The organism is Phytoactinopolyspora halotolerans (genome assembly GCF_010550675.1).
In the GTDB taxonomy this organism is placed as follows: domain Bacteria; phylum Actinomycetota; class Actinomycetes; order Jiangellales; family Jiangellaceae; genus Phytoactinopolyspora; species Phytoactinopolyspora halotolerans.
On record NZ_JAAGOA010000015.1, the window covers coordinates 115,343 to 202,393 of the forward strand.

At 67.5% G+C, this 87,051-nt stretch carries 87 protein-coding genes, 1 tRNA gene and 3 pseudogenes (1 of these 91 running past the window's edge); 43 read left to right on the forward strand and 48 right to left on the reverse strand.

Going from position 1 to position 87,051, the window contains the following annotated elements; translation table 11 throughout:
* The 6 genes from G1H10_RS20400 to G1H10_RS20425 all read right to left on the reverse strand — a co-directional run.
* Positions 1–393, reverse strand: the 5' portion of a protein-coding gene (locus tag G1H10_RS20400; protein ID WP_163741182.1) for an ABC transporter permease. Its footprint begins 762 nt before the window's first position; only the first 393 of its 1,155 coding nucleotides appear in the window; the start codon lies at positions 391–393; its stop codon lies beyond the left edge, outside the window.
* Positions 390–1,343: an ABC transporter ATP-binding protein gene (locus tag G1H10_RS20405; protein WP_216853480.1), complete on the reverse strand. Its 954-nt coding sequence runs from the start codon at positions 1,341–1,343 to the stop codon at positions 390–392. Before G1H10_RS20405 ends, G1H10_RS20400 begins: the two co-directional genes overlap by 4 nt.
* A 97-nt stretch (positions 1,344–1,440) precedes the next feature.
* Positions 1,441–3,237, reverse strand: a complete 1,797-nt coding sequence (cydC, locus tag G1H10_RS20410) for a thiol reductant ABC exporter subunit CydC (protein WP_163741186.1) — start codon at positions 3,235–3,237, stop codon at positions 1,441–1,443.
* A complete protein-coding gene (gene cydD, locus G1H10_RS20415) occupies positions 3,237–4,964 on the reverse strand; it encodes a thiol reductant ABC exporter subunit CydD (protein ID WP_163741188.1) in 1,728 nt (575 codons plus the stop codon). Before cydD ends, cydC begins: the two co-directional genes overlap by 1 nt.
* A 144-nt stretch (positions 4,965–5,108) precedes the next feature.
* Entirely contained in the window at positions 5,109–6,065 is a 957-nt protein-coding gene (locus G1H10_RS20420; RefSeq protein WP_163741189.1) for a cytochrome d ubiquinol oxidase subunit II, read from the reverse strand.
* A 4-nt stretch (positions 6,066–6,069) separates the two neighbouring features.
* The gene (locus tag G1H10_RS20425; protein ID WP_163741191.1) at positions 6,070–7,437 is read right to left on the reverse strand and encodes a cytochrome ubiquinol oxidase subunit I; all 1,368 of its coding nucleotides are present in this window, start codon (positions 7,435–7,437) and stop codon (positions 6,070–6,072) included.
* Between the two features lie 67 nt (positions 7,438–7,504).
* Here G1H10_RS20425 and G1H10_RS20430 point away from each other — a divergent pair, with 67 nt between their 5' ends.
* Positions 7,505–7,834 carry a helix-turn-helix transcriptional regulator gene (locus G1H10_RS20430; RefSeq protein ID WP_163741193.1) on the forward strand — a complete coding sequence of 110 codons (330 nt, stop codon included), beginning with the start codon at positions 7,505–7,507 and terminating at the stop codon, positions 7,832–7,834.
* Here the strand turns inward: G1H10_RS20430 and G1H10_RS32480 are convergent.
* Complete coding sequence (locus tag G1H10_RS32480; RefSeq protein ID WP_216853481.1) at positions 7,757–8,473, reverse strand: permease prefix domain 1-containing protein; 717 nt, start codon at positions 8,471–8,473, stop codon at positions 7,757–7,759. The two genes, G1H10_RS20430 and G1H10_RS32480, sit on opposite strands and share 78 nt — an antisense overlap.
* Before the next feature lie 213 nt (positions 8,474–8,686).
* Here G1H10_RS32480 and G1H10_RS20440 point away from each other — a divergent pair, with 213 nt between their 5' ends.
* The 4 genes from G1H10_RS20440 (at position 8,687) to G1H10_RS20455 (ending at position 14,387) form a co-directional block, all read left to right on the forward strand.
* The gene (locus tag G1H10_RS20440; protein WP_163741336.1) at positions 8,687–12,439 is read left to right on the forward strand and encodes a multifunctional oxoglutarate decarboxylase/oxoglutarate dehydrogenase thiamine pyrophosphate-binding subunit/dihydrolipoyllysine-residue succinyltransferase subunit; all 3,753 of its coding nucleotides are present in this window, start codon (positions 8,687–8,689) and stop codon (positions 12,437–12,439) included.
* Positions 12,440–12,706: 267 nt separating this feature from the next.
* Positions 12,707–12,889: a DUF6104 family protein gene (locus tag G1H10_RS20445; protein WP_163741195.1), complete on the forward strand. Its 183-nt coding sequence runs from the start codon at positions 12,707–12,709 to the stop codon at positions 12,887–12,889.
* Between the two features lie 119 nt (positions 12,890–13,008).
* The gene (locus G1H10_RS20450) at positions 13,009–13,638 is read left to right on the forward strand and encodes a GDSL-type esterase/lipase family protein (protein ID WP_163741197.1); all 630 of its coding nucleotides are present in this window, start codon (positions 13,009–13,011) and stop codon (positions 13,636–13,638) included.
* Positions 13,635–14,387: an AAA family ATPase gene (locus G1H10_RS20455; RefSeq protein ID WP_163741199.1), complete on the forward strand. Its 753-nt coding sequence runs from the start codon at positions 13,635–13,637 to the stop codon at positions 14,385–14,387. Before G1H10_RS20450 ends, G1H10_RS20455 begins: the two co-directional genes overlap by 4 nt.
* Here G1H10_RS20455 and G1H10_RS20460 read toward each other — a convergent pair.
* A complete protein-coding gene (locus G1H10_RS20460; RefSeq protein WP_163741202.1) occupies positions 14,377–15,342 on the reverse strand; it encodes a zinc-binding dehydrogenase in 966 nt (321 codons plus the stop codon). The genes G1H10_RS20455 and G1H10_RS20460 overlap by 11 nt on opposite strands.
* Positions 15,343–15,436: 94 nt before the next feature.
* The gene (locus G1H10_RS20465; protein ID WP_163741204.1) at positions 15,437–16,630 is read right to left on the reverse strand and encodes an NAD(P)-dependent malic enzyme; all 1,194 of its coding nucleotides are present in this window, start codon (positions 16,628–16,630) and stop codon (positions 15,437–15,439) included.
* Between the two features lie 269 nt (positions 16,631–16,899).
* Here G1H10_RS20465 and G1H10_RS20470 point away from each other — a divergent pair, with 269 nt between their 5' ends.
* The 7 genes from G1H10_RS20470 (at position 16,900) to G1H10_RS20500 (ending at position 22,174) form a co-directional block, all read left to right on the forward strand.
* The gene (locus tag G1H10_RS20470) at positions 16,900–17,757 is read left to right on the forward strand and encodes a transporter substrate-binding domain-containing protein (protein ID WP_216853483.1); all 858 of its coding nucleotides are present in this window, start codon (positions 16,900–16,902) and stop codon (positions 17,755–17,757) included.
* 20 nt (positions 17,758–17,777) lie between these two features.
* Complete coding sequence (locus tag G1H10_RS20475; protein WP_163741206.1) at positions 17,778–18,563, forward strand: amino acid ABC transporter permease; 786 nt, start codon at positions 17,778–17,780, stop codon at positions 18,561–18,563.
* Entirely contained in the window at positions 18,560–19,318 is a 759-nt protein-coding gene (locus G1H10_RS20480; protein WP_163741208.1) for an amino acid ABC transporter ATP-binding protein, read from the forward strand. The genes G1H10_RS20475 and G1H10_RS20480 overlap by 4 nt, the downstream gene beginning before the upstream one ends.
* A 130-nt stretch (positions 19,319–19,448) precedes the next feature.
* Positions 19,449–19,835 carry an ATP-binding protein gene (locus G1H10_RS20485; protein ID WP_163741209.1) on the forward strand — a complete coding sequence of 129 codons (387 nt, stop codon included), beginning with the start codon at positions 19,449–19,451 and terminating at the stop codon, positions 19,833–19,835.
* A gap of 6 nt (positions 19,836–19,841) precedes the next feature.
* The gene (locus tag G1H10_RS20490; RefSeq protein WP_163741211.1) at positions 19,842–20,630 is read left to right on the forward strand and encodes an RNA polymerase sigma factor SigF; all 789 of its coding nucleotides are present in this window, start codon (positions 19,842–19,844) and stop codon (positions 20,628–20,630) included.
* A 20-nt stretch (positions 20,631–20,650) separates the two neighbouring features.
* Positions 20,651–21,574, forward strand: coding sequence for a diacylglycerol/lipid kinase family protein (locus G1H10_RS20495; RefSeq protein ID WP_163741213.1), 924 nt, complete (start codon positions 20,651–20,653; stop codon positions 21,572–21,574).
* 348 nt (positions 21,575–21,922) lie between these two features.
* Positions 21,923–22,174, forward strand: coding sequence for a WhiB family transcriptional regulator (locus G1H10_RS20500; RefSeq protein ID WP_163741215.1), 252 nt, complete (start codon positions 21,923–21,925; stop codon positions 22,172–22,174).
* 18 nt (positions 22,175–22,192) lie between these two features.
* Here G1H10_RS20500 and G1H10_RS20505 read toward each other — a convergent pair whose 3' ends face one another.
* The gene (locus tag G1H10_RS20505) at positions 22,193–23,683 is read right to left on the reverse strand and encodes a GAF domain-containing sensor histidine kinase (RefSeq protein WP_163741217.1); all 1,491 of its coding nucleotides are present in this window, start codon (positions 23,681–23,683) and stop codon (positions 22,193–22,195) included.
* A gap of 146 nt (positions 23,684–23,829) precedes the next feature.
* Between G1H10_RS20505 and G1H10_RS20510 the strand changes: the two genes are divergently transcribed.
* Positions 23,830–24,750 (forward strand): DUF2785 domain-containing protein, encoded by a 921-nt coding sequence (locus tag G1H10_RS20510; protein ID WP_216853485.1) that lies wholly within the window; start codon positions 23,830–23,832, stop codon positions 24,748–24,750.
* Positions 24,751–24,769: 19 nt separating this feature from the next.
* Here G1H10_RS20510 and G1H10_RS20515 read toward each other — a convergent pair whose 3' ends face one another.
* The gene (locus G1H10_RS20515) at positions 24,770–25,741 is read right to left on the reverse strand and encodes a helix-turn-helix domain-containing protein (protein ID WP_163741219.1); all 972 of its coding nucleotides are present in this window, start codon (positions 25,739–25,741) and stop codon (positions 24,770–24,772) included.
* Between the two features lie 93 nt (positions 25,742–25,834).
* Here G1H10_RS20515 and G1H10_RS20520 point away from each other — a divergent pair, with 93 nt between their 5' ends.
* The gene (locus G1H10_RS20520; protein ID WP_163741220.1) at positions 25,835–25,999 is read left to right on the forward strand and encodes a hypothetical protein; all 165 of its coding nucleotides are present in this window, start codon (positions 25,835–25,837) and stop codon (positions 25,997–25,999) included.
* A gap of 54 nt (positions 26,000–26,053) precedes the next feature.
* On the opposite strand, the gene G1H10_RS20525 is transcribed toward G1H10_RS20520, so the two are convergent.
* Complete coding sequence (locus tag G1H10_RS20525) at positions 26,054–26,272, reverse strand: biotin/lipoyl-binding carrier protein (RefSeq protein ID WP_163741222.1); 219 nt, start codon at positions 26,270–26,272, stop codon at positions 26,054–26,056.
* Between the two features lie 119 nt (positions 26,273–26,391).
* Here G1H10_RS20525 and G1H10_RS20530 point away from each other — a divergent pair, with 119 nt between their 5' ends.
* Both G1H10_RS20530 and G1H10_RS35095 read left to right on the forward strand, forming a co-directional pair.
* The gene (locus tag G1H10_RS20530; RefSeq protein ID WP_163741224.1) at positions 26,392–27,204 is read left to right on the forward strand and encodes a DUF5317 family protein; all 813 of its coding nucleotides are present in this window, start codon (positions 26,392–26,394) and stop codon (positions 27,202–27,204) included.
* Positions 27,197–27,271 (forward strand): 50S ribosomal protein bL37, encoded by a 75-nt coding sequence (locus tag G1H10_RS35095; RefSeq protein ID WP_376778647.1) that lies wholly within the window; start codon positions 27,197–27,199, stop codon positions 27,269–27,271. The genes G1H10_RS20530 and G1H10_RS35095 overlap by 8 nt, the downstream gene beginning before the upstream one ends.
* A 10-nt stretch (positions 27,272–27,281) precedes the next feature.
* Here G1H10_RS35095 and G1H10_RS20535 read toward each other — a convergent pair whose 3' ends face one another.
* Positions 27,282–28,088: an NAD-dependent epimerase/dehydratase family protein gene (locus G1H10_RS20535; protein WP_163741225.1), complete on the reverse strand. Its 807-nt coding sequence runs from the start codon at positions 28,086–28,088 to the stop codon at positions 27,282–27,284.
* 188 nt (positions 28,089–28,276) lie between these two features.
* Here G1H10_RS20535 and G1H10_RS20540 point away from each other — a divergent pair, with 188 nt between their 5' ends.
* Positions 28,277–28,879: a Uma2 family endonuclease gene (locus G1H10_RS20540; protein ID WP_163741227.1), complete on the forward strand. Its 603-nt coding sequence runs from the start codon at positions 28,277–28,279 to the stop codon at positions 28,877–28,879.
* Between the two features lie 296 nt (positions 28,880–29,175).
* Here the strand turns inward: G1H10_RS20540 and G1H10_RS20545 are convergent, their stop codons facing one another.
* The 10 genes from G1H10_RS20545 to G1H10_RS20590 form a co-directional block, all read right to left on the reverse strand.
* Positions 29,176–30,183: an AAA family ATPase gene (locus tag G1H10_RS20545; RefSeq protein WP_216853486.1), complete on the reverse strand. Its 1,008-nt coding sequence runs from the start codon at positions 30,181–30,183 to the stop codon at positions 29,176–29,178.
* Between the two features lie 383 nt (positions 30,184–30,566).
* A complete protein-coding gene (locus G1H10_RS20550; protein ID WP_163741229.1) occupies positions 30,567–31,706 on the reverse strand; it encodes a mandelate racemase/muconate lactonizing enzyme family protein in 1,140 nt (379 codons plus the stop codon).
* A 109-nt stretch (positions 31,707–31,815) separates the two neighbouring features.
* Positions 31,816–33,009, reverse strand: coding sequence for an RNA polymerase sigma factor (locus tag G1H10_RS20555; RefSeq protein ID WP_163741342.1), 1,194 nt, complete (start codon positions 33,007–33,009; stop codon positions 31,816–31,818).
* Positions 33,010–33,062: 53 nt separating this feature from the next.
* Positions 33,063–33,401, reverse strand: a complete 339-nt coding sequence (locus tag G1H10_RS20560) for a YciI family protein (protein WP_246219756.1) — start codon at positions 33,399–33,401, stop codon at positions 33,063–33,065.
* A gap of 130 nt (positions 33,402–33,531) precedes the next feature.
* The gene (locus tag G1H10_RS20565; RefSeq protein ID WP_163741233.1) at positions 33,532–34,158 is read right to left on the reverse strand and encodes a DUF1707 SHOCT-like domain-containing protein; all 627 of its coding nucleotides are present in this window, start codon (positions 34,156–34,158) and stop codon (positions 33,532–33,534) included.
* Between the two features lie 11 nt (positions 34,159–34,169).
* Positions 34,170–34,766 (reverse strand): hypothetical protein, encoded by a 597-nt coding sequence (locus G1H10_RS20570; protein ID WP_163741235.1) that lies wholly within the window; start codon positions 34,764–34,766, stop codon positions 34,170–34,172.
* Positions 34,767–34,854: 88 nt separating this feature from the next.
* Positions 34,855–35,133 carry a mycothiol system anti-sigma-R factor gene (rsrA, locus tag G1H10_RS20575; protein WP_163741237.1) on the reverse strand — a complete coding sequence of 93 codons (279 nt, stop codon included), beginning with the start codon at positions 35,131–35,133 and terminating at the stop codon, positions 34,855–34,857.
* A complete protein-coding gene (locus G1H10_RS20580) occupies positions 35,130–35,741 on the reverse strand; it encodes a sigma-70 family RNA polymerase sigma factor (RefSeq protein WP_163741239.1) in 612 nt (203 codons plus the stop codon). Before G1H10_RS20580 ends, rsrA begins: the two co-directional genes overlap by 4 nt.
* A gap of 211 nt (positions 35,742–35,952) precedes the next feature.
* Complete coding sequence (locus G1H10_RS20585) at positions 35,953–36,579, reverse strand: alpha/beta hydrolase family protein (protein WP_163741241.1); 627 nt, start codon at positions 36,577–36,579, stop codon at positions 35,953–35,955.
* A gap of 28 nt (positions 36,580–36,607) precedes the next feature.
* On the reverse strand, positions 36,608–37,321 hold the full coding sequence (locus tag G1H10_RS20590; RefSeq protein ID WP_163741243.1) for an SOS response-associated peptidase: 714 nt from the start codon (positions 37,319–37,321) through the stop codon (positions 36,608–36,610).
* A 46-nt stretch (positions 37,322–37,367) separates the two neighbouring features.
* Here G1H10_RS20590 and G1H10_RS20595 point away from each other — a divergent pair, with 46 nt between their 5' ends.
* Positions 37,368–37,886, forward strand: coding sequence for a DoxX family protein (locus G1H10_RS20595; RefSeq protein WP_163741244.1), 519 nt, complete (start codon positions 37,368–37,370; stop codon positions 37,884–37,886).
* Between the two features lie 113 nt (positions 37,887–37,999).
* On the opposite strand, the gene G1H10_RS20600 is transcribed toward G1H10_RS20595, so the two are convergent.
* Both G1H10_RS20600 and G1H10_RS20605 read right to left on the reverse strand, forming a co-directional pair.
* Positions 38,000–38,926, reverse strand: coding sequence for a TetR/AcrR family transcriptional regulator (locus G1H10_RS20600; RefSeq protein ID WP_216853487.1), 927 nt, complete (start codon positions 38,924–38,926; stop codon positions 38,000–38,002).
* Positions 38,927–39,087: 161 nt separating this feature from the next.
* Positions 39,088–40,833: a glycerol-3-phosphate dehydrogenase/oxidase gene (locus tag G1H10_RS20605; protein WP_216853488.1), complete on the reverse strand. Its 1,746-nt coding sequence runs from the start codon at positions 40,831–40,833 to the stop codon at positions 39,088–39,090.
* A gap of 123 nt (positions 40,834–40,956) precedes the next feature.
* Here G1H10_RS20605 and G1H10_RS20610 point away from each other — a divergent pair, with 123 nt between their 5' ends.
* The 7 genes from G1H10_RS20610 (at position 40,957) to hisN (ending at position 49,318) form a co-directional block, all read left to right on the forward strand.
* On the forward strand, positions 40,957–41,718 hold the full coding sequence (locus G1H10_RS20610) for an IclR family transcriptional regulator (RefSeq protein WP_163741246.1): 762 nt from the start codon (positions 40,957–40,959) through the stop codon (positions 41,716–41,718).
* Positions 41,719–41,736: 18 nt separating this feature from the next.
* Entirely contained in the window at positions 41,737–43,236 is a 1,500-nt protein-coding gene (glpK, locus tag G1H10_RS20615) for a glycerol kinase GlpK (protein WP_216853489.1), read from the forward strand.
* Positions 43,237–43,553: 317 nt separating this feature from the next.
* Positions 43,554–44,279 (forward strand): MIP/aquaporin family protein, encoded by a 726-nt coding sequence (locus tag G1H10_RS20620; RefSeq protein ID WP_174264536.1) that lies wholly within the window; start codon positions 43,554–43,556, stop codon positions 44,277–44,279.
* Between the two features lie 78 nt (positions 44,280–44,357).
* Positions 44,358–45,875, forward strand: a complete 1,518-nt coding sequence (gene glpK, locus G1H10_RS20625) for a glycerol kinase GlpK (protein WP_163741248.1) — start codon at positions 44,358–44,360, stop codon at positions 45,873–45,875.
* A gap of 260 nt (positions 45,876–46,135) precedes the next feature.
* Positions 46,136–47,431 carry a 3-phosphoshikimate 1-carboxyvinyltransferase gene (aroA, locus tag G1H10_RS20630; RefSeq protein ID WP_163741250.1) on the forward strand — a complete coding sequence of 432 codons (1,296 nt, stop codon included), beginning with the start codon at positions 46,136–46,138 and terminating at the stop codon, positions 47,429–47,431.
* Positions 47,428–48,444, forward strand: coding sequence for a ribosome small subunit-dependent GTPase A (rsgA, locus tag G1H10_RS20635; protein WP_216853490.1), 1,017 nt, complete (start codon positions 47,428–47,430; stop codon positions 48,442–48,444). Before aroA ends, rsgA begins: the two co-directional genes overlap by 4 nt.
* Positions 48,445–48,535: 91 nt before the next feature.
* The gene (gene hisN, locus G1H10_RS20640; protein ID WP_312856612.1) at positions 48,536–49,318 is read left to right on the forward strand and encodes a histidinol-phosphatase; all 783 of its coding nucleotides are present in this window, start codon (positions 48,536–48,538) and stop codon (positions 49,316–49,318) included.
* Here the strand turns inward: hisN and G1H10_RS20645 are convergent.
* Complete coding sequence (locus tag G1H10_RS20645; protein WP_163741252.1) at positions 49,300–50,838, reverse strand: MFS transporter; 1,539 nt, start codon at positions 50,836–50,838, stop codon at positions 49,300–49,302. The two genes, hisN and G1H10_RS20645, sit on opposite strands and share 19 nt — an antisense overlap.
* Before the next feature lie 66 nt (positions 50,839–50,904).
* Between G1H10_RS20645 and G1H10_RS20650 the strand changes: the two genes are divergently transcribed.
* The 5 genes from G1H10_RS20650 to G1H10_RS20670 all read left to right on the forward strand — a co-directional run bounded on the left by G1H10_RS20650 (position 50,905) and on the right by G1H10_RS20670 (position 57,050).
* Positions 50,905–51,516, forward strand: a complete 612-nt coding sequence (locus G1H10_RS20650; RefSeq protein WP_163741254.1) for a TetR/AcrR family transcriptional regulator — start codon at positions 50,905–50,907, stop codon at positions 51,514–51,516.
* Between the two features lie 177 nt (positions 51,517–51,693).
* Positions 51,694–52,521, forward strand: a complete 828-nt coding sequence (locus G1H10_RS20655; RefSeq protein ID WP_163741255.1) for a hypothetical protein — start codon at positions 51,694–51,696, stop codon at positions 52,519–52,521.
* A gap of 31 nt (positions 52,522–52,552) precedes the next feature.
* A complete protein-coding gene (locus G1H10_RS20660) occupies positions 52,553–55,441 on the forward strand; it encodes a sigma-70 family RNA polymerase sigma factor (RefSeq protein ID WP_163741257.1) in 2,889 nt (962 codons plus the stop codon).
* 252 nt (positions 55,442–55,693) lie between these two features.
* Positions 55,694–55,963 (forward strand): WhiB family transcriptional regulator, encoded by a 270-nt coding sequence (locus G1H10_RS20665; RefSeq protein WP_163741355.1) that lies wholly within the window; start codon positions 55,694–55,696, stop codon positions 55,961–55,963.
* A gap of 244 nt (positions 55,964–56,207) precedes the next feature.
* Positions 56,208–57,050: an SDR family NAD(P)-dependent oxidoreductase gene (locus G1H10_RS20670; protein ID WP_163741258.1), complete on the forward strand. Its 843-nt coding sequence runs from the start codon at positions 56,208–56,210 to the stop codon at positions 57,048–57,050.
* A gap of 91 nt (positions 57,051–57,141) precedes the next feature.
* On the opposite strand, the gene G1H10_RS20675 is transcribed toward G1H10_RS20670, so the two are convergent.
* The gene (locus G1H10_RS20675) at positions 57,142–59,004 is read right to left on the reverse strand and encodes a lamin tail domain-containing protein (protein ID WP_163741260.1); all 1,863 of its coding nucleotides are present in this window, start codon (positions 59,002–59,004) and stop codon (positions 57,142–57,144) included.
* Between the two features lie 234 nt (positions 59,005–59,238).
* The gene (locus G1H10_RS20680) at positions 59,239–59,829 is read right to left on the reverse strand and encodes a P-loop nucleotide/nucleoside kinase family protein (RefSeq protein ID WP_216853491.1); all 591 of its coding nucleotides are present in this window, start codon (positions 59,827–59,829) and stop codon (positions 59,239–59,241) included.
* 158 nt (positions 59,830–59,987) lie between these two features.
* Here G1H10_RS20680 and G1H10_RS20685 point away from each other — a divergent pair, with 158 nt between their 5' ends.
* The 3 genes from G1H10_RS20685 to G1H10_RS20695 all read left to right on the forward strand — a co-directional run bounded on the left by G1H10_RS20685 (position 59,988) and on the right by G1H10_RS20695 (position 62,616).
* Positions 59,988–60,572 carry a TetR/AcrR family transcriptional regulator gene (locus G1H10_RS20685; RefSeq protein ID WP_163741359.1) on the forward strand — a complete coding sequence of 195 codons (585 nt, stop codon included), beginning with the start codon at positions 59,988–59,990 and terminating at the stop codon, positions 60,570–60,572.
* A gap of 4 nt (positions 60,573–60,576) precedes the next feature.
* Positions 60,577–61,758: an SGNH/GDSL hydrolase family protein gene (locus tag G1H10_RS20690; protein WP_163741262.1), complete on the forward strand. Its 1,182-nt coding sequence runs from the start codon at positions 60,577–60,579 to the stop codon at positions 61,756–61,758.
* A 231-nt stretch (positions 61,759–61,989) separates the two neighbouring features.
* On the forward strand, positions 61,990–62,616 hold the full coding sequence (locus G1H10_RS20695; protein WP_163741264.1) for a methyltransferase family protein: 627 nt from the start codon (positions 61,990–61,992) through the stop codon (positions 62,614–62,616).
* Between the two features lie 148 nt (positions 62,617–62,764).
* Here the strand turns inward: G1H10_RS20695 and G1H10_RS20700 are convergent.
* The 4 genes from G1H10_RS20700 to G1H10_RS33195 form a co-directional block, all read right to left on the reverse strand.
* Positions 62,765–62,841: transfer RNA gene (locus G1H10_RS20700), tRNA-Met, on the reverse strand.
* Between the two features lie 1,029 nt (positions 62,842–63,870).
* Positions 63,871–64,665, reverse strand: coding sequence for an SDR family oxidoreductase (locus G1H10_RS20705; RefSeq protein ID WP_163741266.1), 795 nt, complete (start codon positions 64,663–64,665; stop codon positions 63,871–63,873).
* Between the two features lie 84 nt (positions 64,666–64,749).
* Positions 64,750–65,169 carry a TIGR03667 family PPOX class F420-dependent oxidoreductase gene (locus tag G1H10_RS20710; protein ID WP_163741268.1) on the reverse strand — a complete coding sequence of 140 codons (420 nt, stop codon included), beginning with the start codon at positions 65,167–65,169 and terminating at the stop codon, positions 64,750–64,752.
* Between the two features lie 60 nt (positions 65,170–65,229).
* Positions 65,230–65,643, reverse strand: coding sequence for a RidA family protein (locus G1H10_RS33195; protein WP_216853493.1), 414 nt, complete (start codon positions 65,641–65,643; stop codon positions 65,230–65,232).
* 53 nt (positions 65,644–65,696) lie between these two features.
* Between G1H10_RS33195 and G1H10_RS20720 the strand changes: the two genes are divergently transcribed.
* The 3 genes from G1H10_RS20720 (at position 65,697) to G1H10_RS20730 (ending at position 69,103) form a co-directional block, all read left to right on the forward strand.
* A complete protein-coding gene (locus G1H10_RS20720) occupies positions 65,697–66,368 on the forward strand; it encodes a TetR/AcrR family transcriptional regulator (protein ID WP_163741270.1) in 672 nt (223 codons plus the stop codon).
* A 472-nt stretch (positions 66,369–66,840) separates the two neighbouring features.
* Positions 66,841–68,031, forward strand: coding sequence for a M14 family metallopeptidase (locus G1H10_RS20725; RefSeq protein WP_163741272.1), 1,191 nt, complete (start codon positions 66,841–66,843; stop codon positions 68,029–68,031).
* A 34-nt stretch (positions 68,032–68,065) separates the two neighbouring features.
* Positions 68,066–69,103 carry a M14 family zinc carboxypeptidase gene (locus G1H10_RS20730; protein WP_163741273.1) on the forward strand — a complete coding sequence of 346 codons (1,038 nt, stop codon included), beginning with the start codon at positions 68,066–68,068 and terminating at the stop codon, positions 69,101–69,103.
* A gap of 56 nt (positions 69,104–69,159) precedes the next feature.
* On the opposite strand, the gene G1H10_RS20735 is transcribed toward G1H10_RS20730, so the two are convergent.
* A complete protein-coding gene (locus G1H10_RS20735) occupies positions 69,160–69,891 on the reverse strand; it encodes a nucleotidyltransferase domain-containing protein (protein WP_163741275.1) in 732 nt (243 codons plus the stop codon).
* A gap of 271 nt (positions 69,892–70,162) precedes the next feature.
* Between G1H10_RS20735 and G1H10_RS20740 the strand changes: the two genes are divergently transcribed.
* Together G1H10_RS20740 and G1H10_RS20745 are read left to right on the forward strand one after the other, a co-directional pair.
* Positions 70,163–70,498, forward strand: coding sequence for a carboxymuconolactone decarboxylase family protein (locus tag G1H10_RS20740; RefSeq protein WP_163741277.1), 336 nt, complete (start codon positions 70,163–70,165; stop codon positions 70,496–70,498).
* The gene (locus tag G1H10_RS20745) at positions 70,488–71,069 is read left to right on the forward strand and encodes a carboxymuconolactone decarboxylase family protein (protein WP_163741279.1); all 582 of its coding nucleotides are present in this window, start codon (positions 70,488–70,490) and stop codon (positions 71,067–71,069) included. Before G1H10_RS20740 ends, G1H10_RS20745 begins: the two co-directional genes overlap by 11 nt.
* 228 nt (positions 71,070–71,297) lie before the next feature.
* On the opposite strand, the gene G1H10_RS20750 is transcribed toward G1H10_RS20745, so the two are convergent.
* On the reverse strand, positions 71,298–71,837 hold the full coding sequence (locus G1H10_RS20750; protein WP_163741280.1) for a peroxiredoxin-like family protein: 540 nt from the start codon (positions 71,835–71,837) through the stop codon (positions 71,298–71,300).
* Between the two features lie 19 nt (positions 71,838–71,856).
* Positions 71,857–72,357 (reverse strand): annotated as a pseudogene (locus tag G1H10_RS34655) (oxidoreductase dimerization domain-containing protein); the annotation flags it as partial.
* 260 nt (positions 72,358–72,617) lie between these two features.
* Here G1H10_RS34655 and G1H10_RS35100 point away from each other — a divergent pair.
* Both G1H10_RS35100 and G1H10_RS33205 read left to right on the forward strand, forming a co-directional pair.
* Positions 72,618–72,950: pseudogene (locus G1H10_RS35100) on the forward strand (class I SAM-dependent methyltransferase); the annotation flags it as partial.
* 79 nt (positions 72,951–73,029) lie between these two features.
* A complete protein-coding gene (locus G1H10_RS33205) occupies positions 73,030–73,203 on the forward strand; it encodes a hypothetical protein (protein ID WP_246219732.1) in 174 nt (57 codons plus the stop codon).
* A 56-nt stretch (positions 73,204–73,259) separates the two neighbouring features.
* Here the strand turns inward: G1H10_RS33205 and G1H10_RS20765 are convergent, their stop codons facing one another.
* The 5 genes from G1H10_RS20765 to G1H10_RS20785 all read right to left on the reverse strand — a co-directional run bounded on the left by G1H10_RS20765 (position 73,260) and on the right by G1H10_RS20785 (position 78,611).
* Positions 73,260–74,690 carry an ATP-binding protein gene (locus G1H10_RS20765; protein ID WP_163741285.1) on the reverse strand — a complete coding sequence of 477 codons (1,431 nt, stop codon included), beginning with the start codon at positions 74,688–74,690 and terminating at the stop codon, positions 73,260–73,262.
* Positions 74,691–75,374: 684 nt separating this feature from the next.
* Positions 75,375–75,821 (reverse strand): SHOCT domain-containing protein, encoded by a 447-nt coding sequence (locus G1H10_RS20770; protein WP_163741287.1) that lies wholly within the window; start codon positions 75,819–75,821, stop codon positions 75,375–75,377.
* Between the two features lie 41 nt (positions 75,822–75,862).
* A complete protein-coding gene (locus tag G1H10_RS20775) occupies positions 75,863–76,687 on the reverse strand; it encodes an ABC transporter permease (RefSeq protein ID WP_216853495.1) in 825 nt (274 codons plus the stop codon).
* A 32-nt stretch (positions 76,688–76,719) separates the two neighbouring features.
* Positions 76,720–77,550 (reverse strand): ABC transporter permease, encoded by an 831-nt coding sequence (locus G1H10_RS20780; protein ID WP_163741290.1) that lies wholly within the window; start codon positions 77,548–77,550, stop codon positions 76,720–76,722.
* A complete protein-coding gene (locus G1H10_RS20785) occupies positions 77,547–78,611 on the reverse strand; it encodes an ABC transporter ATP-binding protein (protein ID WP_216853496.1) in 1,065 nt (354 codons plus the stop codon). The genes G1H10_RS20780 and G1H10_RS20785 overlap by 4 nt, the downstream gene beginning before the upstream one ends.
* A 72-nt stretch (positions 78,612–78,683) precedes the next feature.
* Between G1H10_RS20785 and G1H10_RS20790 the strand changes: the two genes are divergently transcribed.
* Positions 78,684–79,331 (forward strand): TetR/AcrR family transcriptional regulator, encoded by a 648-nt coding sequence (locus G1H10_RS20790; RefSeq protein WP_163741292.1) that lies wholly within the window; start codon positions 78,684–78,686, stop codon positions 79,329–79,331.
* Here the strand turns inward: G1H10_RS20790 and merB are convergent.
* The 5 genes from merB to G1H10_RS20815 form a co-directional block, all read right to left on the reverse strand.
* Complete coding sequence (gene merB, locus G1H10_RS20795; protein WP_163741294.1) at positions 79,328–79,990, reverse strand: organomercurial lyase; 663 nt, start codon at positions 79,988–79,990, stop codon at positions 79,328–79,330. The genes G1H10_RS20790 and merB overlap by 4 nt on opposite strands.
* A 107-nt stretch (positions 79,991–80,097) precedes the next feature.
* The gene (locus tag G1H10_RS20800; RefSeq protein ID WP_216853497.1) at positions 80,098–80,526 is read right to left on the reverse strand and encodes a MerR family transcriptional regulator; all 429 of its coding nucleotides are present in this window, start codon (positions 80,524–80,526) and stop codon (positions 80,098–80,100) included.
* Between the two features lie 53 nt (positions 80,527–80,579).
* Positions 80,580–81,092: a hypothetical protein gene (locus G1H10_RS20805; RefSeq protein ID WP_163741296.1), complete on the reverse strand. Its 513-nt coding sequence runs from the start codon at positions 81,090–81,092 to the stop codon at positions 80,580–80,582.
* A 384-nt stretch (positions 81,093–81,476) separates the two neighbouring features.
* The gene (locus G1H10_RS20810) at positions 81,477–81,863 is read right to left on the reverse strand and encodes a heavy metal-responsive transcriptional regulator (RefSeq protein ID WP_246219763.1); all 387 of its coding nucleotides are present in this window, start codon (positions 81,861–81,863) and stop codon (positions 81,477–81,479) included.
* A gap of 28 nt (positions 81,864–81,891) precedes the next feature.
* Positions 81,892–82,443 carry a hypothetical protein gene (locus G1H10_RS20815; RefSeq protein WP_163741300.1) on the reverse strand — a complete coding sequence of 184 codons (552 nt, stop codon included), beginning with the start codon at positions 82,441–82,443 and terminating at the stop codon, positions 81,892–81,894.
* A gap of 410 nt (positions 82,444–82,853) precedes the next feature.
* On the opposite strand from G1H10_RS20815, the gene G1H10_RS20820 reads away from it, so the two are divergent.
* Positions 82,854–84,209 (forward strand): dihydrolipoyl dehydrogenase family protein, encoded by a 1,356-nt coding sequence (locus tag G1H10_RS20820; RefSeq protein ID WP_163741302.1) that lies wholly within the window; start codon positions 82,854–82,856, stop codon positions 84,207–84,209.
* 342 nt (positions 84,210–84,551) lie between these two features.
* Here the strand turns inward: G1H10_RS20820 and G1H10_RS35105 are convergent, their stop codons facing one another.
* Complete coding sequence (locus G1H10_RS35105; RefSeq protein ID WP_376778645.1) at positions 84,552–84,743, reverse strand: sortase family protein; 192 nt, start codon at positions 84,741–84,743, stop codon at positions 84,552–84,554.
* Between the two features lie 27 nt (positions 84,744–84,770).
* Here G1H10_RS35105 and G1H10_RS35110 point away from each other — a divergent pair.
* Positions 84,771–85,165, forward strand: a pseudogene (locus G1H10_RS35110) (L-histidine N(alpha)-methyltransferase); the annotation flags it as partial.
* 189 nt (positions 85,166–85,354) lie between these two features.
* On the opposite strand, the gene G1H10_RS20830 reads toward G1H10_RS35110, so the two are convergent.
* Together G1H10_RS20830 and G1H10_RS20835 are read right to left on the reverse strand one after the other, a co-directional pair.
* On the reverse strand, positions 85,355–86,197 hold the full coding sequence (locus G1H10_RS20830; protein WP_216853499.1) for a Crp/Fnr family transcriptional regulator: 843 nt from the start codon (positions 86,195–86,197) through the stop codon (positions 85,355–85,357).
* Positions 86,198–86,217: 20 nt separating this feature from the next.
* Complete coding sequence (locus tag G1H10_RS20835) at positions 86,218–86,670, reverse strand: hypothetical protein (protein ID WP_163741304.1); 453 nt, start codon at positions 86,668–86,670, stop codon at positions 86,218–86,220.
* Between the last annotated feature and the right edge of the window lie 381 nt (positions 86,671–87,051).

Here is an 87,051-nt window from a genome sequence, read left to right on the forward strand (position 1 = left end):
CTCCGGGTTCTCCACGATCTCCAGCCCGGGGGCGTCACCTGTGGGCGAGGCGACACCGCTGCCGAAACCGTCCGGGATCACCATGACGGCGTCCAGGTCGTCGTCGAGCACGGCATCGTCCGGGTCGGTGCCCGGATCGAGCACATCGACCTCGACGCCGCCCTCCCCGTCCAGCGCGGCCAGACCTTCCCGCAGGTGCCCGGCGATCTCGCTGGAGTCCGCATCGACCACGCCGAGCCGCACCTCCAGCTCACCCTCGCCGAGGTCGCCGAAGACGAGGTCCATGATGAACGCCAGCATCAAGGGTGTGAGGATCCCCAGCAGGAAGAACGACTTGTCGCGGAGCCGCTCCTTCAGGTCCTTGCCGACGAGGGTGCTGATCGCGCCGATCATTCGCGCAACGCCTTGCCGGTCAGGTGCAGGAATACGGCCTCCAGGTCGGGCCGGGAGATGTCGATCGAGCCGATCTGGATGTCCGTGTCGCTCAACCGCCGGATGACGTCCGGCAGGCGCCGCGAGCCGTCGTCGGTCAGGAGAACGATCGCCCGGTCCTCTACCGCGACGTCGCTGATCCCCTCGGCGGACTCCATCCGATGCGCCGCCTCGTCCACGGATCCGCTGATCTCGATCCGCATCCGCTCCTGCTCACCGATGCTGGACGTCAGTTCTGCGGCGGTGCCCTCGGCGATGACCGTGCCGGAGTCGATGATCCCGATCCGGTCGCAGAGCCGCTCGGCTTCCTCCATGTAGTGGGTGGTGTAGAGAACCGCCATCCCTTCCTCGGACAGCGTCTCGACGGACTCCAGAATGGCGTTGCGAGACTGCGGGTCGACGCCGACGGTCGGCTCGTCCAGGATCAACAGCCGCGGAGAGTGCAGCAAGCCGATACCGATGTTCAACCGGCGCTTCATACCACCGGAGTAGGTACTCACGCGGTCCTTGCGGCGGTCGCTCAGACCGATGACGTCCAGCACCTCGTCGATACGCGTCTTCGCATCGTTCTTCGGCATCCCGTACAGGGAGGCGAAGAACTTCAGATTCTCGTCGGCGGTCAGGTCCGGGTAGATCGCCAGGTCCTGCGGCACCAGACCGATCGCCTCCCGGCCACGGGTGGAGCCGGGCCGGATCTGCGCTCCGGCGACCTCGACGGTGCCACCATCGGCCTCCAGCAGGCCGGCCAGGATGGAGATCGTGGTGGTCTTCCCGGCGCCGTTCGGCCCGAGCAGGCCGTAGGTCTCACCGGGGTCGATATGCAGCGAGACGTCGTTGACCGCATGAATGTCGCCGAAGCGCTTGTGCAAGCCGGACGCCTGGGCGAGGTGCGCGTCGATCAATGTGGACACGGACAAAACGGTACCCACCGTCAACCTCCCGGGGCTCATCCCGGAAGCCGAACCCTCGCGTCATCCCTGTGGACGACCGGCTCATCTCAGAAGAGGGCTATCCCCGTTCAGGCGTCGTACCGCCGCGGCCCGCCCAGTACAGGTCGCGATAGGGGCCGGCGACCGCGAGCAACACGTCATGTCGCCCGCGCTGCACCACCCGGCCCGCATCCAGCACCACGATCTCGTCCACCTGTTCCAGCCCGGCCAGTCTGTGGGTGACCAGCAACGTCGTCCGGCCGCGGGTCGACGCGAGGAGATCCGCGACGAGCTCGTCGGCGGTGTCGGGCTCCAACCCCTCGGTGGGCTCGTCCAGCACGATGACCGGTGGGTCGGCCAGCAGCGCCCGCGCCAGCGCCACTCGTTGCCGCTGGCCACCGGAGACCTGTGATCCCGCCTCGCCCACCACGGTGTCGAGCCCTCTCGGCAATGAGTCCACCCACTCCAGCAGGCGAGCCGAGGCGAGCGCGGAGCGCATCTCTTCCTCGTCCGCCGACGGCGCGGCCAGCCTGAGGTTCTCCCGCACCGTGGTGTGGAACAGATGCGTGTCCTGGGTGACCCCGGTGATCAGGGCACGTATGTCGTCTCCGGCGTACTCCGCCTGGTCCCGGCCGTCGATCAGGATCGAACCCGACGACGGTTCGACGAATCGCATCAGCGCCGCCAGCAACGTGCTCTTGCCCGAACCGCTCACCCCGACCACCGCGACCCGGCGGCCCGGCTCCAGCCGGAGATCGACGCCGTCCAGTGCGGGCTCGCGATCATGCGTGTACCGCACGCGCAGGTCGCGCACCTCGATCACGGCGTCCGCGCCCGGGGCCGGCAGCGGCTCGGCCGGCTCGGCCACCGGAGGGCGCGCATCCAGCACCGCCATGACGCGTCGCGCTGAGGTACGCGCCTCCTGCACGTGCCGCGCCGCCGCGACCAGCGGCAGCACCGGCTCGAAGGAGATGAGCGTGAGCAGTGCGAGCACCGGAACCATCACCGCCGACAGCCGACCGTCCGTCGCCGCGGTGAGGGCGAGCACCGTGACGCCCACGGTGCCGGCCGCCTGCACGAGCATGGCTACCGCTCGCGTGCCCGCCGTGGTCAGCGCGGCTCTGCGCTCCGCTCTGGCCAGATCGTCCGCCGCTCGCTCCGCGTCGGCGAGCGCCGCACCGGTGGCACCGAAGACGGCCAGGTCCGCGCTGCCGTGCAGCAGGTCCACGTTCCGAGCGGCCAGTTCCGCGCGTGCCGGGGCAAGCTGCTCGGCGGCGCGCCGTGAGAGTGCTCCCGCCAGCTTCGGCACCAGAACGCCCGCCACCAGCAGTCCGGCCGCGAGCACCAGACCGGCTTCCGGGAGCACGACGACGCCGAAGGCGATCGCCAGAGCGCCAACGGCACCGGCGGTCAGCGCCGGAACCAGGACGCGTACGACGACGTCCTGCACCGCCTCGACGTCGGCGACCATCCTGCTCAGCAGATCCGAGCTGCGGAACGCCGGGAGTCCGGAGGGGGCCAGCGGCACGAGCGCGTCGTACACCCGGCCACGCATGGTGGCCAGCGCCCGCAGCGCCGCGTCGTGGCTGGCCAGCCGCTCGACATAACGGAACGCACCCCGGGAGACCGCGAACCCGCGTACACCCACGATCGCCAGCGACAGCGCCGCTATCGGAGGCTGCTGGGCGGCCCGGGCGATCAACCAGGCCGCCGTCCCCATCAGGCCCAGCGCCGCCAGCTCGGCCAGGACACTGGCCCCGGCGGCGAGCATCAGCCGGGACAGATGCGGGCGCAGCAACCGCAGGAGCCGCCGCAGCGGCTCGCCGGCGTCCGCCGCCGCCGAGCGTTCCGTGGTCCGCGCGGTGTCCACCGCCATCAACTCACCCCCGCGATCGGGGTGGTGGCGGTGCCCTGATCCGGGTCCGGATCCGGCGGCTCGTCGCCAGCCAGGCGGCCGCGTTCCAGCCGGATGACCCGGTCGGCGTCGGCGACGACCGCCGGCCGGTGCGCGACCACCAGCACCGTCCGCCCGGCCATCAGCCTGGCGGTGGCCTCGATCACCACGGACTCGCTCGCGGCGTCCAGACCGGCTGTGGGTTCGTCCAGCACGAGCAGCGGAGCGTCCCGCAAGAAGGCCCGGGCCAGCGCGATCCGTTGCCGCTGGCCCGCAGACAGCCCGACGCCACGCTCACCCAACTCGGTGTCGAACCGCCACGGTAGCCGGTCGATGAACTCATCCGCGTGGGCCAGTTCGGCGGCGCGTCGTACCTCGTCGTCGTCCGCGTCCGGCCGCCCGAGCCGGATGTTGTCCGCCACCGTCCGGGCGAACAGGTGCGGGCGCTGCGGAACCCACCCGACGTGTCGCCGCCACTCCGCGAGGTTGATATCGCCGAGATCGACCATGTCGTCCGCTGTGCCGGATCGCGCGCCGAACGAGACGAGCATCCGGCCGACGTCGGGCCGGACCAGGCCGAGCACAACGGACAGGAACGTGCTCTTCCCGGCCCCGCTCGGGCCGACCAGGGCGACCCGTTCTCCCGACCGGACCGAGAGCGAGACCCGGTCCAGGGCCGGCGTATCCCGTCCGGGGTACCGCACGGTGACGTCCACCAGCTCGATCCGGCCGACGCCGGCCCGGAGGCCGGGTGCCGTCGACGCGGTTGCGGCCCGCGCGTCGGGCAGGGCGGACGCGGCGGGTTCCGGGGGATCCTCGTCGAGGACGGCGAAGACGCGCTCCGCAACCGCGAGGCCCTCGGTGCTGGCGTGGAACTGCGATCCGAGTACCCGCAGCGGCAGGTACGCCTCGGGGGCGAGCAACAGAATCAGCAGCGCGGTGTGCAGGCCCAGGTCCCCGTCCAGCAGCCGCAGGCCGACTGGTACGGCGATCAGGGCCACGGACAGCGTCGCCACCAGCTCTAGCACCAGCGCCGACAGGAAAGCGATCCGCAGCGTCGCCATCGTCGCCGATCGGTGCTCTTCCGCCGACCGGCGCACCGCGAGTGCCTGCGCCTTCGCCCGGCCGAACGCACGCAGTGTGGGCAGACCCGCGACCAGATCGAGGAAACGTCCGCCGAGCCGTTCGAGCGCCTTCCACTGGCGATCGGTGGCCTTCTTGGTCTGCAGCCCAACGAGAATGCCGAAGATCGGGATCAGGGGCAGCGTGACGCAGATGATCAGCGCCGATGCGAGATCCGCCGTGGCCACGTAGACCAGCACCGCCAACGGCACGACGGCGGTGGTGAACAGCTGCGGAAAGTACCCGGTGAAGTACGGGTCCAGCGCGTCGAGCCCTCGCCCGAGCGTGGTGGCCAGCCCACCGGTGTGCTGCCCGCCTACCCATCCAGGTCCGAGTCGCTGCACGTGATGCTGTGTCTGCCGTCGCAAGGACGCCTTGACCGACGCGGCGGCCCGGTGTGCCAGAACCTGTTGTGCCCACGCCACGGCTGCTCGGGCGGCGAGAATCGCACCGAACGCGAGGAGCGGACCGGCCAGCTCGGACGGCGACGGCTGCTCGAGCACGGCATCGGCGAGCAGGCCGGCGAGAACCTCGGCCTGACCGATGATCAGAGCAGCAAGGACGACGGCCAGCACGACGAAGCCCATGCCGACGACGCGCCCGTCCGGCAGGGCGCGCAGTACTCGACGAGCTAGCGTATTCAGGACAATTGCTCCGATAGTTGAAACCGTCTGGTGCCAGTGTCGCAATCTCCGACACGGTGTAGTACACCGGCCCCCGGTCTTCGACGCCTAGAAGAACGTCGCGGACCGCGACGTCACAGGCTCTCTGAAGGTGTGCCACATCCAGGCCTGAACCGCGATCAGGACCGGAAGGGCAGGGACGACGATGCCGGCCAGCACGTCCAGAGTACTGTCGTCCGCGATGCCCTCCAACAGCCGCGGCGCCGACGCGATACCGGCCATCAGCACCGGCGCCACCGCCACGAGGGCGGTGCAGGCGTAACTCCAGCCGAGCCGCCCGGCCGTCAGCAGCCGCTCGGCGCCGATCGCCGCGATGATCGCCATGGCCTGCACGATCAGCACCGGCGCCCGTTGCGCCAGGTCGATACCGAACGCCACCGTGGTCAGGGAGATCAGGCCGAACAGCGCCAGCACCGCGCCGCCGGCCCGCCGGGCCGTCCGGACCGCGCGCGCACGTCGTGCCCGCGGCATCCGCAACGCGGTGAAGACCGCGCCGTGCATCAGCAGCGCCGCGACGACGGTGACTCCCCAGAGGAGCGAGTACGGACCGAACAGCGTGCCGACCCCCGGCATGCCCTCGTCCGGCACACCGTGGACGACGTTGCCGAGCAGCATGCCCCAGGCGAAGGCGAAGACCCCGCTGGCCGCACCGATCGACCGTTCCCACCCACGCTGCCACACCGCGGACGACCGCCGGCTGCGGAACCACACCCCCATGTCGCGTACCAGCCAAGCCGTGACGAACGCCACGATCACCGGGTAGTACGCGTACAGCAGGTCCTTCTCCAGCGCCGGGAAGACGCCGAGGAGCAGCCCCGCCGCCGCGACCAGCCATACCTCGCCGCCGAGCAGGAACGGCCCGAGGCCGGTGAGAATCAGCCGACGCTCCGGGCCGGACCGCCCCACGTGCCGAAGCGCCATCCCGAGGCCCAGGTTGGCGCCGTCCAGCACAAACCAGCCACTCAGCAGGAATCCCAGAATGCAGAGCCACACCACGTCCGTCATCGCGTCACCTCTCCGCGCCGGTGCACGCCCCGGCGCGCCGCCCCGGCACCGCCGCGACGTCGTCGTCTCTCGCCGCCGCTGCTGCCGGCGACGTCTCCAGCGCCGTGGCCGCCGCCTCGGGCGTGCGCTCGACGGAGCCGCCGAACGGCGATCCCAGCACGGCGTGTTCCGGGCCGCGCCTGGCGAGGCGCGCGATCAACCACCAGTCCAGCGCCGCCAGCACCGCGATGACCGTGCCCAGAACCAGCAGGCTGGCCAGCACCGCCCCGGCGCCGCGCGGTGACACCGCGTCGGCCACGGTGAGTTCGCCGTAGACCGCCCACGGCTGCCGACCCACCTCACGCAGCAGCCAGCCGCAGGTCACCGCGATGAACGGCAGCGGGATCGTCCACACGTAGAACCGATGCCAGAACCGCCGCAGAAATGCCGGCCGGGTCCGGTCGAAGGCGTTCTTGATCAGGAAGAACAGCAGACCGAGGAAGATCGCGGAATACAGGTGCCCGATGTTCTCCATCACCGGCCAGGCGGCGGAGACCCACGTCGGTGGCGTCCAGTCGCCGGGGCCGTGCCGCGCTTCCATCTCCGCCTGGAACGCCGCCCGCTCCTCGGCGCTCGCGCCGAACGCGAGCTCCTTGCCTTCGGTCAGGTATTCGAACTGGCCGAATCCGAAACCGACGACGAGCGACGACGCGACCGCGCCCACGACGACGCCGATGCGCAGCGAACGCCGGAAGAAGTCGACCTCAGGGGTGCCGTGCAGGAAATGCCAGGAACACACGCCGACCATGACGACACTCGCCAGCAGCAGGCACGCGGGGATGAGGTGCAACAGCGCGCCGATCGCCTGCTGATTGGTGAGCAGAGCGCCGAAGTCCTCGATCCGCGCGACCCCGTTCTCCAGCACATACCCGACGGGCTCCTGCAGGAATCCGTTGGCGACCATGACCCAGTACGCCGACAGGTACGCGGTGACGACAACCAGCCAGATCAATGCGGTGTGCACCCATCGGTGCACCTGGTTCCAGCCGAAGATCCACATGCCCAGGAAGGTGGACTCCAAGAAGAACGCCACCAGGGTCTCGGTGGCCAGCGGCGCCCCGACGACACCGCCGGCGAACTCCATCAGGCCGGACCAATGCAAACCGAACTGGAACTCGAGCACAAGCCCGATGACGATCCCCATCGCGTAATTGACCACGTAGATCTGTCCCCAGAACCGGGTCAGCCGCTCATGGACCGCCCGCCCGGTGACTGCCCATCGGGTCTGCATGACGGCGACGATCGGCGCCAGCCCGAGCGTCAGCGCGAGGAACAGGAAGTGAAAGATCGCGGTCAGCGCGAACTGGAGCCGCGACAGGTCGAGCGCGCTCATCACTCTCCTCGATATGTCGGCGATCTACGTGTAGGCAGTCTACATATGCGACCTGTAGACTGCCTACATGCAGGCCGACGCGCTCCGCGGACATCTGGACGGGATGATCCTGGCCGTCGTCGAGGACGCACCGCTGCACGGCTACGGCATCTGCGAAGTACTGCACCAGCAGAGCGACGGAGCGCTGGACGTCCCGACCGGAACGCTCTATCCGGCGCTGCGGCGCCTCGAACGGTTCGGCTACCTGCGCAGCAGTTGGGCGGTCGTCGGCGGGCGCAGACGCCGCACGTACGAGCTCACCGGATCCGGGCGGGCCGAGTTAGCCGCGCGGCAGCGGGAGTGGCGGGAACTCAGCGGCGTGGTCGGCAGGATTCTCGGGGTCCACCCGGCGTCGTGACGTCAGCCGCAGGCAACGGTAGGCCAGCCACACGCACCAGGACGTGGACACCACCGTCAGCCCGGTCATGGCGGCGATCTCCGGCCCCTGCCAGGCGGTGGGCGATTGCGGAGCGAGCAGGGTGAGCGCCCCGCCGGATCCCAACCCCAGGACCGCGTCGATCACCACCCCGATCGCCACCACCCGCACCGCCATACGGGTCTGCACCACCCGCGACCCGCGCCCCAGCACGAGCACGCCTAGCCCGGCCGCGAGCAGGACGACGATGTTCATGATGTCCACGGCCTGTGCGAACGTCAGGTAACCGGCGCTCGGCCGCGGCCAGTCCTGGGCTGCCGCCGCCGCACCCCAGGTGTGCTGCTCGAGCATGATCTGAGCGACCCCGAGCGTCGCCAGGACGGTCAGCAGGTATCGGCCGGTGGACGCCGCGAGCTCCTCGCGCAATCCGGCCGCGACGATCTCCACCGGGCCGAACTCCTGCACCGCCAGACGTTCCGCCGCACGCGGCGACGCGCCGGCGTCACGATGGGCGTCGGCGGCGTCCCGGAGACCGTCGCGCACCTCCCGCACCATGCTCATACGCAGCAGCACGGGTCCGCGCAGCTCGCGACGGAGCGCGGCGACGTATCGATCGATCACGGCAGGCGACCTCCGGGCGACGGCAGGTGTCTTCGCAGGTTAACGCCTGACCAACGACGGTTCCAGGTGTCGGCGCCGAGATCGGGGCCGGCTCAGGGAAGTCCCGGATACGCCGGGACGTGACCTAGACCACAGGAGCCGCCATGCGAGCGTCACGAACGGGGACTAACCTGTATGGGAGCAGCGGCGGATTCTTCAGACCGAAAGTAGGCGATCGCGACCGTGGCTCCCACCGGCCCGCCGACGGGGTTCGGACCGAACGACTGGCTCGTTGAAGAGCTGTACGCGAGCTGGCTCAAGGATCCTTCGAGTGTCGATCAACAATGGGCGGACTATTTCGCGTCCCATGCCGGTGAGGCCGGCCGTGCCGACGATTCCGGCGGCGGCCCGTCCGGCAACAACTCCACCTCCACAACCACGTCCACTCGCTCCACCACGAGGACCACCGTGACCCCACAGGCCGCGCCAGCCGGCTCCCGTCCCGCACCCCAGCCCAAGGAAACCGCCCGCGCCACCTCTGCCAGCCCGGCACCCCCGCCGCAGTCCGCGCATGACCGGCCGCAGGCGCCGGTGCGCAGCGCGCCGCAGGACGAATCGGGCGCAGAGGACGCGGCGACGGAAGAGGTCGTCCAGCTGCGCGGGGCACCGGCGCGCACCGCGACGAACATGGAGTCCAGCCTGGAGCTGCCGACCGCGACCAGCGTGCGAGCGGTGCCGGCCAAGCTGCTGGTGGACAACCGGATCGTCATCAACAATCATCTGGCCCGGTCCCGGGGCGGCAAGGTCTCGTTCACCCACATCATCGGTTTCGCGCTGGTCAAGGCGCTGAATCAGATGCCGGACATGAACTACTCCTACACCGAGACGGAAGCCGGCAAGCCCGCCTTGGTCAAGCCACCGCACGTCAACCTGGGCCTCGCCATCGACATGAAGAAGTCGGACGGGACCCGGCAGCTGCTGGTGCCGAGCATCAAGAAGGCGGAGACGCTCAACTTCGCCGAGTTCTGGTCCGCCTATGAAGACCTGATCCGTCGCGCCCGCGACGGCAAGCTCGCCATCGACGACTTCGTGGGCACCACGATCAGCCTGACCAACCCCGGAACGATCGGGACCGTGCACTCGGTACCGCGGCTGATGAAGGGTCAGGGCACCATCATCGGCGTCGGCGCCATGGAGTACCCGGCCGAGTACCAAGGGGCCGCGCCGGAGACGCTTGCCCGCATCGGTGTCTCCAAGACCATGACGCTCACCAGCACCTATGATCACCGGATCATCCAGGGTGCGCAGAGCGGGGAGTTCCTGCGGCTGATCCATCAGCTGCTGCTCGGCGAGCACGACTTCTACGACGAGATCTTCCGCGCGTTGCGGATCCCGTACGAACCGATCCGCTGGGCGACGGACGTCACCTCCAGCCACGAGGACGAGGTCAGCAAGCAGGCCCGGGTGCTGGAGCTCATCCACGCCTACCGGGTGCGCGGGCACCTCATGGCCGACACGGACCCGCTGGAGTACAAGCAGCGCAGCCACCCCGACCTGGATGTCACCACGCACGGCCTGACGCTGTGGGACCTGGATCGGGAGTTCGCCACCGGCTCGTTCGGCGGCAGCAAGCGGTTCATGCTGCTCCGGGACATCCTCGGCGTGCTGCGCAACGCGTACTGTCGCACCGTCGGTATCGAGTACATGCACATCCAGGAGCCGGAGCAGCGGCGCTGGATCCAGGCCCGGGTCGAGAAGCCGGTGGACCTGACGCCGCGCGAGGAGCAGCTGCGCATCCTGCTCAAGCTGAACCAGGCCGAGGCCTTCGAGTCATTCCTGCAGACCAAGTACGTCGGCCAGAAACGGTTCTCGCTGGAGGGCGGCGAGTCGCTGATCCCGATCCTGGACGAGGTGGTCGCCGCATCGGCCGAGTCCGGCCTGGACGAGGTCACCATCGGCATGGCGCACCGGGGCCGGCTGAACGTGCTGGCGAACATCGTCGGCAAGAGCTACGCCCAGATCTTCGGCGAGTTCCAGGGCAACATCAACCCGCGAAGTGTCCAGGGCTCCGGCGACGTCAAGTACCACCTCGGCGCGGACGGCGAGTACACGGCGCTGGACGGGTCGAAGATCAAGGTCTCGCTGAGCGCCAACCCGAGCCACCTGGAGGCGGTCAACCCCGTCCTGGAGGGCATCGCCCGCGCCAAGCAGGACATCCTGGACCGGGGCGAGGAGTTCCCGGTGCTGCCGATCCTCGTGCACGGGGACGCGGCGTTCGCCGGTCAAGGCGTCGTCGCCGAGACCCTCAACCTGTCCCAGTTGCGCGGCTACCGCACCGGAGGCACGGTGCACGTCGTCGTGAACAACCAGGTGGGCTACACCACCTCGCCCGAACAGTCGCGCTCGTCCACATACTGCACGGACGTCGCGCGCACGGTGCAGGCGCCGATCTTCCACGTCAACGGCGACGATCCCGAGGCCTGCGCCCGGGTCGCCCGGATGGCCTTCGACTTCCGGCAGGCGTTCAACAAGGACGTCGTCATCGACATGGTCTGCTACCGGCTGCGCGGCCACAACGAAGGCGACGACCCGAGCTACACGCAGCCGCTGATGTACGACCTGATCAAGGCCAAGCGCCCGGTGCGCAAGCTGTACACCGAGGCGCTGGTCGGCCGCGGGGACATCACCATCGAAGAGGCCGAGCAGGCGATGGCCGACTACCAGCAGCAGCTGGAGCGGGTGTTCGCCGAGACCCGGCAGGCGGAGATCGCCGCCGCGGCGCGGGTGCCCAGTTACCCGGAGAAGCCCGAGCCCGAGGGTGAGGTCGTCACGGCCGTTACGTCTGAGGTGCTCAAGCGGATCGCCGACGCACACCTCAACGTGCCGGACGGGTTCACGGTCCACCCGAAGGTGCTGCCACAGATCCAGCGACGAGCGGCGATGCTGACGGACGGCGGCATCGACTGGGCCACCGCCGAGATCACCGCGTTCGGCTCGCTGCTATTGGACGGGCGTCCGGTCCGGTTGGCGGGACAGGACAGCCGGCGCGGCACGTTCGTGCAGCGGTTCGCCGCCGTCGTGGACCGGCATACCGGTGAGCCCTGGATACCGCTCCAGAATCTGGACGAGCAGCAGGCCAAGTTCTACGTCTATGACTCGTTGCTCTCCGAGTTCGCCGCGATGGGCTTCGAGTACGGGTATTCGGTGGCCCGGCCGGAATCGCTGGTGCTGTGGGAGGCGCAGTTCGGGGACTTCGTCAACGGCGCCCAGACGATCATCGACGAATTCCTCACATCCGGTGAGGCCAAGTGGGGCCAGCGCTCCGGTGTCGTGTTGCTGCTCCCGCACGGCTACGAGGGGCAGGGCGCGGACCACTCGTCGGCCCGGATCGAGCGCTTCATGCTGATGGCCGCCGAGGAGGCGTTCCGGGTGGCGCAGCCGTCCACGCCGGCGTCGTACTTCCACCTGCTCCGGCTACACACGCTGGCGGCGCACCACAAGCCGCTGATCGTCTTCACCCCGAAGTCGATGTTGCGCAGCAAGCGGGCGATCTCCGAGCCCGATGACTTCACCGGGTCCACCACCTTCCGACCGGTTCTGGGCGACCCCGGCGACATCGATCCGAACAAGGTGGAACGGGTGCTGCTGTGCAGCGGCAAGATCACCTGGGAGTTGTTGAACACGCGGGAGAAGCGCTCGGACGACCGCACAGCCATCGTCCGGCTGGAGCAGCTCTACCCGCTGGCGACCGAGCAGATCAACGCGGAGCTCGCGGCGTACCCGAACCTGCGCGAGGTCCGCTGGGTGCAGGATGAGCCGGAGAACATGGGTCCCTGGCCGTTCCTGGCCCTGCATCTGCCGTCGCGGCTGCCGGACGGCCTGCCGTTGCACCATGTCACCCGGCCGGCCAGCACGTCGCCGGCGGTCGGATCGCCGAACCGGCACATCGAGGAGCAGAACGAGCTGCACGACGCGGCGTTCGCCTGACATCGTCATCCGGCACCGCCGGAATGTGACGCATGGGATGCGAGTTCAGGGCGCTATGACGCACTGAACTCGCATCTCATCATGACGGCTCCCGTCACGCGGCTCGGCGGTGCTCGCGTGACATGGCAGTGGGGCGCGTGGCAGGGTTCATGGTTGGCGCGGGCGCCGATACCGGCACCGGACGCGGCAGGATTATGTCAGAGTGAGCAGGATCGCCGCAGACAACGGCGTCGCGGCTACGTACGTACGGTCCCTCGGGAGCATTGCGTGTACTTCACCGACCGCGGAATCGAGGAGCTCGAGCAGCGCCGGGGTGACGAGCAGGTCACCCTCGGCTGGCTCGCCGAGCAGTTGCGTGACTTCGTCGACGAGAATCCGGAGTTCGAGACCGCCGTGGAGCGGCTGGCCACCTATCTGGCCCGGCTGGACGACGACGAGACGGACGACTGAGCGGTCGCCGCCTCCGTCGCCCCCGGCCCGGGGCGGTCGACGTGCCGTCCGCCACGGGCGCGGCGGGCATCACCGCCACGCCCCCGGCGGCGACGGATCACACGTGGGAGGATGGGGCGGTGCGTGACGTCAGGGTGTGCGTGTTCGGAGACTCTCTCGTGGCCGGCTTCGGCGACCCCAAGGCGCTCGGCTGGGTCGGGCGAGTGGCCGCGCGCACTCCGCCGTCCACCGGGCTCGAGCTGACCACGTACCAGCTGGGCGTCCGCCGGCAGACCACCGAGGAGGTGGTGCTCCGGATCCCGATGGAGTGTGCGCCCCGCTTCGCACACGGCGACGAGCATCGGATCGTCGTCGCGACCGGCGTGAACGATGCGAACCTCGGCGTCGATCCGGCACGGTCAGCCGCGGCCCTGCAGTTCGGGCTTGCGTCGATGGATGTGCCGGCTCTGGTGATCGGCCCCCCGCCGCTCGGTGACGCCGAGTTGCGCGCCCGCATTCATGACCTGGACGCCGCCTTCGCCGCGCTCTGCCAGAGCCGCGACGTGCCGTACATCTCGACGTACCACCCGCTCGCCGAGCACCACGCTTGGGACGAGGCTCGCGCCGAGGACGGCATCCACCCGAACCAGGCCGGCTACGGGCTGCTCGCCTACGTGATCCTGCACGAAGGCTGGTATCGATGGCTCGGCGTGGAGCCGCCTCCGGAGCCGGTGAAGAAGCGGCGGGGCGCGGCCGACGACGCGTCGTGAGCCCGGTCGATCGCCGGCCGGTACGACGGATCGAGTTCCGGCCGCCACCTGACCTGGAGGTCGACACGCGCGTGTGGCCGTGGAGTCTGCCGGCGGTCCGGCACCTGATCGACCACGGGTGGGAACTCCCGTCCGTCACCGTGCTGGTGGGTGAGAACGGCAGCGGCAAGTCGACACTGGTCGAGGGCGTCGGGCTCGCGTTCGGTTTCTCACCCGAGGGCGGCTCCGCGCACGCATCGCACTCGACCCGGCCGTCCGAGTCCGAGCTGCATCGAGCCATCCACATCGACCGCGGCATCGGGGCTCCACGCTGGGGCTTCTTTCTCCGCGCCGAAACGATGCACGGCTTCTTCAGCTACCTGGAGGAGAATCCCAACCCCTATGCGCGCCGGCGCGAACCGGCCTTCCACGAGATGAGCCACGGCGAATCCTTCCTGGAGGTGCTGAATACCCGGTTCGATTCGCCGGGCTTCTACTGCCTGGACGAACCGGAGTCGGCGCTGTCCTTCAGCGGATGCCTGGCCCTGGTCGGCGTGCTGCATCAGATCGCGACGGCAGGCGGCCAGGTCGTCGTCGCGACGCACTCGCCCATCGTGGCCTCCATCCCGGGAGCCACCATCCTGGAGGTCGGAGACTGGGGATTACGGGAGACCGCGTGGGAGGACCTGGACCTGGTGCGCAACTGGCGCTCGTTCCTCGATGCCCCCGAACGCTACCTTCGCCACGTCGTCGACGAGGCTAGTGCGTGAAGACGATCTTGCCGAAGACGTCGCCACGCGCCATCGCGGCGAAGCCGTCACGCGCCTCGGAGAGCGGCAGCGACCGGTCGATCAACGGGCGGACACCGGTGCGCTCGCAGAAGGCGAGCAGCCGGCCCAGCTCGTCGCGGGTGCCCATGGTGGAGCCGAGCACCCGCAGCTGAAGGAAGAACACCCGGTTCAGCTCCGTCTCCCCGGTCAGACCGGACGTCGCCCCGCAGATGACCACGGCGCCACCGGGCCGCAGGGAGCGCAATGAATGCTTCCACGTGGCGGCGCCGACCGTCTCCATGACCGCGTCGACCCGCTCCGGTAGCCGTTCGCCTGTGGGAAATACGCGGTCCGCTCCGAAGTCCCGGGTGCGCTCCGCCTTCTCCGGGTCGCGTGAGGTTACCCAGACCCGGATCCCGGCCGCCGACGCCAGCCGGATCAGGGCCGTCGCCACCCCTCCGCCGGCGCCTTGAACAAGGACCGTCTGTCCCGGCGTGACCTGCGCCTGGGTGAACAGCATGCGATACGCCGTCAGCCAGGCGGTCGGCAGGCACGCGGCCTCCTCGTAGGACAGCCCGGCCGGCTTCGGCACCAGGTTCCGCCGTGGCACCGCCACCTGTGCGGCGAACGTGCCCGGATGGCGCTCGGAGAGCAGCGAACGTCGCGGATCCAGTGTCTCGTCGCCCAGCCAGGCCGGGTCGGAGACGACCGCGTGCACCACGACGTCGTTGCCGTCCTGGTCGACCCCGGCGGCGTCGCACCCGAGGATCATCGGAAGCCGGCTCTCGTCCAGCCCCACGCCGCGCAGCGACCACACGTCGTGGTGGTTCAGCGACGAGGCTCGCACGTCGACCACGGTCCAGCCGTCCGGAACCGCGGGCTCCGGCCGTTCTCCCAGGGCGAGCCCGTTGAGCGGCTCGTCGGCATCGAAGCGTTCAGCGTATGCGGCGAACATGCTCCGACCCTACCGGCCACGTGATCGACGCCCGAACGTCTCGACATCGTCCCTGCGCACGCATGGACAATGTCGAGACTTCGGACGTGCGAGGTCAGATACGGGCCACGTTCTCGGCGCGCGCCGCCCCGGCGACGGCGTCGGCGACCGCGGGCGCCACGCGCGGGTCGAACGGGCCGGGAACGACGTAGTCCGCGGTGAGCTCGTCGCCGACGATCTCCGCCAGCGCCTCCGCCGCGGCCTGTTTCATTCCCTCGGAGATCCGGCTTGCCCGCACGTCCAGAGCGCCCCGGAAGATGCCCGGGAACGCCAGCACATTGTTGATCTGGTTCGGAAAGTCGCTCCGCCCCGTCGCGACGACCGCTGCGTGCCGGCGTGCGAGTGTCGGATGCACCTCGGGGTCCGGATTCGCCAGCGCGAAGACGATCGCCTCCGGCGCCATCCGGGCGACCGAACTCTCGTCCACCGTGCCGCCCGACACGCCGATGAAGACGTCCGCGCCGTCCAGGACGTCGTGCACGCTCCCACGACGCCGCTCCGGATTGGTCGCCTCGGCCATCTCGCGCTTGATCGGGCTCAGCCCCTCCCGGCCGGGGTGGATCGCGCCCTGCCGATCGGCGACCACCAGGTCGCGCGCTCCCATCGACAGCAGGATCCTCGCCACGGCGACGCCGGCGGCGCCCGCGCCGGAGACGACGACGCGGGTGTCGGAGAGCACACGGCCGGTCAACCGCAGCGCGTTCACCAGCGCGGCGGCCACGACGACGGCGGTCCCGTGCTGGTCGTCGTGGAAGACCGGGATATCGAGCCGCTCCTGCAGCCGGCGCTCGACCTCGAAGCAGCGGGGCGCGGAGATGTCCTCCAGATTGATCCCGCCGAACGTCGGCGCCATCCGGGCGACGGTCTCCACCAGCTCGTCGACGTCCCGGCAGTCCAGGCAAACCGGAACCGCGTCGACCTTGGCGAACTCCTTGAACAGCAGCGCTTTGCCCTCCATGACGGGAAGCGCGGCTTCGGGGCCGATGTCTCCCAACCCGAGCACGGCAGACCCGTCGGTCACCACGGCGACCGTGTTGCCCTTCCAGGTCAGCTCATTCACCAACGCCGGCGCGTCGGCGATCGCTGTGCACACCCGGGCCACGCCGGGCGTATACGCGAGAGACAGGTCCCCGGCGTCCCGGACGGGGACAGTGGACCGGACCTCGAGCTTGCCGCCTCGGTGCAACTCGACCGCGCGGTCGGTCAGCGTATCGGCATCAGGTTGGTGCGGGATGAGTTCGGCGACCATGGATGACCCCTTCTTCGGGCAGATGAGCAGAGTAGAGAGCTGGAAAGCCGGCGAACCTGGCGATACGTGATGCCGCGGCACAGGCATGACCGGCGACGGGGGTCACCCGCGAGAGTTGCATTCTGTCATGTCGCGTCCGATAGTGAAACCGGAAATCCGCCTGCATCTTTACCTGATCGTGGCCGGAAGATGACAGGATTGCCGCACAAAAGTGGCAAAATTCCTGCGACGCTACTGAGCAGTAGAACAACCGCACCCTGGGAGACCTTATGTCCACGCCATTCATGCGCCGGGCGATCCTCGGCGCCGCTGCCGCCGGCCTGTTGCTCCTCTCCGCCTGTGGCGACGACGATGAGCCGACCACCACGTCGAACGGTGAAGACACGCCTGCCGCCGATGGCGAGGGCGCACCGGCAAGCGAGGATCTCGAGCTCGTCTCCGACGGCACGCTCACCGTGTGCTCGGACGTCCCGTACCCGCCTTTCGAGATCGAGGACTCGGACGCACCGAGCGGCTACAGCGGATTCGATATCGACATCGTCCAAGCCATCGCCGACGGCCTCGGTTTGGAGCTGGTTGTGCAGGACGTCGGCTTCGACGCGCTGCAGAGTGGCACCGTACTCGCGGCCGGCCAATGCGATCTCGGAGCGTCAGCCATGACGATCACCGAGGAGCGCAAGGAGAACCTGGACTTCTCCGATCCCTACTACGACTCGCTGCAGTCACTCCTCGTCCCGGTGGATTCCGACATCGATTCACTTGACGATCTTGCCGGTCAGGCACTCGGCGTCCAGCAAGGCACCACAGGCAAGGCCTACGCCGAGGAGAACGCGCCGGAAGACACCGAGATCACCGACTTCCCGAGCGACGGAGAACTCTGGCCGGCCTTGCAGGCAGGCACCATCGCAGGCATCCTGCAGGACTTCCCGGTCAACGATGAGCACGCCACAGCGGACGAGGGATACCACATCGTCGAGACGTACGAGACCGACGAGCAGTACGGCTTCGCCTTCCCCAAGGACGAGAAGCCCGCGCTGCTGGCAGCGGTCAACGAGCAACTTCAGGAGCTCCGCGACAACGGTACGTATGACGAGATCTACAACACGTACTTCTCGACCGACTCCTAAGGCTCGGGGACACCTTCACAGTGCGCAGAACCACACGTAGAAGGCTCCGTAGGGGCATCCTCTACGCGATTTTCGTCGCTTTCGTGGCCCTGGTCGCTCTGGCAGCGGACTGGGGCCGGCTGCGCCAGCAGTTCCTCCAGATCGATATCGCGCGCGAGCAGTTCCCGGAGATCATCACGATCGCGGCGAAGAACACTCTGTTGTTCACCGTGGTCGCCTTCATCGGCGGCCTGATACTCGGCATCGTGCTGGCCCTGATGAAGCTGTCGACGATCGGTCCCTATCGCTGGTTGGCCACCGGCTATATCGAGCTATTCCGAGGCCTGCCGGCGCTGCTGACCATCTTCGCGATGGCCTACGTGCTGCCCATCGCGCTGGAGATACGGGTACCTTTCGGTCAGGTCGGCGCCGGACTCGTCGGACTCATCTTGGTCGCCGGCGCCTACATGGCCGAGACGATCAGAGCGGGGATCCAAGGCGTTCCCAAGGGACAGGCCGAGGCCGCACGCTCGCTTGGCATGTCCCCGTCGTGGACGATGGTATCCGTCATCCTTCCGCAGGCGTTCCGGATCATCGTGCCTCCCTTGACGAACGAATTCGTCCTGCTGATCAAGGATACGTCGCTGCTGTTCATCGCCGGCTCGACGATTCAGACCAAGGAGCTGACGACGTTCACTCGCGATGCCCAGTCGGTGTACTTCAACGGCACTCCGTTGTTGATGGCCGCGATGCTCTACCTGTTTATCACGATCCCGCTCACCCGGCTCGTGGCTGTGCTCGAGCGACGGATGGCGAGGTCACGATGACCGAGTTCCCTACCCCTCCGACGGACGTCCCCGCCATCGAGGTGGTCGACCTGTACAAGAGGTTCGGCGAGCTCGAGGTGCTCAAGGGCGTGAGCCTCACCGTCAAGGCCGGCCAGGTGGTGTGCGTGATCGGGCCCAGCGGTTCCGGCAAGTCGACGCTGCTGCGCTGTGTGAACCGGCTCGAGGAGCCGACGGCGGGTCAGTTGCGGGTGGAGGGGATCGACATCCTCGACCCCGAGATCGACGTGGATAAGGTGCGCACCCGGATCGGCATGGTGTTCCAGCAGTTCAACCTGTTCCCGCACCTGTCCGTCCTGCGCAACCTCACCCTCGCGCAGCGGCGCGTACTGGGACGCGGAAAGGAGGAAGCCGCCGAGGTCGCCCGGCAGAACCTGGAGCGGGTGGGCCTGCTGGACAAGGCCGACGCATATCCGGCGCATCTGTCCGGCGGGCAGCAACAACGCGCCGCCATCGCTCGGTCGCTTTCGATGAATCCGGACATGATGCTGTTCGATGAGCCGACGTCGGCGCTGGATCCCGAGCTCGTCGGCGACGTGCTCGACGTCATGCGCAACCTTGCCGGCAGCGGCATGACCATGATGGTGGTCACCCATGAGATGGGCTTCGCCCGTGAGGTCGGCGACGACCTGGTGTTCATGGACGACGGCATGATCGTCGAGGAGGGCAACCCGCGCGACGTGCTCGCCAACCCCCGCCACACGCGCACCCAGTCGTTCCTCTCCAAGGTGCTGTGAGCACCGGCATAGGTCGTTGACGGGAACGGACTCCGGGCGAGGTAGCCTGAGGCCCACCGCGTTGAAGTTGCGCCTTCATGTGGATGTGACAGGCTGTCGGGCGGATGGATCTTTCGCGTCAGGAGGCCAGGTGAGCGAACCGCAAGCCGCCACAGGAGATCTTGTGGAGCTGAGCGTGCCCGCGTCGAGCGCGTACCTTGCGGTGTTGCGCACCACGTCGGCGGGCCTAGGTGCGCGCCTTGGGCTTACGCTGGACGATATCGAGGATCTCCGGATCGCTGTGGACGAGGCCTGCGCGATGCTGCTTCCCATCGCCGAACCCGGCGCCAACCTGCAATGCCGCTTCGAGCTGCAGAACGATGCGCTCGAGGTGCACGTGTCGGTCGCCGCCTCCCGCTCAGAGCTACCCGGCCCGGACAGCTTCGCCTGGACGGTCCTGTCGGCGCTGGCCGGAGACGTGCGCTCGTCGGCGACCGGCGACGGAGTCGTCATCATGCTGCGCAAGGAGCGGGGCTGACCGGCGGTGGAGCAGACCACCATCGACCGCGACGAGAGCCGGGAGCTGCTGTTCAAGCTCGCCGGCCTCGGTCCAGACGACCCGGAGCGCCTGCAGACGCGGAATCGGCTCACCACCTTGCATCTGCCGCTCGCCGAGCACCTGGCCCGGCGATTCTCCGGGCGCGGGGAACCGTACGAGGATCTGGTCCAGGTGGCGACGATCGGTCTGATCAAGTCGCTCGACCGCTATGATCCGCGGCGCGGCGTCGAGTTCTCCACCTACGCCACGCCGACGATCCTCGGCGAGATCAAACGGTGGTTCCGGGACAAGGGCTGGGCCGTGCGCGTGCCGCGGCGGCTGCAGGAGCTACGCCTGTCGATCAGCTCCGTCACCACGGAGCTCACCCACGCGCTCGGCAGATCGCCGACGGTCAGCGAGCTGGCGGCGGCGCTGAACATCGGCGAGGACGCGGTCTTGGAGGCGTTGGAGTCGGCGACGGCGTACAGCGCGGTGTCCCTGGACGCCCCCGAACCGGGGCTGGATCAGGACGGTGCCGCGCCGCTGGAGGCGATCGGCCACGAAGACAAGGCCCTGGAGGGCGTGGAGAACCGGGAGGCGGTCAGCCGGATCCTGGCCGGGCTGCCCGACCGGGAGCGCCGGATCATCGTGCTCCGCTTCTTCCGGGGCATGACCCAGTCGCAGATCGCCGACGAACTCGGGATCTCCCAGATGCACGTCTCGCGGCTCCTATCACGCACGCTGGCGCATCTGCGCCGCACCCTCACCGCAGACCCCGGCGAGCCGTCGCAGTAGTCCGCCTTAAAGTGGTGCATATGCGAGCACTTGTCGTGGTCAACCCCAACGCTACGACCACGTCGGAGCGCACTCGCGATGTGCTGCTGTCAGCCCTGGGCAACGACATGGACCTCGACGTGGTCGCGACCACTCACCGAGACCATGCGACGGACCTCGGCCGCCAGGCGCGGGAGAAGCGGTTCGAGCTCGTCGTCGCCGTCGGCGGTGACGGCACCATCAACGAACTGGTCAACGGCGTGCTGGACGGCGGCGGCGACGGCGACTTGCCGGACCTCGCCATCGTGCCGGGCGGCAGCACCAACGTTCTCGCCCGCAATCTGGGCATACCAGAGAATCCGGTGGAGGCGACCGGCCTGTTGCTGGACGCACTCCGCACCGGCCGGCGGCATCCGCTCGGACTCGGTCGCCTGGACCAGCGCTACTTCACTTTCGCCGCCGGCTTCGGGCTGGACGCCGACGTTATCCGCGCGGTCGAGGAGGCGCGCACGGCGGGACGCAAAGCCACCCCCGCGCTGTACGTGCGCACAGCACTGCGCCGGTATTTCGCGCAGCGGAACCGCCGTCACGGCAGCATCACCTTGGAGGCTCCCGGCATCGACCCGGTCACCGGCGTGGCCGTGGCCATCATCAGCAACTGCTCGCCCTGGACCTACCTGGGCAACCTGCCGTTGCGGCCGACGCCGCAGGCCGATTTCAATGCCGGCCTGGACGTCTTCGGGCTGACCAGTCTCGGCCTCCTGCCGACACTGTCGTCGGTTGCACAGATGGCGACCCGGCACAACGGCACCCGCGGCCGACGGGTGGTCACGCTGCACAACCAGGCCACACTCACACTGCGATCACCGGTTCCGTTGCCTGCCCAGGTCGACGGGGACTACATCGGCGAACGCGAGACCATCACGCTGACATCGATCCCGGACGCCGTCCGCGTGGCATTTTGAGCGCGCAACGTCTGGCGCTGAGGCGCTCCCGAGGCACGAGCGAGAGCGTAGGCTTATGTCCGCTTTTGCCATGATTCGTGCGGTTATTGTGACGGACGCTACATGAACTTTGATGAGACGGAACACACAAAGCCCTTGTACACGCGTCACGAACTTGTCACCCTTGTACTGCCACATGGTTACCGGCATGCGAAAGACGTGGGCCGGGTAGTCATTGTGGTGAACTGAGACTCCCCCCTGGCTGACAGCCGGGCGGAGGTTGTCGACAGTTCGTGAATGAATTCACGTAATGCCACGCATCGGACAGAAACGCTGTCAGATGCCATCATACGAGGAGCTGTGAGACCCATGGACTGGCGCCACCGTGCCGCCTGTCGCGACGAGGACCCGGAGCTGTTCTTCCCGATCGGGAACACCGGGCCTGCGTTGCTGCAGATCGAGGAAGCCAAGGCGGTCTGCCGACGGTGCAACGTCCGCGAGGAGTGCCTGCGCTGGGCGCTCGAGAGCGGACAGGATGCCGGCGTATGGGGCGGGCTGTCCGAAGATGAGCGTCGCGCTCTGAAGCGTCGCAACGCCCGCGCCCGTGCCCGCGCGTACTGACCACGACCACCGAGAACGCTAGCCACTGACGTTCATCTGCCCGCGCTGATCCGGCGCGGGCAGGTCTAGTGTGACCCGCGTCCCGCCACCCGGCCGGTCGCTGATCTCGATCGTCCCGCCTAGCTCACCCACAACCAGCGTCCGAACGATCTGCAGCCCCAGATTGCCGGACGTGTCGGGCACGAATCCGGCCGGCAGCCCCACGCCGTCGTCCTCGACAACGATCCTCAGCCGCCCGGCCAGCCGGCTGGCGGCCAGTTCGACCAGCCCCGGGCGGCCCTCGAGACCGTGCTCGACGGCATTCTGCAAGATCTCGGTCAGCGCCATCGCCAGCGGCGTCGCGATGTTGGCCGACAGCACGCCGAACGAGCCGCTGCGCTTGCCGCGCGCCGTGGGTTCCGCCGTCGCGACCTCGCCGACCATGGCCAGCAGTCGGTCCGCGACGTCGTCGAAGTCGACCGTGTCGTCGACGGTCTGCGAGAGTGTCTCGTGTACGACGGCGATCGTGCCGACCCGGCGCACCGCCTCCACCAGCGCCGCACGCCCCTCGGGGGCATCGATCCGGCGGGCCTGCAGCCGCAACAGCGCAGCGACGGTCTGCAGGTTGTTCTTCACCCGGTGGTGGATCTCCCGGATGGTGGCGTCCTTCGTCAGCAGTTCACGCTCGCGCCGCCGCACCTCGGTGACGTCCCGGCAGAGGATGAGCGCACCCGTGTATCGCCCACCCGGATCGAGCGGGATGGTCCGCACCGTCATCACGGTGCCGTTGCCCTCGATCTCGGTGCGGACGTGTTGCCGCCCCGCGATCAGCGCGTCCAGCGACTCGTCGACCGCACCCTCCCGCGGCGCCAGTGCCGCCGTCGCCTTACCGAAGTGCTGTCCGACCAGGTCGGCCGTCAGCCCCAGCCGCCGGTACACCGACATCGCGTTCGGGCTCGCATAACGGACGATCCCGTCGGCGTCGACCCGGACGAACCCATCGCCGACGCGCGGCGCGCCCCGCCGGCCCATATCGGTCCGGCGGGCATGCGGAAACCGGCCCTCCACGATCAGCTTGGCCAGATCGCCGGCGGACTCCAGGTACGCAAGTTCGAGCCGGCTCGGAGTCCGGACCGAGACCAGGTTGGTGTGCCGGCCGATCACGGCGATGATCCGATCGCGTCGCCGCACCGGGATCAGCTCCACCCGCACGGGCACGTCGTCCCACCATTCCGGGTCGCCCTCACGCTTGATCGCGCCCTCGGCGTAGGCGGCGTCGATCAACGGCTTTCGCCCCTTGGGCAGGAACGTGCCGACCAGATCTTCGACGTATGCCGTGGGGCCAGTGGTCGGGCGCATCTGCGCGACCGCCCAGTACCCGGTGTCCTCGCGATCGGGCACCCACAGCACCAGATCGGCGAACGACAGATCCGCCATCATCTGCCAGTCTGCAACCAGCGAGTGCAACCACTCCAGCTCGGCTTCGGTCAGATCGGTATGGCTATGGACGACATCGTTCAACGACGGCACGCCACGAGCGTACCTCCCACGCGTGCGCCGACCCTTCCTCGCGTCCCCCGGCCGGGCGGGCGTCAAGTCCCCGCGGACCGGCGTTATCGATCTGAAGCCGGACCTCCCCTCGTCAAGATGAGGGTGGATCTGGGAAGATTCTGTCCGTGCAGAGGTCGTCGTACTGGGAACGGGTCGTCGCCGAGGGCTACCGCGTACCCCAGGGCGAAGCGCTCGATGAATTGACCACCGAACTCGTCGCCATGCTGGGTGAACGAGACCCGCATGTCCGGGAGGACATCGCGTATTCGGTACTGCACACCTGGATCTCCGAGGGCGTCTATGATCACCTGCTCGGCGGACTGGGCGATGGGCTCGCCTATGGGCTGCGGGACAGCGGAGGCGCCGACGATCTCCAGGCCGTGCTGCGGCGGTCCTATTCCGCGCTGACCCTGGGCGCCGTCGTCGCTCGTGACAACCTGATCTACAGCCTGTCCCCCACCGTCGTGCTCACCTGGGCGGATTACGCCGTCGCATGGTTTCTTTCCGAGAAGGACCTGCGCGGCTGGGTTCCGGAGGTGGGGTGGGTGCACGCCATCACCCATGGCGCGGATCTGATCGCGACGTTGACCGCTTCCCGCCATCTCGGCACCGACGAACTCACCGTGCTGCTGGATGTGATCGCCGAGCGTCTGCTGAAGCCCGCTGATCGCCGCTTCGACGGCCTGGAGGATCAGCGGCTGGCGTTCGCGACGATGTCCCTGCTCCACCGCGACCTGGTGCCGACCGAGACCCTGGAGGCGTGGCTGGAACGGCTGGCCGAGCGCATCGCCGATTCCGAGCCGCCGACCAGCCCGGAGTCGCCGAACCGGGCCAACATCACGGCGTATCTGCGGGCCCTGCATCTTCAGCTGCTCCTCGGGGTGCACGGAACACCGGCCCAAGATGCCTCGGCCACGCCCCACACGCCGCCGGCGGCTCGCTCAGATCTGCTGATCGCGCTGCAGAACGCACTGCGGGCCGGCTCCCCCTGGCTGTACCGGCAGGCCGTTCCGCTCTCCCCACCCCCTCCGCGACCGACGCGCTGAGCTGCCCGGGCAGCATGGCTCAGCCGGTTCGATACCGGAATGTCGCCCGATAGGCATGCGGAGTGGTGCCGAGACGGCGTCCGAAGTGGTGCCGTAGCGCAGCTGCGGTGCCGAATCCGGTGGCGGAGGCGATCGCGTCGATGGTGTCGTCGCCGCGTTCCAGCATCCGTTGGGCAGCGGCCACCCGGCGTCCGAGCAGCCAGTCGTACGGGGTGGTGCCGGTCTCGGCGCGGAAGCGGCGGGCGAAGGTCCGCGGCGACATGGCCGCCATCGCCGCCAGACCGTCGATGGTCATCTCCTCCGCCAGGTGCACTTCCATGTAGTCGAGTACACCAGCGAGCGTCTGCGCAGGCGTCGGACGTACCGGAGCCTCCACGAACTGAGCCTGTCCCCCGTCGCGGTGCGGTGGCACGACCATCCGGCGGGCCACCGTGCTGGCTGCCTCGGCGCCGAACTCCTTGCGCCACAGGTGCAGGCATGCGTCCAGGCCGGCCGCCGTGCCCGCACTGGTGATCACCGGGTCCTCGTCCACGTAGAGCACGTCGGGATCGACTTTGGCGGCGGGGAAGCGCTCGGCCAGTTCATCGGCGTACAGCCAATGCGTCGTGCACCGCCGGCCGTCCAACAGGCCGGCATGCCCCAGCACGAACGCGCCGGAGCAGACCGAGAGCACCCGCGCTCCGCGATCGACCGCGTCCCGTAAGGCGGACAGCACCCTTTCCGCGAACACTTCCGGGTAGACGTCCATGAGGTTTCTCGGCACGGCCGGAATGCCGATCAGATCGGCTTCCCGCAACGGGCTCAAGTCATGCGGCACCATCAGGTCGAACCCCATCGAGGTCCGCACCGGACCAGGCTCGGCGGCGCAGACCTTGAAGTCGAAAGACGGCAGGCCCTGTGCGGATCGGTCGATACCGAAACTCTCACAGAGCACACCCAGCTCGAACGGCGCGACGCCATCGAAGGCCACGACCGCGACTTTTCGCAGCATTCGCCCATTCTGTCAGGAAGTTGGCAGGAAGTCGATGCCTGATGACTGTCCTGCCACTGTTGGCAGGATCATGATGAGAGAAGACTTACTGCCATGCCTCAACTCGTCGTCCTTCTCGCACTACTGATCGTTGCCCTCGCCTGGCTGATCCGCCAGGCGCGCAACGACGGCGGGCCTCGTCCCGCACCGCGGCGGCACCAGGATGAGTGGTCCTCCGACCTTCCCAGCCACCCCTACACCCACAAGATCCAGCCCTGATCCGAAGAGATCATCAACCGCCGGCCGCGACCATGGCGGGCCACCGGTCGGTGATCACGAGGAGAGTACGACGAGAATGTCCCCCTCCTGGACGACGTCCCCTGCGGCCACCTTCACGTCGGTCACCACACCGCCGCTCTCGGCCAGAACCGGAATCTCCATCTTCATCGATTCCAGGATGAGCAGAGTGCCGCCGGCGTCGATACGGTCGCCCTCGGACACCACCACGGAATGCACGTTCGCCACCATCTCGGCGGCCACCTGCTCAACCACGTGACGTTCTCCTTACGTTGATCCGAGCGGCGATGTTCACCCTACGCTGCGCCTCTCGCGCCTCGACGTCGTCGCCGTACGGGCGTGGCAACCACAAGATGCCACCTATTGCGGCCAGTATGAATAACGTGGTCCTCATTGTGCTCGCACTGGCAGCCGGCCTCACCGTCGGCTACGTCAAGGGCGGGCGCCTGCGCCGGTTGGCCGAGCCGCCGCCGGCGCGCAACCGTTTGCTCCTGACCGCGCTCGGCCTCTACGTCATCGCGGTCTTCGCGAGCTGGGCCTGGGAGACGGCCCTGGCCCTGCTGTCCGGCCTGGCGTGGCTGGTGGTGGCGTTCTACGCATGGGTGAACCGATGGGCTCCCGGCGCCAGACTGATCGCGCTCGGCATCTGCGCCAACGCATTGGTCCTCATCGTCAACGGTGCTGTGCCGGTCGCCGAGACGGCGGCCGCCCGGGCCGGAGCCGAGACCGCGACGGCCGACACCGAGAATGCCGAACCGGCCGACGATTCCACCCGCCTGAGCTGGCTGGGCAAGAACATCCCGATCGCGTTTCCGCCGCGCCCCGAGGTGGCCAGCCCAGGCGACCTCGCCATCGCCGCAGGGCTCGCCACCTTCCTCGCCACCGGGATGCTCGGACACCGCCCGCTCAGCAACGCGCTACCCGACCGGCGCCGCGCCCGGTACCCGGAGGATCAGGCGGACGAGCCGGAACCGATCGATGATCAACCAGCGGACACCACGGACACGGACGGGCCCGTCCACACCACGGCCCACGACGCCGCCACCGGCCAGGCCACCCGCGCCAGCAGCACACATGGGCGAGTCCAGCACATCCATGCGACAATGAGGCGCCGGGAGAAGGGCGATATCGCCCCCACCCAGCATTCTGAACGCAGTGGAAACGACCTAAGGAGTGGTCATGGGTAAGCGGGCGCGCAAGCGCAAGGGCCGCAAGAAGAACGCCGCCAACCACGGCAAGCGCCCCAACGCGTGACACATCGCAGCTAGCGAGCTACGCCGGATCGCGGGCCGAGGCACATGCCACCGGCCCCATCCGGCAGCTCCGCTGCATACTCCTCCGAATCGCACGCCGGCTCGTACCCGAGTTCTCGCCTCGCGTTGTCGATGCTGTACCTCGCCCGAGTGTTGGCCGAAACCCCGAAGTACGTGCCGTATGCGACGTTCGCCGTGAGCGCGGAACGGACGAGCCGCTGAAGATCATCCGGCGCTAGCCAGCCGGGCAGAGCACCAGTGTCCTTCGGGCTCGGCTGACACGCACCGAGCCGGAGCGCCACGACGCTGACATCGCTCGTCCCGGCGGTCACGTATCCGTACGCCTCCGCGAAGGCCTTCGTCGCGCCGTAGGCACAGCACGGACGCGCCGGCCACGACGGGTCGACGAGATCGGCGTCGATGAACCCACGATCCCCCAGCCCGCCGACGTCGAGACCGTCGTCACCGCGTACATAGCCACCCATCGCGTGCACCGAGCTGGCCAGAACGACCTTATGCGCGCCCACGTCGCGCGCCGCGTCAAGTACCTGCACAGCGCCGTCCAGATTGGGTCCGCGCAGCGCGGACCACTCGGCCCGCGGGTTCGGATTCGCCGCCAGGTGGACGACGGCATCGACACCCTCCACGGCCGAACGGACGAAATCGGGATCCGTGAGGTCACCGACTGCCGTCTGTGCACCCTGCCATCCGGAAACCTCGCGCACGTCGACGGCGCGAACGTCATATCCATCCAGGCCGGGCGCGAGCATACGGGCGACGCCGCCGGCCGCCCCGGTGACGAGAAGACGAGAGATCACGCCCCCATCATCACACCCTGCGCGACGCCCTCCATCTCCAGCGTTGCGCCTGCGATGCCTGTCCCCACGTGTGATCCGTCCATAGCAAAGACCCCTGGTCGACTGGGCCGAGAACCGTACGCACCGGATTTGTTCCGTGTACTCGTTGCCGTACATGGGATAGTGTCGGTGAACGAGGAGGTTATGTAGTGAGTGCTCTTCCCGCGCCGCAGGACTCGCCGGGGCTGGTGGGACCCGATCGGTTGCTCACTGTCGACGAGTATGCCGCTCTGGGCGAGGTCGAGTCTGGCTACACGGAGTTGATCGAGGGCCGGATCATGATGTCGCCTAGCCCCACGCCGATGCACAACATCGCATCATTCGAGTTGGCTGCACAGCTGAAGCGCCAGCTGCCGAGCCACCTGCGTGTGGTTCAGGACGTCGACCTCGACCTCGAATTTGTTGCATCTGATCATCCGGGTTTCTCTCGGCGACCAGATCTCGTCGTCATCGAACGAGAAGCAGTCGATCGCGTGGCGCGTGAGGGTGGCATGCTTCGGGCGTCCGAGGTTGCCGTCGTGATCGAGATCGCTTCCCCTGGCTCCCGTCGCATCGATTACCGGGATAAGCACGGAGAGTACGCCGACGCAGGTATTCGACACTACTGGATCGTCGATCTCCGCGACCCGGTATCGGTCGTCGCCTGCCACCTCGCCGGTGAGTTCGGCTACCAGAACGCTCCCGACGTGACCGGGGTGTTCGAGGCCACCGAACCCTTCAACGTGCGCCTGGACCTCGACAAGTTGCGCTAGTCAGCTACCTGATTTGATCATGGAGTCATCGCCGCGCCGACATTCAGGAGATGTCAACCAACACGTACATATCGAATGTGAGCGTTCGTTAACACCGATCGCACGGTCGACGGGTACGACGATGTGTTCGGCTACGCGGCCAGCCTCGAGGCGTGTGACTGTTACGGACCGCGACGCCGAAGTACCGGACGACCCGGGCGTGGAACGGCGACACCTCCTAGCCGCGGTTCGCCCAGGAGAGGGCAACCGGTGACACGACGACGAACTCGTCGTGCGCCGTCGTCGAACCAAGCGCATCATTCGCCCCGGTACAGGCGATTCAGATCGATGAGCTGTACGGACTCGTCCGCAGCAGCGCGGCGGTGAAGATCCCCGGTGAAGCCGTGGCCGCTGAAGCAGAGCAGGCGCATGGTCGCAGCAGCACCATGCCTGGTACGCAGCAGATCTCGGAGATGTTCCAGCCGCTGGAGATGCTCGGCACCCATGGTCTCGTGCCACGTGGCTTCTCCGATCGCCTGCAGCACCTCACGCCCGTCGTCGTCCCGCCCGAACGCGGCTACATCGACGTCGTGGGTCGTGTGGGCCGACGGATCGTTGACGGTGCCGCTCGCCACTCGCGACACATAACCGCCGCACGTCTCGGCCGAGGCATACCAGCGGACCCATTCCCTGCACAGCCGTTCTAAGTGCGGACCGACGACCTGGGCCAGGAAGACGTGCTTCGCCCGCTGCCACACCGCCGGCGCACGGCTCGGCCGTTCAAGGTCACCCCATACCGGACGCATGATCGCGTGGTAGAAGGTGATCAGCGGCTCGGCGATGTGGAACGTCGCACGGTTCTTGCGAAAGGCATCGACTTCATGGATCACCATGCCGATGTCCTCGAGCACGCCGAGAGAGTGCGCAAGATCCGTGGATCTCCTACCCAGATAGTTGGCGATGCCACCACGCGTGGCGTTGCCGTCCGCGATGGCGCCGAGAACCCAATGATAGAGCGCCGTGTCCCGCAGATCGGGTTCTTCCGCCAAGAGATAGCGAGCTTCCCGGAACAGCGGACGTGCCGCGTTCAACACGGCACGCACCGCCCAGGCATCGAAATCGCCCGGACCGGCAGGTACGTCGTCCTGGACGAACTCTCGCCGGTACGCCGGTGTCCCTCCCACAATCGCATTCGTCAACACGGCTGTATGCGCGTCGTCGATTCCCCAGAACTCAGCGGCGAGCCGGAAGTCCAGCGTCGGGACCACGAGCGCTAGCCCCGCACGCCCACGCAACGGCGCGTTTCCGGCCAGCAGACTCCCCATGAAGGACAAAGGCTGATCCGCACAGCAGGAGGCGGACGGCGCTGTTGGTCCGCTGCGCGGTCGGATCGAGCGCACGCTGAATCACAGACGGAAGGGCCGGAGATGCCCTGGCCAGAAAGGGAAACTCATCGATGACAGCCGTGATCGGCCCGTCGGCGCCGATCTTCATGAGCCTCCGTCGCGGTGAACATGAAGCCACCGGAGGCATGCGCCAACGCGTCGAGCAAGAACCTCTTGCCTTGCCGACGCCGTCCCGAGGCGACGCCTAGCGTGGCCCCCGGCCTGTTGTCCGACGCGAACCGAGTCAGTTCGGACCACTCGAAGTCACGAGTCGAACATCGTGCGGGGTTTGTCCACGGTGTCACTCGCTCTACGTCGCGTCGTTACCAATTGGTGAAAGAGCCATCGGCACGCCGGTACTGTGGTGGCGGACCAAGCCGGTCAGCAGCAGAGTTCTTCCGCGCATAGTCGAGGTCGATCTGGACCCCGAGGCCTGCCAGATCGGCCGGCCGGACCGATCCGGCTGCGATGACGGGGCCGACCTCGACGAGCGGATCGTCGTCCCAGCCGTGCGGTCGCAACTGTTCCTGCACGCTCACGTTCGGTAACGCGGTGTTCAGGTGCGCCGACGCGGCGGAGCAGACCGGCCCAAGCGGATTGTGCGTGGCAACCTGGATGTGGTGCGCCTCCGCCATCGCCGCGATCTTGCGCCCCTCGGTGATCCCGGTGTTGGCCAGATCGATGCGCGCGTGATCGATCAGGTCGCCCTCCAGCAGCGGCCGGAACGCCCACTTCGTGGTGTACTGCTCGCCGGCCGCGAGCGGCACCCCGGTCCGTTCCCGCAGCGTGCGGTACAGGCCCGGATCCTCAGAGCGCAGCGGATCCTCGACGAAGTACGGCCGGAACGGCTCCGCCTCCCGGCAGAACGTGACCGCGTCGGCGGGATCGAGTCGCGTGTGCACGTCGATCAGCAGCTCGACGCCGTCGCCCAGCGCGTCCCGTAAGGCGCCGAGCACGCCGAGCGTGTCCCGAACCGCCTGCCGCGGTTCGAAGATCGGGTCGGTCCGGCCGTCGAGGCTGAAGCGCAGGTGGGACCAGCCCAGCTCCACCAGCCGCCGGGCGTTGTCGACATACGCCTCGACGTCGGTTCCCCGCAGGTGGACATACGCCGGCACCTGATCCCGGCATGGCCCGCCGAGAAGCTCGTACAGGGGCACTCCCAGGGTCTTGCCGCGCAGATCCCACAGCGCCATGTCGATCGCTGCCATCGCGGCTCCGGCGTCGCGGTCGGCCGGGAAGAACCCACCGCGATACATCGTCTGCCACACGTGCTCGATCCGATTGGCGTCCTGGCCGATCACGATGTCGGCCAGATCGCGCAGCGCCCCTAGGACCGTGCCCGGTCTGGAACGCATGCCGACCTCACCCAGGCCGTGGGCGCCGTCAGCGGTATGTACCGCGATGAGGAGGTAGGTGCCGGCGCCGGCAGCCACCGGCAGCGATTCGATCTCCGTGATTTTCATCGTGCCTATTCTGGCCCGTACGCCTCGCGAGCGGTGAGCCGGCGTCCCTCCCGGCAAAACCACGCGACACCGGTGAGCGCGCTGCCACGCTGGCCCGGTTCACGCGCGTTCACGACGCGGCCGCGTCCATGTCAGCCGCACGCCGGGACAGGTAACGTCGTTCAGCCTCGTTCTCGGTCAGCGTCGCGGCCGTGCGGTAGGCGGCCGCGGCCTCCCGGTTCCGTCCTACTCGGCGCAGCAGATCCGCCCGGGTGGCGGGCAGACCGTAGTAGTCCTGCAGGCGTGGATCCGCGGCGAGCCGTTCCACGTCCTCCAGCGCCGCCGCCGGGCCGTCGATCATCGACCGCGCCGCCGCCCGGGCCAGCCCCGTGACCGGCGACGGCTGGACCGTAAGCAGCACGTCGTACAGCGCGACGATCTGTTCCCAATCCGTCTCGGCGTACGACGACGCCTCGGCATGCACCGCAGCGATCGCCGCGTGCAGGGTGTACACCCCCGGGGCGCGGCCCGCCGTGCGCCGCATCGCCGCGTGTGCCAGAGCCACACCGTCCCGGATGGCCTCCTGATCCCACCGGGTCCGGTCCTGTTCCTCCAGCGGCACCAGATCACCGGCCGCGTCGACGCGGGTGATGCCGCGGGCTTCACCGAGCCGGATCGTCGCCAGCATCCCGAGCACCTCGGGTTCGTCGGGCATCAGCTCGGACAGCGTCGCCGCCAGATCACCGGCGAGCCGTACCAGCTCCGCCCGCCCCGGTCCGGCGCCCACGGATGCGGTGTGCCCGTTGGTGTAGACGAGCCACACCACGGCCAGGACGGCCGGCAGCCGATCCGGCAGCTCGTGGTCGGTAGGCATCCGGTACGGAATGCCGGCCGCCCGGATCCGCTTCTTCGCCCTGGTCAGCCGGGCCGCCATGGTGGGTTGGCTGACCAGGAACAAACGCGCGATCTCCGGTGTGGTCAGCCCGCACACCAGCCGCAGGGTCAGGGCCACCCGTGCGGTGAGGGCGAGCGCCGGATGGCAACACGTGAAGATCAGCTGCAGCCGGTCGTCCGCGACGGAACTCGCGGGCGCCGGCTCGTCGTCCTCGTCCGGCACGATCAGCAACGGAAGCCTGCGCGCCAGGGCCTCATCACGGCGGAGACCGTCCAGCGCCTTCCGCTTGGCCACCGTCGTCAACCAGGCCACCGGGCTATCCGGCACCCCCTGCCGGGGCCAGTCGCGCACGGCCGCGGCGAAGGCCTCCTGAGTGGCGTCCTCAGCGGCGTCGAAGTCGCGGGTGACGCGCACCACCGAGCTGAGCACCCGGGCCCAGCCGTGGCGGTGCGCGTCCGCGAGCGCGGCCTCGACCCGGTCGCTCAACCGGCGGCGTCCCATATCGGGCGCACTTCGATTCCCGAGCCCATCGGGCATTTCCGGGCCACCTCGATCGCCTCGTCGAGGTCTCGCACATCGATGACGTAGTAGCCGCCGAGGTTCTCCTTGAGCTCCACGTACGGGCCGTCGGTCACCAGCGCGCCGTCGCCGTCCGGGCGCAACGTGGTCGCCGCGGACGATGGCCGGAGCGCGGCGCCGCTGAACGGAATGCCCTGCTGCTCCAGGTACGCGATGAAGGTGGAGTGTTCGGCCAGCGCGGCGTCGAGTTCGTCCTTCGGCACCGACAGCCAGTCCGTGTCCGGCTCGAAGAGCATGAGCATGTACTTCACGGTGGTTCCCCTCTCCGTGTGGGTGGTTTCTACACCCTTGACGGACGGCACCGCCAGAAATCGACAGCTTCCTCCGGGCGATTTTCCGATCCCCGGAGACCGTTGATGATCTCTCCGCGGTCTACGGCCGATCTCGACCGTCGCCGCCGCGCCCGAAGACCGACCGCAGCCACTCGGAGAACGAACGACGGGGGTAACGCGCGATGATGGATCCGGACTTCACCTGGCCGGATACCCGCACCAGCGGAGCATCGGGGTCGCGGCGCTGGTTGACGCGGTTGCTGGCGCTCCCGCTGGTGCAGGAGACGTCGTCCACGTCCACCGCCCAACCGTGCGGCACGATGATCAGCACGGAGCCTGACGCCGCGGTGGCCTCGACGCTGATCTCGCGGTGCGGGCAGTCCGCGGCGGTGAAATCAAGCCGGATGGAGCCGGAGCTGCACTCGGCGATGATCCGCGCGGGGACGGTCCAATAACCGTCCTTCTTCAACGAACCGCTCTTCGTCTGCAACGTCAGCACCGGACGCGCCGCGGATCTCGGCGCCGGCTCCCGGTCCAGGTCGGCGGTCACGGCCTCCAGCTCTGCCCGGGTCTTCGCGGCGTAGATCGCGGCCAGCCGTTCATCCAGCTCGGACAACTCGAGCTGCCCGTCCGCCACGGCACCGCGCAGCAGCTCGGCCACCGCATCGCGGTCCGCGTCGCTGGCACGCGTCGCCGGCAACGGCGGCTCGTACGATTCGGAGGACATGTCCGCAAAGCCTAGTCGAGCAGCATCGAGGCGGATACCAGCAGTGTGGCGATCACGGCTACGACGGCCACGCCGGAGAGGAACGGGAAGCGCTCGGAGAGCGGTACCGCGTGCGGGAACCTGCGGCCGAGTTGCCGCGCGGTGACCGCTTGGTCCAGCTCCTCTGGGCTCACGCCGAGCCAGCGGACCAGTTGCCGCATGTCCTCCGGGCTCCATTGCGGGCTCTTCAGCCTCAGAATCAGCCGTTCCCGGCGGTCGAGCAGGAGCAGATTGCGGTTCGCCCGCGTTCCTGAGGAGGCCGAGACCCGCACACTGACGGCCTTGGCGATGTCGGCGCGTTCTCGGGTCCGGGCCAGCATGATCGGCCGCTCCATCTTCAGGTGCGAACCGGTCACGATGACGCGCTGCTCCCGGCGCATCACCTGCACGACGGCCGCCAACGTCAATGCCACCAGCGCCGCGGCGAGCACGCTGACCGGACCGTTGCGCACCACCAGGAGCGGAGCGAGCGCTCCCAGCAGTACCGGGGTGCTCTTCAGTAGCCGGCGGTAGTTCTGCCCGGACGGGGAGAGCACGCGCTCCGACGGGGCCACCGCTCGCTCGGACATGGACCGATCATAGGGTGATCGCCGCCCGCATGGCTATCGCACTGCGGTGGGCATCGCCGCAGGCGCCTCAGCCCGCGCGGTCCCGCCGTCACAAGTGGTCGGTAACCTGAACCCGCACCTCGCGGATACGTGCCAGCACCTTCATCCGCAGTTCCTCCGGAGCGTGCTCACAGGCGCACGAGCGAGCGAGCACCGCCCGCACGGCCCGCTCCAGGTCGTACTTGGACAGGCATCCGCCACAGTCGTGCAGGTGAGCCTCGATCTCCGCGTAGGTCAGTGTGCGATCCTCATCCAGCTCGCGATCGAGAAACGCGTACACCTTGTCGAGCACTTCGCCGCAGTCAACGTCGTCGTCGTCACAGCTCATGACAGTCGCGCACCCCCTGGTCCGCCTTCACCTGCAGGCACGAGTCCCCGCTCACGCGCGTAGTCCTCCAACAGCTCCCGGAGCTGGCGACGGCCCCGGTGCAGCCGGGACATCACGGTACCGATCGGGGTTCCCATGATCTCCGCGATCTCCTTGTAGGGGAAGCCCTCGACGTCGGCCAGATACACCGCGATCCGGAATTCCTCCGGGATCTGCTGCAGCGCGTTCTTGACGTCCGAGTCAGGCAGATGCGCAAGCGCTTCGGCCTCCGCCGACAGCAGCCCGGTCGAGGTGTGCGCCTCGGCACGCGCCATCTGCCAGTCTTCGATCTCCTCGGCGGCGCTCTGCTGTGGCTCGCGCTGCTTCTTCCGATACGAGTTGATGAACGTGTTGGTCAAGATGCGGTACAGCCACGCCTTGAGGTTCGTACCTTCCTTGAACTGGTGGAACGACGCGTACGCCTTGGTGAACGTCTCCTGGACCAGGTCCTCCGCGTCGCTGGCGTTGCGGGTCATCCGCAGCGCCGCCGAGTAGAGCTGATCAAGGAACGGCAGCGCATCGCGTTCGAACCGCTGTGCGCGCTGCTCGGCACTCTCTACTGTGGCCATCGCATCCGATGCTACCGAGACCGCCGGCGTCGCCGCCTTCCAGTCCTTCGTCGCCACGTTCCAGGCTTGCCAATCCACGGACGCGGAATCGTTGGATCGGGGCGCTTCAAGGCAGGCCGTGCCGGGTGTACTCACGAGTATTCGTCCCTCCCGGGGCTGTGGTTGCCGATCATCCGGCGGTCACATCGTCTCGACGCGACCGTCACGCTCGTCAACCACGCAACGGCTGCAGGAATTCCCGCACCGCCTCGACCGCGGTCGTCAGCGCTTCCTGCTGGTCATATGCCTTCGGCACAGCCATGCCGTGGTCCGCGTGGGGCACCGGCGTCACGTACCAGGCGCCGTCCGGGAACTCCGCAGGCGTTCCGAACGTGTCGCGGTCGCCTTGCACGACCAGCACCGGCACGGTGACGCCGGTCAGCTCGTCCAGCCGCGACCGCTCCGGCTTGCCCGGCGGATGCAGCGGAAAGGCCAGCGCGACGACGGCTACCGCGGCGACGTCCGTATGCGTCCGGCAGGCGACGCGGGCGCCGGCGCTGCGGCCACCCACCACAAGCGGCACGTCCCGCGGCAGCCCGTCGACCACCGAGCGCCACGCGTCATCCAGGACGGCGGGCCGCGGAGCGACCTTCTTGCCGGCGACTCGCCACGGTTGCTCGACCCGGACCACCTCGATACCGGACTCCGGCAACCGCTCGGCCAGCGCCGCGAGGTCTCGTGCCTCCACGCCGCCGCCGGCGCCATGCCCCAGGACCAGCCGCAACCTCGGCTCGGCGGGTTCGTCGAACCACAGCCGGGCCGGACCGTTGGGCGTCTCCACCACGCGTTGCCGGCTCAACTCCGCCTCCTCATCACCGCGAAAACGGTCACAGCGTGGCCGGCTCGATCAGCTGCGGCCCGTTGTTGTCCGCCTTGTTCACTTCGGTGGAGACCGGGTAGGCGTCCAGCACCCCCGGCACCGCGGGGGCCAGTAGCGACGTCAGGCCCCGGACATCGCCGTTGGCCGGGTCGAGCCACTCGGCCCAGTGCTCCCGCCCCACCAGCATCGGCATACGGTCGTGGATCTCACCGATCTCGTCGACGGCGTCTGTGGTCAAGATCACCATGCTCCACCGGAAGCGGTGCGGGTCGTCGTCGCTGCGGGTGGGATCGCGCCAGATCTCATACAGCCCGGCCATGGCGAGCATGCCGTCGCGCGGATGGATGTAGAACGGTTGCCGCTTGCCCTTCTTCTCGCCGCGCCATTCGTAGAATCCGTCCGCCGGCAGCAGGCAGCGGCGGGCGGCGAAGGCGCGCCGGAAGGACGGTTTCTCGGCAGCCGTCTCCACGCGGGCGTTGATCAGCCGGTTCCCGATGGACGGATCCTTCGCCCAAGACGGAATCAAGCCCCAGCGGACGGTGGCGAGCCGCCGCTCCTGGTCGCCGGTGTCCCGGTCCCGGCGGGTCAGGACCGCGTAGACGTCCTTGCTGGGTGCGACGTTCCAGTCCGGCTCCAGCCGCTCCCGGACGTCCACCCGATCGACGCCGAATTCCTCCGCAAGGTCATCCGGGTCCTGGCTCACCACGTAGCGTCCACACATACCTCTATGGTCCACATCCGCGGTGGTTTCGTGGTAGGCAGGAGGTATGAGCCTCGTCCGAATGATCGCGCGCCCGATGCTGGCGTCCGTCTTCGTCGTCCAGGGGTGGAAGAACTTCCGCGACCCGGAGCAGCAGATGCCGGCCGCGAAGTCTTTCACCGACAAGGTCGGCCCGGCACTGGAGAAGAACGCGCCCAACCTCCCCACCGATCCGAAACAGCTGGTGCGGATCAACGCCGCGACTCAGCTCGGTGCCGGCCTGGCGCTGGCCACGGGGAGATTCCCGCGGCTGGCCGCCGCGGTGCTCGCCGTGTCACTCGTCCCGACGACCGTGGCCGGGCATCCGTTCTGGGAGTCCGACGATCCCGAGGAGCGCAGCCATCATCGCGCCCAGGCGTTGAAGAACGCCGGTCTGGCCGGCGGCCTGCTCCTGGCCAGCGTGGACACCGAAGGAAAGCCCGGCCTGGCGTGGCGGGCCAAGCACGCCGCCGGCAGAGCGCGGAAGAGCTCGAAGACGGCCGGCCGCAAGGCGAAGAAGGCCGCGAAGAGCGCCAAGCCCTCTTGACGCGCCACGCGCGAACGGCCGTCCTCCCCAGCGCGGCCGCGAAGCGCCACGGTCACTCGCTGATCCCAGCCATGGCGCGTTGAGCCGGCAACTCTCGGGTGCGGGACGGACGTTCAGTCCCGCGCTGCCCGTCCGTCGGCATCGCCGGGTGTCCCGGAGGCGGCAGCAGTGCTCTGGGACACGGAGCGTCCGGACAAGGCCTCGCCGTCGCCGTCACCCAGCGCCGTGCGCAACAGCCGGCGCGCCGCGTCTCGCGCATAGTCCATCGCGTCGGGCATGCCGCCCGCGGTCCACATCATCAGCGCCCCCTCCTGCACCATCGCCAGCTGCGCGGAGAGACGATCGGTGACCGTTCCCTCCAGCCCGGACTCGCGGAGCAATTCGGCGTAGAGAGCGCGCGTCCAGTCCTTCTCGGCACGGATCACGGCGACGCCCGGATGGTCGCCACCGCCGATCTCCGCGAACGCGTTGATGAAGGCGCAACCGCGGCTGAGTGTCGAGTTCCACTCCTCCAGGGCGTCCAGCACGGCGCACACCCGCTGGACCGCCGCTTCGTACACAGCCCCGTGACCGTCGTCACCTGCGCTGACCCCGGCGATGCCCACGGCCGCGGCACCGTCGGCCGCTGGAGCGTCGCCAGCGCTGGGCCCGACCGGGCTTCTCCCGATCTTGGCCGCGGTACGGTCGGCTGGTGCGGCGTCGTCGTTCTTCGATCGATCATCGCCGTCCGCACCGCCGGTCGTCCGCACAGCGATCAGGTGCTCCTCGACGAATCGTCGCCACCGCTCCGCCCGACGCTGCAGGTAAAGCGAGACCAACACATCTTTGGAGCCGAACCGGTCATACAGCGTCTTCTTGGTGGTGCCGGCCATCTCGGCGATGGTGTCCACCCCGACCGCGTGGATCCCGCGCGCGTAGAACAGGTCACTCGCCGCGTTGAGCAGCTTCTCACCAGCCGGCGTGAGCCGGGTCAGATCCGGGGCCGGCCTCGGACGCCGCCCCTTGATGATCACCGGGGGAACGCTCGACATCTCCGCCATCATCCACTCCTTGCGTGACCGATACGTGCACAGTATACCGACCGGTATAATGCCTCGGCCACGCTACGGTCTCGGGCTTGTTGAGTCTGTGTTGCGCACAGGCCCCTCTATGGAGCCCTCAAACAACACTGACGTTCAACAAGCGCCCCGAACAACCACGTTCAGCTGACCGGCGCGGAGATCAACGGCCGCGGCTCGGCCGCCGCCGACCTGACCTCATCCGCGGCCTGGTCGTCCGGCTTCGTCTGCGAGTTCCGCTCCGCCGTCACCCGCTCGGTGTAGACCTGAACCTCGTGCGCGCGCCGGGCGTCGTCCCAGCCGAGAACCTCTCCCATCAACGCCGCCACCGCCTCGGCACATTCCAGCCCTCGGTGCGGATACTCGATCGAGATCCGGGTGCGACGGGTCAGCAGATCGTCCAGGTGCAACGCACCCTCGTCCCGCACGCCGTAGACCACCTCCACCTTCAGGTAGTCCGGAGCCCCGGGAATCGGCTCCAACAGGTCCGGCTGAGCCGCCGTGAGGTCCAGCAGGTCATACACCAGCGACCCGTACCGATCGAGCAGGTGACGGACCCGGTACGGATGCAGGCCGTACTCCTCGGCCAGCCGATCGATCTGGTTGACCAGCGCGTGGTAGCCGTCCGCACCGAGCAACGGCACCCGATCGGTGATCGACGGTGCGATGCGCCCACGCAGGTCGCTCTCTGCCGCATCGATCGCGTCGGCGGCCATCACGCGATACGTCGTGTACTTGCCGCCCGCGATCGCCACCATGCCGGGAGCCACGTGCGCCACGGCATGCTCCCGGGAGAGCTTGGACGACTGGTCGCTCTCCCCCGCCAGCAGCGGCCGCAACCCCGCGTACACGCCCTCGATGTCGTCATGCGTGAGCGGCGTGGCCAGGACGGCGTTGACATGGTCGAGGATGTAGTCGATGTCGGACTGAGTAGCGGCGGGGTGCGCCAGATCGAACGTCCAGTCGGTGTCCGTGGTGCCGATGATCCAGTGGCTGCGCCACGGGATGACGAACAACACCGACTTCTCGGTACGCAGAATCAGCCCGGAGTCCGCCGCGATCCGGTCGCGCGGGACGACGATGTGCACACCCTTGCTGGCGCGCACCCGGAACCGGCCGCGTGCTCCCGCCAGCCGTTGCATCTCGTCGGTCCAGACGCCCGTGCAGTTCACCACCACGTCGCAGCTGACGTCTCGCTCGTCGCCGGTCTCGACATCGCGCACACGAACTCCGGTGATCCGGTCGGCTTCACGGAGGAACCCGATGACCTGAGTCGAGGTACGGACCGCGGCGCCGTAGTGCGCGGCCGTGCGGGCCACGAAGAGGGTATGCCGGGCGTCGTCGGCCTGCGCATCGAAGTAACGGATGCCGCCGACGAGCGCGTCGTGACGCAACGCCGGGAACAGCCGCAGCGCGCCGGATCGCGTCAGATGCTTCTGCCCGGGCACCGAGCGGGCACCGCCCATTGTGTCGTACATCAGCAGACCGGCGGCGGTGTACGGGCGCTCCCACACCCGGCGCGTCAGCGGATACAGGAAGCTCACCGGCTTGACCAGATGTGGCGCAAGGCGGGTGAGCATCAGCTCCCGCTCCCGCAGCGCTTCACGCACCAGGCCGAACTCGAACTGCTCGAGATACCGGAGACCGCCATGGAACAGCTTGCTGGACCGGCTCGACGTCCCCGCGGCCAGATCGCGCGCCTCGACCAGCGCCACCTTGAGGCCTCTGGTGGCGGCATCGAGTGCCGCACCCGCTCCGGTGACTCCGCCGCCGATGACGACGACGTCGAAGTGCTCCTCGCCCAGACGCTGCCAGCTACGTTCCCGCTCTTCCGGGCTGAGGCGACCGATCCGGCCGCCGGACACTGACTCTGGGTTACGCTCGGCCACGGGGACCTCGCCTCCTTGCGGGTCTTTCGTCTCCAACGCACACCACGCTACCGGCTCGTACCCGCCTGGATACGCCACTCGTATGACATTGTCGAACGCCCTGCGAGGTTATACCGTGGCGACGTGCCAGGAGCGGTTCAGTCGATAGAACGCGCAGCCGCCATCCTTCGCCTGCTGGCGCACGGCTCCGGGCCACTCGGCGTCGGAGAGATCGCCGGCTCACTCGGCCTCGCCAAGGGCACGGCCCACGGAATCCTGCGCACCCTGCAGGGCGTCGGCTTCGTCGAGCAGGACAAGACGACCGGCAAGTACCAGCTCGGCAGCGCGCTGCTCCATCTCGGCACCAGCTACCTGGACGTGAACGAGCTTCGCTCGCGCGCGTCGAACTGGGCGGACTCGCTGGCGTCCCGGTGCAACGAGGCGGTGTGGATCGGCGCACCGCTGCAAGGTCAGGTGCTGGTCGTGCACCACGTCTTCCGCCCCGACGACACCGCCCAGGCCCTGGAGATCGGCTCGCTGCTTCCACCGCACGCGACCGCGCTCGGCAAGGTGTTGCTCGCCTACGATGCCGGCCTGCTCTCCGCAGTGGTGCGCACCGGGAGCCTGGAGCCGTTCACCTGGCGCACGATCACTGATCCGAAGACACTCAAGCGGGCCGTCTCGACCGTGCGTGAGATCGGCTGGGCGGGCGAGACGGAGGAACGCGAGCTGGGGCGGGCGAGCATCGCCGCTCCCATCCGGGGTAGTGGCGGGCTTGTCGTCGGCGCGATCGGCGTGGCCGGTGCGCGCGAGCGGATCTGCGACGCCAAGGGCCGCCACGACGCGGCCATGGTCGATCACGTCCTCCGCGCGGCACGCGCGATCTCCCGTGACCTCGGCGGCTGACGAGAAGGGGGCCAGACAGTGCAGCGCTACGTGATGGCGATCGATCAGGGGACGACCTCGACCCGTTGTATCGTGTTCGATTTCCGCGGCCGGCTCAACGCCGTCGTCCAGCGTGAGCACCGGCACCACTTCCCCCGGCCCGGCTGGGTCGAGCACGACGCCGAGGCGATCTGGCGCGACGTCCAGCGGATCGTGCCCGAGACGCTGAACCAGGCCGGCATCGCGGTGGACCAGGTCTCCGCACTCGGGATCGCGAATCAACGCGAAACCACCGTCCTGTGGGACCGGCACACCGGGGCCACCGTCGGCCGTGCGATCGGCTGGGAAGACACCCGGACCCAGGCCCTGGTCGACGAACTGGCCGCAGTGCCCGGCGCCGAGCAGGTCAACACGCGATGCGGACTGCCGATCTCGAGCTACTTCTCCGCGCCGAAGATCCGCTGGATGCTCGATCACGTGCCCGGGCTGCGCGAGCGAGCAGAGACCGGCGACATCCTCTTCGGCACCATGGACAGCTGGCTGGTGTGGCAGCTGACCGGCGGACCGGACGGCGGCGTCCACGTCACCGACGTGAGCAACGCCAGCCGCACCCTGCTGATGGACCTGCGGACGCTGTCCTGGGACGACGAGCTGCTGAGCTTCTTCGACGTCCCCAAGGCCATGCTCCCGCAGATCCGCTCCTCCACGGGCGACTACGGGCGGACGACGACGGCGGTCCCGGGCATCCCGATCACCGCCGTGCTCGGGGATCAGCACGCCGCGCTGTTCGGCCAGACGTGCTTCGCCGCCGGCGAGGCGAAGTGCACCTACGGAACCGGCAGCTTCCTGTTGCTGAACACCGGCGCGGAGCCGGTGCGGTCGACGCACGGCCTGTTGACCACGGTCGGTTTCCAGATCGGTGACGAGCCCGCGGTCTACGCGTTGGAGGGGTCGATCGCGGTCACCGGCTCCCTGGTGCAGTGGCTCCGGGACCAGCTCGGCATCATCGGCAGTGCGCCGGAGATCGAGACACTCGCGCGCACCGTCTCCGACAACGGCGGTTGTTACATCGTCCCGGCGTTCTCCGGTCTGCTCGCGCCGCATTGGCGCGGCGAGGCACGCGGCGTCATCGCCGGGCTCACGTCGTACATCAACCGCGGGCACCTGGCCCGCGCGGTGCTGGAGGCGACCGCCTGGCAGACGAAGGACGTGGTGGAGGCGATGAACGCCGACTCCGGCCTGGAGCTCAACATGCTCCGGGTGGACGGCGGCATGACCGCGAACCACCTGTTGATGCAGTTCCTCGCCGACGTGCTCGACGTGCCGGTGGTCAGGCCGATGGTCTCCGAGACCGTCTCGCTGGGTGCGGCCTACGCCGCCGGCTTGGCCGCCGGAGTATGGCCCGATCTGCACGGCCTGCGGGCGAACTGGCACCGCGCCGGCCAGTGGCTGCCGAACATGGCCGCCGAGCATCGGCAAGCCGAGTACGAGAACTGGCAGCGCGCTGTCGAGCTCACCTTCGGCTGGATCAAGAGCTAGCCGTCTACCGTGCGCGGCACGATAGATGTTCACGCCGCGATCTGGACTCGCCCTCCGCGTGCGCTGAGGCACCTTGCTGTCGCCGCAGCGACAGCAAGGTGCCTCAGTGTCGTATCGAGTTCTCGTATCGAGTTCTCGTCCCGAGAGCGCAAGTTTTCCCGACAAACCGCGCCAAGTCGGCATAGCGGTCGACATTGTCGAACCAAAGGCGGTGACGCCGAGCGTATCCAGCGGTTACCGTCCAGTTACAGATCGCAACGACGCGATGTCCGGGGGTCCGGACGGTCGTTGCCCCGTTCAACGAAACGGAGGCCTCCATGGACCTGAACTTCGGCGAGATCTTCTACTGGGAGCTGCTCGGCACCGGCATGCTGGTCCTGCTCGGTTGCGGTGTCGTCGCCAATGTCATCCTTCCCCGGAACAAGGGCTACATGCGCGGCCCGCTCCAGGGCAATTGGTTGCTGATCAACTTCGGCTGGGGGCTCGGCGTGTTCGCCGGTGTCTATGTCGCAGCCGAGTCCGGTGCCCACATCAACCCGGCCGTCACCTTCGGTCTCGCGGTGGAGGGCACGACGGAGTGGAGCGACGTTCCGGCATACCTGCTCGGTCAGATGACCGGCGCCTTCCTCGGCGCGGTTGTGATGTTCCTGGCCTACAAGCTCCAGTTCGACGCCGGCGAGGAGCCCGACCTGAAGCTCGGCGTCTTCTCCACCGGACCGGAGGTGCGCAGCTACCCGTGGAACTTCATCACCGAGGTCGTCGGCACCTTCGTCCTCGTCTTCGTCGTCCTCTCCTTCGGCCCGCATCCGATCGACATCGGTCCCCTCGCCGTGGCGCTGCTGGTTGTCGGGATCGGCGCCTCGCTCGGTGGTCCGACCGGCTACGCCATCAACCCCGCCCGTGACCTCGGACCGCGTATCGCCCATGCGCTACTGCCGATCAAGGGCAAGGGCTCCAGCGACTGGGGCTACTCGTGGGTGCCGATCGCCGGGCCGATCGTCGGCGGTGTGCTGGCGGGCCTGCTCGGGGCCGCCGTGTTCTGATCGAGCCGACCGTCGCTGCGCACCCACATCCGAACCTGAACGCACGGCATTAGAAGTCCCGACCCGAGGAGTGCACCCATGCCTCAGTACGTAGCAGCCATCGATCAAGGCACCACCTCCACCAGGTGCATGATCTTCGACCACTCCGGGAACGTGGTCGCAGCCGACCAGCGCGAACACCAGCAGATCTTCCCCCGCGCCGGCTGGGTCGAGCATGATCCGGAGGAGATCTGGCGGAACACGCGGGAGGTCTGCGCCGGCGCGCTGGCCAAGGCCGACCTCGTCGACCAGGACATCGTCGCCGTCGGCATCACGAATCAGCGCGAAACCACGGTCGTCTGGGACCGCACCACCGGCAAGCCCGTCTACAACGCGATCGTCTGGCAGGACACCCGCACCGACCGGATCATCGAGGAACTCGGCAACCTGGGCGGCGGCCAGAACCGCTACCACGCCTCCACCGGGCTGCCGCTGGCCACGTACTTCGCCGGTCCGAAGGTGAAGTGGATCCTGGACAACGTGGACGGTGCCCGCGCCAAGGCGGACGCCGGCGACCTGCTCTTCGGCACGATCGACAGCTGGCTGTTGTGGAACGCCACCGGAGGGCCGGACGGTGGACTGCACATCACCGACGCCACCAACGCCTCCCGCACCCTGCTGATGGATCTGGACACCCTGACCTGGAACGAGCAGAACGCGGCGGACATGGGCATCCCGATGTCCATGCTCCCGGAGATCCGATCCTGCTCAGAGGTGTACGGCAACATCCGCCAGCGTGGAGCGTTCGCCGGACTGCCGCTGGCCGGGAGCCTGGGCGACCAGCAGGCGGCCACGTTCGGCCAGGCCTGCCTGTCCGTCGGAGAAGCGAAGAACACCTACGGCACCGGCAACTTCGTCCTGCTCAACACCGGCAACGAGAAGGTGATGAGCGAGAACGGGCTGCTGACCACGGTCTGCTACAAGATCGGGGAGAACCAGACGGTCTACGCGCTGGAGGGGTCGATCGCGGTCACCGGCTCGCTCGTGCAGTGGTTGCGCGACAACCTCGGCATGATCGGCAGCGCGCCGGAGATCGAGCAGCTCGCCGCGAGTGTCGATGACAACGGCGGGGTGTACTTCGTGCCGGCGTTCTCCGGCCTGTTCGCACCCTACTGGCGCTCCGACGCCCGCGGGGCCATCGTCGGGCTCACCCGGTACGTGACCAAGGGCCACCTCGCCCACGCTGTACTCCAGGCGACGGCGTTCCAGTCCAAGGAGGTCATCGACGCGATGAACGCGGACTCCGGAGTACCGCTGAAATCGCTGAAGGTGGACGGCGGCATGGTCGGCAACGAGCTGCTCATGCAGTTCCAGGCGGACATCCTCGGGGTGCCGGTGATCCGTCCCGTCGTCGCCGAGACCACCGCATTGGGTGCCGCGTACGCCGCGGGGTTGGCCGTCGGGTTCTGGCAGAGCGAGGACGATATCCGCACCAACTGGGCCCAGGACAAGCAGTGGGACCCGCAGATGGACGAAGCTGAGCGCGAGAAGCAGTACCGCAAGTGGAAGAAGGCCGTAACCAAGACCTTCGATTGGGTAGACGAGGACACCGACTAGGCAGCCATCCTGCGCCGACGCTTCGGCGACCCCGGGCGTCCCCGGGCGACCCAGGCCATCCCGGGCCACTCCGGGCGACCCAGGCCATCCCGGGCCACTCCGGGCGACCCGGGCGATCCGGGCGACTCCGGCACGGCCCGTACGGACCTAGCACGGACCCGGGACGGTGGCTCGCTCTTGAGCACGCCGCGCGAGCCGCCGCCCGGGCCCGCTCTTCGCGTGCCGTCACCGCGGTGCGACGCACGGTATGCTAAGGGCCGATGACACTCTCTTCCACGCCTCTCTGGCCTGCACCGACAGCAGCCGGGCCGGTCGATGCGACCGTCCGCCTGCCCGGCTCGAAATCGGTCACCAACCGGGCGCTGATCCTCGCGGCGCTGGGCACGGCGCCGTCGTTGATCCGTCGTCCGCTGGACGCACGCGACACCCGGCTGATGGCCGCGGCTCTGCGCGTCCTCGGAGCCGAGGTCGCCGAGGAGGCCGACGGCTGGCGGGTGACACCGGCGACGTTCGCCTCCGGCGGCACCGTCGACTGTGGCCTGGCCGGCACCGTCATGCGGTTCGTCCCGCCGGTTGCCGTCTTGGCCGACGGCGACGTCCACCTCGACGGCGACGAGCATGCCCGGGTCCGGCCGATGGAGGTCATCATCTCCGCACTGAAGACGCTCGGTGCGGACATCGACGACGCCGACGGGCAGCCGGGTTTCCTGCCGCTGACCGTCCGCGGTTCCGGCGCGCTGCCCGGCGGCAAGGTCACCATCGATGCCTCGGCGTCGTCGCAGTTCGTCAGCGGTTTGCTGCTTGCCGGCGCCCGCTACGAGCGTGGTCTGACGGTCCTGCACGACGGCAAGCCGATCCCGTCGACGCCGCACATCCAGATGACGGTGGGCATGCTCCGCGAGCGTGGCGTCGAGGTGGACGACACCGAGCCGGACACCTGGCGGGTCCTGCCTGGACCGATCGCCGGCTTGGACACCGTCGCCGAACCGGATCTGTCCAACGCGGCGCCGTTCCTGGCGGCCGCGATGGTGACCGGCGGCGTGGTACGCGTCTCCGGTTGGCCGTCGGCGACCGCCCAGCCCGGGGATCAGCTGCGTGACCTGCTGAACCGGATGGGCGCGCGGTGTGAGCTCGCCGACGGAGTGCTCACCGTGACCGGCTCCGCCATCCACGGCATCGACGCGGACCTGCACGACGTGGGTGAGCTGACCCCGGTCATCGCCGCCATCGCCGCGCTGGCCGACTCGCCGTCGCACCTGCGTGGCATCGCGCACCTACGGGGCCACGAGACCGACCGGCTGGCAGGGCTGGCGGCCGAGATCAACGGCCTGGGCGGCGACGTCACCGAGACCGACGACGGCCTGACCATCCACCCGCGGCCGCTGCACGGCGGCGTGTTCGCCAGCTACGACGATCATCGGATGGCCCAGGCCGGCGCCGTCCTGGGACTCGCCGTCCCCGGCGTCCAGGTGGAGAACATCGCGACCACCGCCAAGACCCTCCCCGAGTTTCCGAGCATGTGGGCCGAGCTGCTCGAGCTGGAGCGCGCAGCGTGAGTCCCCGGCGGCGCCCGTCGTACGACGAGAGCGACGTCAGGGTCCGCCCCGGCCGCGGCTCGCGGCCACGCAGCAAGATCCGCCCCGCCCATCGCAACGCGGTCGCCGGGATGGTGATCGCGGTGGACCGAGGGCGCTACACCTGCGTCACCGGGGAGGGCCGCATCGTGGTCGCGATGACCGCACGCGAGCTTGGCCGGGGCGCCGTGGTGGTGGGCGACCGGGTCGGTCTGGTGGGCGATGTCTCCGGCCAGGAAGGGTCGCTGGCGCGCATCGTGCGGGTGGAGCCCAGGGAGTCGGTGCTGCGCCGCACCGCGGACGACGACGATCCGATCGAGCGGATCGTGGTCGCCAACGCTGATCAGATGGTGATCGTCACCTCGGTGACCGATCCGGAACCGCGGCCGCGGCTGATCGACCGCTGTCTGGTGGCCGCCTTCGACGCCGGGATGGACCCGCTACTGTGCGTGACCAAGGCCGATCTCGGCGATCCGGCGCCGCTGCTGGACAGGTACGCGCCGCTCGATACCCCGGCGGTGGTCACCTCACTGAGCGACAGCGATGTCCCGCCGCGCTCGCTGGACGAGCTCCACGGTGAGCTGCACGGCCGCACCAGCGTGCTGGTCGGCCACTCCGGCGTCGGGAAGTCGACACTGGTGAATGCGCTGGTCCCCGGGTCGGACCGGGCGACCGGCGCGGTCAACGTGGTCACCGGCCGGGGCCGGCACACCTCGACCAGCGCGGTCGCGCTGCGGCTCCCCGGCGAGGGCTGGGTGATCGACACCCCCGGGATCCGTTCGTTCGGGCTCGCGCATGTCGATCCGGACACGTTCATCGATGCCTTCTCGGACCTGGCCGAGGAGACGGACGCATGCCCGCGCGGTTGCACGCACGGCTACCAGGAGCCGGAATGTGCGCTCGACGACGCCGTCGCCGCCGGCCGGCTCGCACCCGAGCGCGTGGAGTCCTTCCGCCGGCTGCTGTCCAGCCGGGAGCGGCAGGCCGGCGACTGAACGCCCGCACCGGACACTGACTGAACGCCCGCACCGGACACTGACCGGACGCCACGCCCACCGTCGGCGCGGAACGCGCTACATTCTGCGGGTGGCCCACGATGACGACCTGAGGTTCGCGCATGTTCTCGCGGATGACGCCGACGCACAGACGCTGTCCCGGTTCCGCGCCGAAGACCTGCGGATAGAGACGAAGGACGACGACACACCGGTCACCGATGCCGATCGTGAGACCGAGGAGGCGATCCGCCGGACGCTGTCCCGGGCCCGTCCACGGGACAGCATCGTCGGCGAGGAGTTCGGCACCGACGGGTACAGCGCGCGCCGGTGGGTGATCGATCCGATCGACGGGACCAAGAACTACGTGCGCGGCGTCCCGGTGTGGGCAACGCTGATCGCGCTGATGGTCGAGGACAAGGTGATGGCCGGCGTGGTGTCGGCTCCGGCTCTGAATCGGCGCTGGTGGGCGGCGCGGGGCTCCGGGGCGTGGACGGGGCGCTCGCTCTCGGCCGCGAGCCGGTGTCGCGTCTCCGACGTCGCGTCGCTGGCCGAGGCCTCGCTCTCCTACTCCGACCTGGAGGAATGGGAGTCGCGCGGTGCGCTGCCGCGATTCCTCGATCTGACCCGGGCCTGCCGGCGCACCCGCGCGTACGGCGACTTCTGGTCCTACATGCTGCTGGCCGACGGTGCCGTGGACATCGCGACCGAGCCCGAGCTGGCGCTGCACGATGTCGCCGCGCTGATCCCGATCGTCGAGGAGGCCGGCGGCACGTTCACCGATCTGGCCGGCAAACCCGCCGCGTACGGCGCCGGGGCGGTGGCGACCAACGGCCGATTCCACGACGAGGTGCTCGCCTACCTCTCCGCCGGCTGAGCCTCTGGCAGCGGTGTCCTGCGGAGCAGGACGGTCACGACGACGGCGGCGACGGCCAGTGTGGCGGCGCCGACGAGCGCGGTGGTGTTGATGCCGTGGACGAAGGCGTCCTGCGCCTGCTGAACCAGCACCGTCGCCGATGAGGACGGCAGCTCTTCCGCGATGGCCACCGCGCCGCCGAGCGTTCCACCCGCCGTGTCGGCCGCCTCGGGTGACAGGTTCTGCGGGAGCGCGTCGCGGATCTCGTTGCTGTACACCGCCGAGGCGATGCTGCCGAGCGTCGCGATGCCCAGCGCTCCGCCGAGCTCGGAGCCGGTCTCGTTCACGGCTGCCGCGGCGCCCGCGTTCTCCGCCGGTGCGGTGGCGATGACCATGTTGTACGCCATCGACAGGGCGGTGCCCATGCCGAACCCCAGCACGCTGTACCCGGTGATCAGTGTGGCGATCGAGTCGCCCGCGCTCAGCTGGGTGAGCGAGCCGAAGCCGACGGCCGCCACCGCCAGGCCGGCGCCCACCACCAGGCCGGGCCGGATCCACCGCACGGCCACGGTGCCGAGCGAGATCCCCACCATCATCACCGCCACCATCGGCAGCATCCACAGCGCGGCGACCACCGGCCGATAACCCATCACCAGCTGCATGTGCTGCACCACGAGCATGCCGACACCGGCGCTGGCCAGCACCAGGATGAGGTTCACCCCGATCGAGGCGGAGAACGCGGGGAACCGGAACAGGCCGACATCGAGCAGCGGGTCGGGACGCGATCGCTGCCGTCGCACGAACAGATAGCCGAGGAGCACGCCGACGACGATCGCCAGCGCCGGCACCGGTTCCCAACCGTACTCGGCCAGTTCCTTCAAACCCCAGATGGCCGCCAGCACGGCGCCCATGGCCAGCGCGGCGCCGGACAGGTCGAACCGTCCCGGTCGTGGGTCCTTGTACTCCGGCAGCAGCACCGGCGCGAGCACCAGCAGCGCCACCATCACCGGGATGTTGATCAGGAAGACCGATCCCCACCAGAACCGCTCGACCAGCAGTCCGCCGATGATCGAGCCGAGGGGGAATCCGGCGCTGAACGAGCCGGTCCAGATCGCGACGGCACGACGGCGTTCGGCGTCGTCGTGAAACATGTTGCGGATCAACGCCAAGGTCGACGGCGCCAAGGTGGCACCACCGACGCCGAGCAGCGCGCGGGCGATGATCAGCATATCCGCACTCGTCGAGTAGGCGGCCAGCAATGAGGCCGCGCCGAAGGCCACGGCACCGAACATCAGCAGCTTCCGCCGCCCGATCCGGTCGCCGAGAGTGCCCATAGTGAGCAGCAGGCCGGCGATGAAGAACCCGTAGATGTCCATGATCCACAGCAGCTGCGTCCCGCTGGGCTCCAGGTCCGCACTGAGCCAGGGCACCGCCATGAACAGCACGGAGAGGTCCATCGATGCCAGCAAAGCCGGCAGGACCAGGACGGCGAGCCCAAGCCACTCCCGTCGGCCCGCACGGTAGGTGATCTCGTGTGTCATGGCCGGAATTATACGTTCGTCTTATACGTACGTCTAGCACGGCTGTATAAGGTAGGGTACGGAGCCATGGGGCACCGTGAAGACCTGCTCGAAGGCGCCAAGCGCTGTCTGTATGAGAAGGGCTACGCACGCACGACGGCGCGCGACATCGTCGCCGCTTCGGGCACCAACCTCGGCTCCATCGGCTACCATTTCGGCTCCAAGGAAGCGCTGCTCAACACGGCCTTGATCGAGGCCATGCGAGATATGGCCCGCGAGTTCACCAGGCTCAGCGCAGAGGATCTCAGCGATCTCGGCTGGGAGGACATGGCGACGGGATGGACGCGTGTCGTCGGCAGGTTCGACGAGTACCGCCCCCTCTTGGTGTCGCAGATCGAGGCGTGGGCCCAAGCCGAGCGCTCGGAGGAGCTACGGACGCAACTCGCCGAGCACTACCAGCAGGAGATCACACACGGCGCCACCCTGACCCGGCAGTACTACGACACGCCGGACGACCGCACCGCCTGGGCGGTTTCCGCCGTCATCACCGCACTGGCCGACGGCCTCGTCCTGCAGTGGCTGATCGATCCCGGACGGGCGCCGAGCGGACGGGACGTGGCGACCGCACTGCGGGCCGTGGCACGTGCCGCCAACCGGTCGGAACACGACACAGACAAGGACTCCTCCGCGGAGTCGTGACGCCATCCCGTCCGTTTCGGTTTGAGATTCACCTCTTGTTGGCGCAAAGTATCTGCCCAGAGCACAGCAGACCGACTTTTCGAAAGAATCTTCCAAGATCACGTCATACCCGGCACACAGTTCCGTCATGACGGGTGACTGGGGAATGCGGACGCACGCCTGAGGAGGGGGTGAGTAGTGCGCCACGTGTCGGGGTGCAGCCGGCAGCGTGGGCCGGCGGGGACGCTTGCGGCGTCTTGGCTGGCCCACCTCCACGGCGACTACACACAACTGGACGACCTGATCCCACCGCCCGGCGTGGACGCCGTACTCGAAACCCTGGCCGAAGCGAGTCCGTCGCCGGAACGGATCGCCGAGGCCCTGACGACGTACGCCTGGGACTCCATATCCGACAATTCGGATTTAACGTGCGCATTGGACGATGTCGATGCGCTATGGAGCATTCTGGAATCCAACGGCCATCCACCCATATCCCGGAACCGGGCGCGACATATCGTCACCGACGCGTGGGTCGACGCGGTTGCGGCGAATCGAGCCTCTCCCGGAATCGACGCCCTTTCCGGGCTCCACACGATGGGGTACTTGCTTGGCCGCATATCCGAACTCGACCGTTTGACTGACGACGAGGCGGCACCTCTGGTAGTTCTAGTGGTGACCTGGCATGAGCCCGCAAGCCCGTGGGAGCGGATCTCGTGCATCCTCCAGGTGGCCTCGGCACTCCAGGATCGGGTGCGCGCGGAAGCCACATTGAGTCAATTCGGGACACACTGCGCAGTAGCCTTAGTTCCGGACGATAACCGCGCTCGACTCGAGAGGGGCAGCTTGACAAAAAGGCTCAATACTGGAGAACTCAGCACGTTTGGCTTCGACGTCGACCTGATCCCACTACCAGAAAATCGGTCTCATGTAACTGAACTAATCGTACGACTTCAGGACGGATCAATGGTCGGCGACAAATCTGGTCCGATTGGCCGGTTCCCTCACGACTGGAACTCCCTAGACTGACGGAAGACCGGAAGAGGTAGGGACTGAACCGTTGACCACACCAGCTGAAGCGCCGAGCGACGCCGAACTCATCGCGCGCACTCGCGACGGCGATATGAACGCCTATGACGAGCTGTACCGCCGTCATTACGACGACGCGTCGCGCGTTGCCCGGATCGTGACCAACAACAGCGACGAGGCTCAGGACGTCGTCGCCGAAGCCTTCACCCGCGTACTGACCCGGATCCGCGAAGGCGGCGGACCGGAGGCCGAGCTGACCCCGTACCTGCGCACGGTGGTGCGACGGCTCGCAGTGGACCGGCACCGGAGTGCACAGCGCGACGGCCAGCCGACGGACCAGGCCATCCTCGAGATCCTGCCGCGCACCGACGACCCGATGGCCCGCGCCACCGACCGCGAGCTCGTCCGTCAGGCGTTCGAGACGCTGCCGGACCGCTGGCAGCAGGTGCTCTGGCACACCGAGATCGAGGGCCGCTCGCCCGCGTCGCTCGCGGCGACGCTGGGCAGCACGCCGAACGCGGTGGCTGCGCTGGCATACCGAGCCAGGGAAGGGCTGCGTCAGGCGTATCTGGCCGTCAACCTGTCGTCGGACGTGCGGCCCGAATGCCGGCCCTACGCTCCGAAGGTCGCCGCGTACGTCCGGGGCACGCTCTCCGCGCAGCACACCCGCGCCGTCACCACACACCTCGGCGAGTGCGAACACTGCCGGGAACGTCGCGACGAACTGCTGCTGCTGGTCTCCGACCTGCGTGGCACATTGTGGCCCGCGCTGCTGCTGCCCGCCACGGCCGGCACCGCGGTCATCGCCGGAGCCGCCGCCACTGGAGCGGCGGTCGCCGGGGCGGGAGCGGCTGGTGCCGGGGCTTCCGCAGGAGGCGGCGCCGCGGCGGATCCCACTTCCACGGCCGTGCTGGCCGGCACCGGGGCGGCCGCCGCCGGCACTGCCACCACGGGTTCTGGCGGCGGTGCCGCGGCCGGAACGGGGGCGGCCGCGGGTGCGGGCGCCGCGAGCGGCGCCTCGTCCGGATCGGGCGGAGGAGCACTGTCGGTGCTCTCGCCCGGCCGGCTGGCCCGGATGGGCAGCAAGACACTTGCCGGTGCGGCCGGTGTGGTAGCGGCCGGCATCATCGCGGCAGGCGCGTACATGATGCTCAGCGGCTCATCGGACGATCCGCCGAACGTCGCGGGTCCGCCGACGTCCGAGATGGGCGGTCCGGACGGCGGCGGCGACGCGCCTGCTTCCGATTCCACCGGTTCGACCGGTGGCCCGACCCAGGACTCCGAATCCGAGACTGATCCGACGTCGCCACCGACCGACCCCGCCGACACACCGCCGCCGTACTCTCCGGACGCGGTGCCGCCGAGCGACGGTGGCAACCTGCCGATCAGTTTCCCGCGCCCGACGACACAGGATCCGGAGTCGCCCTCGGCCGACCCGGAGACGCCGAGCGACCCGGACGATCCGACGCAGACCCCGGACGACGAGCCGGACGAGACACCCGATGAGACTCCGGATGAAACCCCGGATGATCCGGACACCAGTCCGCCTCCGGACAACGACGAAGAGACGTCGGCCCCGACGGTGCGCAGCGGCCCGCAGAACACGACAGCCCGAGCCGGCCAGCCGACGACGCTCACCGTCGACGTCGCCGGCAGCCCGGCACCATCGTTGACCTGGCAGTACCGGGATCCGTCGTCGGCGTCCAGCGCGAGCGGCAGCTCGGTGACGATGTCGCCGGCCAGCGGCGGCTGGAGCGACATCTCCGGTGCCACCTCGTCGAAGCTCACTGTCACGCCCAAGCCCGAGCACGACGGACGCCAGTACCGGGTTGTCGCGAAGAACGCGCATGGCACCGTGACCACCGATCCGGCCGTCCTGACCGTGCACTACGCACCGCACAAGGTCTCCGGACCGGACAGCGCCAACGTGAACGAGGGCGGCAGGGTGACCTTCACCGCCTCGGCCGAGGCCAACCCCGCGCCGAGCAGTGTCACCTGGCAGCGGAAGGCACCCGGCGGTTCGTGGCAGAACACCGGTGCCGGCAGCACCAGCCAGCGCGGAACGAAGACCACGCTGGAGGTGTCCGGGGTCGATCGGGACCAGCACAAGTACGAGTACCGCGCGGTCTTCAAGAACGACATCGGCGAGGCCAGCACCGGTGCAGCCCAACTGACCGTGAACTGGGCGCCCGCGATCGAGCGGAACCCGTCAAGCGCACACGCCTCCACAGGCAGCAAAGCCACCTTCGAAGCGAAAGCGGAGGCGGGCAATCCCAGCACGACCAAGGCCCGGTGGCAGATCAACGAGGGCAACGGCTGGAAAGACCTCGGCGTCACTTCCCAAGGCACCACGGCTACGTTGACGGTGGATGTCACGAGCGCGAGCCAGGATGACAATCAGTATCGCGTCGTCTTCGAGAACTCGATCGGCGGCGCGGAAAGCAGCCCGGCCACGCTCAACGTCGAGGCCAATACCAGCGGTTCGATCAGTACCACCGCATCGGGCGGGCACCACAATCTATGCGTCCAACCCACCGGAAGCAGCGATTCCATTCAACTGGAGAGCTGCTCGGATCCGCCTGATTGGGATGTCTATACCGAGTATGAAGATGCCGGGCCCAACGGACACGCCGTCCGTTGGGCCGATGGCCGTTGTCTGAGCGTCTCACCTACACCCGACCAAGATGGCGCGCGCAACTTCCCCGTGGAGTTGCGGCCGTGCAGCACCCCAGTGCCGTCCTCTGACCAGCTCTGGCAGTTCGATCCGTACGCCAATGGTGCACAGCGGTTCCTCACGACATTTCCCGGGCTGGGCACCGAGGTCTGTCTCGACGTGGAGGGTGGCACCATCACCAGCGGCTCCCGGCTGATCGCATACGCCTGCCACGGCGGCGCCAATCAGAAGTTCAAGTTCCGCTAGGGCTCCTCACAACCGAACACCCATACCCGCCGCGCGGCCTGACTGGTCGGGCGGCATTGACGCGTCCTGGGCCCGGTCCGGTCCGCCTCTGTCGGGCAGGCTCGGGCCCATACGTCGTTCCTGGTCAGAGCCGACTTCAGAAAAATCCAGAGAAAATCTCAGATCTGGCGTCATGACGGTTCTGCGTCAGCGTCATGTCGGGTATGAGGGTCTTGATCGTCTCGGTTAGGGGGACACGGCCACATGACCGCCATGATCGACATCAGTGAGATGCATGCCCGCGACTGGTTCGGGCAGCAGGAGAGCTGGCGTGCGTTCGCTGCCTGTCGCGGCATGGACACCGACCTGTTCTATCCCGAAGGGCGCGGGAGCACACTCCGCAAGCGCGAAGCCGTCGCCAAGAACGTCTGCGCCTCCTGCCCAGTCGCGGCGCAGTGCCGGGATGCCGCCTCCCAACAGCCGGAGAGATTCGGCATCTGGGGCGGTCTCACCGAAGGTGAGCGAGGTTGGGCCCGGCGCTGACGGGTACTCGCCACCGGCAAGGAGACGTGGTGGCGGAACCGCTGCACCGGGGACAGCGGATCCGCCACCATCACCATCGACTCGCAGCGAGCTTGTTGAGTGTCAGTTGCGCGCAGAGGCCACTACGACGGTCGTTGACGCAACGGACACTCAACTAGCGGTCTGGTGTTCGGCCTGATCCGCGTAGAATTCGCTGGCGCGCTGCTCGTGCGGCTACGTACGCTCTCGGTGTTTGTGATCACACATGGGAGGTTCTGTGGCCGTCGCCAACTCCGTACAGCCGGCTCTCGCCGGCCGAGTCGCCATCGTCACCGGAGCGAACCACGGCATCGGTGCCGCCACAGCGAGCGCCCTCGCGCGTCAGGGCGCCGCCGTACTGATCAGCTATCTGCGCGTCGACAACAAGCCGGATCCCGGCACACCGGACGCTTACAACCAAGGCCGTGCCCGTCATGCCGAGCACGTCGTCGAGGAGATCCGGAACGCAGGCGGGCAGGCTGAGGCGGTCGAAGCCGACCTGTCGGACGTCAGCACCCCGGCGATGCTGTTCGACGCCGCGGAGCGCGCCTTCGGACCCGTCGACATCCTGGTCAACAACGCCAGCGGGTGGATGGCGGACACGTTCACGGCCACGTCCACCGACGGTTTCGGCAGGACCCTTCAAGCGGTGTCCGCAACCACCGCCGACCGCGTCCTCAACGTGGACGCGCGAGGCGCGGCGCTGCTCATCGCCGAGTTCGCGCGCAGACACATCGACCGCGGCGGCACGTGGGGACGGATCGTCGGCCTGACGTCCGGCGGCGACATGGGCTTTCCCGGCGAGGTCTCCTACGGAGCCGCGAAGGCCGCGCAGGCGAACTACACCATGTCGGCGGCGTCCGAACTGGGCACGTTCGGCGTGACGGCCAACGTCGTCCATCCGCCCGTCACCGACACCGGGTGGGTGACGCCCGACGTCGTCGACTTCGTCGAGTCCAGCCCGGTGCTGTTCAACGTCGCCGAACCGGCCGAGGTCGCCGAGGTCATCGCCTACCTGTGCTCGGACGCGGCGTCGCTGATCACGGGGAACACCATCTACCTCCGCTGACGAGGCCGATCGTTCGGGCGGAGGCCAGCGTCGTCGTCCGTGGTGTCCTGCACGTGCCGCCCCGGGCCATGTCCGGCAGGACGCCAACGGCTCAGTACCGGTAGGTCGAGGCGCGGTTCCCGTAGCGGTCATAGAGACGCCCGACATCGCCGTCGTTGTTCCAGATCGGCGAGTTGTACCCGAGGTAGATGTGCCCGGTGCGCTGGGAACCGGAGCCCGTGTGGATCCGCACGGACTTGCCTGGGCTCAGCGTATAACTCGGCAGCGACTTGCGCTGAGGTGTCGCGTCGAGCGTCCAGTCCTTCAGGTTGATGGTGACCGACCCGGTGTTCTTCACCACGGCGTACTCGTCGTTGAGGTTGTGCCAGTCGTTGCCCGCCGCGTCATAGTGGATACTGGTGATCTTGGCCGCGTAACGGACCACCGTCTTACTGCTCGACGCGGCCGAGTAACGCCGATCGGTTGCGGGCACACGCACCCGGTAGGTGTACTTGCCGGTGCTGCTCGGCTTCACGCTGAAGCTGTAGGCACCACTCGACGACGGCTTCTTGGTCGACACGGTGCGCCACGTTCCCGAGACGCGGCGCTGCAGTTGCACAGTCTGCTTCGAGTAGTACGGGCTGACCGTGCCCTTGAACGTCGTCGTGCGCCCGAGCAGTCCGGAAAGCCGCGACGTCGTCAGAGTCAGCGCCGCGCGCACACTCACCCGGGTGACCGGGCTCTTGGAATACCCGTAGGACGTGTTGGATGAATGCACCAGGCGGTATTCGGTGTGCCGGGACGGCTTGGCCGTGAAACTCACCCGCCCGGTGCTACTGGTGTTCTTCGAGCTCACCGTGGTCCACGACGTCGCACCGACAAAGCGCCGCTGGAATGTCACCTTCTCGCCGCTGACGTTGACCCCGTCACCGGTGCGCAGCCGCCCGGATATCGTCACGGACTTCCCCGCGGTGATGGTGGAGTTGGAGCGGGCGATGGACAGCGTGGTGGGCTGCTGTACCAGGACCGTCTTCGAAGCGCTGGTGGACCCGGCATACGCATCCGACTGAGCATGGCGCAGCCGATACTCGACGTGCTTGGACGGCGTGCGGGCGAAACTCACCCGCCCGGTGCTGCCGGTGTCTTTCGTCGTCACCGTCTTCCAGGTCGTCGTCCCGGGATACCGGTACTGCAGTGACACCGGGCGGCCCGGCACCGCACTGGACGACGAGGTCAGCTTGCCGCTCACGGTGACCGTCTGCCCACGCTTGATGGTGCCGTCGTCGACGGCGATGGAGAGCGTGGTCGGCTGCCGGACGTCGACCCTGGTGATATCGCTGATCTGACCGCCATACCGGCCAGTGGCCTCATAGCGCAGCCGGTACTGCGTGTGCTTGCTCGGCTTGGCGGTGAAGCTCACCCGCCCTGCGCCGTCCGTGCTCTGGGTACCGTGCGTCGTCCATGACGTCACACCGACGAAGCGCCGCTCGAGCACCACGGATTCTCCGGCCACGGTTGATCCGTCGGTGGTCCGCAGCTCTCCGGTGAGGGCGACCGTGTCTCCGTGGTCGATCAGGCTCGCGCTGCGTTGGATCGTCAGCGTCGTCGGCTGTTGCTCACACGCGCCGCTGTCGACGACGGTCTCGAGCAACGACGAGCCGCCCTGGCTGACGACGACCGTGTCCGACTGCGTCGGCGCCGTGACGGCGATGCTGTGCAGAAACTCGGTGTCTCCGCTCGCTTCGGTGGTGTCGAACGCGACATCGTCGTCCGGCTGGACAGCTGCGCCGTTGACCGTGACGTCGTAGGCATAACCAGGAGCGAGGACAAGGCGCAGCAGGTTCGTGTTGTGCTGATTGACGGGCGTGTACACACACTCGTCCCTCAGCTCCACCACGCTGGGATCCGCTTCAGTGGGCTCCTCAGCGGCCGTGGACGCCGTCGCCCCTATCCCGACGACGAGCGCCGACGTCACGATCAATGCGCATAGACGACGAACGCACCCAACCAGCCGCGCATCAGCGAACACCACGAATCCCCTCGTTCCCTCTCCACCCAGCACCGGCCCACCCCTTTGGCCCGGCGACGTCACACGCCGCTCACGAGCACTGATCGTGCACCTTATCGGAGGGGCGGCACGCACAATAGGGACCAAAGACTCTGGTAGAGCGCCTGGGGTGCCCGCGATCTGGGGACGCCAGGTGACGGATCACAGGACCGGATCCGCCTGAGCCCGTGGGGTCCCGAGGGCAGAGCGGGAATGCGCGCGCCGGATTCTGGCGACCAGCTGTGTGAGGTCCACCGGAGACGTCGTGTCAACCACGTGCACATGCCCAAGTGCCAGCGGCTCCGCCTGCGTGGACCACTCGCCCCAACCAGCATCGTCGTTCTGATCGTTGACGTGCACCGGATGCCGGCCGGCCGCCCTCTCCGCGAACCTGCGGCGCGCGAAGTCCAACGGAACCTCGCACCAGATCTCGTGTACGCGATCGACGTCAACCTGAGCGCGGTCCAGCCCTGCTAGGACGATCGGCCGGAGATGGGCAAGCCATGGACTCTCGAGAACAGCCCCAGGGCACGAGTCGGCGAGGAGCGTCCACAGCATCTCTGCCGCCGCGGCACCGAGTCTCTGGCTCCACTCCCTCGCGGTGAGCCCGTCCGGAGCCGGGCCGAGCATGTCCGCCAGGGTTTCCTTGACGCTGTCCTTGCTGAACAGCGGCAGGTTCATCGTCTGCGCCAAGCCTTTGGCCAGCGTCGTCTTACCTGAGCCGGGGATTCCGTTGACGATCACCACCATCATCCGACGACGCTAGCGCTCGAACGATTCGGCGGCAACGCGCACGTGGCGGTGCAACGCCCCTGTCGTGCCGCTGGGCACCTGTTTGGCGAGAACCTAAGCAATTTGCCTAACACTTTTAGGAAAATGTAGAGTCACGCTAGCTAAGCATGGGGGTGGATATGGCACGGGTGGGCCTGACGGTCGATCGATTGGCTCGGGCCGGCGCAGAACTGGCGGATGAGGTCGGCTTCGAGCACGTGACGGTCTCGGAGCTGGCCAGACGGTTCGACGTCAAGGTGGCGAGCCTGTACTCACACCTGAAGAACTCCCGGGACCTCAAGACCAGGATCGCCCTGCTCGCTCTAGAAGAACTTGCCGACCGGGCAGCCGACGCGCTCGCGGGCCGTGCAGGAAAGGACGCCCTCATCGCCTTGGCCAACGTCTACCGAGACTACGCCCGCGCGCATCCCGGCCGGTACGCCGCAGCCCAGTTCCGGCTCGACCCGGAGACGGCGGCCGCTAGCGCCGGCGTCAAGCATGCCCAGATGACCCGGGCGATCTTGCGGGGCTACAACCTGACCGAACCCGACCAGACACACGCCGTGCGGCTCCTGGGCAGCGTGTTCCACGGCTACGTGACTCTGGAGATGGGCGGTGGCTTCAGCCACAGCGCACCGGACAGCGAGGAGACCTGGTCCCGGACGATGGACGCTCTCGACGCCCTCCTGCGGAGCTGGCCTGCGCCCTCGACGACAACAGGATGAGACGATGCACACCGAACAGGCCTTGATCACCGTGCCCATCACGCCCGACCTGATCCGCGGCGCGCTGACCCTCGAGCCCACCCCGCAGGGCGTGCTACCGCACCGACTGCCTGCCCGTGCCCGCGCCCAAGCCGCCGACCCGCAGCTGGCCATGGCTGAGTCGCAGCCTTCCGGGGTTCGCCTCGCCTTACGCACCCGCGCCACTGTGGTGGAGCTCGACACGCTGCCCACCAAGCGGATCTACGTCGGCGTACCGCCACGACCTGAAGGTGTCTACGATCTTCTCGTCGACGGTCACCTCGCTGACCAGGCCGTCGCGGCCGGCGGCAACAGCGTCATCGTCGACATGGCCACTGGCAGCGTGCAGAAACAGCCCGGTCCGGTCGCCACGCTCCGCTTCGCCGGCCTGTCCGACCGGCCGAAGGATGTCGAGATCTGGCTGCCACACTACGAGACCACCGAGCTCGTCGGGCTGCGAGCCGACTCCCGGATCGAGCCCGCGCCGGAGCGGAGCCGCCCAGTCTGGTTGCACCACGGCAGTTCGATCAGCCAGGGCTCCAACGCCGCCAGCCCCACAACCACCTGGCCGGCTCTCGCTGCATCGCTCGGCGGGGTGGAACTGATCAACCTCGGCCTCAGCGGCAGCGCCCTGCTCGATCCGGGCATCGCGCGCGCCATGCGCGACACCGCCGCCGATGTGATCAGCCTCAAGATCGGCATCAACCTGGTGAATGCAGACCTGATGCGGATGCGTGCTTTCACCACGGCGGTACACGGGTTCCTCGACACCATCCGCGAAGGACAACCCGCCACGCCGCTACTGGTGGTCTCACCGCTCTACTGCCCCATCCATGAGGACACACCGGGGCCCGGCGCCTTCGACGTCGACGCGCTTCGCACGGGGAAGCTACAGTTCCGCGCCACCGGCGACCCCGCCGAGGGTGCTGCCGGAAAGCTGACCCTCAGCAGCATCCGAGACGAGCTGAACCGCATCGTGCGGGAACGAGCCGCCGACGACCCCCATCTCACCTACCTCGACGGTCGCGACCTCTACGGTGAGGCGGACTTCGCCGACCTGCCGTTGCCCGACCAGCTGCACCCAGACGCCGTCACGCACAGGCGCATCGGCGAACGCTTCGCCAAGCTCGCGTTCGATGACGGCGGCCCGTTCTCCATGACGCCGTAACGCCGATCTGGTCTGGCGGGCCCTCGGCTGTGTCGAGCCGCCTCGTCCGGTTGAGGCAGGAATCGCGCGGGGTGTCCGCCAAGTCAACCCCGGGTCTCGTTTCAAGAACGATCCAGATGGCGGCCTACCCTGGTGAACTCGCGAGACCCATGCTGCTGGAATCAGCGACGGCATTCGACCACGTCGCCACCCGTACCGACCGCACTACGCCAATGAGTCGTCGAGGGACGGATGGAAGACTTCATTCGGGTGATCGCGACGGTCATGACCGCTGCCAATGCCCTCGTCGCGGTGGTGGCCACCCGCTGGGAACGCCCCGGTCGCACGATGGACATGCGGGCCACAGTGCGCATCCCGGGTGTCATTCGATGGTGCAGTGGACCGCTGCAGGTCATCCCGCTGGCCTTTCCCGCCCTCGTGGCCATCGCACCATCGTGGACGTTCACCGGACCTCTGAACTGGCCACCGGTTCCGATCGTGACGGGTGCCGGTGCGCTCGTATGGGCTGCGGGAATCAGCCTGCTCGTGTGGGCGGAATCCGTGATGCGCGGGTACGCGGCGGTGAGTGGGGCTACGGTCGGCCACCGGCTGGTGACTGCCGGTCCCTATCGGCTCATGCGCCATCCGATCTACACCGCGATGATCGCAGTAGCAGTGGGCACATCACTGGTGTTCGCCAGCTGGCTGCTCGCCGCCATGGCTGCATTGTCCATCGCGCTACACCTATGGTGGGCCACCGCCGAGGAGCGGTTGTTGGCTTCTGATGCGCAACTCGGTGCGGAGTACCGCATGTATGCGTCCCGCACTGGCCGGTTCCTTCCCCGGCCGCCGCGTTCACCGAACATCGGGACGGGCTAGACATCCAGTCTGTCGCGCCGCGACGGCAGTTCCATGATGCCCTCGTTCCAGCACAGCCAATGACCGCAGCGAAGAAGACGTCGTGAGCCCTCAGCTGGCAAGCAACGCGAAGACGCCCCCGGAAGGATTCCTCCGAGGGCGTCTCGCCTGGTAGCGGGGGCAGGATTTGAACCTGCGGCCTCTGGGTTATGAGCCCAGCGAGCTACCGAGCTGCTCCACCCCGCGTCGCTGGTGTCCCGTCGCCGGGCCACCGACACAGAACTCCTGGTCAGAAGAAATCTTTCCGATCCAACCTGGCAGCTCAGTGTCGAGGTTACCGCATCCCTCGGGCCGGGTCGAACCGACTCGGAATGCCTAACCGCCGAGTTAATCCGTCGGCGCGCCTCCTCGAGCACCATCACCGCAGCGTGGACCCCAGGCGGATGCCGGCGAATCGGCGGAGACGTGTCCGCGGAAATCGGCGAGCCAACCCCTATGACCGGGCGACTGGAAGCCCTCGCTGTCACGGCATCGGCCCTTCATGAAAGCCTCGCATCGATCCCATCGACGTCATCGTGGCGCCGTGGGACTCGTGCCGCGCGACGCGCAAGCATGACGACGTGCATCCGGCTGATCAAGGCCGGTGACCTCTCAGTGTCACGGGGGGGTCCGCCGAAGAGGCAACCGACGTCTTGGATTCCGTACTTCACCGTCGACTCCGCCGCCACCGCGATCGAAGCCGCGGAGGCGCTGGGCGGCGGGATGCTAGCTGGGCCCGCATAGCCGGCACGGGAAACAGTGCCATGATCAACGACCCGGTGGGCGCTGTGTTCCATGTGTTCGACGGCGAGGTCGATGACTGACGGATCCGCCCAGACGGGCCTGCGAAATGCGGTGCGCACACCCGCACGGGCGCCCCTAGCCGCGGCGTTTCGCGACCGGCACGAGCCGACGACAACGATTCGTCGACTCCTGATGACTCGTCAATCTTCGCCGGCGAGCTCGGCGGACAGATCGTCAAGCCACATCAACAGCATCTCGCGCCTCCGCAAAGGCGGGACCGGGTGTCGGTGAGCGTACGTCGCGCTGGCCACGGCTGCCGAGCGCAGCTAGATCATCCTCCAGCGGTGCGAGTGGGCACGTGATGTTCCAGACCCCATGGCCGCTGGGCGCGGCACCGGAACGACCTGGCACAGCCGATAATGACGTGTCGGGCCTGGGTGCCGCGTTTCCCGAATAGACGTCGCAAACCATGAGCTCCGCCGTCACCGACGGTCAGTGCCCGTACGGGTGCTTGATGATGCCGTCCGCGGTGCCGCGTGAGCGGAGGTAGTTCTCGAAAGTCACCGTCCCTTGGTCACCGTCGGTGAGCAGCTGGCCGCCCACACCGAATGCCGTTCGGAGTCTGCCGGGCACTGGGATCGCGACCATCGAGCGACGCCGATGCGTCGCGGTCAGGTAGGTGCGGATCAGATCTGTCATCGACTCCACCTTCGGTCCTCCGAGCTCACGTACATGGCCGGCCGGCTGCCCCATGATCAGTTCCACCATCCGTTCGGCCACGTCACCGACGTCGACGGGCTGGAACAGCGATCCGCGCGGCACGACGGCGACTGGTGCCTTGCACAGTCGCATCACGAACATCAACATCAGATCGTGGAACTGGGTGGCCCGCAGTGTCGTCCACGGCAATCCGGATTCCTCGACGAGCCGCTCAGCCTCCAGCTTGGCTCGCAAGAAACCGAATGGGACCCTGTCCGCACCGACAATCGAGATGTAGACGATATGCGGGCGTTCACCACCTACCGCATCCAATAGTCGCTGGGTCTGAGCGACATCGCGCTGTGGTCGCCGATAGTCGGCCGCACTCGCGCAATGCGCGATCGCATCCACACCTTCTACCGCCGCGACCAAACCCTCGCCAGTCTCAAGATCACCCTGCACAGAACCGGTGTCCTGTGCGGGCCGCCGGCTCAGTACACGCACCTCGGCGTGGTCCCGCAGGCGGTGCGTCAGCTCACGCCCCAATACTCCCGTACCACCGGTGACGAGCACTTTCATGCGTGCCATGCGCCCCCTTCACACCCTCGTGAGTGGATACTCGCCGGCCCGAACGCCCCCACGGGACACCGAGCGAGCAGTGCACCGTGATCCTCAGTATTTCCGCACGCGGGTCGGGGTCACGCGGATCACCTGGGAGAACTCTTCGAGCGCCGTCTCAGGTGTGAAGCCGCTGGCCCTGATCTCGTCAGCGTACCTCTCGACGTAGGTCGACGCCTCACGTTGGGTCAAGGGTGCGGGATCGAGTTCGGCCGTTCCCTCGACGGTGATGACGCCTCCGTCCGCGGCGTTCTCATCGATGTCGAGGTGGAGAGCGGCCTTGGGATTCTCGGCCAGATTCGCGACCTTAGCGGCCTCGGGCTGGCTGATGATGAGGAAGCGCGCCCCATCCCAGATGAATCCCACGGGCGACGATTGAGGCTGCCCCGAGCGCGCGACGGTGGTGAGCCAGATGATCTTCGCCTCCTCGAGCCGACGACGGATTTCGTCGGTGGCCAAAACGCCAGTGTTCATCGTGCTCTCCCTTCATGGTCGGTCGAGGGTGTCAGCCATACGGCCACGGCTCGGTACGGATCAATCGACCGCCGTGGCCTCGAGTTCGATGAGAATCTCCGGCCGCGCCAACTGGCTCACCTGCGCGAGCACTCCCGGCGGCCGAACGTCGAACCGGGCAAGGCGTTCCGAGACGAGCTCGTCGGCGTAGCGGAAGTAATCGTCGACGTCGACGACGTAGGTGTTCATGCGCACGATGTTGGCCAGCGTCATGCCGGCGTCGTCGAGTACTCGTTCGATGTTGTCCAGGGTCAGTCCCGCCTGCGCACGGATGTCACCGACGTGCATGGTCTCGGCCTCGGAGGACACGGCGGCCTGGCCGTTGAGGAACAAGATCCGGCGGTGGCCTTCGACCATCACACCTGCGTCGAAGAATGCGGGATGCGTCCACGGGTTGACCTTGGTGAGCTGCATGAGCCGACCTCCGATCGGCACGAGACTATATATATTCCGATACGTAACGTAATGTATTAGCTATACTGGAGACCATGCAAGGCGCGTCAGAGTCCGCCCGACCGGCGCCGGTCGGCCGACCCCGAAACTCCCAGATCGACGAGGCAGTGCTGTGCGCGACGATCGAGGTGCTCGAAGAGACCGGCTATCACCGATTCGCCCTCGAACAGGTCGCCCGGCGCGCAGGAACCACCAAACCGACCATCTACCGGCGCTGGCCGACCCGTCAGCACCTCGTCCTCGCCGCCCTGGCCGGCCGGCTGGGTCAGCTGCCCGTGCCCGATACCTCCTGTACGATCTGCGACCTCGCTGAATGCCTGAGCGTCTTCGCGGCGGCGTTCCAGCGGTTGCCACCCGACGTGCTCGGCTCGCTGCTGTCCGACTGCGCGGACAACCCCGACCTTCGCGCCGAGTTCATGAACAGCCTGTTCGATCCGCCACGACGCGCGGTCGAGCAAACCCTGCTCCGCGCCATCAGACGTGGTGATCTCCGATCCGATCTGGACCTGGACCTCACCCTCGACCAACTCGGCTCGCTCGTGCACTACCGCGCGTTGTTCCGCCACGCGCAGACCACGGACGCGGAGATCGAACGGGCCGTGGAGAACATGTTGTGCGGCATCGCCACCGACTATCCCGCGCTCGTCGAACACAACCGCCGGTTGAGCGCCGAGGCCCAGGCACATGCACACCACATCGATGGGTAGCGGCCGCTCGTCCGCACATGGCGCTGTCGGCGGGTCATCGGGTACTCGATCTCGCGCGTAAGGCAAGTCTGCTGATCGAGCTGCGCCAATCACAGGCCGCTCCCGGCCGACGACGCGGCGAGCGCAGAAGGCTTCGCTGCTCTCGCCCAGCTACCGAACCCCGAGGTCGTACTGCGCGCCGAAGTCGGCCCGAGCCAGGCATCCACCGTGTTGCACGTCCGCTGAGTCGCCGCCTCCGCCATCGGCACCTGGTCGCCTGAAAAGCGCTGCGGCACATCGCGATCCGGCGGCGAATCGGTGGCGGTTTGCCAGACGGCGACCGTTCCGCGAACGGGCCGGAGAGAAAGACAGTGGGTGCTGACTACTTTCGCATCCGTCTTGACAAAGCGCTACGGTGTTCCGTTACTTTCAATGACAGAGCCGTGCGATCACGTGGTCCGACGGGGGACGGCGCGACCTCCACGGAGCCGTGATGTTCCTCTCACGTCTGCGTCCGACTCGTAACGTCCTCTTCTCCGCAGGCCTGGCAACTGCCATCGCCGCGTCCACGCTGGCCGCGGGCCCGGCCGGCGCCGAGCCGGACCACGCGCACTGTGGTTCGCAGACCGGCGATGCAGGACGTCCGTCGTGGACCGATCACGCCGAGCTCGGCGCGAAGCTGGCCGGCCTGGCGGAGCGGTCGGACGGTCTCGTGTCGGTCGAGGAGATCGGGCGTTCCAATCAGGGACGCGAGATCTGGGCCGCCCGGGTCGGCGCAGGTGAACGAGTGGTGCTGGCACAGAGCGAGATCCACGGAAACGAGAAGACCGGCACCGAGTCGCTCCTCTCGCTTCTGCGCACCCTCGCGGCTCCGACACCGCGGGCCGAGCAACTCCGCGAGCAGGTCACCGTCGTCGTGGTGCCGAAGATGAATCCGGACGCATCCGAGATCGACCGCCGCGGCAACGACCGTAGCTGGGCCGACGTGGTGGCCGACTTTCCACAGCTCGCGACCGCCGAACCAGCGTGGAACTACTACACCGGGATTCTCCAGGGCGATGACTACCGCGAGCGTCCCGGCTTCGACGTGAACCGGGACTTCCATCCGGACCTCGACTACGTCCCCGCTCCGGAGGACTTCCCCGGCTTTTCCGCAGCCCCAGGGTGGTATATCCATCCGGAATCGCAGGCGATCCGCGACCTTTACGTCGGACTGCAAGCCGAGTTCGGCACCGTCGACGCTTTCCTCGACCTGCATCACCAAGCGCCGTGTTACGTCGTCGACGGTGGCGACGACCGGGTCACCATGTCGCTGTCCGGCAAGTTCGTCGATATCGAGAATCATCAGGAGTACAACAACGGGTACGACCTCGACCTGTCCAAGCAGCTGACTCTTGCCGCCTATGACGAGCTACAGCAAGCGAATTCGCCGTTCAGCAACATCACCCTGTACCCCCAAGGCATCGACCTGCCGGGGACCGCGCTCGGATCGTTCGCACTCAACGGCTCCGGAACGGTCCTGTTCGAGGTCCGCGGGCAGACCCACAGCTGGGGCGCCAAGCAACGCGGGCAGCTCATCACCGCTGTCGAACGCGGCGTGATGGGCATCATTCAGGCCGTCGCCGACGGTTCGGCTCGGGAGATCGACCCCGGCCGATACGACGACATCCCAGACCGCGGCTGATGCCGGTCAGCCGACGACCGAAGGAGCAACCGCCATGCGACGACACCACACCGCGCTGGCTGCAGTAACCGCCGTCGCGACTGCCATCGGCCTGAACGTCGGCGGCGTCGCCGCCGCGGACCCGACCACCGTTCCCAACGGGCCATGGGTGAACGACGCCCAGCACGTCTCGCTGGAGCGCCTGCACACCTACGACGAGCTCACCGACGCTCTGCACCGACTGGAAAGCCGCAGCCAGGGCCGCGTCGACCTGTCCAGCCTCGGCACCACCCACGAGGGCCGCGACATCTGGTACGCCGAGGTGGGCTCCGGACCGACCAGACTGCTCTACGTCACCCAGCAACACGGCAACGAACCCCTCGGTACCGAGGCGGCGCTGCAGGTACTCCAGCAGCTGGGCACCTCGAATGCAGCCTGGGTGCGCGACATGCTCGACGACATCACCGTCGGCGTCGTGGTACGGGCCAACCCGGACGGGACCGAACGGTTCCAGCGGCAGAACGTCGACCCGGACTGCACCGGCAACTTCTGCGCGCCCGGCGTCGGCTATGACATCAATCGGTTCCACGATCCGGCCCTCGATCCGGCGGACAACCCGGTGCCCGAGGCTGCTGCCATCCAGGCCCACGTGCGCGAATGGCAGCCGGACATCACGGTCGACTATCACCATCAGGGCTCCTACGTCGCCGATGACGGCAGCCTGATCACCACCTCGATCCTCTGGCCCACCCATACGGACGTCGACCCGGCTGTCGTGACAGCATCCAAGCAGGTGGCGGTCACCGTCTTCGACACCGTATCCGCCTACGGCCACGGCGAGGTCAGCCTCTACCCCGGCAGTGATCTGGCCGGCATCGCACGTAACTCATTCGGCCTGCAAGGAAGCGCCAGCCTGTTGGTCGAGCTTCGCGGCGGAATCGGCCAAAAGAGCAGTGGATACCTCATCCGCCAGGCATACGTGGCGATGATGGCCGTCGCTCAGGCGGCCGCCGACGGAACCCTCAGCGAGGTCGACCCTTCCCGCGCTGATGAGATCCCACCACGCGGACCGTTCGTCCCAGGAGAGGAGTAGAGCCTGAGCGGACACCCGCCTCGGCGGAGAACGATCAACCCAGGGAGGCCGACGGGTCAGTTTGCAGCCTGTGCCAGCTTCTGGGTCACCTCGGTGACCAGGTCACGCGCCCCGGCGCTGATCCTGGTCCCGGAGGTGAGCCCTCGGCGTTGCTCGTCCAGTGCCCGGGAGATGACTGCGGCGTGGCCCGGCAGGTGGGCACAAGCCCACTCCCCGCCGGCGGTCTTCGCGAGGATCGCACCGCTGCGCACGTAGGCCAGCGCGCGGCAGGCGTTCAGGACGACGTACTTCTCGCTGCCGTGGTTCAGTCCCCACTCCAGTTCGCTGATCAGATAGCCCAGCACCTGCGCACGCTGGATCTCTCCGAACAGGTCACGAGGCGCGGGTCCTTCAACGGCTATCCCGGCCGACCTGGTCACGGCGATGTGCATGAGGAGGTCGGGGTCGCCGTCGCCGGTGTCGTGCACGATCCGTGGCGCAGCGGCGGGTGCGGTGGCGACGTGCAACCTATACGGCCACGGCGTGCGGGGTCGCTCGGCCAGATCGCGGGTGATGACCGAAAGCTCCACTCCCGAGGTCGGCGCCAGCGTTGTCGCCTCGTCTGCGGCAACGGCCAGGACGTCGATTGCGGCCTGGGCAGCCCCATCTTCGACGACCACCAGCACATCAAGGTCACTGGCGTCAGGCACCCAGTCACCGAGCGCGACCGACCCGTGCAGGTACACACCAACCAGTGCCCCGTCCAGGGCGTGGCGGGAGGCGTCCAGCAGGTGCCGAATAGCGTCCACCCACGCAGCCTTCGCCGGTACATCGCGGCTATCGCCGGGATCGCCAATGCGCGAACTACCGGCCACATTCACATACCTCAGTATGTCATCCGTCCGTTGGCCCTGCTCGCCGTTGTCGCCGCGGGCCTCCAAGGCGGCACCATCTTCGGGCTTCGGCCGGCGCTGCCGGACATGCACGCCACATCTGCGGCTGGTGTCGTGTTCGGCTATGTGCCGATCGTCTTGTAGATGAGAGCAAAATGGCCGAGCCGGAGAGCAGAAGGAGAGCGCCGTGCCGGGAGATGACAAGAAGCGGGCAGCGCATCGAGCGCTCGTGGATCACGTACTGAACGCAGAGAGCACCACATCGGCGCAGCAACGAGCACGTGCCTTCAACAACGACGCGCTCCCACCGCCGCTGCACACACTGATCAGCAAGGTCGTCGCCAGACCGGCGCAGGTCACCGATGCCGACGTCGCAGCGGCACAAGAGTCGGGCTACACCGAGGACGAACTCTTTGAACTGGTGATATGCGCCGCGCTCGGTCAGTCCGACCGGCTGTATGAAACGGGGCTGGCGGCCCTGACCCAAGCCACCATCGACGGGAGGCCGGACAGTGCGACTTGACCTCCTCAACCATGGCTACCGCCCCGGGACCAAGCTGCTGTTCGCGCTCATCCGGGCCTTCTCAGGGCACCCGTTGCCAGACGCCGCCAAGCTCGTCTTCTACCGGCCCGGCTTCTACGGCGCCCGGGCGAAGACGTTCACCCACGAGGCGATGCGCGGGCCGTCCGCCTGGTCTATAGGTGACCGGGAGTTGATGGCGGCTTACGTGTCGAAGGTCAACGAGTCCGCGTTCTGCGTCGCCGCACACACGGCAACCGCGGAGCAGGCGTACCCGGACAGCGCGAAGGTACAGGCCGCGCTGACCGACCTCGACTCGGCCCCCATCGGGGAACCGCTCCGAGCCACGCTACACATGCTCGGCAAGCTCACCCGGCAGGGAACGATCGGCGCCGAGGACATGCGCGACGTGCTCGCCGCCGGTGTCACACCTGAGCAGGTCGAGGACGCGCTGGCGGTATGCGCGGCGTTCAACGTAACCGACCGGCTCGCTGACGCCTTCGGCTTCGAACTACTCAGCCCCGAGGACCTCGAGGCAGGAGCCAACTATTTGCTCAAACGGGGCTACCGATAGCGCCGTAGCAACAGAGACGTTTCGACCTGTCGACCTCGCCATACGGTTTCGCGTTGGAGACTCCGGCGGCGCCGCACTATGGCATCTGATGTGAATCTTGTCCAATGAGAAACGTGTATCTTGTCTGATGGAATACGTGACGACGGCGTACACGTCATCCCGTTCGCTTGCCTCGGCCCCCTAACCAATCGCCACCTCAGCACTGGCAGGCCACTCCGTCGTCGACGACTAGCGCGCCCTGGCGAGTTCGAGCAATTCGTCCACGGTCCATTGGTCGTCCACGTATGTGCCGTATTTGGCCGCGAGCACCTGGCCGTCGGTGCCGATGAGAAAGTCCGCGGGCAGGCCGAGGTGTTCCTCGCCTCGCCCGGCGACCGCGCGCAGGCTCGGAGCGTGCCTGAGCCCGCGCGCGACAGCGTGGACAGAGCGCGGAGCCATGATGCGTCCTAGCGACATCGTCTCCACGCCGAACTCGGCGTAGAGCTTCTTGTCCGGGTCCGCGATCAGCGCGAACGGCAGGTCTGGCTGAAGCTCTCGCATCGTCTGCGCGCGCGAATGGAACACGACAACCTCCCGGATCCCGGAAGCCGCGATCTCGCCGTGCCGTGCGGCGATCGAACGAAGATGCCGATTGCATACCGGGCAGCCTGCATACCGGCGGAACTGCAGGTGCACCAGCCAGTCGGCGTCCGGGATGAATACGCGGTCGCCGTAGATGGTCGCCAGGTCTCGCTGACCGGCTAGGCCGCCGGTGTTCAGCCGCGTCATGTCGCACCTCGACCGCGTATCATGACAGATCGCGCAGGGCATCCTCGATGCCGCGGTGGAACGTCGGGTAGGCGTAGATCATGTGACGCAGCCGCTCGACAGTGACCTCGCCGTGCACGGCAACGGCGAGCGCCCCGAGCACCTCGCCGCCGTTGGGTCCCGCCGACGTGGCGCCGACGAGCACGCCTCGGTCGGCGTCGGCGATCAGCTTGATCACACCGGCGTTGCCCGCCTTGTGGATCCAGCCACGCGCCGTCGACGCTACGTCGGCCACGCCCACTCGCACGGCCACTCCCGCCTCGCGCGCCTGGGCCTGAGTGAGCCCGACCGAGCCGACCTCCGGATCGGTGAAGGTCACCCTGGGCAACGCGCGATAGTCGGCCATCAGGCCGTCCTGGCCGAGAATGTCGCGGACGATGATGCCGGCTTGGTAGGTCGCGACATGGGTGAATGCGCCGTGGCCGGTGACGTCGCCGACCGCCCACAGCCGCTCCCCCGCGCGCAACCGATCGTCGACGACGATGCGGTGCCTGGCCGGCCAGAGCCTGGAGGCGGTGCCGTTCATCGACACGTTCTGGTTCACCTGGGCCACATTCCAGCCCGACACTCGAATGGTGCCGTGAACCAAGCGCCCGGCCGCCCCTCTCTGTCCGGCGGCTGGACGTGACCACCGGCATGCCGCTGTGGCACCCATGAACACGGACCGAAACTGGACCGACTATCTCACCCGCTACCACGACGAACGCCCAGGCATCACCGAGGTCGCCTTCGAGCACGCCCGTGACCCCGAGGGCGGCACCCCCTACGACTTGGCTACTCGACGGGCTACCAGGGCGACGCCCGGGCCATGCCCTGGACATCGCGTGCGGCAGCGCACCGCTTCACCCGAGGCTGGCCGCCGCCGACAGCTACCTCGGCGTCGACATCTCCGAAGGCGAGCTCGCCTTGGCCAGGGAACGGGGGCGAGGTCCGGTCGTCCGCGCCGACGCCCGTCGCCTTCCGACACCGAGCGACTCGGTGGACACCGTGGTGTCCTCGATGCGCCTGATGCTCGTCACCCCGCTGGCGGACGCGCTGCACGAGATCACCCGTGTGTTACGTCGCGGCGGCACGGTCGCCGCCCTGGTACCGGCGCGATGGCCGCTACGCCTACGAGACGCTCAACCGCTGTTCGCCCTCGCCACATCTCTGCGTGGCCTCGGAACCATGCCCCAGCACCGGCGACGCCGCCCTGGCCGTACAGGCCCTCTACACGCTCGGCTACCTGGCACGCCGGATCGACACCGCCATAGACAGGCTGACACGCCTGGCACCGCGCGCCGAACTTCCGCTCCCACTCTTGCGCATCGTCGCCCGGCATACCTGACCGCAGCTCTGTCACTTGGCCTGTTGCCTCATGCGAGCACGGCGTTTCGCTGGTGATCACGTGTCGACCAGGTACGCGAGCATCGCGGCGGGTACCGCCCACGCTGCGTTGTCCCTCGCTGAGGTGTCCAGCACGTTGCGAGTCGCCAGCACGCCAGCCCATGGGCTGGCGTTGACTGTGCGGGCATCGCCGACCCATTTACCGGTTTCGGTGTACTTGCCCTCGAGCGCGGCCCCGGCCAGCCCAGCGCCGACAAAGTCCACCTCAGAGCCGGTCTCGGTACGGTGGAATGCGATTCGGTCGTGCTCATGCAGGTGACCGGGGTCGTCGGCCTCCAAGCCCCGTATCAGCGCGAGGCCGATCTGCTGCTCGACCAGAGCTGTCAGATCCGGCGGAGTCCACGCAGTGTTGCGAGCGTGGGCCAGTCGCGCGAGAAGCGAGTCAGTGAAGTACATCTTGCGTTGCCCACGCCGGCGCGGCTGCAACATGGCGTCGACTTGGTGGCATGGCCACAAGAGGTAGTTGTTGACCAGATCGTCGAGCCGGCGCTTGGTGGTCTCCATCGCCAGATCGCAGTCAGCCGCAACCGAACTGATGTTGACTGGGCTGGCTAGCCCTTTGGCCATACGGCTGAGCAAGGCGGACGTGTCGAGCTCGGAGAGTCCGGTGTCGTCGAAGGCGTCTCTGAATACGACGTCGAATAGCGTGTCGAGCAGTTCTTCCGGCACCTCCTGGCCGGCTTTCGCAGCGACCGCGGCCTGGGGATAACCGCCGTAGTGCAGATATGTCTCCCAGGCGTCCACGAGCACATCCAGCCACACGAGCAATTCTTCGCACGCTTCGACAAGGTCATGGCTGCGCAGCTTGGCCACGGGCTGTCTGGTGACTCCGGCGCGTGCAAGCTCAGGATTCAAAACGTGGGCGAAGCTTCGGAATCCCATGGGGAGCAGGCTGCGGTTGACCCCGGTCGCGCCACGACGTCCGGCAAGCAGACCGATCCCGTGGGTGAGCCCTTTAGCGTTGGAGCCGGTCAACACCACGGTCGCGGCACGAAACTCGGGATCGTTGTCCCGGAGCCACTTGATCGCCGCTGCCCATCCCTCGGAGACGCCGGTGATCTCGTCGAGAAACCAGTAACGGCTCTCGCCCTCGAGCAAACGTGGCAGACGCGTGCGACCGACCAGGGTACGAAGTTCATCGGCTCGCCAACCGTCGACCGCCATACGGATGATGCGGCGTGGCGCGACACCGCTGGCGATCAGATCTGCGACGGTTCGTTTTGTCTCTACGGTCTTGCCGACGCGTCGTGGGCCACGCAAGACGTAGAGACCGCCGGATGCGAGGTCATCGAGGCATTGGGGCCGGTATTCGATTCCGGACCGAGCCACCTCTACCAGATCGGGATCTACCAGGTCCCAGCTGTCATCTCTCCACCAAGGATTCGCCGCAGCCAACGCTTGAGCAAGAGCACCGACCTTCGTCGCCATCCGTCATCCTTAGGAGCAGTAAAGAAACTATAGGTTTTTAACCACATAGTGGTCAGAAACCTATAGTTTGTCAACCAGCGGACGAGAACTTCCGAGAGAGGAACACGAATCATGACTCCGCCCCGTCGTCGTCGGATCGCTCGCAGCGTACGGTGTCGCAGCGCACCTGCCCTATTCGTAGGTGTACGTACGTTCGATCAGGTGATTCGGCGAGACCAGTGTCTCACGCAGGATTCGCCCGTCCGGACCGAGCGTTTGCCGGACATAGATGCTTTTCGGCGCTGATCGCGAAGGGGATCTCGGTCGTGTCATCGTCGTCGCTGGAGATGGTCGGGGCGTTGATCACGCCGGAGCGGTAAGGCTGTAGGTCGATGAAGCCGGCGCCGTCTTTGCGCATATCGTCGCTGCGGAAGCCCGGCGGTGCAGTGGAGTCGCTGCCTACGCGGCCATCTCACGCCCACCTAAGCAGGTTCGGCCATCAACGTGTCGAGGCCACAATCGGCAGGACCGAGCGTTGCTTCGTCGACGATGCCTTCATCGTAGATTCGGGGCCTGCGTGCGCATGACATTTGATCGTCGCCGGACTACGCGTACTTGCACAGCAAGGCGATGATGTCCGGGCCGAGCGGTCCAGGAGGCACAGATGGGCGAACCGCTTGCGACACTGGAATGTGTGCAGTCGGCTCAACTCTCGTCGAGATCGCGCATTCTGTGGTAGAACTCATCCTCGTCGATCTCACCAGCAGCGTAGCGCCGCCTCAGAACCTCTTCTGGCGTGTCCCGCCGCGTCAGCGAGCGTTCAGGCCGATCGGCGAGCTCGCGGATCAGCCAGATCGCGCCGGAGAGGATGAGAGCGAGAATGATCAGGGCGAACAACCCCCACAACAGCATCATCCACGGCCCCACTCCGGCCACTCCGTCCATCATGCAGGCATCACCTTCCGCTGAGGGATCCGATGCCATAGGTTCCCGAGCTGGGAACCTACAAACGCCGATGACCGAACCTCCGCACCGGCTGAGGCCGCGCGTCCGCAGTGGGTCAGATCCACTCTGGGCGGCCACGGGGAACACCACGGCGAAGGACTGCGCGAACAGCGGTGCGTCCTCGACGACGATCTTGCAGACCAGCACGCAGACGCTAAATGCGGGTCGGCACCAGCCAGGCTTGACGCTCAGTAGCTGCCGAGTGTGCCCCGGCGCTTGGCGGTGCGCTCGCCCAAGCCGAAGGCGAGGATGCCTGCGCCCAAGTACGCGAACGACACCACGAGCAGCGGCACCAGCCCGCCGATGCCCCAGAGCGAGGTGATGGACTCGCCGGTGAACAGCGCGGTGTAGAGGCTGCCGACACTGTCGGTGAGGGGAAGGGCATGGCTGGCATCCGCCCACCAGTCTGGTACCTCGATCAGCGGGATCGCACTGGCACTGAACAGCATCACCACCGTCAGCACGGTGTCGTTCACCAGCTGTATCCGCTTCCACACCAGGGTCGCTCCGGCGATGATGAGGGAGAAGCCGATCCCGGCCAGCATCACCATCGCCGCAGGCAATAACGCGGCGGCGTTCCAATCGATGCGGATCGGGACAAAGGGGGCGACGATGGCGAACGTGCCGGCGGCCACCACCAACGTCTCCAAGAACGCCGCGACCACGCGCCCGGCCGCCGCGACCAGCCACGAGGGCAACGGCGAGAGGTAGACCTGTTCAATGGTGCCGGCCTGGATCTCGGCGAGTAGCCGCCAGAACATCTTCACGACCTGCATGTAGAAGAAGATGAAGGGGATGAACCAGACCAGCAAGATGGATGTGGTCTCGCTGTCCAGCGTCCACTCCACTTCCCCGGCGGCGATGTCGCCTCCTTGGCCGAGCAGCGGGCCGAGCAGGAGGATGAAGACGCCGAACATGGGTAGCTCGATCAGGATCTGCAGGCGCTCGGACCAGGCGAACCGCAGCCCTTTGCGCACCTCGTTCCCTAGGGCGATCAAGAACCTGGCCATCATCGAGAATCTCGTACTCACGGGGGATGCGGTGTTCATCGTGGGCTCAGCCCTCCTTCACGTTGTGCGCGGCGAACGTTGACCCCGTAGAGAACCAGGCCCAACGTGGTGAGGACGACGGTGTGCACCAGCAGCCAGGGCAGCGTGCCGTCCGACCAGGCGGTGGAGAGTGGCTCACCGGCCAACGTGGTGTTGAGCACCTGCACGCCGAGCGCGGTGGGGATGACCCGCACGACGTTCTCCAGGACGTCGGGGAACATCGCGATGGGTACGATCATGCCCCCGAAGAACATGATCGCCATGTTGAACACGTGAGTGATAGCGCCGATGCTCGCTATCCGCACGGTCAGGGCGATGATCAGCAGAGCGTAGCCGAGCGCGTCGACAAGCGTGAGCACCACCGGTACCGCCATGGATGGATGCGGCTGATAGTCCAGGCCGAACCCGATGATGAAGACAGTCCCAAGCACGGCCGCCACGACCAGCCCAGGAACGGCCAGCGCTGCGACGCGGCCCAGCACCTGCGCCTGCGCCGACGCCGGGCTCAGCTGCACCTGTTCCAGCGTGCCACCGTTGATCTCCTCGGCGATCCCGCCGCTACCGTCGACGGCAGCAATCGACGCGACGACAACCGCCATGAGCGCCGGCAGGGTGAGCAGCATCAGCTCCTCGACGATGTGCCCGCCGCCGATGAAGAAGTTGATGCCCAGATATAGTGCGGCGTTCATGACCAGCCCGACGACCACCATCGATCGCCGTCGCCACGCCAGCAGTAGGCCCTTCGCGGTCTCGTTCGCAGCAAGCCGGACTTGAAGCCCTGCTCCGGCACCGGGACGGATGAGCGTCGGCTGGGAGAGAGCGGTCATGACGTTGTCTCCTTCGCCTGAGTCGGCTGGTTCGCACCGTCGTCACCCACACGGTCGTCGTCGCCTACGCTGTCGTCGTCGGCGTGGATGAGCCGGAGGAAAACCTCCTCCAGGCTGGGCTGTGCCCGCGCCACTGACACCAGCGGCGCTCCAGCCGCCCGTAACTGGGCTAGCAACGCGTACAACGTGTCTTCGTCGGTGTCGCGCAGCGTGACCCGGGTCTCGTCGTCATGCGGCTCCGTCGTGGCGCCGTCAGGCAGAACGCGCGCGAGAACATCGAGCGAACCTGTGGCGACGCGCACCTCGAAGCGATCCTCGGCATGCCGAGCCAGCAGTTCGGCGGTGGGCAGGTCAGCGATGATCTCCCCTTCCTTGATCACCGCGATCCGGTCCGACAGCTCCTGAGCCACCTCCAGCTGATGGGTGGTGAGCACGATCGTCTTGCCCTCGTCCGCGGCCAGGTGGGCGATCCAGTCCTTGAACGTCCGCGCCGCCTCGACATCCAGGCCGAGCGTCGGCTCGTCCAGGAGGAGGATCGGCGGGTCGGTGATCAGAGCCGCCGAGACCGCGACCTTCTGCTGCATGCCACGTGAGAACGAGCTCACGGTCTCATTGCGCCGCTCCCACAGGCCCAGTTCGGTCAGCAGCCGCCGCGCGCGCGGCTTGATCTCGCCACCGCGCAGACCCTTTAGCCGGCCGAAGTACATCAGGTTCTCCCACGCCGACATGGGCCAATACACGTTGCGAGACCCTTCGAGCACGGCTCCGATCTGGCGCACCGCGTTGCTGCGATCTCGCGCCACGTCATGCCCGCCCAGCCGGATCGTCCCCGAACTCGGCGTGACCAGGCCACCGAGCATCTTGATCGTGGTGGTCTTCCCCGCCCCGTTCGGGCCGAGCAAGCCAATCACCTGGCCCCACGGCACCGACAACGTTGTCGGCTTCACCGCTGCGAACGCCTTCTCCCCGCGCCCATATACCTTCCCCAGGCCGTCCAGCTCTATCGCCGCATCAGGTCTGGTACGAGCCCTCATGTGCTCGTCAACCACTGTGGTAGGCACGATATCCCTCCAAGACTTATGCCATAAGTTTCGATGTGGCGACGCTAAAACTTATGGTGTAAGTTGTCAAGAGTGACGACGACATCCGCCTCGACTACCGACACCCGCACACCGCTGAGCCGGGAACGGATTCTCCACGCTGCCCTCGACTACATCGATCAGCACGGGCTAGAGGCACTGAGCATGCACAAGCTCGGCGCCGCGCTCGGCGTCAAAGGCATGTCGCTGTACAACCACGTCGCCAACAAGGACGACGTCCTCGACGGCGTCGTCGACGTGCTCTGGGCGGAGGTTGAGAACGAGGCCCCACCGGACGCAGACTGGCGGGCGGGTTATCGGCGCTTTGCTCATGCGCTGCGCGATACCATGCACCGCCATCCGAAGGCCGCCGCGCTCATCGGTTCGCGACAGGTCATGCCCGAACCCGCATTGCGCTGCGTTCAAGCGCACATCGCCGCCGCCGTCGACGGCGGTCTCGCAGAAGAGCGCGCGTACGCATTGCTGCGCACGATCAACTCGTACGCCCTCGGCTACGCCTTCGCCCTCCTCAGCTGGGGCCTGGGCGGCCCGGGGTGCGCACCGTCCATCAGCCACCTGCTACGCCCGGGCACCTCCGACGAGCTAGCCGGCGTGGCCGAGGTCTTCTGTGGACAGTCCGATCCGGACGCCGAGTTCGAGCTCGGCCTCAGCCTCATGCTCGCCAGCACCGAACCGGATTAGCTCGGTTCGTAGCGCAACAGTGCGGTCGCCAGCTCACGAGCGACGTCGAAACCGTCGTCCATCTCCAGCATGACAACGTCGTCCCGCCCGGACGCCCACATGTCGCCCTCGGCCCGCGAGCGGAAGAAGAAGCTGTGGTGACAGAACGTGCCCCAGATCGCCGCCTTGGAGCTCATGTCCACCTGGTCCGTGTCGCGCGCGGGCCAGCTGATGACCGCATACACCGGATCCAGGTCAGTGATCCCGGAGGGACTGACCCTCAGCCGCACGGTTCCGCCCGAGCCGGGCGCCTGGGATTCCACGGCGATCTGCTGGTTGAGCACGAAGGAAAAGATCAGCGTGTCCATCGCGCACCAGGCCCACATTCGCACGCCATCGACGCTCATCTGGTGAGCCGTCGGGTTGTAGGTCACCCCCAGGCCGACGATGTCGCCGTCCTCGCCGCGTTCCGTCCACGCTTCAAGCAGCTCGTCGGCCTGTACACGATCGACGCCGAGATCGGCGACCACCCCACGAGCCCGCTCGCGGGTTACGGGGCCCTCCTGCGCAAGCAGCCGCAAGGTGCCCACCAGTAGTCGGGCCGGGCCTGGGCCGAGATCGAGCCCGCCGCCAGGTGTGGTCAGGTCGCTCAGAGCGAGTGTCGTGTCTGCGCTGGTCATCGCCTACGCCTCCGTACGTGAGATTGGCTGTTCGGCTTTCGGCGTCGACGCTACGGTCTGACCCCGGGGTGAGGGTCAAGCCTCAACGCGCCAAGCCGGCAAAGCTCTCACGCCACGCCGCACCGGGGATCGTCTGCCCAACATCTGCTCTCGCCCGCCAGCTCAGCCTGGTGGGCCGCCTCGAACTCATCGATCCGGGCCAAGGTCTGCTGCAACTCGGCGATACGCGCGTGAATCCGATCGCGCGACACCTGCAGCCGCTCGGCCAGACGTGGCCCTATCGGCCCGCCGTTGCGTTCCGGGAAGGTTCTCGCCAGCTCGCGGATCTCAGCCACGGTCAGCCCCAGGCCGCGCAGAGTCCCGATCCACTGCACACACCACAACGCATCGGAATCGTAGAGCCGATAGTTCGTCGCGCTGCGGCCGATCGTGTAAACCAGGCCCCAGTCCGTGTACTGCCGCAATGTCTTGATCGGGACCCCCGTCTGCCGGGACAGCTCCCCCACGGTCATCGCGCGGCCGCCATTCGTACGCATGGCCGGGATGCTAAAGCTTCCATTTCAGTGGAACGTCAAGTGCTCGGCCGCTGTTAGGCGCCCAAGGTGCCGCTCAGCTCCCGCAGAGCTGTTTCGATTTCGGCCACGATCGCCGAGTCCGACGGATCGACGTGGCGGTCGAGCGTGACCTGCCACACCGTCTGCTCCGAGCCAGGAGCCCGGCGAGCTCTCACCCGCGCACCGCCCCGATCACCGAGGGATACGTGAGTGGTGAGCAGGATCGTCGACGCAACACGCTCCCGCGCCAGCTCGACCAACGGGCTGCTCTCGGTCAGCTGCAGCGCAATAGGCCGCGGACGCTGGGGCGTGAGGACCGCTAACTCCAGCACGTTCCGCGACTCGTCCCAATGGACCCGGGTGACCTGTTCCCACCCGATACGCGTCCACGAGTGGTCAGCATGCTGATACAGGCTTCGCTCGGTAGGGACGAGCCAGTTCCCGGCGACATCGCAGAGGATGCTGAGAACATGCTCGCCCTGCGCCAACGGGATCTGTTCCAGAATCTCGGCGCGGACCCGGCGTCGCTCCGACACCCCTCGGTCCATGTGCGCCACGCCTCCCATGGCCTCGCGATAGGCGCGGGCACGCGTCGGCGACGCCGACCTCGCGCCCGCACGACACACGCTGCGACAGCAGGAGCGGCGGCCGAACGAACCCGCGAGAACGTGCCAGCACCGCACCGGAACAGATGACCTGGGCCATGATGACCACTCCCTCACGAGGGCTCCGGTCGGCAATCGATTGTCGTAGCACCATGGTGATCACGCCTGACCGACAGCCATCAGTAATGACGCTCACGTACGGCCGCCCTCGGTTGCCCGAGCCGTCGCCACGCACGACATCCAGCGATGGAAGCCTGCACCGGACATCTACCGCCACGCCGCTCATCCAAGATCAAGTAGCTTCGATATAGCGGTCGCGGCAGCGCCCTACTGGTGTTGGATGAGTTGGCCGTAGCAACCGTCGTCGGGCAGCTCACCGGCGCGCTGAAGCAGCGCCCGCAGTTCCTCGCGGGCATGTTGCATCTCCGCGATCCGGCGGTCGAGCTCGCCGAGGCGCACATGGGCGACGTCGAGCACGTAGCCGCAGGGGCGCTCGCCGCGTTCGCGAAGGGCGAGGACTTCGCGGATCTCGTCCAGGGTGAGATCCAACCGCTGGGCCCGGCGGATAAATGCGACGCGTTCGACATCGTCCTTGCTGTAGATGCGACATCCGGCGCTGCTGCGGTCGACGTCGGGCAACAGGCCGATGGACTCGTAGTACCGGATGGTTCTCGTGTTGACCCCAACATGTTCGGCAAGCTCACCGATGCGCATCACGTGCTCTCCTTCAAAGCCTGGCTCATCAGCTGACGCACCGCGTGCGAGGACCTGGTCCGCACGACCTTCGAGACGTAGTCCGACAGCAGGTGGTACGTCGTGATGAACACCGCGACGGCGAAGAAATGCCCCGCCGGGACTCATCGCTGACAAACAGACCCAGCAGCCCTCCGGCCAGCCCTGCGAACACCCCGAATTCCAGCAGGACGTGCTGGTTGAGAATTCCGCGGCGCAACGACGCCCACGCCATCCTCTTGACGAACCACGCGGTGACGAACATCGTCTCCAGCGCGAGAGCGAACATCACCCACGTCAGATATGGATGCTCCAGCACCGTGAAGGACGGTTCCATCCCCAGGAACATCAACACCGCGGTGATCCCTGCGAGCGCACCCGCCACGATCATCCGGTTCCGCGCGATGTGCAGCTCGCTCTCTTCCTCCTCGAAGGAGCGGACCTTGTCCGGGTCACGGTAGGTGTAGCCGACCTGCTCCAGCGTCCGCCGCAGCTCATCCTCACTCACCACGTCCGGGTCGTAGCGGATCAGCCCTCCTCGTGCGCCAACGACACCCGACATCGTGCACACCCTCCATCCGCGAATACGCCTTGCGGATGGTGCTCGTGCAGAACGAACACGACATCCCGCCGATCTTCATCCGGTAGGTCGCCTCGCCCGCATCAGCAGTGAGTTCACTGGTCGCGTGCTGATCCTCGGTGTAGTCATCGTCATCCTCTCCGGCCAGGCTCAATCCACCTCTAGCTCTCGTGCCACGGTGAACCTTCCAGTCGCTAGAAGGTCAAGGTCGGTCAAGCTGATCTCTGTCATCTCGCTGACAGTTCCAAGATCAACGTCGTTTCCCGCATTCCTCCCCGGGTAGTCGTCGGCTGGACGGCTATTCGACCGGCTCAGCGCGCTGGGTACGGCTTGGGCCAGCAAAGCACCCGATCTGTTGTCATCGAGAAGAGGAGAGTTGGTGTTAGCCGATCATGTCGGAACGGTTTGACGCGATCGTTGTCGGTATGGGGCCAGGAGGCGAGGTCGCCGCCTCCGAACTGCTCAAAGCCGACCAACGGGTCGCCATCATCGAGCGGGAACTGATCGGCGGAGAGTGCGGCTACTGGGCATGCATCCCGTCGAAGACTCTGCTACGCCCACCCGAGGCCCAGCACGGAGCGGCACAGGCCGCCGGCGTCGCCACCCCCGCCCTGGACTGGCCACAGGCCGCGGAGTATCGCGACACCATGATCCGTCACCTCGACGACAGCGCGCAGGTATCCGGCTACCAGGACAAAGGTGCCACGGTGGTGAAGGGACCGGGTTCCATCACCGCGCCAGGCACTGTGGAAGCCGACGGGCGCACACTGCAGGCCGAACGCATCATCGTCGCCACCGGCTCTGATGCCGCGGTGCCACCCATTGACGGCCTGGATCACGTCGGGGCCTGGACGAATCGGGAGGCCACCACGCTCACCGAGATACCAGTGCGCTCGCTTGTCCTGGGCGGCAGCGCCGTCGGTGTCGAACTGGCACAGATGCTCGCTCGGTTCGGATCCCACGTCACTCTGGTCGAACTCGCCGACCAGCTCGTACCCGGCGAAGAACCCAAGGTCGGCGAGCTGAGCGCAGCATTCCTCCAGGACGACGGCATCGACATCCGCGTCGGATCCGGCGTGGACCAGTTCACGCGCAATGGCTCGTCCACCACCGCTCGGCTCAACGACGGCGCCACCGTCGACGTGGACCAGGTGATCGTGGCAACCGGACGCACCGCACGCATCAACGGGCTCGGCCTGGACGCAGTCGGGATCAACGCTGACCAGAAGGGCATTCCTATCGACGACCGATGCCGGGCAGGCGACGGTATCTGGGCCATCGGAGACGTCACCGGCATCATGCAGCTCACCCACGTGGCCAAATACCAAGCACGCATCGCCGTCGACAACATCCTCGGCGGAAACCGCCGGATCGACTACGCAGGAATCCCCCGCGTCATCTTCTCCGACCCGGAGATCGCCGCTGCGGGAATGACCGAGCAGCAGGCGAACGAACAAGGCCACCACGTCGCTCACGTCACCGTCGAGCTGCCGAAGACCCTCGCCCGACCATGGACATACGAAAGCGAACCCCGCGGCGAGATGGGCCTGCTTGTCGACACCGGAGAGGACGTACTCCTCGGCGCGTGGGCGGTCGCCCCGCTGGCCGGCGAGTGGATCCACCTGGCTTCCCTCGCGATCCGGGCCAGGCTCGGCGTCGACCACCTGCTCGACTTCGTCGCGCAGTTCCCCACCTACACCGAAAGCTACCTCTTAGGTGTCGAACAAGCACTCAAGCGCAAGCCGTGACCCGTTCAGTGAGGAGGACCTGACACCGGCCACCGCTCACACAAGCTGTACGAGACGACCACCGACCGAATCGCCGGAGCGTGCGGCTTCTGCGCTCGAGCGTTCGACGCCGAAGAGAGTCTCGAACACGCGCACGTCGACCTCCTCAAGGAGTACGACGACCACCCAGCGCCCGTCAGCTCGTGAACTCCGGCACCAGGTGATCACCTTCTGAGCCGACGGCGCCGCCGACGCCGGCGTTGTTCGATTCCCGGCTTGCCGTCGGGCTTCCCGACCACGAGGGCAGTCCTGGCCCGGCCATCCGGGTGCCTTTCCAGAAGGACCCTCCACCCAGGCGTACATCTAGCGTTCCTCCACACTGACCAACGTTCCGGTCGCGTGCACGCGGTGCGAAGACCCCCACCGCGGCCAGCATGTGGTCAGCGTCAGCCGCTCCTCGGCCGGCTCGACCCCGCTGGCCTCGCCCGGAACCGGATCGGCGACCCAGGTGTCCTGGATCTCGATCTTGTTGCCGTCGGAGTCACCGTCCGGCACGTCGTCGAGCTCGTACGTGAAGACACCGTGGTCAAGGACCTGCGACGACTCATCGCCGCATACGACGACGCGTCCGGCGTCACCGTCGCCTTCAACCGCAACGTCCTGCACGTGATCAACCGCTCCCTCGGCGCCGACTTCAGCCCGCATTCCTTCGACCACGTGGCCGCCTGGAACGCCACCGGCCAATGGATCGAGATGCGGCTCAGAGCCAAGTGCCACCAGACCGTGAGCATCCGGGGCCTCGAGCTCGTCGTCGACTCGCCGCCGGCGAAGAGATCCGCACCGAGATCTCCGCCAAGTTCCGACGCGATAAGGTCGCCACCGAATTGGCAACCGCGGGATTCACTCTCACCTCATGGTGGACCGACCCGGCCGGCGACTTCGCCCTGTCGCTCTCCAGACCCGCCGACATCCAGTAGCCACCCGGGCAACTCATCGCCTGCCCCGATGTCGACACGTGAATGGCCTGGCCGCCGAGTGGGCTTTCCGGTGGAGGTGACGGCCAGGTCATCAACCATCCTCCGCTGCCTTGCGCCGGCGCTCAGTAACCACGATCACACATCGGCAACCACTGCCCTCGGGTGGCCGGGCGCGAAATCGGGGACGGTTCAATCGCCTGCAGCGGCCTCCAGCCCCGCCACGTCGACGACGGTGATCCGCCCCCGGCCGAGTCGCACCAAGCCTCGCTCGGCGAACTCGCCGAGCACCTTCGTGGCGGTCTCTCGCGACGTGCCGACCAGCGCAGCCAAATGCTCATGGGTCAGGCTGATCTGCCGCCCCCGCGACAACATGGTCGAGCGTGGACTGTCCTGCGCCAACGTGCACACCGTGGAGGCGATACGCTGCGGAACGCTCTTGAACACGCTCTCGGTCAGCCGCCGTTCCATCTCCCCCAGCCGCCGGCCGAGCGTCTCCGCGATCCGGATGGCGATGCGCTGATCCGCCAGCAAGAACGTATGCACGTCCGCTTTACTCATCACACACACGACGGACTCGTCGATCGCCTCGGCGAAGTTGTCATACATCGACTGGCCGAGCAGCACCATCTCGCCGAAGATCGTTCCCGGCGTGATGATCGCCGTCGTCAACGCCCGGCCGTCCTCCGAGACACGGAACACGCGGATCCGGCCCCGCTTGAGAATGAACAGCGTCTCGACCGGGTTGTGCGGCGAGTACAGCACCTCGCCCGGCGCGTACGTGCGCATCGGCGCGTTGTCGGCGATGATCTGCATCTCGGCATCCGACAGATCGCAGAAGATGTCGACCTCGCTCAAGCACCAGGTTTTGTCGAGCGCGGCCGCACGCTCCATCTGGCTCATCTCCTCGCGCCGACCCGGTGCCCACGGGGGAGGACGCTCGCCCCATCGCTGCCTGTCCAAGGCATCGATCCCTTCAGCCAGACAATACGACATCGGGACCTCGTCGTCACCGCCCTGTACCAACCTGCTCATGGGGCGCGTCCTCCGATGGTCTACCGCCGCGCCAGCTTCGGTACCAGCAGCACATACACCACGGCCAGCAGCAGGCCATAGAACAGATGCCCGACGAAACTCTGCCACTGCGGGTCGCCGATCTCGAAGATCATCTCGTCCATGCCCAGCCACGCCGGCATGATCCACAGCGCGCCGACCAGCCACCACGCGACGCCATACAGCAGTCCCAGCAGTGCAGCCGGTCCGAGGCTGTCGATCCAACGGAAGAACAGGAGTACGAAGATCGCTCCGAACAACGCCGAGTTGAACAGGTGCACGAGCCACCCCACACCCTCTGAACTGCTGTTGATCAGATCCGCGACCATCGGCATCATGCCCATCGCCTGCATCAGAATGCCGAATCCCACACCGCCTACCAGGCCACCGACGATGCCGGCTCCCACGCGCATCGGTAAGCCGACCTTGGTGGACGTCGTCTGTGCGTCTGCCATCACTGAACCTCCAGCCACTCGTTGATCCCTCCAGTCCAGCGACGAAGCTACGCCGACGAGATCGATGCTTCGGTGATCCAGCACACACACAACGGCTTCAGATCCGTAAGCCCAGACACGCAAAGGCTGGGCTGGACGCCCATGACACGCCCGAGAACGGGCACATATGTTGGCCGCTAACCCAAGACGCCGTCAGCCCGTGAGCAGATAACGTGAAAACGCCCTCGAAGGAAATCCTCCGAGGGCGTCTTACCGGGTCTTCGGATCTCAGCGGGGAGGCCGTCCTTCGGGGCGGCCTTCTTTGTGTCCTGCGTGGCTTGTGCGGATCGGGGACGAAGGTGCCGCAGTCTTTGATGTGTGAAGAACAAGTACCGTGACACC

Bases quoted from the DNA above. Each gene is read 5' to 3' on its own strand.
- cydC (WP_163741186.1), bottom strand. From the start codon at position 3,237: ATGGCGGTGGACACCGCGCGGACCACGGAACGCTCGGCGGCGGCGGAC.
- cydD (WP_163741188.1), bottom strand. From the start codon at position 4,964: ATGGGCTTCGTCGTGCTGGCCGTCGTCCTTGCTGCTCTGATCATCGGT.
- G1H10_RS20420 (WP_163741189.1), bottom strand. From the start codon at position 6,065: ATGACGGACGTGGTGTGGCTCTGCATTCTGGGATTCCTGCTGAGTGGC.
- G1H10_RS20425 (WP_163741191.1), bottom strand. From the start codon at position 7,437: ATGAGCGCGCTCGACCTGTCGCGGCTCCAGTTCGCGCTGACCGCGATC.
- G1H10_RS20430 (WP_163741193.1), top strand. From the start codon at position 7,505: ATGCAGGCCGACGCGCTCCGCGGACATCTGGACGGGATGATCCTGGCC.
- G1H10_RS20460 (WP_163741202.1), bottom strand. From the start codon at position 15,342: ATGTTCGCCGCATACGCTGAACGCTTCGATGCCGACGAGCCGCTCAAC.
- G1H10_RS20465 (WP_163741204.1), bottom strand. From the start codon at position 16,630: ATGGTCGCCGAACTCATCCCGCACCAACCTGATGCCGATACGCTGACC.
- G1H10_RS20470 (WP_216853483.1), top strand. From the start codon at position 16,900: ATGTCCACGCCATTCATGCGCCGGGCGATCCTCGGCGCCGCTGCCGCC.
- G1H10_RS20480 (WP_163741208.1), top strand. From the start codon at position 18,560: ATGACCGAGTTCCCTACCCCTCCGACGGACGTCCCCGCCATCGAGGTG.
- G1H10_RS20495 (WP_163741213.1), top strand. From the start codon at position 20,651: ATGCGAGCACTTGTCGTGGTCAACCCCAACGCTACGACCACGTCGGAG.
- G1H10_RS20500 (WP_163741215.1), top strand. From the start codon at position 21,923: ATGGACTGGCGCCACCGTGCCGCCTGTCGCGACGAGGACCCGGAGCTG.
- G1H10_RS20515 (WP_163741219.1), bottom strand. From the start codon at position 25,741: ATGCTGCGAAAAGTCGCGGTCGTGGCCTTCGATGGCGTCGCGCCGTTC.
- G1H10_RS20520 (WP_163741220.1), top strand. From the start codon at position 25,835: ATGCCTCAACTCGTCGTCCTTCTCGCACTACTGATCGTTGCCCTCGCC.
- G1H10_RS20530 (WP_163741224.1), top strand. From the start codon at position 26,392: ATGAATAACGTGGTCCTCATTGTGCTCGCACTGGCAGCCGGCCTCACC.
- G1H10_RS20545 (WP_216853486.1), bottom strand. From the start codon at position 30,183: ATGGGGAGTCTGCTGGCCGGAAACGCGCCGTTGCGTGGGCGTGCGGGG.
- G1H10_RS20550 (WP_163741229.1), bottom strand. From the start codon at position 31,706: ATGAAAATCACGGAGATCGAATCGCTGCCGGTGGCTGCCGGCGCCGGC.
- G1H10_RS20560 (WP_246219756.1), bottom strand. From the start codon at position 33,401: ATGCTCATGCTCTTCGAGCCGGACACGGACTGGCTGTCGGTGCCGAAG.
- G1H10_RS20565 (WP_163741233.1), bottom strand. From the start codon at position 34,158: ATGTCCTCCGAATCGTACGAGCCGCCGTTGCCGGCGACGCGTGCCAGC.
- G1H10_RS20570 (WP_163741235.1), bottom strand. From the start codon at position 34,766: ATGTCCGAGCGAGCGGTGGCCCCGTCGGAGCGCGTGCTCTCCCCGTCC.
- rsrA (WP_163741237.1), bottom strand. From the start codon at position 35,133: ATGAGCTGTGACGACGACGACGTTGACTGCGGCGAAGTGCTCGACAAG.
- G1H10_RS20580 (WP_163741239.1), bottom strand. From the start codon at position 35,741: ATGGCCACAGTAGAGAGTGCCGAGCAGCGCGCACAGCGGTTCGAACGC.
- G1H10_RS20590 (WP_163741243.1), bottom strand. From the start codon at position 37,321: ATGTGTGGACGCTACGTGGTGAGCCAGGACCCGGATGACCTTGCGGAG.
- G1H10_RS20595 (WP_163741244.1), top strand. From the start codon at position 37,368: ATGAGCCTCGTCCGAATGATCGCGCGCCCGATGCTGGCGTCCGTCTTC.
- G1H10_RS20600 (WP_216853487.1), bottom strand. From the start codon at position 38,926: ATGGCGGAGATGTCGAGCGTTCCCCCGGTGATCATCAAGGGGCGGCGT.
- G1H10_RS20620 (WP_174264536.1), top strand. From the start codon at position 43,554: ATGGACCTGAACTTCGGCGAGATCTTCTACTGGGAGCTGCTCGGCACC.
- glpK (WP_163741248.1), top strand. From the start codon at position 44,358: ATGCCTCAGTACGTAGCAGCCATCGATCAAGGCACCACCTCCACCAGG.
- aroA (WP_163741250.1), top strand. From the start codon at position 46,136: ATGACACTCTCTTCCACGCCTCTCTGGCCTGCACCGACAGCAGCCGGG.
- G1H10_RS20645 (WP_163741252.1), bottom strand. From the start codon at position 50,838: ATGACACACGAGATCACCTACCGTGCGGGCCGACGGGAGTGGCTTGGG.
- G1H10_RS20650 (WP_163741254.1), top strand. From the start codon at position 50,905: ATGGGGCACCGTGAAGACCTGCTCGAAGGCGCCAAGCGCTGTCTGTAT.
- G1H10_RS20665 (WP_163741355.1), top strand. From the start codon at position 55,694: ATGATCGACATCAGTGAGATGCATGCCCGCGACTGGTTCGGGCAGCAG.
- G1H10_RS20670 (WP_163741258.1), top strand. From the start codon at position 56,208: ATGGGAGGTTCTGTGGCCGTCGCCAACTCCGTACAGCCGGCTCTCGCC.
- G1H10_RS20680 (WP_216853491.1), bottom strand. From the start codon at position 59,829: ATGATGGTGGTGATCGTCAACGGAATCCCCGGCTCAGGTAAGACGACG.
- G1H10_RS20685 (WP_163741359.1), top strand. From the start codon at position 59,988: ATGGCACGGGTGGGCCTGACGGTCGATCGATTGGCTCGGGCCGGCGCA.
- G1H10_RS20690 (WP_163741262.1), top strand. From the start codon at position 60,577: ATGCACACCGAACAGGCCTTGATCACCGTGCCCATCACGCCCGACCTG.
- G1H10_RS20695 (WP_163741264.1), top strand. From the start codon at position 61,990: ATGGAAGACTTCATTCGGGTGATCGCGACGGTCATGACCGCTGCCAAT.
- G1H10_RS20705 (WP_163741266.1), bottom strand. From the start codon at position 64,665: ATGGCACGCATGAAAGTGCTCGTCACCGGTGGTACGGGAGTATTGGGG.
- G1H10_RS20710 (WP_163741268.1), bottom strand. From the start codon at position 65,169: ATGAACACTGGCGTTTTGGCCACCGACGAAATCCGTCGTCGGCTCGAG.
- G1H10_RS20720 (WP_163741270.1), top strand. From the start codon at position 65,697: ATGCAAGGCGCGTCAGAGTCCGCCCGACCGGCGCCGGTCGGCCGACCC.
- G1H10_RS20725 (WP_163741272.1), top strand. From the start codon at position 66,841: ATGTTCCTCTCACGTCTGCGTCCGACTCGTAACGTCCTCTTCTCCGCA.
- G1H10_RS20730 (WP_163741273.1), top strand. From the start codon at position 68,066: ATGCGACGACACCACACCGCGCTGGCTGCAGTAACCGCCGTCGCGACT.
- G1H10_RS20750 (WP_163741280.1), bottom strand. From the start codon at position 71,837: ATGACGCGGCTGAACACCGGCGGCCTAGCCGGTCAGCGAGACCTGGCG.
- G1H10_RS20765 (WP_163741285.1), bottom strand. From the start codon at position 74,690: ATGGCGACGAAGGTCGGTGCTCTTGCTCAAGCGTTGGCTGCGGCGAAT.
- G1H10_RS20775 (WP_216853495.1), bottom strand. From the start codon at position 76,687: ATGATGGCCAGGTTCTTGATCGCCCTAGGGAACGAGGTGCGCAAAGGG.
- G1H10_RS20780 (WP_163741290.1), bottom strand. From the start codon at position 77,550: ATGACCGCTCTCTCCCAGCCGACGCTCATCCGTCCCGGTGCCGGAGCA.
- merB (WP_163741294.1), bottom strand. From the start codon at position 79,990: ATGACCAGCGCAGACACGACACTCGCTCTGAGCGACCTGACCACACCT.
- G1H10_RS20800 (WP_216853497.1), bottom strand. From the start codon at position 80,526: ATGCGTACGAATGGCGGCCGCGCGATGACCGTGGGGGAGCTGTCCCGG.
- G1H10_RS20805 (WP_163741296.1), bottom strand. From the start codon at position 81,092: ATGGACCGAGGGGTGTCGGAGCGACGCCGGGTCCGCGCCGAGATTCTG.
- G1H10_RS20810 (WP_246219763.1), bottom strand. From the start codon at position 81,863: ATGCGCATCGGTGAGCTTGCCGAACATGTTGGGGTCAACACGAGAACC.
- G1H10_RS20815 (WP_163741300.1), bottom strand. From the start codon at position 82,443: ATGTCGGGTGTCGTTGGCGCACGAGGAGGGCTGATCCGCTACGACCCG.
- G1H10_RS20820 (WP_163741302.1), top strand. From the start codon at position 82,854: ATGTCGGAACGGTTTGACGCGATCGTTGTCGGTATGGGGCCAGGAGGC.
- G1H10_RS20830 (WP_216853499.1), bottom strand. From the start codon at position 86,197: ATGAGCAGGTTGGTACAGGGCGGTGACGACGAGGTCCCGATGTCGTAT.
- G1H10_RS20835 (WP_163741304.1), bottom strand. From the start codon at position 86,670: ATGGCAGACGCACAGACGACGTCCACCAAGGTCGGCTTACCGATGCGC.